Origin of the sequence: Streptomyces sp. NPDC056161, assembly GCF_042268025.1 — a bacterium.
Lineage (GTDB): Bacteria > Actinomycetota > Actinomycetes > Streptomycetales > Streptomycetaceae > Streptomyces.
In genome coordinates this window covers 1-109,225 of record NZ_JBHJUV010000034.1, presented here as the reverse complement: position 1 = coordinate 109,225, position 109,225 = coordinate 1, and the positions used below count along the sequence as shown (strand labels likewise).

Here is a 109,225-nt window from a genome sequence, read left to right as displayed (position 1 = left end):
CCGCCGGCCCGGCTCAGGCGGCGCCGCCCTTGGTGTCCCGCTCGTCGTCGACGATCTCCGCGTCGACCACGTCCTCCTCGTCCGCCGGCGCGGAGTGCTCGGCGGTCCGGGCCGAGGTCTGCTGCCTGCTCTGCCCGGCCTGCTCGTACATCGCCTGGCCCATCCGCTGGCTGACGGTGGCCAGCTTCTCCACTCCGGTGCGCAGGGCGGCGGTGTCGGCGCCGGTCGCGTCGGTCGCGTTCTTCTCCAGCAGCGTCTTCAGCTCCGCCGTCGCCGACTCGACCTCGGCCTTGGTGTCGGCCGGAATCCGGTCCTCGTTCTCCCGGAGGAACTTCTCCGTCTGGTAGACGAGTTGCTCGCCCTGGTTGCGGGTCTCGGCGGCCTCACGGCGCCTGCGGTCCTCCTCCGCGTACTGCTCGGCCTCCCGCATCATGCGGTCGATGTCGTCCTTGGGGAGGGCGGAGCCGCCGGTCACCGTCATCTTCTGCTCGCGGCCGGTGGCCAGGTCCTTCGCCGAGACATGCATGATCCCGTTGGCGTCGATGTCGAAGGCCACCTCGATCTGCGGCACACCGCGCGGGGCGGGCGGCAGCCCGGTGAGGTCGAAGACGCCCAGCTTCTTGTTGTACGCGGCGATCTCGCGTTCGCCCTGGTAGACCTGGATGCCCACGGAGGGCTGGTTGTCGGCGGCGGTGGTGAAGATCTCCGAACGGCGGGTCGGGATGGTCGTGTTGCGTTCGATGAGCTTCGTCATGATGCCGCCCTTGGTCTCGATGCCCAGGGACAGCGGGGTGACGTCGAGGAGCAGCACGTCCTTCACGTCGCCGCGGATCACCCCGGCCTGGAGGGCGGCGCCGACCGCCACCACCTCGTCGGGGTTGACGCCCTTGTGGGGTTCCTTCCCGGTGAGCTCCTTGACCAGGTCGGTGACGGCGGGCATCCGGGTGGAGCCGCCGACCAGGATCACGTGGTCGACGGCGGAGAGTTTCACTCCGGCGTCCTTGACCGCCTGGTGGAAGGGGGTCTTGCAGCGGTCGAGCAGATCGGCGGTGAGTTCCTGGAACTGGGCGCGGGTCAGCTTCTCGTCCAGGTGCAGCGGGCCCGCGGCGGACGCCGTGATGTAGGGGAGGTTGATGCCGGTCTCGGACGAGGACGACAGCTCGATCTTGGCCTTCTCGGCGGCCTCGCGCAGCCGCTGCCGGGCCATCTTGTCGGCGCCGAGGTCGATGCCGTTCTCCGCCTTGAACTTCTTGACCAGGTGTTCCACGACCCGCTGGTCCCAGTCGTCACCGCCGAGGTGGGTGTCGCCGTTGGTGGCCTTCACCTCGATGACCCCGTCGCCGATCTCCAGCAGGGAGACGTCGAAGGTGCCGCCGCCGAGGTCGAAGACGAGGACGGTCTGCTCCTCGCCGCGGTCGAGCCCGTAGGCGAGGGCGGCGGCCGTCGGCTCGTTGATGATTCGCAGCACCTTCAGGCCGGCGATCTCGCCGGCCTCCTTGGTCGCCTGCCGCTGCGCGTCGTCGAAATACGCCGGTACGGTGATCACCGCGTCGGTGACGTCCTCGCCGAGGTAGGACTCGGCGTCCCGCTTCAGCTTCTGCAGCACCCGCGCCGACAGCTCCTGGGCCCGGTAGCGGGTGCCGTCGACGGTGCCGCTCTCCGGGAAGCGCCAGTCCGCGTCGCCCATGTGCCGCTTGACGGAGCGCGCGGTGCGCTCCACATTCGTCACGGCCTGCCGTTTGGCGACCTCGCCGACCAGCACTTCGCCGTTCTTCGCGAAGGCCACGACCGACGGGGTGGTCCTCGCGCCCTCGGCGTTGGCGACGACGGTGGGCTCACCGCCTTCCAGGACGGCCACCACCGAGTTCGTCGTACCGAGATCGATCCCGACCGCGCGTGCCATCTCCGTCCCCTTCCGCCGGGCGTGCCCCCATCCAGCACAAAACTTGAGTGCGCTGTTGTCAATGCCGGGTACCCCGAAAGGGCGGTGCCGCACCCCCCGGGGAGGGCGCGGCACCGTGGAACGGACCGGTGTCAGGCGAGCTTCGCCGACAGCGTGATGGTCGTGCCGGTCAGGGCCTGGCTGACCGGGCAGTTCTTCTTGGCGTCCTCGGCGGCGGCGACGAAGGCGTCGTCGTCCAGACCCGGGACGGTGCCCTCGACGCTCAGTTGGATGCCGGTGATGCCCTGACCCGGCTGGAAGGTCACGTCGGCCGAGGTGACGAGCTTGGTGGGCGGGGTGCCCGCCTTGGTCAGGCCGTTCGACAGGGCCATGGAGAAGCAGCTGGAGTGGGCGGCGGCGATCAGCTCCTCCGGGCTGGTCTTGCCGTTCGCCTGCTCGGCACGCGACGGCCACGACACCGGCTGCTCGCCGATGCCGGAGGAGTCGAAGGTGACGACTCCGTTGCCCTCAAGCAGGTTGCCTTCCCAGACCGTGTGTGCGGTGCGCGTGGTAGCCACGGTTGTTCCTTTCGCGTGTGGTCCCGGTGCGGGGCGCCCCCTTCCCGGCGCGGGCCGGGGAGAGTACCGGCCCCATCCGATCACATCCGCGCTCACCGCACCTCGGAGACCTGGCCTTGCCCGCCGGCTCCGCGAGCGGCGGGTGCCCGGCGTCGTACGTCACGATCGCCTCTGGCGGGTCCCGGCGTCCCGCGCGCGGGATGCCGGACCGGTGGCGCGGGGCCCTGGGCGCGCCGACGGTGTTCAGGCCGCCCGGCTGTCCGAGTCCGAGTCCAGGACCGTCTCCGGGGCCGCGTCCGTCTCCGTACCCGCGGCCCGCGCCGTACCCGCGGCCGTGCCGGTGTCCGTGGGGAGGGGCACCTGGGGGCCGTTGGACTCGCCCAGCCAGCGGCGCAGGACGCGGTGCACCTCTTCGGCGCCGACCAGGGGCCTGTCGTCGGCGGCCGGCGCGGACAGTTCGAGGGGTGACAGCAGGAACGGCCGGGCCTGGGCGCCGCCCAGCCCGCCGTGCGAGCCGATCTGCTCCTCGAAGGCGAGGACTTCGCCGTCGTCCGGCTCGTACGCGGAGTTGACCATGATGTCGGCGGTGTGCGGGAAGGAGTGGGTGCGGCGCACGGCGTCGGCGGCACCGGGCCCGAACCGGTCGAGCGGCCCTGGCTCGTCGGCGAGCCGGTCGAGCGGGATCTCGGCGCCGTACGCGCCCAGGACCACCCCGCCGTGCTCCGCGCTGCGCACCAGCAGGAAGCCGATGCCGGGGTGGTTGGCGAGCGTGCCGAGCAGGGCGGGATGGCGGGCGTCGATCTCCTCCTTGGTCATGCGGTGCGGTACGTCCGGGAAGGAGACCAGGCCGAGGTTGCCGGAGGCGAGGACGATCGGCTCGGAGCGGCGGCGCACGGGACGGCGCTGTTCACCGCCCTCCTCGACCGGCCTGCGCAGGGCTGCCCGTACGGCGGCGCGTGCCTCCGTACCGCTGCGCGTCCTTTCGGCGCGGCGCGGCACGGGCAGCCCGCTGCCGGCCCGGACCAGGTCGCCGAGGGTGAGGCCGTAGCGGGCGTGGAAGGTCTCGCCGGGGCTCTGCCCGTGGTCGGAGAGGACGACGATCCGGTACGGCCGCGGGGTGTGCTCGGCGACCTTCTCGATCAGCGCGAGCGAGCGGTCCAGCCGTCGCAGCACCAGCGCGGCGTCCTGGCTGTGCGGACCGGAGTGGTGGGCCACCTCGTCGTAGGCGACCAGGTCGGCGTAGACGGCGGTGCGGCCGACGAGCATGTCGCCGACCACCGCGGCGACCACGACGTCCCGTTCGACCACGGTGGCGAAGGCGCGCACCAGCGGGTAGAGGCCGCCGCGCGCCACCCGCGGCCGCTGCTTCCTGACCCGGGCCCGGGTGGACTGGAAGATCTCACGGCCGACCTCGGCGAAGAAGGACAGGGCGGTGCGGACGGCGTTGGCGGGGTCGGAGAAGTAGGCGAAGTAGCCGGACCGGGAGCGGTTCTCCCGGCCGCGGCGGCGGGCGGCGATGGACAACACGAGGGCCTGCTCGTCGGCCCCGCCGCTGAACAGGTTGCCGCGGCTCGCGCCGTCCGCGCCGAGCAGTCCGCCGTCGCCGGTGCGGACGACGGCGCGGCGCTGGAGTTCGGCGGCGCTGGCCGGGCGGTTGCAGACCATCACCTCGCGGTGCTCCTTCTCGTACCAGCGGAAGGCGGGTACGTCGAAGGTGCTGCCGTGCAGGATGCCGAGCTGGCTGGCGCCCGTCTGGCTGGACCAGTCGGTGCGCCAGGGGGTCAGCCGGTGGCTGGGGCGCCGCCCGTCGCCCGTGCCGAGCCAGCGGGCCGCGGTCGGCATGAGCCCCTGGGCGACGGCTTCGGTGAGCACGTCGTGGCCGACACCGTCGAGTTGGATGAAGACGGTGCCGGGGGTCACCGGGCACGGCGGGCACAGGCGGCCGCGCCGGTCGGCGAGCCGGTGCAGCCGGCGCCGGTACGCCTCGTCGTCCCGGACGACCAGGGCGGCACTGGTGGCGGAGGCGACGGCGGACATCACGGCGGCCACGATGACGGCGGTCTCGGGGGCCACGGCGCCCCGGCCGGTGGGGTTGATGCGCAGCGCGAGCAGGAGCAGCGAACCGTTGAGGAAGAAGACGAGCAGCCCGAGGACGAGCGCGGGCACGAGCAGCAGCAGCCGCACGAGGACGGGCCAGACCACGGCCGACAGCACACCGAAGGCGCCCGCGCCGAGCGCGGCGGTGACGGCGATGCGGGTGGCGCTGTCGCCGTCGGCGGACTGGAGCTGGAAGTCGGGCAGGATCGCGGCGAGCACCAGCATGGTGAGCGTGGAGACCGCCCACACCGTGACGCTCCGCCCGACCTGGCTGAGTATTCGCCGCCACCGCCCGCCACGCACGCCCCGCCCACCTCACGTTCCGGCCCGTCGCCGCCGCGGACCTGTCCGCTCACCTTGTCATACGGCCGGACCAGGCGGGGTCGGGCCGGTGCCGTCCGGTGCTCCGGCTTGCCGTCCGGGTGCTCCGGCTGCCGCCCCGGTGCGCCGCTACCTGCCGTCGTATCCGGCGGTGGGCATGGACAGCCGGCGGTGCACCCGGGCCTTCATCTGGGCGTCGTAGCACGGTTCGGCCCGGCCGACGGTCTCGACGCGCACCCCGCGCCGCGCGCACTCCGCGGTGAACTGCTCCACCGAGGACAAGGCGCTCTCCAGGACCCGGCGGCTCGGTGCCACGAAGACGTCGACGCCGGGCCGCACCCCGTCCCACAGCACTCCGTGGTCGGTCCTGAGCCCCCGCACCAGCAGCTCACGGGCGACGACGTAGCCACGCTCCGCGGCCCAGTGCGCGCACATCGCGTGCTGACTGCGGGAATCCACCAGGAAGGGATCCGCCTCCAGTTCCTCAAGCGGCGTCAGACTCGCGATCGCCGTGACCCGAACCGGTCCCATGGAGCCCCCCTCACCTCCGGGTTTCCCCGCCGACCCTACTCCTGCCCGTAGGCTTCGGGGGAGTCGCGCGAAGGAGGCGAAGAAGGTGCCGGTGGAGGTCACCTGGTGGGGTCACGCGACCTGCACGATCGAGGATTCGAACATACGTGTGCTGACCGATCCTCTGTTCGTACGACGGCTCGCGCATCTGCGCCGCCGCCGGGGCGCGCTGCCGCCGCCGGACGCCCTCCGCGCGGACCTGGTGCTCGTCTCCCACCTGCACGCCGACCACCTGCACCTGCCCTCGCTGGCCCGGCTCGCCCGGGGCACGCGCCTGCTCGTGCCCCGGGGCGCACCACGGGGGGTGCCCGGACTGCGCCGGCTCGACGGGCTGCGGGTCACCGAGGTGTCCCCCGGTGACCGGATCGAGGTCGGTGACCTGGTCGTCCGCGTGGTGCACGCGCTGCACGACGGGCGTCGGCTGCCGGTCGGCCCGCACCGCTCCCCCGCGCTGGGGTACGTCGTCGAGGGCCAGGCACGCACGTACTTCGCCGGCGACACCGGGCTGTTCGACTCGATGGCCGCGGAGGTCGGGCCGGTGGACCTGGCCCTGCTGCCGGTGGGCGGCTGGGGCCCGCACCTCGGTGAGGGGCATCTGGACGCCGGGCGGGCCGCGCGGGCACTGGCCGGGCTCGCGCCGCACAGCGCGGTACCGGTGCACTACGGCACGTACTGGCCCATCGGGATGGACGCCGTGCGCCCCCATGAGTTCCATGCGCCGGGCGATGAGTTCGTGCGCCTCGCTGCGGAGGCCGCGCCCCAGGTGGCGGTGCACAAGCTCGGGCACGGCGAGGGCGTACGGCTGGAGGTCGCGAGGTGAGCTGGCTCGCGGCCGCCACGACCACCACGCCGCCCGAGGCCACCCAGCAGGCGATCGGGTATCCGACGCTGTTCCTGCTGGTGCTGATCGGGGCGCTGGTGCCGGTGGTGCCGACCGGGGCGCTGGTGAGTTCGGCGGCGGTGGTCGCCTTCCACCAGACGGCCCCGTTCGCACTGGTGCTGGTGTTCGCGACGGCCTCGCTGGCCGCGTTCCTCGGGGACGTGGCGCTGTACTGGCTGGGTCGGCGCGGGATGGGGTCGAGGAACGGCTCGCGCTGGCTGGAGGCGATCCGGGCGCGGGCCCCCGAGGACCGGCTGACCCAGGCGCAGCAGAAGCTGGCCGACCACGGGGTGGCGGTGCTCGTGCTGTCCCGGCTGGTCCCGGCCGGCCGCATACCGGTGATGCTGGCCTGCCTGATGGCCGAGTGGCCGCTGCGCCGCTTCGCCCGCGGCAACCTGCCGGCCTGTCTGGCCTGGGCGGTGACGTACCAGTTGGTCGGCATCCTGGGCGGTTCGCTGTTCGACGAGCCCTGGCAAGGGGTGGTCGCGGCGGTCGTGCTGACCGTGGTGATCAGCGGGGCACCGGGCGTGTGGCGCCGGATCCGCGGGACGGCCCGGCCCCGGACGGACACCCACGGACCCGTGTGAGCCCTGCGTCAGCCGAGCACCCGTGAGCCGCCCACCGGCAGGTCCCACAGGTCCTCGCGGTCCAGGCCCGCTCTCTGCCACTCGGCCCGTACCCGGGTGAGCGGTTCGAGGACGGGCTCGGCGGAGAGGACGAAGGTGCCCCAGTGCATGGGCGCCATCCGGCGGGCACCCAGGTCCCGGACCGCGCGCACCGCCTCCTCCGGGTCGCAGTGCACGTCGCTGAGCCACCAGCGCGGGTCGTAGGCGCCAATGGGGAGCAGCGCGAGGTCGATGCCCGGGTAGCGGCGGCCGATCCGGGAGAACCAGTGGCCGTAACCGGTGTCACCCGCGAAGTAGACCCGCTGTCCCTCCACGTCGGTGAACACCCAGCCGCCCCACAGGCTGCGGCAGGTGTCGGTGAGCCTGCGCCTGGACCAGTGGTGGGCGGGCACGAAGTCGAAGCGGACACCGGACAGTTCGGCCGCCTCCCACCAGTCCAGCTCGGTCACGGTGGTGAACCGGCGCCGCCGGAACCAGCGGCCGAGGCCCGCGGGCACGAACACCGGTGTGTCGCGCGGGAGCCGGCGCAGCGTCGGGGCGTCCAGGTGGTCGTAGTGGTTGTGGCTGATCACGACGGCGTCCACCCGCGGCAGTGCGTTCCAGGCGACGCCCACCGGGGTGATGCGGGCCGGGGTGCCGAGGATGCGGCGGGACCAGACCGGGTCGGTGAGGACCGTCAGGCCGCCGATCCGCACGACCCAACTGGCGTGGCCCGCCCAGCTGACGGCGACGGTGCGGGCGTCGACCCGGGGCAGCGGGCCGGGTTCGTAGGGCAGCCGCGGGATGTCGGCCAGGCCCTCGGGCGAGGGCCGTACGGAGCCCTCGCGGGCGAAGCGGGCGAGGGACTTGAGGCCGGGCAGGGGCGAGGTGAGCCGGTCGTGGAAGGCCCGCGGCCAGAACCGGTGTTCGCCCAGCGCGCGGGGTTCGGCGAGCGGCGGGAACGGGGGTGCGACGGCAGCCGGGACGCCGGTCGCGCCGGCTCGTCCGGGCGGCGTGGTGGTCGTGGTGGTCGTGGTGGTCGACCCGGACTGCGGCGTCTGCTGCGTCATCGAGGAGGCTCCCATCGCTGAGCGTCGTCGCGGAGATCGCCGAAGACCGACCTCAAGGAGATCAACGCGCGTTGCACGTGTGGCAGTTCCAACGGTGAGGGTGACGTGAGGCATTCCGTGCGTTCCTCGTCCGTGCCGTCCAGCAGCGGCCCGGTGGCCAGCCGCACTCGCAGCGCCCCGAGGTCGTCGCCGAAGCGGTGGCCGCCGGGCGCGGGCATGCCGAGCCGGTCGGTGAGGAGGTCCTCCAACTCCTGGGCGTCGCCGATCCCTTGCGCGACCAGCGCGGCGCGCAGCGGACCGAGATCGGCGTACAGGTGGCGTCCGGCCTGCGGCGGGCGGGCCAGGGCGCCCGCCGCGACCACGACGGCGTGCGCGGCGGCGGCCACGCGCGCGTGCAGGCGTACGGTGGCGGCGCGGCGTACGGCGACGGGCTCGGGTTCGTCGAGCGCGTACGCGGCGGCGGCCGCGACCGGGCCCGCGACGGCGGCGCCCAGCGCGGTGAGCACGTCGAGCACGCGCGCGTGGAGGCCCTGCCCGGCCGGGCCCTGCGGGAAGCGGGCGACGGCGGCGGGCCAGCCGGGCGGCAGCGCGGCGCCCGCCAGGTCGGTGACGACGGTGACCCGGTCCGGCAGCATCTCGGCCGGGCTGAGCAGCACGGTCTCGCGTGGGGCGTGCAGGGTGTCACGCCAGGTCTCGTCGCTGATCAGGTGCAGTCCCTCGCCCTCGGCCGCCTCGACGACCTCGTGCACCAGTTCGGGCGGGGCGACGGTACCGGTCGGGTCGTCGGCCACGGAGAGCACGAGCAGCCGTGGATCCCCTCCCTCCGCCCGTACCCGGCGCACCGTCTCCAGCAGGGCGGCCGAGTCCGGGACGCCGCCGCACTCGGCCGGAGTCGCCACGTGGAACACGGGCCGTCCCAGCAGGCGTGCGTACGGTGCCCACCAGGCGGCGCAGGGCCGCGGCACCAGCACGTCGCCGCCGAGCGCGGCGGTCAGCGCGTGGACCAGGGAGGGCGCGCCGGGTCCGGCTGCCACCCGGTCGGGATCGGTCGGCAGGCCGCGCCGTGCCCAGTAGCCGACGGCCGCGTCGAGGAGCGCGGGCGCGCCGCCCACCGGTTCTCCCCCGGCGTGCCGGGCGTGCGCGGCGAGCACCTCGGCCAGCTCCGGCAGGACGGGCAGCCCGTCGTCCGGCAGGGACGGACCGTACCGGACGGGACCGTGGCCCTCGGGGTCCGTCCGCCGCATCTCCGCCTCCGCGCAGTCCGTGGTGCCGTGTCCTGTCCCCGTGCGGTCCGGTCCGTGCCGCGTGCTCCTCGTGCACATGCCCTGTCGTCGTCCGTGTCCGTGTCCGGTCACGGCTACCGTCGTCCCGCGTCCGTGTCCGGGCCGCGGTCCCGTACGGCGTCAGCCGTCCGTGGCCGGCTTGCGGCGCCACAGCCGGTGCACGGCGCCGCCGAACGCGCCCGCGATCAGTACGCCACCGGCGACCAGCGCCGGAACGGACTCGTTGAAGGCGCCGCCCGCCCCGGCGTTCGCGCCGCGCCGGCCGTCGGCCGGTCCGCAGGAGGCGCCTGCCCCCGGTTCGTCGCAGGTACGCCCGTCGTCGCACCGCTCCGCGGGTCCACACGCGTGCGTGCCGCCCTCCTGGACGCCGCCGCCCTGGGTGCCGTCCTCGTACCGGCCGGTGCCGGGCGCGTGCGTGGTGCCCTGGTGCGTGTCCGTGTCGGGCCTGCCCGTGCCCGGGGTGCCCGTGCCCGGGGTGACCGTGTCGTACGGGTCCGTGTACGGGGCCGCGGAGTCGTGCGCGCCGGACCGCGCCGGATCGGGGATCCCCGTCCCGGCGAGCCCTGTCCCGGGAAGGCCGGGATCGGGGATCCCCGTCCCGGGAAGGCCCGGATCGGGGATCCCGGTCCCGGCGCCGCCGGTGATCCCGTCGCCGCCTGTGATTCCCTCCCCACCGGTGATCCCGTCCCCACCGGTGATCCCGTCCCCACCGGTGATCCCGTCCCTGCCGGTGGCCGTCCCGGTGTCGTCGAGCCGGCCCGCGCCTTCCCGGGGCACACCGGAGGCCGCCGTACCCGGGGTCCGCCCCGGTGTGCCGGTCCCGCGGGCGCAGTCGCCGTCGGCCGCCGCGCGGTCGTCGCCGAGCAGCCCGCCTGCCGTGACCCGCGTGCCGGTCAGGATCTCGGGGGTGGCGACGGCGTCCGGGGCGGCGCCGCCGGTGGCGGCGGGGCACGGCAGGGACGCGGCGGCCGTGCCGTCGGGCCGGACCGGACCGGCGACGGGAGCCGCGGACCCGGCCGGGGCGGTGCCCACGACGACGCCGGTCAGGGCGGCCACGGCGAGGGCACGGGCGGTGCGGCGCATGAGCGGACTCCTTGGCAGCGGCGGCCGCGGGAGCACGGCGGCCGTGTCCCGGCGGGGGCACGGCGGTCATGCCCTCCGCTGCCATCACAGCCCGCCGGGCCGCACCCCGCGCGCGGCCGGACCCCATTAGCGGGACGCGAACCCCCGGGCGGGTGACCCCGGCCGACCGGCCCTTTCGGCGCCGCGGCGGCCGGCCGCCCGCTGCCGAAACCGTGTGTCGGCCGCCCGTCCCCGGGTACGCGGTGAACAACCCGTGAAAGATGTGGAGGGAGACATGCAGCGAGGCAGTGACCGGCTCAGTGTGCACCGGGACGACGAGATGAAGCACGAACTGAAGGATCTGCTCAGGTCCGGACACCCCACCCGGACCGAGGAGTGGTACGACCCGGAACCCCCCGCGGAGGACGACCCGGAGATCTGGCGCGGCCCGGTGCGGCCGGGGAACGCCACCGGGACCCCCCTGGAGTCGGTGCGGCTGGAGCTGGCCCGGCTCCTGGGCCGCCATCTCTTCCCGGCCGGTCCGGGCGAGCTGTCGAACGCCCTGCGCCACGGGCGCGCGCACGACGACCTGATCGAGGCGGTACGGCGGCTGCCGCGGTCGGCCCGCTACGGCAGCGTGCAGGAGCTGGCCGAGGCGATGACCGTGCGGCGGCGCTGACCGCGTCCGGCGGGGACCGCGGTCCCCGCCGGGCCGGACCCGGCCGGGTCCGGGCACCGACGTCCGCGGGACGGACGGTACTTGGGACGGACGTGCACGCGGGCGGCGCGCTCCGGACGGCCGGTGTGCCGTGGTCCGCGCGGCGGGGCCGGGCGCTCCGGTCCGCGATCGCGGCCCGGACGGCGCGGCATCGCCTCAGGTGGCGGTGACGTCGGGGGTCACCGCGCCCCCGCAGCGCCGCTCGCGCGCGCCCTCACGGGTACGGCCCGCGGCGACGGGACGGCGCGGGTTGCGGCGCAGATACTCGCCCTCCAGCTGCGCCATGCGCTCGTTGTGGGCGCGCAACGCGTCGTTCGATCCGTACAGCAGCGTGTCGTGGCGCGTGCGGTGGATCGTCTCCAGTTCCTTCATGAGCTGCTGGTCGTCGAGACGGTCCGGGTCGACTCCGGTCATGGTGTGCCCCGCTCGTCGTGTCTCACGTTCCTGAGATCCGCTGGTCCCTGAGATCCGCTGGTCCCTGAGATCAACTGGTACCTGGACTCCACTGGTCCCTGGAATCCACTGTACGAACATCCGGCCGGGCCGCTAGCGCGCCCGTTCCACCCGGCGCTCGTCCCAGACCGGCTCAGCGGTCTCGCGTACCCGGCCGTCGCTGCCGAAGACCAGGTAGCGGTCGAAGGAGCGGGCGAACCAGCGGTCGTGGGTGACCGCGAGGACGGTCCCCTCGAAGACCTCAAGGCCCTCCTGGAGCGCCTCCGCGGACTCCAGGTCGAGGTTGTCGGTGGGCTCGTCGAGCAGCAGGGCGGTGGCGCCCGCCAGCTCCAGCAGGAGGATCTGGAAGCGGGCCTGCTGGCCGCCGGAGAGGCGGTCGAAGGGCTGCTCGGCCTGGTTCGTCAGCTCGTAGCGGCGCAGCCGGGACATGGCGGCACCCCGGTCCTGGGCGTGGTCCTTCCACAGGATGTCCAGCAGGGTGCGGCCGGCCAGCTCGGGGTGCGCGTGGGTCTGCGCGAAGTGGCCGGGGACGACCCGCGCGCCCAGCTTCCACTCCCCCGTGTGCGCCACCTCGTCCCCGGCGAGCAGCCGCAGGAAGTGCGACTTGCCGGAGCCGTTGGAGCCGAGCACGGCGACCCGCTCGCCGTAGAAGACCTCCAGGTCGAAGGGTTTCATCAGGCCGGTCAGTTCAAGGCCCACGCAGGTCACGGCCCGTACGCCGGTGCGGCCGCCCTTCAGCCGCATCCGGATGTCCTGCTCGCGCGGCGGCTCGGGCGGCGGTCCGGCCTCCTCGAACTTCCGCAGCCGGGTCTGGGCGGCCTGGTAGCGGGAGGCCAGCTCGTGGCTCTTGGTGGCCGCCTGACGCAGGCTCAGCACCAGCTTCTTCAGCTGCGCGTGCTTCTCGTCCCAGCGCCGGCGCAGTTCCTCGAAGCGGGCGAAGCGCTCGCGCCGGGCCTCGTGGTAGGTGGTGAAGCCGCCGCCGTGCACCCAGGCGTCGGCGCCCGCGGGAGAGGGTTCGACGGAGACGATCTTCTCCGCGGCGCGGGCGAGGAGTTCACGGTCGTGCGAGACGAACAGCACCGTCTTGCCGGTCTCCCGCAGCCGTTCCTCCAGCCAGCGCTTGCCGGGCACGTCGAGGTAGTTGTCCGGCTCGTCGAGCAGCAGCACCTCGTCGGTGCCGCGCAGCAGCGCCTCCAGCACGAGCCGTTTCTGCTCACCGCCGGAGAGGGTGCGCACCTGCCGCCACTGGGCACGTTCGTAGGGCACGCCGAGGGCGGCCGTGGTGCACATGTCCCACAGGGTCTCGGCCTCGTAGCCGCGCGCCTCCGCCCAGTCGGCGAGGGCCTGCGCGTACTGGATCTGTGCGGCCTCGTCGTCGACGGTCATGAGGGCGTGCTCGGCCCGGTCGACCGCGCGCGCGGCCTCGCGGATGCGCGGCGGGGCGACGGACACCAGCAGGTCGCGCACGGTCGTCTCGTCCCGTACGGACCCCACGAACTGGCGCATCACGCCCAGGCCGCCGGAGACCGTGACCGTGCCGGCGTGCGGTTTCAGCTCCCCGGAGATCAGCCGGAGCAGGGTGGTCTTGCCCGCTCCGTTGGGGCCGACCAGGGCGACTGCGGCGCCCTCGCCGACCCGGAAGGAGACATCGCCGAGCAGCGCCCTCCCGTCGGGGAGGTAGTACTCCAGGTGCGCGGCTTCCAGATGTCCCATGGTGAGGAATTCTGCGGGCCACCGCCTGTTTGCGGCAAACGCTTATCCGGCCGTGTCCGGGCGGGACGTCCAGCCGTGCTCCGGCCGGCCGTCCCGATCCGTCCAGGCGGGACGCCCGTACGTGTCCTGGAAAACCGTCCAGCCGTGACCGGCCGGACGGACGCTGCTCGCGCCGGCCGGCTCGTCGGGCTCGTCAGTGCGCCGGGGGGCCGTCCGCACCGGGCTCCGCGGTCCTGGGCCGCACCGGCTGCGGCTCGCCGGTCGGGCCGCTCGCCCCGGCGGGCGCCAGTGCCGCGCCCTCCCAGGACAGCACCTTCCAGCCGTCGGCCGGGGAGCCCTCCAGTACGACCACACCGGTGTTCTCCAGTGGATGGTCGGCGACGAAGGGGACGTCGACGTTGTGTGCCCGAGCCGCCGTCCACATGCGGATCGCGGCGCCGTGGCTGACCACCACGACCGTCCCGGCGGCGGTCTCGGCGGCCTCCGCGACCACCGCGTCGAACCGGGCCAGCGCCTCGGCGCCGGTCTCCGCGCCGGGCATGCGCAGTGCCGTGTCACCACCCGCCCACGCGAACACCGTCCTCATGTACGCGCGGCCCGGTTCGGTGTCGCCGGGGAGCATCTCCAGGTCGCCCGCGGACAGCTCGCGGACGCCGTCCCGGACCCGGACGTCCAGGCCACGGGCCGCGGCCAGCGGGGCGGCCGTCAGCTGGGTGCGGACCAGGGTGGAGACGTACACGGCCTCGATGTCCTCGTCGGCGAGCGCCATCGGCAGGGCGGCGGCCTGCCGCTGCCCGAGAGGGGTCAGACCCGGTCCCGGCACCGCGGTGTCGAGCAGTCCCCCGACGTTGGAGGGGGTCTGGCCATGCCTGACCAGGAGCAGACGCATACCGGTTCCTCTCAGTTCCTCCCACTCGGCCGCCCCGCCCGGGGGCGGGAAACGACCGGTCCAGGGTACCCGTCGCCCCGTGGGACCAGATGTCCTCCCCGTTGCCTCCGGGGCCACCAGTACGCCGTACGGGGATGGCTGCTCGGCCTCTGCCGCCGCACCCGGCCCCGCCGGCACGACGAGTGAAGCGCAGCCCGGTCACCACCCCGGGCGCCGACCCTTCCCCGGCCGCTGCGCGCGGACCGGACCTCCCGCCCGGCCACCACCCGCCCGGCCACCACCGGTCGGTCCACCACCCGCCGAACCGCCCACCCGTCGTCCACATTCTGAAACGTCGGTCTCATCATTCGGCTGGCGCGCGTACGGTGAGGCGTACCGCAGACCGGGGCCGCGGGCCCCGGTGGGCCGGTACGGAGCGACGACGCGAAGGGGTAGAGCCATGCCGAAACCGCGGGAGACCGCCGTCTACACCCACGGGCACCACGAGTCGGTGCTGCGGTCGCACACCTGGCGGACCGCGGCCAACTCCGCGGCGTATCTGCTCGGTTCGATCAAGCCCCACATGAAGATCCTGGACATCGGCTGCGGCCCGGGGACGATCACCGCCGACCTGGCGGCACTGGTCCCGGACGGACAGGTCACCGGCGTCGACCAGGCACCCGGCATCCTGGACCAGGCCCGCGCCACGGCCGCCGAACGCGGGCTGGCCAACGTCGACTTCGCGGTCGCCGACGTCCACGCCCTGGACTATCCGGACGACACGTTCTGCGTGGTCCATGCCCACCAGGTGCTCCAGCACGTCGGCGATCCGGTGCAGGCACTGCGCGAGATGCACCGGGTGACCGCTCCCGGCGGCTTCATCGCCGTCCGCGACTCGGACTACGCGGCGATGACCTGGTACCCGGAGCTGCCCGGCCTGGCCGACTGGCTGGACCTGTACCGGCGGGTGGCCCGTGCCAACGGCGGCGAGCCGGACGCCGGGCGGCGGCTGAAGTCCTGGGCACTGGCCGCGGGGCTGCGGGACATCACGGCCGGCTCCGGGACCTGGACGTTCGCCGCGCCCGAGGAGCGGGCGTGGTGGAGCGGGCTGTGGGCGGAGCGGACCGTCGCCTCCTCGTACGCCGAGCGGGCCGTCCAGGGCGGCCACGCGACGGCCGGGCAGCTGCGCGCCGTGGCCGACGCCTGGCGGGACTGGGGCGCGCGGGAGGACGCCTGGTTCGCCGTGCTGCACGGGGAAATCCTGTGCCGTAAGGACGCCTGATCCGCGGCTACCGGGAAACCCGGCGCGCAGGAGGTGCCCCTGATGATTCCCATCCTGCTGGTCCTGCTCGTGGTACTGATCCTGTTCGGCATCGGGTTCCTGGTGAAACTGCTCTGGTGGATCGCGCTGGCGCTGCTGGTCGTCTGGCTGCTGGGCCTCCTGGTCCGCGGCCTGATGCTCCACACGAAAGACCGCGACCACGACCGCCAACACCATTGGTGACGTGGGCGCGTTCCCTTCAGCCGGCCGCCCGTCCGCAGGAGGGCGGCCGGCCGCAGGAGGGCGGCCGGCCGCAGCACTGCGGAGGGGCCGGGCGCCGACGCGTCCCGGCCCGCCGCCGCACGGTGCCCGGCCGCCCGGCCGCCTCGCCCCTCCGGTCCGGCCCGCTCAGCCCGCAACCGCCTCCCGGGCCAGCAGCCGGGCCGCCGACGCGATCGCCTGGGCGTCGATACCGGCGGCGTGCAGCTGCTCGTCGGGCGCGGCCGACCCCGGCATCGTGCGCACCGCCAGCCGGACCAGGCGGGGCACCGCCCGGCCGTCGACGAAGGCGTCCAGCACCGCGTCCCCGATGCCGCCCTCCTCGTGGTGGTCCTCCACGGTGAGCAGACAGCCGGTCTCCTCGGCGGCCAGGCGCAGGGTGTGCCGGTCGACGGGCTTGACGGAGTACAGATCGACGACCCGGATCGCGATGTCCTCGCCCGCCAACTGGTCGGCGGCGGCCAGCGCCTCGGGCACGGTGACGCCCGCGGCCACCACGGTCAGCCGGTCCGCGGCGGAGGAGCGCAGCACCTTGCTGCCGCCGATCGGGAAGTCCTCGTCCGGGTCGTAGACGACCGGGCCCGCGCCGCGCGAGGTGCGCAGATAGCGGACACCCGGCAGCCCGGCCATGGCGGCGACCAGCTTCGCGGTCTGGTTGGCGTCGCACGGGTACAGCACGGTCGAGCCGTACACGGTCCGGAACATCGCCAGGTCCTCCAGGCCCATCTGGGAGGGCCCGTCCTGACCGATCGAGACGCCCGCGTGCGAGCCGATCAGGTTGATGCCGGAGCCGCTGATCGACGCCATGCGCACGAAGTCGAAGGCGCGCGTGAAGAACGCCGCGAACGTCGAGGCGAACGGTACCCAGCTGCGCGCCGCCATGCCCACCGCGGCGGCGATCAGCTGCTGTTCGGCGATGTAGCACTCGAAGAACCGGTCGGGGTGCGCCTTGGCGAAGAACTCGGTACGGGTGGAGTCACCGACCTCGCCGTCCAGGACGACGACGTCCCCGCGGGCGGTGCCCAGCGCGGCCAGCGCCTCGCCGAACGCGTCGCGGGTGGCGATCCGGTCGCCCCGCGCATACCGGGGCAGCTCCAGGACCTCCGTCGGGACGAAGCGCGTGGGGCGGGCGGTGCGCGGCTCGTGCACCTGTACCCGCAGGTCACGCCGGCCGCCCAGCTCGGCGACGGCCTCCTCCGGGTCGGGCAGCGGCTTGCCGTGCAGACCCTCGCGGTCCTGGACGGAGGCGACGCCCTTGCCCTTGAGGGTGCGGGCGAGGATCACGGTGGGCTGTCCGCCGGTGGACTCGGCCTCGGTGAAGCCGCGGTCGACGGCCTCGACGTCATGGCCGTCGATCTCCACCGTGTGCCAGCCGAAGGCACGGAACCGGCGGGCGTAAGCGTCGAGGTCGTGGCCGTGCCGGGTCGGGCCGCGCTGGCCGAGCCGGTTGACGTCCACGATCAGCGTGAGGTTGTCCAGGTGCTCGTACGACGCGTGTTCCGCGGCCTCCCAGATGGAGCCCTCGGCGAGTTCGCTGTCCCCGCACAGCACCCAGACGCGGTAGCCGGTGCGGTCCAGCCGCTTGCCGGCCAGCGCGATGCCGACGCCCACCGGCAGCCCCTGGCCGAGCGAACCGGTGGCCGTCTCCACCCACGGCAGCCGCCGCGGGGTGGGGTGGCCCTCCAGCCGGCTGCCGAGCGAGCGGAAGGTCAGCAGTTCGGCGTCGTCGACGAAGCCGGCCGCCTTGTACGCGGCGTACAGCAGGGGCGAGGCGTGTCCCTTGGACAGCACGAAGCGGTCGTTGGCGGGATGGGCGGGGCGCTCGAAGTCGTAGTGCAGATGGCGGTCGAGCAGCACCGCCATCAGCTCCGCGGCGGACATCGACGAGGTGGGGTGCCCGGAGTCGGCCGCGGCGGCGGCGCGCACGCTGTCCACCCTCAGCTGCTGGGCCAGCTCGGTGAGTTCCGCGGGGTTGATGGGGTTCATGGGGTTCGTGGGGTCCTTGGGGTTCATGGGGCTCCTTCGGTGGGGGTGTCGGGGCCGGGAGGGCTCCCGGTGCTCGGCCCGGGTCCGCCCGGCACCCGGGCCAGTTCCGGGGAGGACGTGTCCAGCGGCACCGACCAGGAGCGCACCAGCCCCAACTGGACGGCCTGCGGCGGCAGTACGGTGTCCAGGAGCCAGTCGGCCGCGACCCGGACCCGGTTGCCGGGCATCGCCGCCAGGTGGTAGCCGCGGGTGACCGCCGCGGCCGGCAGGCCGGAGAGCGGCAGGCCGAGCGGGTCGGCGGCGGCCCGGGTCCCCCCGAGGTCCACGACGAAACCCAGGTCGCGATGGCGGTAGGGGCGGCGCTGTCCGACACCGAGCGAGGCGGCCACGTTCTCGGCGGCGACCGCGCCCTGCCGCCAGGCGTGCTGGGCCGTCATCGGCGTGAGTTCACCGGGCCGCTCCAGGTCGGGCACCGCTGCCGCGTCGCCGCACGCGAAGACCTCGGGCTGTCCGGGCACCTGAAGACAGGGGTCGACGATGAGCCGGCCGCGCTCCAGTGGGCGGCCGACGTCCCTGACCAGCGGATCGGGCCGGACGCCGACGCACCACACCAGCGTGCGGGTCTCGACGAACTCGCCGTCGGTGAGCCGGACCCCCTCGTGGGTGGCCTCCTGCACCGAGGTGCCCGTACGGACGTCCACGCCCCGCCGGCGCAGCACGCGGTCGGCGGTGCGCGACAGGTGCTCGTCCAGTTCGGGCAGCACCCGCGGCGCGACGTCCAGCAGCAGCCAGCGGGGCCGCACCCCGTCGGGCAGTGTCTGCCTGCGGGCCAGCTCCGCGGTGGACCGCTGCATGTGCGCGGCCACCTCCGTGCCGGTGTAACCGGCGCCGACCACGACGAACGTGCAGCGTGCCGCGGCGCCGCGCGGGTCGTCGTCGGCGGCCAGCTCCAGTTGGCGGGTGACGTGGTCACGCAGGTACAGCGCCTCGGGCAGACCGCGGAAACCGTGCGCGTACTCGGCGACACCGGGGACCGGCAGCAGCTTGTTGACGCTGCCGACGGCGAGCACGAGCCGGTCGTAGCCGAGGGTGGCCGTCCGGCCCTCGGGGTCGGTGTAGTGCACGGCCCGCCCGTCGAGGTCGATGCGGTCCGCGACGCCGAGCACCAGGCGCACGCCGCGCAGGGTGCGGGTGAGCGAGACGGTGACGCGGCGCGGCTCCAGGGTGCCCGCGGAGACCTGGGGCAGCAGGGGCAGGTACAGGAAGTAGTCGGTCGCGTTCAGCAGGGTGACGTCGGCGTGCTGTCCGGTGCGCCGGGACAGCGCGCGGGCCGCGCGGTACCCGGCGAATCCGGCGCCGACGATCACGATGCGGGGTCGGCTCACGGTGGCCTCCAGCGGTGCGACGGGTCCGAGCCCTCCGCGTCCCCCCAAGCGCCGCACTCAAAACGGGAAATCTCCGACCGACGGGGCGGTGATCTCGACGCCCGCCGGACCCGGATGGGGGGTGGGCTCGCCCGACGGACACCGGCCGGCCGGCGACGCTCCCCGGACATCGCCCCCGGCCTGCCACGGACACGGCCCGACAGACACCGGCCGGCCGACCGCCCGCCACGGGCCCGGTCCGACGGACGCCGGCCGACAGGCGGCCCGGCAGACGCCGTCCGACGGGCCCGGGGCGGCGCCGTCCGGCCGGCGCCACGTGCGGCCGGTCCGGCGGGACGGCCTGCGGACGACCTGGCCGGGTACGGTGAGTGATCGGAGGAAGCGATCTCATCGGCCGGGCGGCCCAACTAGGCTCGTGGCCATGGAGATTCTGGGCGCCTCACTGCGTATCTGCGTCGACGACCTCGACACCGCGATCCCCTTCTACGAACGCCTCGCGGGCGGCAGGGCCATGCGGTCCGAACGCGGTGGCGTCCAGGTCGCCGCGGTCGGTTCCTTCCTGCTGATGAGCGGCCCCGAGGCCGAGCTGGAGCTGCTGCGCAAGGTGACCGCGACCATCGCCGTCAAGGACGTGGACGAGGCCCACCGGCTGCTCACGGACCTGGGCGCGCACGTCCTGGCGGGTCCGGTGCCGACACCGGCGGGCCGCACGCTGCTCGCGATGCACCCCGACGGTTCGGTGTTCGAGTACGTCGACCACCGGAGCTGACCCGACCACCGGAGCCGGCCCGACCACCGGAGCCGACCCGACCGCCCCGCCGTCCGTCCCGGCGCCGACGGCTCACGGCGTGGCGGGCCGCATGCGGAAGTCGTAGCGGGCGGGCAGCGGCTCGTCGGCGAGGCGGGACCACAGCACGCCGATGGTCTCCGCCCCTTCCCTCAGGTCGGCCACCTCGAAGCCCTCGTCGAAGACGGCACGGGCCTCGGCGGGCCGCCCCTCGGCGAGCAGCAGCCCCGCCTCCAGGAGCCGGAACCGGCCGCGCCGCCGGGTCGCCGGGTGCAGCCGCCGCCACACGGCACGCGCCTCGGCTACGCGCCCGGCCGCCAGCAGCGCCTCCAGGGCCTCACGGCCGAGCGCGGCGGTGGCGGCGGTCCACGACGGACCGTCGTCGCGCCGCTGCCGGCACAGGTCGTCGAAGGCATCGGCGTACCGGTCGGCGGCCCGCGCGTGGTGGCCGGACTCCTGGTCGGCGACGGCGAGGCAGCGCAGCAGCGGCCAGCCGGAGGGAGCGAGCGGCAGGGCCCGCTCCCAGCTGCACACCGCCTGCGCCCGGTCGCCGGCGTGCCACTGGGCGATGCCGAGGTGGTACTCGCTGAGCGGGGTGGCGGGCGCGCTCTCCAGCAGCTCCCGCCAGTGCGCGGCGACGAGGGTGGGGTGCGGTGGCCGCACCCGCCGCGGCTCGGGGAAGGAGCCGGTGCGCAGCAGGTCCAGCCACGGTGCCTGGGCCTCGCCGAGGGCCGACTCGTCGAAGGGCGTGCCGGGCAGCTTCCACCCGCCGCAGAGCACTTCGAGCGCGCCCCAGCCGGAGCCGGTGGCCAGGATCTCGCCGGGCGCGGTGTCGGCGCACGGCTTCCAGGCGGCGTAGGCGGCTTCGACGTCGGCCCGTGGCAGCAACGTCTCCAGCCGTTCCGCCACGCCGCCGGTCACCGCGGGCCACGCCCCGTCGGACGGCGCGTCCAGCGGTCCGTACGCCTCCAGCCAGGACACCTCGCCCGCCGCCTCCAGCCGGACGTGTTCCAGCTGGGTGCGGGCGAGCCCGGCCTGGATCTCGCAGTAGCCGCCGGTGCCGGGTTCGGTCAGCCACCGCTGCCAGCGGCGGCCACCGGGCTGGGTGCCCCACACGAACAGCTTGCGCCCGCGCAGCACGTCGGTCGACGTCTGCACCAGCCCGTGCCCGTCGGCGTCGAGCGCGGCGATCCAGCGGCGGCGGCCGTCCGGGACCTCGTAGAAGAAGTCGGCGGCGTGCGGGCTGTTCAGCGGGTACGTCCGGTCGGTCCCCTCGTACGACGGCACCGGCACCCGGCGCAGGCGGCGCTCGTAGCCGAAGTACCATGCCTCGTCGGCGGGGGCGAGGACCCGGCACTCCTCGGGCACGGCGATGTTGGACCACCAGTAGAGGGGCGCGGGCCGCTCGTGCGGGTTGCGGACGCGCACGCCGACGTACAGGAAGTCGGAGCCGTCCGGCAGCCACAGGTCCACCTGGAAGGGCAGGTCGCGCAGCCGCTCCCATTCCCACAGCCGCAGCATCTCCCCGCCGTCGGGGGCGGCGACCCGGGCGGCGTGCAGGGGCGCGCAGGACAGGGTCGTGTGGCCGGTGGCGCCGATGTTCCACTCGATGCCGCCGGAGTACCAGGCGTCGTTGAGGGCGAAGTTGGCGGGCTGGAACACCGGGTTGCGGTAGAGGAGTTCACGGCCGGTCGGCAGGTGGACCAGGGAGGCGACGCGGCCGCCGAGGCCGGGCAGGACGGTGGCGCGCAGCCGGTCGTTCTCGATCACGAGCGCGTCGATCCCGCGTGGTGCGCGTGCCCGGTCGTAGCCGTCCCTGACGTGGACCGGCAGCAGGCTGTGCAGCGGCTCGTAGCCGATCTGCCCGGCCATGTCGCGGGGCATCCCGTCGCGGTCCCGGTCCTCGATGCGGTGCATCTCGTCGAGGGGGCGCAGCGGGGGCAGCGGGTTGTCCTCGCCGAGTTCCGCGGCGGGCAGCGTCAGTACCTCACGTCGGATCGTCGTCACGATCACCATGGAACCGGGCCGGGCGCGAGCCGACCAGGGGCGGTGCCGGTCAGGATTGCGCAAAGGCGGCGAGGGGGCGCGCGGCGGGGTCGTGCGGAGGCGTCGGCCGCCGTGAAATTCCGCGTGCGGTGGGTCCTCGCCGACGTAGAGTCGGTCGTCCATCGGATCGTGTGAAGGACGGAACGGCACATGAGTGAGCGGCACACCTACCGGGTCATCGTCCGGGGCACCTGGGCGGAGCTGACCGAGCAGGCCCGGGACCGGCTGCTGGCCGAGGCCGCCGAGCACGGGATGACGAGCATGAGGTTCACCGAGGAGGGGTCGCTGTCGTACGAGGCGCGGCCGCTGAAGCACTTCTCGTTGCGGTACGTGGTGGTGTCGGACGCGGCCGACGGGGAGGAGATGGCGGCGGCGTTCGCGGAGGAGCGCGCCGAGGCCCACCTGGCCGGGCTCGGCTACGGGTTCACGGGTCTGAAGTCGACCGTCACGGACCTGGACACCATGAAGGTCAACCGGAAGCCCGCGTCTCGGCGGTGATCGCCCAGCGCTCGTGGTCCCGCCAGCCACCGTCGATGAAGATCATCTTCGGTGAGAAGCCCTCCAGGCGGAAACCGGCACCGCGGGCGAGGGCGATGGAGGCGGCGTTGCCCGGCTGGACGTTGATCTCCAGCCGGTGCAGCCGCAGCGGCCCGAAGGCGTACCCGATCACGAGGTCGAGCCCTTCGCGCATCAGCCCGCGCCCGGCCGCGTGCGCGAAGGCGCCGTAGCCGAGGGCGCCGCACTGGAAGCCGCCCTCGACGATGTTGTTCACGTTGATGAAGCCGGCGATGTCCCCGCCGTCCCGCTCGCAGACCAGGAATCCGGCTCTGGTCGGGTCCTCGATCAGCACACCCGCGTACGCGGCGTAGGCGGCGTCGGTGAGCGGCGGGAACAGCCAGGGGTGGTGCAGGTCCTTGCTCTCCCGGGCGCGGGTGGTGAACTCCGGCCCGTCACCGTAGGTGAAGTGCCGTATGCCCACCCGGGGCCCCTCGGCGAGAAAACGAGACACGGTATGCGGCATCCAGCCACCCTACGCCGTCCGGGCCACCCGGCCACCGGGCTCCGGTCACCGGGCTCCGGCCACCGGGCTCCGGCCACCGGGCTCCGGCCACCGGGCTCCGGCCACCGGGCTCCGGCCACCGGGCTCCGGCCACCGGGCTCCGGGCTCCGGGCTCCGGGCTCCGGGCTCCGGCGAGGGTCACCGGGCCGTTCCTCTCGCTCCTGGTGAGGGATGTCCCGCTCGGCGCGCCGCCCGGCGGCCCGCGGCGGTCAGCGCAGGGCCGGCTCGTCGAGCGTCAGGGTGCCGGCGTCGGCGTCCAGTTCGGCCGCCACGCCCAACGGCACCGTCAGCGCCCCGTCGCAGTGGCCGAATCCGATCTCCTCCAGGACGGGGACGCCGAGATCGCCGAGGCGGTCGGCGAACACCGCGCGCAGTTCCTCGTACGGACCGCACTTGACCCAGGACCCGAGCCCGACACCCGCCACGCCCTCCAGCCGTCCGGCGCGCAGGAGCTGGGTCAGCAACCGGTCGACGCGGTACGGCAACTCGCCCACGTCCTCCAGCAGCACCAGCCCGCCCCGGGCGACCGGCGGGGCTTGCGGTGTGCCGAGGTCGGCGGCGAGCAGGCTCAGGCAGCCGCCCAGAGTGATCCCGCGGGCCCGGCCCGGCACCAGCGCCGGGCCCTGGGCAGCGACGATGGTGCGAACCGTCTCCGGGGCGAACAGGGTGGCCCGCAGGTGTTCCTGCGCCCGCGTGTTCTTGATGAAGTCGATGCCCGCCACGGCCGGCCCGTACAGCGTGACCAGGCCCAGCCGGTCGGCGAAGGCCCGGTGCAGCACGGTGGTGTCGCTGAAGCCGACCAGCACCTTCGGGCCCGCCGCCCGCAGGGCGTCCCAGTCGAGCAGGTCGACCATGCGCTGGGCGCCGTAGCCGCCGCGGGCGCACAGCACCGCCGCCACGTCCGGATCGCACCAGGCCCGCTGGAGGTCGGCGGCCCGGTCGGCGTCCGTGCCCGCCAGGTGGCCCAGCTCGGCGTGCCGGTCCCGCGCGTGGGGCTGCACGACCGGGTCGAGGTCCCAACCGCGCAGGACGTCGAGCCCCGCCTCCAGACGGTCCTCTTCGAGCGGCCCGCTCGGGGCGACCACCGCGACCCGCGCCCCGGGGGCGAGCCGCGGCGGCCGGACGAGTTCCCTCATGGGTGCAGCTCCAGCGCGCGGATCCCCGGCACGTCCAGCCCGAACACCTGGGCGTACAGGGAGAGTTCGGCTTCCAGGGCGCGCACCATCGTCTCCGCCCTGCGGAAGCCGTGCCCCTCCCCCTCGAAGGTGAGGTAGGCGTGCGGCACCCCGCGCCCCGCGATCCGGGCGAGGAAGCGCTCGCACTGCACGGGCGGGCAGATCACGTCGTCCAGGCCCTGGAGCAGCAGGAAGGGCGCGGAGACCTTGTCGGCGTGCTCGGACGGCGACCGGTCCGCGTACCGCTCGGGGACCTCGGCGAGCGGTCCGACCAGACCCTCCAGGTACCGCGACTCGAAGTCGTGGGTCTCCCCCGTGCCCCAGCCGGTGAGGTCGAGGATCGGGTAGAGGATCGTGCCGCACCCGTAGACGTCGGTGCTCGCCAGGGAGGCCGCACTGGTCCAGCCGCCCGCGCTGCCGCCGCGGATCGCGAGCCGGTCGCGGTCGGCGGTGCCCTCCTCGGCGAGGGCCAGCGCGACGGCGGCGCAGTCCTCGACGTCGACGACACCCCACTGCTCGCGCAGCCGGTCGCGGTACTCGCGGCCGTACCCGGTCGAGCCGCCGTAGTTGACCTCGGCGACGCCGATGCCCCGGGAGGTGAAGTACGCGATCTCCAGGTCCAGCACCAGCGAAGCCCGGCCGGTGGGCCCGCCGTGCGCCCAGACGACGTACGGCGCCGGCCGGCCGGCGGGCGCCTCGACGCCCGGGTGGTGCGGCGGGTACACGTGGGCGTGCACGTCGCGTCCGCCGGGGCCGGTGAAGGTACGCACCTGCGGCTCGGGGTAGTAGGCCGGGTCGACCGGATCGGTGTGCCGGGCGGCGACGGTCCGGGCCCGGCCGGTCCCGGCCGCCAGTTCGACGATCTCGTATCCGCTGCGCGGGCCGGCGCCGACGGTGACGACCCGGTCGCCGTGCGCGGCGAGCGTCGCCTCGAACTCCGACCAGGGGCCGGCGGCGTCGGCGATCTCGCCGGTCCGCGGGTCGAGCACCCCGAGGGCCTTGGCGCCACGGCCGTGCACGACCGCGATCAGCCCGTTGTCCAGCGGGGCGAACCAGCGGTGGCCGAGCTTCCACAGCGGCCCGCCGAACTCCTCCTCGCGCGGGCACAGCGGGGTGCCGTCGCGGTACAGGTTCCACCAGCCGCTGCGGTCGCTCGCGTACAGCAGGCTCCCGTCGGCCGCCCAGTCGGCCTGGGCGATGGACTCCGCCGGTCCGCCGGCCACCGTCCGCGCCCCGCGCAGGGTGCCGTCCGCCGTGACGTCCGCGACAATCAGCTCCGTGCCGTCCCAGGGCATGCGCGGGTGGTCCCAGGCGAGCCAGGCGGCGCGGCGGCCGTCCGGGGAGAGCCGCGGGCCGGTCACGAACCGGTGCCGCTCGGCGGTGAGTTCGCGTACGGCGCCGCGGTCCTCGGCGGCCGAGCCGTCCAGCGGCACGGCCGCCGCGACGCGCCGCAGGCCGCCGGGCCCCTCGCCGGTGAACTCCTCCAGCACGCACCACACTTCGCCGCGTTCCAGGTCGATCCGCGGCTCGGCCCAGCGCAGTCCGCCGCCCACCGACGAGACCGGTGTCAGCGGCCGCGGCTCGCTCCCCGGCTCGTAGCGGTACAGCCGCTGGTCGGGGAAGTTCACGAACACCACGAGCGGGCCGTCCGCGGACATCACGCCGGCCCAGGGCAGCCCGCCGTACTCGATGACGCGGCTGCGCACGTTCCAGGGCGCGGGCAGCAGCGACTCCTCCGTGCCGTCCGCCCGCTCCCCGCCGTCGCCCGGCCGCGGTGGCGCCGCACGCCCCGCCTCCGGGCCACGCCGCCGCACCAGGGTCCGGCGCCCGCCCTCGGCGGGCCGCGGCTCGGTCCACCAGACCTCGTCGCCGACGAAGCCCACCCATTCCGGGTGGCCGTCGTGCGCGGCGGCCAGGGCCGCGTCGATGGGCGAGGGCCAGGAGCCGTACGCCATGGTCGTCATGTGATCCCCCATCGTCTATGCCGTGCGCAGGAAGCGGTCGAGGACCCGGACGCCGAAGTGCAGCGCCGAGGCCGGCACCCGCTCGTCGACCCCGTGGAACATGGCCTGGTAGTCGTAGCCCTCGGGGAGCTTCAGCGGGGTGAAGCCGTAGCCGGTGATGCCGAGCCGGGAGAACTGCTTGGCGTCCGTGCCGCCGGACATGCAGAACGGCACCACGTGCCCCTCGGGTGCGAACTCCTCGATGGCGGCCCGCATCCCGGCGAACGTCGGCGAGTCGACCGGCGCCTGGAGGGCGACCTCCCGGTGGTGGAACTCCCAGTCCACGTCCGGTCCGGTCAGCCGGTCCAGGGTGGCGCGGAACTCGTCCTCGCCGTCCGGCAGGTACCGCCCGTCGACAAAGGCGACGGCCTTCCCCGGGATCACGTTCACCTTGTAGCCCGCGTCCAGCATGGTCGGGTTGGCGCTGTTGCGGACGGTCGCCTCCACCAGCTTGGCGGCCGGGCCGAGCTTCGTCAGCAGCCCGTCCACGCCGTCGGGGCCGTCGGGGCCGTCGAGGTCGGCATCGATGCCGTACAGGGCGGCGAGTCCGGTGAGCGCGGCGCGCACGGTCGGGGTGAGCCGCAGCGGCCACTCGTGGTCGCCGATGCGGGTGACGGCGGCGGCCAGCCGGCTCACCGCGTTCTCCCGGTTGACCTTGGAGCCGTGCCCGGCCCGGCCGTGCGCGGTCAGTTTCAGCCAGCCCGTGCCGCGCTCACCGGCGGCGATCGGGTAGATCTGGCGGCCGGTGCCGTCGTGGAAGGTGTACGCGCCCGACTCGCTGACGCCCTCGGTGCACCCCTCGAAGAGGTGGGCGTGCCGGTCGGCGAGGAACCCGGAGCCGTCCTCGGCGCTGTCCTCCTCGTCGGCGGTGAAGGCGATGACGACATCGCGCCGCGGGCGCACGCCCTCCCGTGCCCAGGACCGGACCACCGCGAGGATCATCGCGTCCATGTTCTTCATGTCGACCGCGCCCCGGCCCCAGACGACCCCGTCGCGGATCTCGCCGGAGAAGGGGTGCACGCTCCACTCGTCGGCCTGTGCCGGGACGACGTCCAGATGGCCGTGGACGAGCAGGGCCGGGGCCGACGGGTCGGTGCCGGCCACACGGGCGACGACGTTCGTCCGTCCCGGGGTGCGTTCGAGGAGGGCGGGTTCGAGGCCGGCGCCGGCCAGCTGCTCGGCCGCGTACTCGGCGGCGGGCCGTTCCCGGCAGTCGCCGCCGCCCCGGTTGGTGGTGTCGATCCGGATCAGGTCGGAGGTGAACCGCACGACCTCGTCCAGTGCGCGCCGGTCAGCCATACTGTTCCTCCACCGCGGCCGAGACGATGGTGGTGACCGCCTTGAAGCTGCGGATCCCCTCGTACATGGTGTCGCTGGTGTACGCCACCTTCCGCTCGCCGGTCCGCTCGACGCCCGGCACCACGGTGGCGGCCTGGGCCAGGTGCTCGGCGTCGAACTCCAGCGCGATGGTGAACGGGCCGCCGCGGACCGGTGCGTGACGCACCGCGAGTGCGGCGGCCTCCTTGGCCGCGGCGTGGATGTCGGCGGCGGTCCTGGCCGGTGTGCGGCACACGGCCGCGTACCGCGACACGTGGTCCTTCACCGCGACCTTGAGCGCCTGCGGCGCGTAGCCGAGCGCGTCCTCGCAGGCCACGTCGTCGCCGGTGACGAGGACCACGGGCACCCCGTACTCGGCGACGACATGGGCGTTGAGGAGTCCCTCGCTGGCCCGTTCGCCGTTCAGCCACACCCCGGTGATGGAGTTGGCGAGGTAGGTGTGGGCGAGGACGCCCTCCATGCCGGCGCCCGCGTGGTAGCCGACGAAGGCGACGCCGTCCACGTCCCCGTGCTGCACGCCCTCCACCATGGACAGCGACTTGTGCCGACCGGTGAGCATCTGGGCGCGCTCGTCGAGCCGCTCCAGGAGCAGGTTGCGCATGGTCCAGTGGGCCTCGTTGACGAGGACCTCGTCGGCCCCGCCGTCCAGGAAGCCGCGCACCGCGGCGTCGACGTCGGAGGTGAACATCGACCGGCACCGCTCCCACTGCGGTGTCCCCGGCAGCACGTCGGCCGGCCAGGTGACGCCGGTGGCGCCCTCCATGTCCGCACTGATGAGGATCTTCATGCCGCGCACGTTACGCGGTACGGCGCCTACCGGCCATGATCAGCGGCAGAAAACCGTCGGACCCGCCGGAGCGGAGGTCTTCACCCCGGGCGGGAACATTCCGGGTCCGGCCGACGCTGTCATCCATACCCCGTCGGGTACCGCGACGTACTCCATGGGGAGCGACGACGGCGAGGAAGGGCGTGGGAGTGATGACTGGTCAGGAGCTGTCCGGCCGGGGCGAGGGCGTGGCCCTCGTGACGTGCTGCGGCCGGCGGATCGCCGTGAAGTGCTTCACGCTGGCCACACCGGAGAATCCCATCAGCCGGGTCACCCTGGACGTCGGCAAGGACCGGGACGGCGAGCCGGGCACCTGGGCCTCGCTGACCGCCGACGAGGCCCGCGGCCTGGCCCACCTCCTGCTCGCCGAGGCGGCCCGCGCGGAGCGGTCCGGCCGGTGAGACACCGCGGGACCGGCCGGTCCCGCGGGCGGGGCCGGCGCCTGCGGACCGGCCGGAGCGCGGGTGACGCACCCGACGGCCGGCCGGAGCGCGCGGGTGACGCACCCGACGAGCAACCGGACCACGGGTGACACACCAGACGAGCAACCGGACGGCGGGTGACACCCGAGGACCGGCCGGACCACGGGCGAGGGCCGGGCCCCTGGGCGGTCGGAACCGGCCGACGCGGGCCACGCTCCCCTGGTCCGTCGGAACAGACCGGCGATCGGCCGGCGAGGGTCAGACAGCCGCCCCGGCCACCAGCCACTTCGACGGCAGTTCGATGCGTCCGCCGTCCGGCGCGGACTCGGTCGTGACCAGCGGCAGTTCGCCGCTCGCCAGGACTCTGAGCCCGGCCGACCGCAGGTATGCGGGCACCGCGTCGTCGGCCACCGCACCGGGCGCTATGCCGTGGCGGAAGATTGGGACGATCTTGGCGGGCGGGCCCGCCGGTCCCTGGGCCAGGCTCCGCAGGACCCCGCCGGCGGCCTCGGACGGTTCGACCAGGAAGGCGCGGCCGCGCGCGCCCACCAGGGTGGCTATCCCGTCCACCAGCGGTTGCCGGTCGTCGGGTTCCGCCTGGTGCAGCACGCCCCGCATATAGACGTTCGCGTCGCCGAGTTCCCCGTGCAGCGTCTCGGCCTCGCTCTTGTCGACGGCGTTCAACTGCCGGTACGTCGCCCGGCCCGCGGGGTCGGCGTGCCGGGCGTGCGCCAGGGCCGCCTCGGCTATGTCCACGCCCAGGACCCGCGGGAACCGGCCGGCGAGGAACCGGGACTGGGTGCCGTTGCCGCAGCCGAGGTCCACCAGCGGCAGAGCGGGGTCCGTCAGGTGCGGCGCGAACAGGTCGAGGTGGACCGCGGCGGTCAGCGCCGGATCCGCGTCCCAGAACACCGCCCCCGGCTCGTCGGGCGCCTCACGCCAGAACCCCTCCCAGGCCGTCCGGTACCGACTCGTCACGCTCATGCCCAACTCCCCAGGATGCGACGCCTGTCCGCCAGAGGTGGCGGGTTCGTACGGTCTATCGCGTGCGGGTCCCGGCGACAAGCGCGTGGCGCGTTCCTTCACCACGCACCGGTTTCTCGTACGCCGTCGTGCGACCCCCACGCCCGCGCACGCCCCTGAGCCGTACCTGAGCCATTCCTGGGCTTTCCCTGAAGTCGTCCCTTGAGCTGCCGCTGAGCCGTTGTGAACTGCCGCCGAGCCGTCCCCGGACGGTCAGCCCGGACGGTCAGCGGCGTCGTGCCGTCAGTTCGAACCAGACGGTCTTCCCGGCGTTCGTACGGCTCGTGCCCCACTCCCGGGCCAGCGTGCTCACCACGCGCAGCCCGCGCCCCGACTCGTCCTCGGGTCCGGCGCTCAGCAGGGTCGGCAGGGTGTGATCGTCGTCGTCCACCTCGCACAGCAGGGTTTCGCCCCGCACCAGCCGCAGCTGGACCGGGCGGCTGTGCGAATGCCGTACGGCGTTGGTGACCAGTTCGCTGACCAGCAGCTCCGCGCTCTCGGCGAGCCGGGAGAGGCCCCACTCGTGCAGTTGCTCGCCGACCGCGGCGCGGGCCCGGCCGACCTCCGCCGGGTCGAGGCCGAGCCGCCACTCGGCGACGTCCTCCGGTCCGATCCCGTTGAGACGGGCCATCAGAAGGGCCACGTCGTCCTTGCGGCCGCCGTGCGTGTTGAGGGCGCGGATGATCGTGTCGCAGGCGCCGTCCATGGAGGCGGCCGGGTGGGCCGCGGACTCGCAGAGCGTCGCGAGACCGACACCGATGTCCTCGCCGCGCACCTCCACGAGCCCGTCGGTGCACATCACCAGCCGGTCCCCGGGCGCCACCGGCACCCGCACCGCCTCGAAGGGCACACCGCCGACACCGATGGGGGCGCCGGTGGGCAGGTCGAGCAGTTCGCTGCGGCCGTCCGCCCGTACCAGCACGGGCGGGATGTGACCCGCGTTGGCGATCAGCAGCTCGCTCTCGATCGGGTCGTAGACGGCGTACAGGCAGGTCGCCAAGTAGGTGTCGCCGAGCCGCTGGGCGAGGTCGTCGAGGTTGCGCAGCAGTTGGGCCGGCGGCAGGTCGAGGGCGGCCATGGTCTGTACGGCGGTTCGCAGCTGGCCCATCATCGCCGCCGAGTTCAGGCCATGGCCCATGACGTCACCGACGACGAGCGCGGTGCGGGCGCCGGGCAGCTTGACGGAGTCGAACCAGTCGCCGCCGACCCGGCCGAGCAGGGTGCCGGGCAGATAGCGGGTGGCGATGTCACAGCCCGCCATGCGCGGCGGGATGTGCGGCAGCATGCTGTCCTGGAGGGTCTCGGCGACGCTCTCCTGGTAGGTGTACATGCGCGCGTTGTCGAGCACGAGGCCCGCGCGGGCGGCGAGTTCCGCGCCGGTGACCCGGTCCATGTCGTTGAACTCGACGCGCTCGGGGTGGCGCAGCAGGATCATGAAGCCGAGGACCACGTTGCGTGCCTTCAGCGGCACCACCAGCATGGAGCGGTGGCTGATGAGCGGCCGGATGTCGCGCTTCTCGAACTGCGAGGCGATGGCGTGCCCCAGCTCCTCGCTGATGCGCGGCACCAGGACGGGCTCGCCGGTGGTCATGCACTGGAAGAACGGGGTGTGCGCCGGGAACGGCATGGCCTCGCCGACCGGGACGACGTCGTCCCAGCGACCGGGTTCGTCGGTGTGCTCCAGGGCGACCCGGTGCCACATGGTGGTGGTGTCCGGCACGCCGTCGGGAAAGCCCTCGCCGGCGACGACCTGTTCGCGCAGATAGGTGCCGGCGACGTCGGTGAAGCGCGGTACGACGGCCTTGCTGACCTCGATGATGGTCCGGGAGAGGTCGAGGGAGGTGCCGATGCGCCCGCTGACCTCGTTGAGGAATTCGAGGCGTTCACGGACGGCCGCGAACTCCAGGTCCTCGCCGTCCTCGTCGGTGAGGTCCTCCGGCACCGGCAGGCCCTGCGCCGCGACCCGGGCCGCCCGCGCGCGGCGGGCCAGGCGCTCGGTCCGCCGGGCCACGCCCCAGTCCGGGGTCACCGGCACCCGGTCGTTCTGGCTGAACTCCAGGACGGGATAGCCCAGTTCGAGAACCTGCGCGACGATGCGGGCGCCCTCCCCGACGCTCATGCTGGGCAGGATCTCGGGCAGCCGGCGGGCCAGGTCGTCGGCGCCGGGGAAGTCGGTGTGCAGGGCGAAGCCGGGGGCGATCCGCTCGAACGCCACCGTCGGACGCGGGTCGTCCGGGTCGCCCGGGTGCAGCCGGTCCGCGTCGGCGGCCAGCACCAGCAGCCGCTCGTCGCCCGGACCGACCAGGGGGTACGCCCACCACACCACGTCCACCCGGCCACGGGCACGGTCCCGGTCGCCCTCCGGCACGGTCAGCCGGGCACGGCCCGCCGCCGGGTAGTTCAGCCGTCCGTCGAGGGAGGATCCGAGGTCGGGTCCGAGGTCGTCGTAGGCCGCGTACGCCCCGTACGGGGTGATCGCGTCGTCGTCGGGGAGCGCTCCCGAGACGGGCAGCAGGTCGAGCACGGACCGGCCGACGGCCTCGTCCTTGGCGGCGCCGAACAGGCGGCGTGCGCCGGTGCTCCAGTGGGACACCAGGCCGTCGCGGTCGACGATGATCACGGCGAGCGGAATGCGGCCCGCCGCGCCGTCACCAGCCCCGCGGCTGGGAGGTCTGTCCCTCTCGCTGCCACGGTCCATGGCCCAGGCCCTTTCTCCCCACGGCTCCGCAAAGATCTGTGCCGCCCGCCCCTACCGTACGGCTACGTCCGGTCGCGATGTGTGCCAACGCCGGAATTGGCTCCGCATGATCGCTCCGGCGGGCCGGCCCGCGTTCCCGGGGGGCGCACACCGCGTTCGCGCCCCCTGGGAGTCGGGTCAGTCCTCGTGCCCCAACTGGAGGTCACGCTCGGTGCGCCCGCCGCCGGCGACCTGGAGGACGGTGGCCACCGGCGGGTACCCGGCGGCGATGACGGTGTACTCGCCGGAGGAGAGGTCGACGAACCGGAACGTCCCGTCGGGGCCGGTGGTGAGGGTGTCCACGACGTTGCCGGCCGCGTCGAGGAGGGTCACGCGCGCGTCCTCGACGGCCCGTCCGCCGCCCGCCCGCACAGTGCCGCGCAGGACGGCGCCGCCCGCCAGTTCGACGTCCTGCCGGGTCTCCCGGGCCGCCTGCACGCTGACCGGCAGCGCCGCGGGCCGGAAGGCGGGCGCGCTGGCCGCCAGCGTGTACTCGCCGGCGACCAGTTCGGTGATCAGGTAGCCGCCCTCGCGCCCGCTGCGGGTGGTCGCGACGACCTCGCCGTGCACGTTGGTGAGGGTGACGGTGGCGTCCCGCACCGGGGAGCCGTCGGCGGTCAGCACCGCACCGGCGAGGCGCCCCGCGCCGCCGAGCACGACGTCGAGTTCCACCGGTCGTTCACCGACGGTCACGGAGACGGCCTGCGGCTGGTGGCCGCCCGCGGCGGCGATCAGGACGTACGAGCCGGAGCCCGGCGTGGACAGCGCGTACCGCCCGTCGTCGCCGCTCGCGCCCCGCCCGATCTGCTGGCCGGCCACGTCGATGAGGGTGAGGGCGGCGCGGGGCACCACGGTGCCGTCGGGGTGCTGCACGGTGCCGCAGACGGGGATCCCGGCGGCGTAGGGCGAACGGGCCTGCGGGATGGGGGCGGTCACCGGCGCGGTCTCCTGATCGGGGGCGGGGGCGTTGTGGGACACCAGGGGTTTCTCCTTGAGGAAGAAGGCGATGAGCAGGCCGAGCACGAGCACCGGGACCAGATAGAGGAAGATCCGGGGCATCGCGTCGGCGTAGGCGCGGATGTAGGCGTCGCGCAGCGCCGCGGGCAGGGCGTGCACCAGCTGCGGGGTGAGCGACTCGGGGTCCGGCAGCTCCGTGCCGTCCCGCGCGGGCAGGCGGTCGCTCAGGGCGTCGCCGAGCCGGCCGGCGAAGAGGGTGCCGAAGACGGCGGCGCCGACGCTGCCGCCGATCTGCCGGAAGTAGTTGTTGGCGCTGGTCGCGGTGCCGAGGTCGGCGGGGCGCACGGAGTTCTGCACGGCCAGGACCAGGACGGGCATCACCATGCCGATGCCGGCGCCGAGGACGGCCATCCAGATGCTGTAGTGCAGCCGGGGGGTGTCGATCTCCAGCCGGGACAGCAGCCACATGCCGACCACCGACAGGACGCCGCCGAGAATGGGGTGGATCTTGTAGCGGCCGGTGCGGCTGATGAGCTGCCCGGAGATGATCGAGGCGCCGACGATGCCGCCCATCATGGGCAGCATCAGCAGGCCGGACTCGGTGGCGCTGGCCCCGTCGACCATCTGCAGGAAGGTCGGCAGGTAGCTGGCCGCGCCGAACAGGGCGACGCCGACGACCAGGCCGACCAGGCCGGTGACGTTGAAGACGGAGTCCCGGAACAGCCTGAGCGGGATGAGGGGTTCGGCGGCGAAGCGCTCGGCGACGAGGAAGAGGGCGGTGGCCGCCGCCGCGCCCGCCCCGAGGCCGAGGATCTGGCGCGAGCCCCAGGCGTACTCGGTGCCGCCCCAGGTGGTCAGCAGCACCAGGCAGGTGGAGGCGGCGGCGAGCAGCAGCGCGCCCAGCACGTCGAGCCGGGCGCGCACCCGCTGCTTGGGGAGTTTGAGGACGACGGTGATGACGGCGAGGGTGACCAGGCCGAAGGGCACGTTGACGTAGAAGCACCAGCGCCAGGAGAGGTGGTCCGTGAAGTAGCCGCCGAGGAGCGGTCCGGCGACCGAGGCGAGGCCGAAGGCGGCGCCGATCAGGCCCATGAACCGGCCGCGTTCGCGGGGCGGCACGATGTCCGCGATGATCGCCTGCACGCCGATCATCAGCCCGCCGGCGCCGACGCCCTGGACGGCGCGGAAGGCGATCAGCTGGTCCATGCTCTGCGCCCGTCCGGCCAGCGCGGAGCCGATGACGAAGACGAGGATGGCGAACTGGAAGACGGCCTTGCGGCCGAAGAGGTCGCCGAGCTTGCCGTAGATCGGCAGTCCCACGGTGGACGTGAGCAGATACGCGGTGATCGCCCAGGACATCTTGTCCAGGCCGTGCAGTTCCCCGACGATCTTCGGCAGCGCGGTGGCGACGATCATCTGCTCCAGGGCGGCCAGGAGCAGGGCGAGCATCAGCCCGAGGAAGACCAGCCGGATGCGGCTCCTGCTCAGCCCGGGGGCGGGGGCGGGGGCGGGCGCCGGGGCCACGGTCGCGGCCACCACGACCGACTCGACGCGCTCGTGCTCGACGCGCTCGTACTCGACCGGGTCGTGCTCCACCAGAGTCGTCCCGCCCACGTACCGCTCCCCTCGTCGCGCTGCCACACAATTCCCGCGTGAGGCGACAACTGCGAGCAAGCGCGACGAGTTACGGATTCATGCCCGGCGGCCCGGAGATCCACTCGAACCGGTGAGGAGGCCAACGCCCCTTCACGGTCTGCTTCTTGGGCTACTTCTCGACCTCGGCGGCGAGTTTGGCGAGCATCGCGTCGTAGATCCGGCCCAGGCCCTTGGGCGCGAAGGTCTTCTCGAAGAAGCCGCCGATGCCGCCGGCGCCGGTCCAGGTGGTGGTCGCCACGACCCGGGACCTGCCCTCGCCCGCCGGGGTGACCCGCCAGACGGTGACCATCGAGGAGTTGCGGTCCTTCTCGACCAGTTCGCCGTCGGTGGGCTCGGTCACCTCCAGAAGGCAGTCGCGGACGCGCTTGCTGGTGGCCTGGAGCTTCCAGTGGACGAGGGTGCCCTCGCCGTCGCCGCCCTCGCGCACCTCGTACTCGCTGAACTGCTCGGGCAGCATGTTCGCGCGCGTGCCGCGGTAGTCGGCGAGAGCGTCGAACACCGTCTCCGCGTCCGCCGCGACGACCCGCTCCGTAGTGGCCTCGACCTGCGCCATTGACTTCCTCCAGGACCTGAGTTCTCGGGATCGGGGCAAGCCAACCACCCCGGTCCCCGGCCACCAAATCGGGGTGCCGGAAGCGAACGGAAACCACCCCCGCACGATCATGCGAACGGATGTTCTATTCTGGGGCCAGCGCTACCGAGGAGGCGTGATGCGCTGGGAGAACCTCACAGTGGAGCCGGCACAGCCCGTGCACGGCAGGGCCGATGCGGCCCTGTTCGGCACGGACGCTGTAACGACCCGCACCTTCGACACGCCCGAGTTCCGCGGGATCACCTTCCACGAGATCCGGGCCCGCTCGATCATCAACCGGGTGCCGGGCGCCTCGCGGATGCCCTTCGAGTGGACCGTCAACCCGTATCGCGGTTGCACGCACGCGTGTGTGTACTGCTTCGCCCGCAAGACCCACAGCTACCTGGACCTCGACACGGGGGCCGGGTTCGACACCCAGATCGTGGTCAAGGTGAACGCGCCGGAGCTGCTGCGCCGCCAGCTCGGCTCCGCGCGCTGGCAGGGCGAGCACATCGCGATGGGCACGAACGTCGACTGCTACCAGCGGGCCGAGGGCCGCTACCGGCTGATGCCGGGCATCATCGCCGCGCTGCGCGACCACGCGAACCCCTTCTCGATCCTGACCAAGGGCACACTGATCCTGCGCGACCTCGATCTGCTCAAGCAGGCGGCGGAGGTCACGGACGTCGGCATCTCCGTCTCCGTCGGCTTCACCGACCCCGACCTGTGGCGCACCGTGGAGCCGGGCACGCCCTCGCCCGAACGCCGCCTGGACGTGGTGCGGACCCTCGGCGAGCAGGGCATCGGCTGCGGTGTGCTGATGGCACCGGTGGTCCCTTTCCTCAGCGACCACCCGGCCCAGCTGCGGGCCACGGTGCGGGCGATCACGGCCGCCGGGGCTACCTCCGTCACCCCGCTGGTGCTGCATCTGCGGCCCGGAGCCCGTGAGTGGTTCATGGCCTGGCTCGGGCAGCACCACCCGCACCTGGTGCGCCGTTACGAGCGGCTGTACGCGGAGGGCGCCTACGCGCCGAAGTGGTACCAGCGCCGGATCACCCGTCAGGTGCACGAACTGGCCCGGGAGTACGGCATCGGCCCCACCCGGCCGGGGATGCCGCGCCGCGTCCGGCCGCCGGAGCCCGTGCCGCCGCCGGCCCACGGACCGGAGGCGGCCGAGCCGGTCCAACTCACGCTGATCTGAGAGCGTTCGAGCGCATCCCACGACCCAATTGGGTCAAGTATCGCCATAACAGGTTCTTCCGGACGTCCGCTCCGGGACGATGCGGCGAGGACCGCGACCCTCGCGGTCCGACCCCCTCCGTCCTGGGAGGACGCAATGAGAACACGCGCAGCCGTGCTGTGCGGTGCCGTCGCCGTCGTCGCCGCCGGATCGCTCACGGCCCACCCCGCGGGCGCGAGCGCCCGGCAGGCCGCGACGGGTGCTCCGGCCGGTCCGTCCGCTTCCGTCGCCCGGTCGGCGAGCGTCACGTGGAAGAAGTGCGGCACCGCCGACTATCCGACGCTCCAGTGCGCGTCCCTGGAGGTGCCCCTCGACCACGCGCACCCGCAGGGCAGGCGGATCGCGCTCGCGCTCTCCCGCGTCCCGCACACCGCCCAGACCTACCAGGGCCCGCTGCTGGTCAACCCGGGCGGTCCCGGCGGCAGCGGCCGGACGCTCGCCGGGTTCGTGGCGTCCGCGCTGCCCAAGGCGGTGGCGGCCCAGTACGACGTGATCGGCTTCGACCCGCGCGGCGTCGGCCGGAGCACGCCCGCGCTGGACTGCCGCCCCGGCCACTTCGACCCGGTACGCCCCGACTCGGTGCCGGACACGCCCGCGATCGAGAAGGCCAACCTCGCGCGCGTGCAGGCGTTCGCCGCCGACTGCGGCAAGAAGTACGCGGACGTGCTGCCGTACATCGACACCGTGAGCGCCGCACGGGACCTGGAGACGGTCCGGCAGGCCCTCGGCGCGCAGCGGATCAACTACTTCGGGTATTCGTACGGCACCTACCTGGGCGCGGTCTACGCGAAGCTGTACCCCCAGCGGGTGCGCCGCCTGGTCCTGGACTCGATCGTCGACCCGACCGGTGTCTGGTACGGGGACAACCTCAGGCAGGACGTCGCCTTCAACGACCGCCACCGCGCCCTGATGGCCTGGATCGCCCGGCACGACGGCGCCTACCGGCTGGGTACGGATCCCGCGGCGGTCGAGGCCAAGTGGTACGCCATGCGGGCGGCGCTGGCCGCGAAGCCGGCGGGCGGCAAGGTCGGCGCCGCCGAGTTGGAGGACATCTTCATGCCGGGCGGCTACTACGACGGCTACTGGCCCTATCTCGCCGACGCGTTCTCGGCGTACGTGAACGGCAGGAAGAGTGACCCGCTGGTCAAGGCGTACGGCAGCTTCGCGGCCGTCGACCGCTCCGGGGACAACGGCTTCAGCGTCTACTCGTCGGTGCAGTGCCGCGACGCCCGCTGGCCGCGCGACTGGGACCGGTGGCGCCGGGACACCTGGGCGGTGTACGACAAGGCGCCGTTCATGGCCTGGAACAACACCTGGTACAACGCGTCGTGCGCCTTCTGGCCCACGGCGCCCCGGCAGGCGGTGGACATCGCCAACGGAGAGCTGCCGCCGGCGCTGCTGTTCCAGGCGACCGACGACGCGGCCACCCCGTACGAGGGCGGTGTGACGGCCCATCGGCTGCTGCGCGGCTCCAGCCTGGTGGTCGAACGGGGCGGCGGCAACCACGGCATCACGCTGAGCGGGAACAGCTGCCTCGACGACCATCTGACCAGGTATCTGAGCGACGGCACGGTGCCGCACGGGGCCGGCACGGCGGACGCGGAGTGCGAGCGGACGCCCGATCCGGAACCGCTGACCACCAAGGAGGCGCCCGTCGCGTCCGGCGGCGCGGCCCTGCACGGTCTGCTCGGCTTCCGCGGCTGAGCGCCGCACGGGCGGGCGGCCCCGGGGCGTTGTCACAGGCGTGGTCCATCATGGACGCATGACCGAGCCGATCAGGATTCCCGCCCCCGCCGGGGTCGCGCCCGCCGCCCAGTACAGCCATGTCGTGGCTGCCACCGGCCGGTTCGTCGCCGTCTCCGGCCAGCTCGCCCTGGACGGGGACGGCGAACTCGTGGGCGCGGGCGACCCGGCGGCCCAGGCCCGCCAGGTGTTCGAGAACCTGCGGCGCTGTCTGGCCGCCGCCGGAGCGGACTTCACGGACGTCGTCAAACTCACCTACTTCGTCACGGACATGGCCCACATGCCCGCGATCCGTGAAGCCCGCGCGGCGCACATACCCGACGACCGGCTCCCGGCTGCCTCCGCCGTGCAGGTGGCCGCGCTGGTGCGTCCGGAGTTCCTGATGGAGGTCGAGGCGCTCGCGGTGGTGGGCGGGTGAGCGTGCCGCTGGTGCGGCCCATGGAGTGGGCCGACTGCGACCGTGTCGCAAAGATCCGTGTGCGCGGCTGGCAGCACGCCTACCGGGGCCTCATGCCGCAGGCTCATCTCGACGCGCTCAGCGTGCGGGCGGACGCCGAGCGGCACCGCGCCCGCCTGGGCGACGGGACGGGCCCGGTGGTGAACCTGGTCGCCGAACAGGGCGGCGAGATCGTCGGCTGGGCGGCGCACGGCCCGTACCGGGACGGTGAAGTGCGCACCGCCGACGCCGAGTTGTACGCGTTGTACGTCGATCCCGGGCGGCTGGGGAGCGGGGTCGGGCGGGCGCTGCTCGCGGAGTCCGTCGGGCAGCGCGCGGTGGCGGGCCACCCCCGGATGCTCCTGTGGGTGCTCAAGGAGAACGCGCCCGCCCGGCGCTTCTACGAACGGTGCGGGTTCCGGGCCGACGGCGCGGAGGAGCCCTTCGACGTGGACGGCGTGCCGGTGCCCGAGGTGCGGTACGCGCGGACACTGACCGGCTGACCGGGCGTCAGCGTCTGCCGGGGATCCGGGCCAGGGCGTGCACCGCGGCCTCGGCGAGCGCCGGATGGGCCAGGGCCTCGTTGAGCACGCGCCGGGCGCGGGCGTCCCCGAGCGTCCCGAGCCCTTCCACGCAGGCGAGAGCCACCCGCCGGTAGGGGTCGTGCGGGCGCAGTCGCCGCTCCAGGGTGGTGATCAGCGCGGGCACGGACTCGGGGGCGCGCAGCCGCACCAGGAGCCGGACCGGGTGCAGCGCGTAGGCGACGCGCAGTTCGTTGGTGGCGAGGGCCGCGGCGGCACGGGCGGTGCGCGGGTCGCTCAGGCGGTCGAGGGCGTGGGCGGCGGAGGCGCAGCGCGGCGGGTCCCGGTGGTTGAGCAGCAGCACGAGCGTTTCGAAGGCCCGCCGGTCGCCCGCCACGCCCAGCCGGAACGCGGCCAGTTCCCTGGCCCAGAGCGGCTGCCCGGCCGCGACGAGCACCTGAGCCAGTTCGTCGCCGTCGTCCGTCGCGGCCAGCCGCTCGTACGCCGCCGTCCCCCGCGACTCCTGCCGTAAGCGCTCCGTGAGCAATCGCAACTCTTCGTCCACGTGCTCCAGGTTAGGGGGCGCCATCGGCACCCTGGAAGGGAGCGCCCGCACGGGGCGCGAGCCGGTACCGTCCGCGGCGCCGGCCCGTCCCGAAGGGGGGTGCGGACCGACGCCGGCCACGGCTCCGCCGCGTCCCAGGGGCGCGGAGCGCGTGGCGTCCGCGGCTGAGCCCCGCGGGCGCCCGGCCACCGGGCGCCCGCAGCGGAACTACAAGGACCGCGCATCCCCGCGGAGCGAAGGGGCTAGCGCGCTCGTTACCCACCGGTTAAGCTCAGACGAGCGAGTGACACTCGCGCTTCCGCTCGCGACGGTCTGGTGACGCGGCCGTCGTGGGCGCAGGTCGATCCGGTACCCCGTGTACCGCAGTACGACCCGGCTTCGGGACAGAGCCGGTCGGTCCGGCCGCACCCCGGGCGTCTTCGCCCGCGGCGACGGCACCGGGCGTGATGCGCGCCCGCACTCCGACAGCACCCGACTTCCTTCCGTACCCGGTCCGCTCTCGGGCGCACCGGGCGCGATCCCCGTCGTCACCCTCATTCATCCCTGGAGTCCCGCGATGGCCACTCCCCCGCCCGACGCCCCTCTGTCCCCACTCAAGACCGTCGCCGTCATCGGCCTCGGCACCATGGGCACCGGCATCACCGAGGTGCTCGCGAAGGCCGGCCGCGACGTCGTCGGCATCGACGTCAGCGAGGCCGCCGCCACCACCGCACAGGCCGCCCTGGAGTCCGCGACCGCGCGGGCAGTGCTGCGCGGCCGGCTGACCGAGCCGGAGCGCGCGGCCGCCCTCGCCCGGGTCCGCACCACCACCGACCTGCGGGCCGCGGCCGACGCCGACCTCGTCATCGAGGTGGTCCCGGAGTCGTACGAGATCAAGCAGCAGGTCCTGCGCGAACTCGACGGCATCGTGCGGCCCGACGCGATCCTGGCGACGGGCACCAACGCCCTGTCGGTGACCCGGCTGGCCGCCGACTCGGCCCGCCCGGAGCGCGTGCTCGGCCTGCACTTCTTCAATCCGGCGCCCGCGATGCGGCTGGTCGAGGTCGTCTCGTCGGTGCTGACGGCACCGCAGGCCGTCGCCGCGGTCACCGACCTCGCGGTCGAGCTGGGCAAGGAGCCGGTGGCGGTCGGCGACCGCCCGGGTTTCGTCGCGGACGGCCTGCTGTTCGGCTACCTCAACCAGGCCGCCGCCATGTACGAGTCGAAGTACGCCTCCCGCGAGGACATCGACGCCGCGATGCGGCTCGGCTGCGGGCTGCCGATGGGCCCGCTGGCTCTGCTCGACCTCATCGGCGTCGACACCGCGCGCACCGTCCTGGAGGCCATGTACGCCGCCTCCCGGGACCGGCTGCACGCCCCCGCGCCGATCCTCAGGCAGCTCAGCGAGGCGGGCCTGGCCGGCCGCAAGTCGGGCCGCGGCTTCTACACCTACGAGGCCCCGGGCAGCGCCTCGGTGGTGCGGGACGCGCTGACCCCGCTGGAGGGCGCCCTGCTCACCCCGGGCCGCCCGGTCGGCTCGATCGGTGTCGCCGGTTCCGGCACCATGGCCTCGGGCATCGCCGAGGTGTTCGCCAAGGCCGGGTACGACGTGGTCCTCGTCGGCCGCGGCGAGGAGAAGGCACGGGCGGCACGGGCCCGGGTCGGGAAGTCGCTGTCCAGGTCGGTCGACAGGGGACGGCTGACGGCCGAGGCGGCGGCCCGGACCCTGGACCGGATCATCCCGGCCGGGTCCTGCGACGCCTTCGTCGACGTCGATCTGGTCGTGGAGGCAGTCGCGGAGAACCTGGAGGTCAAGCGGCAGTTGTTCGCGACGCTCGACAAGGTCTGCCGGCCGGGCGTGGTGCTGGCCACCACCACGTCGTCACTGCCCGTCATCGCCTGCGCGCGCGCCACCTCGCGCCCGCAGGACGTGATCGGCATGCACTTCTTCAACCCGGCGCCGGCCATGAAACTGGTCGAGGTGGTCCGTACCGTGCTGACGGCGGACGACGCCCACGCCACGGTCCGGGAGGTGTGCGCCACCGTCAAGAAGCATCCGGTGGACTGCGGGGACCGGGCCGGCTTCATCGTGAACGCGCTGCTGTTCCCGTACCTCAACAACGCGATCAAGATGGTGCAGGAGCACTACGCCTCCCTCGACGACATCGACGCGGCGATGAGGCTCGGCGGCGGCTATCCGATGGGCCCCTTCGAACTGCTGGACGTGGTCGGCCTGGACGTCTCGCTGGCGATCGAGAAGGTCCTGCACCGCGAGTTCCGCGACCCGGGGCTGGCCCCGGCCCCGCTGCTCGAACACCTGGTGGCGGCGGGCTGCCTCGGCCGCAAGACCGGCCGCGGCTTTCGCGAGTATGCCCGCCGCTGAGCGTCCCGGCGACCGGCAGAGCGGGCGCGCACGGACCGGGACGGACGCCTGGTGCGGCCTGCTCCGCCCGCTGCCGCCCCCGCCCCCGAAGCGCGGGGGAAATCCCGGTCATGCGCGCCACGCTGCATACATGCAGTACGTTCGGGGCATGTCCCAGCCCGCCAAGTCCTCACGTACACCAGCTACGACCGACGCGCCGGAGAGTGCCACCGGCTCCCGTTCCGCCGCCCAGCGGCTCAAGATGCGCAGGGAACTGGCGGCCGCGGCGATGGAACTGTTCGCGACCAAGGGCTACGAGGCGACCACCGTCGACGAGATCGCCGCCGCGGCCGGAGTCGCCCGCCGCACCTTCTTCCGGCACTTCCGTTCCAAGGAAGAGGCGATCTTCCCCGACCACGACGACACGCTGATCCGGGCGGAGGCCGTGCTCAACGCGGCCCCCGCGCACGAGCACCCGCTCGACACCGTGTGCCGCGGCATCAAAGAGGTCATGCGGATGTACGCGGCCCAGCCGGCGATCTCGGTCGCCCGCTACAAGCTCACGCGCGAGGTGCCCACCCTGCGCGAGGCCGAGATCGCGACGGTGGCCCGCTACGAGCGCCTGTTCACCCGTTACCTCCTCGGCCACTTCGACGAGCACGCGCACGAGGACGACGCCAACGACGACCCGCTGCTGGCGGAGGTCGCTGCGTCCGCCGTGGTCACCGCCCACAACCACGTGCTCAGGCGCTGGCTGCGGGCCGACGGCCAGGGCGATGTCGAGGCCCAGCTCGACCACGCCTTCGCGATCGTCCGCAGGACCTTCGCCTCGGGCATCGGCGCGGGCCGGACGGCGGTTCCCCCGTCGGCCGACGCGCCCGCGGCCGTCTCCTCGCAGGGCGAGGTGCTGGTGACGGTCGCCCGCACCGACGCCCCGCTGGACGAGGTCATGCGGACCATCGAGAAGGCCCTGAAGGACCGCTGAGCGGACGGGCCCGGACCGGCCCGCGATTCCTCCCGTGAGAACGGCCACCCCCACCGGGTGGCCGTTCTCGCCATGTCCGGGCGGTTTCTCCCGCGGATTCCACGCCTCCTGGGGCATGCCGCCCGGCATTCGATCGATCATCGCTCATCTGTTACGTAAAGAATTCATCTGAGAGCAATTTCTGGCACTCAGTGCCTTGTCATGTGACACGCGGTGTCATACGTTGGAGGAGTCCGGGCGGCCGGGGTGCACAGACCGTTGGCACTCCGACTGTCCCCGCGGGCCACGGCCCGCGCGCCCGGACGCCTGCGTCACAGGCAACCTCCCGCGCCACCAAGCGCTGCCGAAGCACCACCCCCGCCGAACCGACGGCACCTTTCCACCCCATCCGCAGCAGCACCGACGCACCCCTCAGCGTCCCGCCCCCCTCAGGGCGCCCACCGCAGGAGGCAACACCGTGACCGTGAAGGACATCCTGGCCGCGATACAGTCCCCGGACGCCACACCCGCCGACTTCGCCGCCCTGCCGCTCCCCGAGTCGTACCGCGCGATCACCGTGCACAAGGACGAGACGGACCTGTTCACCGGGCTCGCCACCCGCGACAAGGACCCGCGCAAGTCCCTCCACCTGGACGAGGTCCCGGTGCCCGAGCTGGGACCGGGCGAGGCCCTGGTGGCCGTCATGGCCTCCTCGGTCAACTACAACTCGGTGTGGACCTCGATCTTCGAGCCACTGCCGACCTTCGGGTTCCTGGAGCGCTACGGCAAGCTCTCCTCGCTGGCCGCCCGGCACGACCTGCCGTACCACGTCATCGGCTCCGACCTGGCGGGCGTCGTGCTGCGCACCGGCCCCGGCGTCAACGCCTGGAAGCCCGGGGACGAGGTCGTCGCCCACTGCCTCTCCGTCGAGCTGGAGTCCTCCGACGGCCACAACGACACGATGCTCGATCCCGAGCAGCGCATCTGGGGCTTCGAGACCAACTTCGGCGGCCTCGCCGAGATCGCCCTCGTCAAGTCCAACCAGCTGATGCCCAAGCCGGGCCACCTGAGCTGGGAGGAGGCCGCCGCCCCCGGCCTGGTCAACTCCACCGCCTACCGGCAGTTGGTGTCCCGCAACGGCGCCGCCATGAAGCAGGGCGACAACGTCCTGATCTGGGGCGCCAGCGGCGGCCTCGGCTCGTACGCCACCCAGTTCGCACTGGCCGGCGGCGCCACCCCCGTCTGTGTCGTCTCCTCCCCGCGGAAGGCGGAGGTCTGCCGGGCCATGGGCGCCGAGGCGATCATCGACCGCAACGCCGAGGACTTCCGCTTCTGGAAGGACGAGCACCACCAGGACCCCCGGGAGTGGAAGCGGTTCGGCAAGCGCATCCGCGAACTCACCGGCGGCGAGGACGTCGACATCGTCTTCGAACACCCGGGACGCGAGACCTTCGGCGCCTCCGTCTACGTCACCCGCAAGGGCGGCACGGTCGTCACCTGCGCCTCCACCTCGGGCTACACCCACGAGTACGACAACCGCTACCTGTGGATGTCACTGAAACGGATCATCGGCTCCCACTTCGCCAACTACCGCGAGGCATGGGAGGCCAACCGGCTCGTCGCCAAGGGAAAGATCCACCCGACGCTCTCCCGGGTCTACCCCCTTGAGGAGACCGGCCAGGCCGCCCACGATGTCCACCGCAACGCCCACCAGGGCAAGGTCGGCGTGCTGTGCCTGGCCCCCGAGGAGGGCCTGGGCGTCCGCGACGCGGAACTGCGCGCCCGGCACCTCGACGCCATCAACCGCTTCCGGAACCTCTGAGAGGCGCACATGAGCGAGCGTCAGCCGCGGGAACCGCGGCAGAAGGACCGGCCGTGGCTCATGCGGACCTACGCGGGCCACTCCACGGCCGAGGCGTCCAACGAGCTGTACCGGCGCAACCTCGCCAAGGGCCAGACCGGTCTGTCCGTCGCGTTCGACCTGCCGACCCAGACCGGCTACGACCCCGACCACGTCCTCGCCGCCGGCGAGGTCGGCAGGGTCGGCGTGCCCGTCGCGCACCTGGGCGACATGCGCCGCCTGTTCCAGGACATCCCGCTGGAGCGGATGAACACCTCGATGACCATCAACGCCACGGCCATGTGGCTGCTGGCGCTGTACCAGGTCGTCGCCGAGGAGCAGGGCGCGGACATCACCAAGCTCCAGGGCACGACCCAGAACGACATCGTCAAGGAGTACCTGTCCCGCGGGACCCATGTCTTCCCGCCGGGGCCCTCGCTGCGGCTGACCACCGACATGATCGCGTACACGGTCTCCCGCATCCCCAAGTGGAACCCGATCAACATCTGCAGCTACCACCTCCAGGAGGCCGGGGCCACGCCGGTGCAGGAGATCGCCTACGCCATGTCCACCGCGATCGCCGTCCTCGACGCCGTGCGCGACTCGGGGCAGGTGCCGCGCGAGCGCATGGGCGAGGTGGTGGCCCGCATCTCCTTCTTCGTGAACGCGGGCGTCCGCTTCATCGAGGAGATGTGCAAGATGCGGGCGTTCGGCCGCATCTGGGACCGCATCACGCGGGAGCGCTACGGCATCGAGGACCCCGGACAGCGGCGCTTCCGGTACGGCGTCCAGGTCAACTCCCTGGGCCTGACGGAGGCCCAGCCCGAGAACAACGTGCAGCGGATCGTGCTGGAGATGCTGGCGGTGACCCTGTCCAAGGACGCACGCGCGCGTGCCGTGCAGCTCCCGGCCTGGAACGAGGCGCTGGGCCTGCCCAGGCCCTGGGACCAGCAGTGGTCGCTGCGCATCCAGCAGGTCCTCGCGCACGAGAGCGACCTGTTGGAGTACGACGACCTCTTCGAGGGCTCGCACGTCGTCGAGGCGAAGGTCGCCCAGCTCGTCGAGGAGTCCTCGGCGGAGATCGAGCGGATCCAGGACATGGGCGGCGCGCTGGCGGCCGTGGAGTCGGGCTATCTGAAGTCGCGGCTCGTGGCGTCCCACGCCGAGCGCCGGGCCCGGATCGAGTCGGGCGAGGAGCGGATCGTCGGCGTCAACGTCTTCGAGACGACCGAGCCGAGTCCGCTCACCGCCGACCTGGACACCGCGGTCCAGACGATCGACCCGGCGGTCGAGGCCCGGGTCGTCGACTGCCTGCGCCACTGGCGCGACACGCGCAACCAGCCGCCGTTCCACCACCCGCGCCCGTGCAAGGCGCTGGAGTGGCTGAAGGAGGCGGCCAAGAGCGGCGACAACCTCATGGAGGCCACCCTGGAGTGCGCCCGCGCGGGGGTCACGACCGGCGAGTGGGCCGGAGCGCTGCGCGAGGTGTTCGGCGAGTTCCGGGCTCCGACCGGGGTCTCCTCCGCACCGGTGGCCGTGCCCGCCGAGGAGGGCTCCGCACTGGCCGGCGTCCGCGCCAAGGTGGCGGCCACCGCCCGCGACCTGGGCACCGGCAAGCTGCGCTTCCTCGTCGGCAAGCCCGGCCTGGACGGGCACTCCAACGGCGCCGAGCAGATCGCCGTGCGGGCCAGGGACGCCGGGTTCGAAGTGGTCTACCAGGGCATCCGGCTCACCCCGGAGCAGATCGTGGACGCGGCCCTCGCCGAGGACGTGCACGCGGTCGGCCTGTCCGTCCTGTCCGGTTCGCACACCCGGCTGGTGCCGGACGTACTGGAGCGGCTGCGCCGGGCCGGCGCGGCCGACATCCCGGTGATCGCCGGCGGGATCATCCCGAGCGGTGACGCCGAGCGGCTGCGGGCCGCCGGAGTGGCCGCGGTCTTCACCCCGAAGGACTTCGACATCACCGGGATCATCGGCCGTATCGTCGACGAGATCCGCAGAGCGAACAACCTCGACCCCCTGGAGGTCCCCGCATGACCACGCCCGCCCGCCCGTCGCCGGCCTCCGCCCCCGCGACGAACGGCCCCGCCGCGCACCTCCCCGGCCGGCTGCGCCCGCGGCGCTCCTGCCTCGCGGTACCCGGGAGCAACCCCCGTTTCCTGGAGAAGGCCCAGGGCCTCCCCGCCGACCAGGTGTTCCTGGACCTGGAGGACGCGTGCGCGCCGCTCGCCAAGCCCGAGGCGCGGCACACCATCGTCAAGTTCCTCAACGAGGGCGACTGGACGGGCAAGACACGGGTCGTGCGGGTCAACGACTGGACGACCGAGTGGACGTACCGGGACGTCGTGACGGTCGTCGAGGGCGCCGGGGCGAACCTGGACTGCGTCATGCTGCCGAAGGTCCAGAACGCCGAGCAGATCGTGGCGCTGGACCTGCTGCTCACCCAGATCGAGAAGACGATGGGCTTCGAGGTGGGCCGCATCGGCATCGAGGCGCAGATCGAGAACGCACAGGGCCTCAACAACGTCAACGAGATCGCCGCGGCCAGTGGGCGCATCGAGACGATCGTCTTCGGCCCCGCCGACTTCATGGCGTCGATCAACATGAAGTCGCTGGTCGTGGGCGAGCAGCCGCCCGGCTACCCGGCGGACGCCTACCACTACATCCTGATGAAGATCCTGATGGCGGCCAGGGCGCACGACGTCCAGGCGATCGACGGCCCCTACCTTCAGATCCGTGACGTGGACGCCTTCCGCGAGGTGGCCGGCCGCGCCGCCGCCCTCGGCTTCGACGGCAAGTGGGTGCTGCACCCCGGCCAGGTCGACGCCGCCAACGAGGTCTTCTCGCCCTCCCAGGAGGACTACGACCACGCCGAGCTGATCCTGGACGCCTACGACCACTACACGTCCGAGGCGGGCGGAAAGAAGGGTTCCGCGATGCTCGGCGACGAGATGATCGACGAGGCGAGCCGCAAGATGGCACTGGTCATCGCGGGCAAGGGCCGGGCGGCGGGCCTGCGGCGCACCAGTTCCTTCGAGATCCCGGAGGTCTGACGGCCATGCAGTTCGGACGCGTCTACGAGGAGTTCGAGGTCGGGGCGGTGTACAAGCACTGGCCGGGCAAGACGGTCACCGAGTACGACGATCACCTCTTCTGCCTCCTCACCATGAACCACCACCCGCTGCACCTGGACGCCAACTACGCCGGGACGGCGACGGACTTCGGCAGGAACGTGGTCGTGGGCAATTACATCTACTCGCTGCTTCTCGGCATGTCGGTGCCTGACGTGTCCGGCAAGGCGATCGCCAACCTGGAGATCGAGTCGCTGCGGCACGTGGCGCCGACCTTCCACGGCGACACGGTCTACGGAGAGACGACCGTGCTCGACAAGTGGCTGTCCAAGTCGAAGGACGACCGGGGCATCGTGCACGTCGAGACCAGGGGCCACAAGCAGGACGGCACGCTGGTGTGCGTCTTCCGCCGCAAGGTGATGGTGCCCACCGAGGCGTACGTCAAGGAGCGCGGCGGGGAGCAGCCCGGCCGCCCGGAGCCGACCGCACCCGCGCAGAAGACGGAGAAGTAGCGATGGCCCGTCTCGCCCAGACCGCCGGTCTCAGCGACGTCCAGCAGGAGATCGTGTCCACCGTCCGCGACTTCGTGGACAAGGAGATCCTCCCGGTCGCGACCGAGCTGGAGCACCGCGACGAGTACCCGCAGCAGATCGTGGACGGCCTGAGGGAGCTGGGGCTGTTCGGGCTGATGATCCCCGAGGAGTACGGGGGCCTGGGCGAGTCGCTGCTCACCTATGCCCTGTGCGTCGAGGAGATCGCCCGGGGCTGGATGTCGGTGTCCGGCATCATCAACACCCACTTCATCGTGGCGTACCTGCTCAAGCAGCACGGCACGCGGGAGCAGCGGGAGCACTTCCTGCCGCGGATGGCGGCCGGCGAGGTCCGCGGCGCCTTCTCCATGTCGGAGCCGGGTCTCGGCTCCGACGTCGCGGCGATCACCTCGAAGGCGGTCAGGGACGGCGAGGAGTACGTCCTGACCGGTCAGAAGATGTGGCTGACCAACGGCGGTACGTCGTCGCTCGTGGCGATCCTGGTCCGCACCGGGGAGGAGGAGGCGTCCGCGGGGCCGGCCACGGCACCGCACAAGTCGATGACGGCCTTCCTCGTGGAGAAGGAGCCCGGCTTCGGCGAGGTCCGGCCCGGTCTGACGATCCCCGGCAAGATCGAGAAGATGGGCTACAAGGGCGTCGACACCACCGAGCTGATCATGGACGGGCTGCGGATCCCGGCCGATCGGGTGCTCGGCGGTGTCACCGGCCGAGGTTTTTACCAAATGATGGACGGAGTGGAGGTCGGCCGCGTCAACGTGGCGGCGCGGGGCTGCGGTGTCGCCCAGCGCGCCTTCGAACTCGGGGTCGCCTACGCCCAGCAGCGGCACACCTTCGGCAAGCCGATCGCCCAGCACCAGGCCATCCAGTTCAAGCTCGCGGAGATGGCCACGAAGGTCGAGGCGGCCCACGCCATGATGGTCAACGCCGCCCGTAAAAAGGACTCGGGCGAACGAAACGACCTGGAGGCGGGCATGGCGAAGTACCTTGCCTCCGAGTACTGCAAGGAGGTCGTGGAGGACGCCTTCCGCATCCATGGCGGCTACGGCTTCTCGAAGGAGTACGAGATCGAGCGGCTCTACCGGGAGGCACCCATGTTGCTGATCGGTGAGGGCACCGCCGAAATCCAGAAAATGATCATCGGGCGGAGGTTGCTCGAAGAGTATCGAATCCAGGGCTGATTGTCCGAGTACGGGGCGTTTTCTTCGAGAAGAAGATCACACCCCGTCAACGGTCTTCGGCCGCCGACTCGGCTTCCTGGCTTGCCCAGTTGTGGCCCGCGACCGGTACGATCCCGGGAAAGCCGCCGTCCCCCGATCGAAGCGCGGCATCATTCGCTACGAAGGTCATCCATGCCCCACAGCCAAACCTCTGCACCACGCGACAGCCTGGTCGGCGTACGCCTCGCGCGCGGAGCATCGCCGTGGCTCCTCCCGACCGTCGCCACCGCAGCCCTCAGCCTGGTCCGCGCCCGCCGCTCCGGCGCAGCCAAGGCCGTCGCCGTGCCCGCCACCGCGCTCGCGGCGGGCATGCTGTGGTTCTTCCGCGACCCCGAGCGCGAGATCGCCACGGGCCGGGTCATCTCCCCCGCAGACGGTGTGGTGCAGAGCATCATGCCGTGGAAGGACGGGCGCACCCGCGTCGCGATCTTCATGAGCCCGCTCAACGTCCACGTGAACCGTGCACCGCTCTCCGGCACCGTCACGTCGGTCGAACACATCCCCGGAGGCTTCGTTCCCGCATTCAACAAAGAAAGCGAGAACAACGAGCGCGTAGTCTGGCATTTCGACACCGAACTCGGCGACATCGAGATGATCCAGATCGCAGGCGCGGTGGCCCGTCGCATCGTGCCCTACGTCCCGCAGGGCACGAAGGTCGAGCAGGGCGACCGGATCGGTCTGATTCGCTTCGGCTCGCGTGTCGACCTCTACCTGCCCGAGGGCATGGAGGTCGCGGTCGAGGTCGGACAGAAGACCGTGGCTGGGGTGACTCGCATTGACCGTGGTTGATCCGGAGACACAGGCGGGCTGGGTGCCCGAGGCCGAGGCGGCCGACGAAGAGGAGGAGATGCCTCTCTCGCTCCGCCTCTCAATAGCGGACACCCTCACCCTCGGCAACGCGACGTGCGGCTTCATGGCGGTGTACTTCACCACCACCGGCATCCTGATCCCGCACCTCACCGGCAGCCAGGAGAACGGCATGGCCCGCCACAGCGCGGCCACGGCGGTCATCCTGATGCTCTGCGCCGCCGTCTTCGACCTGTTCGACGGCCTGGTGGCACGCAAGCTGCGCTCCTCCCCGATGGGCGCGGAACTGGACAACCTCTCGGACCTGATCAGCTTCGGCCTGGCACCCGCGTACTTCGTCCTGGTGTACGGGATGGTCGCGGACGACGCGCACCAGCGGATGGCGGCGCTCGGCGCGATCGTCGTCCTGCTGGCCGTGGTGCTGCGGCTGGCCCGCTTCTCCTGCGTGACGCCGACGAACGGCATGTTCCAGGGCATGCCGAGCCCCTTCGGCGCGCTGACCGTGGTCTCCATCGTCCTGCTGGAGCTGCCCTTCGTGGCGACGCTCCTCGCCATCCTGGGCACGGCCTGGCTGATGGTGAGCCGGGTCGAGTACCCGAAGCCGCGGGGCCGGCTCGCCGGGGCGATGCTGTCCTGGATCGTGCTGTCGATGGGTCTCCTGGCCGCCTGGGCGTTCGACGCGCCGAGCGGTCAACTGCTGCTCCAGACCGGCTGCGCGCTCCAGCTCGTCATGGGCGCGGTGATCCCCTTGTTCGCCACCGCCCGACGGGTGAACAACTTCCGCGACAACCGGCGCGAGGCGCGCGCGGCCCAGCTGCCGTAGGAGCCGGTGGCCGTACGACGGTGAGGGCCCCGGACCAGTCGGTCCGGGGCCCTCACCGTCTCCCGTTCCGGGGCCCTCACCGTCTCCCTTGGGGGTGCGGTCCGCGGTGTCAGGTCAGGAAGTCGTGGGCGATCCGGGCGGCGACCCGCTCCAGGATCGGACCCGCCTCGGCGATGCACCGCGCCACGTCCGGCTCGACGTCCGTCAACGGATACGCCCGCCGGATCCCCGCCTCCCCCAGCGCCTTCGGCGACAACGCCAGCCGCCCGCACACGGCGACCACCTCCCGGCCCGCCGCACGCGCCGCCGCGGCGACCCCCGCCGGAGCCTTGCCGTGCAGCGTCTGCTCGTCCAGCGAACCCTCGCCCGTGATCACCAGCGCCGCCCGCTCCACCGCCGGCGCGAACCCCAGCACGTCCAGCATCACCTCGATACCGGGCCGGAACCGCGCCCCCAGCAGCAACGCCCCGAACCCGATGCCCCCGGCGGCACCCGCACCCGCCGAGGCCGCGAGCCCGGCCGCGCGCGGACCCACCGCCGCCTCCAGCACCTGCGCGTAACGCGCCAGCGCGGCATCCAGGACCGCCACGTCGTCCGGCGACGCCCCCTTCTGCGGCCCGTACACCGCCGCCGCGCCCTTCGGACCGGTCAGCGGATTGTCCACGTCGCTCGCCAGCACCAGTTCGACACCGGTCAGCCGCGCGTCCAGGCCCGACAGATCGGTCCGCGCCAGCCCCGCCAGTCCCTCACCGCCCGGCGCCACCGGCTCCCCCTCGGCGTCCAGGAACCGCGCGCCCAGCGCGGACAGCATCCCCGCCCCGCCGTCCGTCGTGGCACTGCCGCCCACTCCGAACACGATCCTGCGGGCCCCCGCGTCCAACGCCGCCGCGAGCAACTCCCCCGACCCGTACGTCGACGCCGTCAGCGGCGCGAAGACCCCCGCGGGCAACCGTTGCAGCCCACTGGCCTCCGCCATCTCCACCACCGCCGTGCCACCACGCACCGCGAACGCCGCCGTCACCTCCTGCCCCAGCGGGCCGGCCACCCGCACCTCGCGCCGCTCGAACCCCGCCGCCACCGCCGCGGCCACCGTCCCGTCACCGCCGTCCGCCACCGGCAGGGCCTCCACCTCCACCGCCGGCACCACCCGGCGCAGCCCCGCCGTCACCCGCTCGGCGACCTCCACGGCCGTCAACGAGCCCTTGAACTTGTCCGCGGCCACCAGCACCCGCCGGGTCCCGCCCACTACAGCCTCCGACACTTGCCATCCCCTTGCTTCCCAGGCCCGCGCACATCGGGCCAGTCGCGCCGCTGTGACCTTAACCGGAGGACGGTCCGGCCGTCATGCCCCGGCGACACGCGACCGGCCGTGGCCGAAACCGGGTAGACCGATGGCATGACCCCCATGGGCACCGCACCGGATCTCGCGGACCGCATCCTCGGCGGCTGGCTGGGCCGGATCGCCGGCAACATGCTCGGCAAACCGGTCGAGCGGGGCGACGTGTGGACGCGCGAGCGCATCGACGGCTATCTGCGGCGCTCGGCCGCCCTGCCGCTCACGGACTACCTGCCCGAGCCCGCCGACGAACGCGACCGCGCCGACCTGCGCCCCGAGTGGCGGCAGTGCGTACGCGGCCGGGTCCATGGCAGCTGCCGCGACGACGACGTCGACTACACGCTCCTCGGGCTGCTCCTGCTGGAGAGGCACGGCTTCGACTTCAGCACCGAGCAGGTCGGCGAGGAGTGGCTGCTCAGGCTGCCGTACCTACAGACGTTCACCGCGGAGCGGGCGGCGTACCGCAATCTCGCGAGCGGTCTGAAACCGCCGCTGACGGCGACCTGCGACAACCCGTACCAGGAGTGGATCGGCGCGCTCATCCGCGCCGACATCTACGGCTGGACCCAGCCGTACGCCCCGCACCGGGCCGCCGCGCTGGCCCGCCGGGACGCCGTGCTGTCGCACACCGGGAACGGGGTGTACGGCGCGATGTGGGCGGCGGCGCTGGTCTCGGCGGCCTTCACCGCGCCCGGGGTGCGGGACGCGATCGTCACCGCTCTGACCGTGGTCCCGGCGAGCAGCCGGCTCGCGCGTACCGTGCGCCGGGTCCTGTCCCTGCACGCGACCCGGATGACCTGGGAGGACACCGTGGCCACGGTGGCGCAGGAGACCGCGGGGCTCGGCTGGATCCACACCGTCCCGAACGTGGCCGTGCTCACCGCGGGGCTCCTGTACGGCGACGGGGACTTCACCCGCACCATCGCGCTCACCGTCCGGGGCGGCCTGGACACCGACTCCAACGGCGCGACGGCCGGTTCGGTGGCCGGTGTGCTGACCGGCGCGGCGGCCGTCCCGGCGCAGTGGACGGACCCGCTGGCGGACACGGTGCGCAGCGCGGTGTTCGGCTTCGACGGGGCGCGCATCAGCGACCTGGCGGCCCGCACGCTCCGGCTGGCCGGTCCGGCGCGGTAGATGGGGTGGTTACGCTTCGGAGATGGCCACCACACAAGACTTCGCCACGTACATCGCGAGCCTCCCCCGGGTCCTCGCCGGGGCCGCCGCCCTGTTCCGGGACGCCGAGGGCCGCGTGCTGCTCGTCGAACCCAACTACCGTCCGGGCTGGGCGCTTCCGGGCGGCACCATCGAGTCCGACGACGGTGAGACGCCCCGCCAGGGCGCCCGCCGGGAGACGGCCGAGGAGATCGGCCTCGACGTCGAGCCGGGCCGGCTGCTGGCCGTGGACTGGGTGCACGGCGAGGGACGGCCGCCGCTGGTGGCCTACCTCTACGACGGCGGCGTCCTGTCCGCGGACGACCTCGGCTCGATCCGGCTCCAGGAGGAGGAACTGCTGTCCTGGCGGCTGGTCCCCCGCGAGGACCTCACCGCGCACCTGCCCGGCGCCCTCGGCCACCGTGTCCTGGCCGCGCTGGACGTGCTGGCCGACGGCGCGGGCACGGCCGAGTTGGAGAACGGCCACCGGGTGGCCTGACCCGGTACGCGCGTACCGCGGCGGCGACCGGACGGGCCCCGACCGGATCAGCCCGGCCCGAAGCGCACCGGGAGGTGCCGGGGGCCGCGGAGCATGGCGTTGGTCCGGTACGGGGGCGGGTCCTGCACCAGGGACGCGGCGCCGAGACCCGGGACGAGCAGGCCGAGCGCGGTCTGGGCCTCGACGCGGGCGAGCGGCGCGCCGAAGCAGACGTGGACTCCGCTGCCGAAGCCGATGTGCTCGTTGTCCGGGCGGGTCGGGTCGAACCGGTCGGGGTCGGTGAAGCGCGCGGGGTCGTGGTTGCCGGATGCCATCGCGAGCACCACCCGGGACCCCTTGGGGAGGGTGGTGCCCGCTATGTCCACGTCGGCGAGGGGGAATCGCTCGCGCATGTGCACCGGGGGCTCGTAGCGCAGGAGTTCCTCCACCGCGCGCGGCAGCAGGCCGGGTTCGCGGCGCAGCAGGTTCAGCTGGGCGGGCTGGCGCAGCAGCGTGAGCACGCCGTTGGTGATCAGGTTGACGGTGGTCTCGTGCCCGGCGATCAGCAGCAGGACGGCGTTCGTGGCCAGTTCGTCGGGGGTCAGCCGCAGCGCCGCGTCCGGTTCGTTGACAAAGGCGGACAGCATGTCGTCGGTCGGGCGGTCCCTGCGCCGGTCGGCGAGGTTCAGCAGGTACTGGCCCATCTCCTGGCGGGCCAGTACGCCCGCCTTGTCCCGCTCGGCGGTGTCCGCCTCCTGGGAGCCGATGTCGGCGGCCGCGACGATCACGTCGGTCCACTCACGGAACATCGGCTCGTCCTCCCGCGGGACGCCGAGCAGCCGGCAGATGACCGTGACGGGCAGCGGATAGGCGAAGTCGTCGACGACGTCGACCTGCTCCCGGCCCCGGAGCGGCGCGAGCAGGTCGCCGGCGATCCGGCTGATCTCACCGCGCATGGAGTCGATCCGGTCGGGAGTGTGCGGCGGGCCGAACGGCCGCATGGTGAGCGTGCGCAGCCTGTGGTGCTCGGGGTCGTCGAGCCGCAGGAAGGGCCGCTTCGGCAGCTCGCCCGCGGGCTGTTCGGTGGACGGGATGATGCGGTTGCGGGGATCCGCGCTGATCCGCGGGTCGTGGAGCAGGGCGACGATCTCGTGGTAGGTGCCGATCAGATAACTGCCGTCCGTCTGCCGCACCACGGGGCCTGCCTCCCGCAGCTCCGCGTACAGCGGCCAGGGGTCGGGGCGGTTGGCGTAGTCGGTGATCCGCTCCAGCAGGGTGTCGGCGGTCATGACGGACTCCTCGTGGACGGGCGGGCGGTGGGTCACCGCGCGGGCGGCATCCTGACCAGTCGGCGGTCCGGCAGATGACCGGTGAGCGCGACGGTGGGGCCGTGGTAGAGGGTGCCGGGGTCCGGCACGTCGGAGGGCACGGGGACCTCGGCCGCCGGCGGCCGGTCCGACGCGCCGGGCGCGGGCGGGAAGGGCGCGGCGGTCTCGATCAGGTTCTGGTAGAACTCCAGCGACTTGGCCATGTCGACGGTGACCGCCGCGGTCACCCGCCCCCGGAAGCCGTAGACCATCGCCAGCCGGCGTGCCTCCAACGACCCCTGGGCGATGACCACTTGGTCGGAGTAGGTGGGCACGCCCACCGATTTGATGTTGAGCCCGAACTGGCTGGACCAGAACACCGGGACCGCGAGGTGCGGGCGGCGCAGGGGTTCCGGACTGACCATGTTGTGGGCCGCGACCTCGGCCTGCTCGACCGCGTTGCGCCAGTGTTCCAGGGACAGCAACTGGTAGTCGAACAGCGGGTGCGGGAAGCGGGAGACGTCGCCTGCCACGAAGACGTCGTCGGTGACGATCCCGTACATGTTGAAGGCGCGGCATCCGGCGTCGCAGGCGATCCCGCGCGTCCCGGCGGCCAGCCCGGAGTCCGCCAGCCACTCGACGTTGCGGACCGCCCCCATGGCGACGACGCACACGTCCGCGTCGACGCGGCTGCCGTCGGAGAGTTCGGCGCCGGTGAAGTGGCCGTCGCCGTCGCTGGTCAGCGCGTTCACGGTGACGCGGCAGCGCAGGTCCACGCCGTGGTTGCGCTGCATGGCGGCGGCGAGTTTCGCCAGTGTCCCGCCGAGCGCGCCGACCAGCGGAGCGGGGCCCCGTTCGGCGAGCGTGACCGCCAGGTGCCGCTCCCGGCAGGCCGAGGCGAGCTCCGAGCCGGTGAAGCCGCCGCCGATCACCAGTACCCGGCGTGGTCCGGCCTCAAGCCGCTCGGCGAGGAGTTCCGCGTCGTCGCTGGTGCGCAGGGTGAGCACACCGTCCAGGGCCGCCTCCCGGGGGTTCGGCCACGGCCGGGCCCGCGTGCCGGTGGCGATCAGCACCCGGTCGTAGGGCAGCTCCTCCCCGTCGGCCAGCAGGATCCGTTTGCGGATCATGTCGAGTCCGGTGGCACGCACGCCGAGCCGCCACTCCGCCTGCGGATCACGGCGCATCGGCAGCCCGGTGGAGTACGCCGGTACCTTGCCGAACAGCACCTGTTTGGAGAGCGGGGGACGGTCGTAGGGCGGATGGGGCTCGTCCCCGACGATGGTCAGGGAGCCGGTGAAGCCCTCGTCGCGCAGTGTCTCGGCGGCCCGCAGGCCGGCCAGGGACGCGCCGACGATGACGATCCGGCCCTCCCGGAGGTCACCGGGCACCGGGGCTCACCTCCTCGCCCAGCAGGATGGCCTGGACGGGACAGGCCGCCGCGGCCTGCCGGACGCGTTCGCGTTGTCCTTCGGGCACAGCCGGGTGGTACAGCAACGCTTCCTCGCCGTGCAGTTCGAACATCTCCGGGGCGAGGAACGCGCACTGTGCGTAGCCCTGGCAACGGGTGAGGTCCACCACGATCTGCATCGCTGGTCACTCCCTCCGGCACGCCGGCTCCTCATTCCTTTCTAGCCCTCGTGGGAGCCATGCGCGCGTTGTGCGCCGGGGGTCGATCACGCGGGCGCGCCCCGCACGGGACCGCGGGCCCCGACGGCCCGGATATCCGTTCGCCCCACCGGGAACACCCGCCCTACCCTCGGCCCATGAACAAGCCTCTCGTGGCCGTCCTCAGTGGCGCGGGCATCTCCACGGATTCCGGGATCCCCGACTACCGTGGGCCGAACGGCCTGTGGCGGCGGGATCCGGAGGCCGAGAAGCTCGTCACGTACGACCACTACATGCACGACCCGGAGATCCGGCGGCGGTCCTGGCAGCAGCGCCGCGAGAACCGCACGCTGCGCGCGCGGCCCAATGCCGCGCACCGCGCCGTGGTGGATCTGGAGCGCTCCGGGACGCCGGTACGGGTGATCACGCAGAACGTGGACGGCCTGCACCAGCTCGCCGGACTGCCGGCCCGCAAGGTGCTCGAACTGCACGGCACGGCACGCAGTGTCGTCTGTACGAAGTGCGCCGCGCGCGGGCCGATGGAGGACGCGCTCGCCCGGGTCGAGGCGGGTGAGCCGGATCCGCCGTGTCTGGAGTGCGGCGGGATCCTGAAGTCGGCGACCGTGATGTTCGGGGAGCGGCTCGATCCGGTGGTCCTCGGCGAGGCCCTGGCGATCACCAAGGCGTGCACGGTGTTCGTCGCGGTCGGCAGCAGCCTGCAAGTCCAGCCGGCGGCGGGCCTGGCCGGGGTCGCCGCCGACCACGGCGCCCGCCTGATCGTCGTCAACGCGGAGCCGACTCCCTACGACGACCGGGCGCACGAGGTGGTCCGCGAGCCGATCGGCACCTCGCTGCCCGCGCTGCTGTCCCGGCTCGCGGACTCGGCGTTCTGACGACGTGTTCCGCCGCGCCACCGCGTCCGGTGCGTGCAGTTGCTGCCGGAATCCGTGGAGCAGCACGCCGGTCGGGCCGTCGGCCGCGGCCGGACCGGCTCAGAACAGCGCCGCGCCCCGCTCGAAGTCCAGCAGGCGCTGCTTGCGCTCCAGGCCGCCGCCGTATCCGGTGAGGCTGCCGTCGGAGCCGACGACGCGGTGGCAGGGGACGACGATGGACACGGGATTGCGGCCGTTGGCGAGGCCGACCGCGCGAGAGGCAAGGGGGTTGCCCAGGGCGTCCGCGAGGTCGCCGTAGCTGCGGGTCTCCCCGTACGGGATCGCCCGGAGCTGTTCCCAGACGCTGCGCTGGAACGGGGTGCCGTGCAGCCGGAGTTCCAGGGTGAATTCCTTCAACTCGCCCGCGAAATAGGCCGCGAGCTGTTCCTTGGTCGCGCCGAGGAGCGTGTCGTCGCGGTCCCCGAAGGTCTCCTCAAGGGGGCGGTGGCGCTGTCCGGCCATGTAGAGCCCGCACAGGACGCCGTCGTCGGCGACGAGGGTGAGGGGGCCGTAGGGGCTGTCGATCACGGTGTGCTGTTTCACGGTAGATCCTTACACCGGCAGGAAGTTGATCGGGTGACTGTCGGTCGCCCACAGGTACTGGACCGCGTACGCCCGCCAGGGCCGCCAGGCCGCGGCGCGCGCGGTGAGCGCGGACGGGGTGGCGGGCAGGCCCAGTTCCTGGGCGGCACGCCGGATCCCGAGGTCCGTGGCGAGGAAGGCGTCGGGGTCGCCGAGGGCGCGCATGGCGATGACGTCGACCGTCCAGGGTCCGAAGCCGGGCAGGGCGAGGAGCCGTGCCCGGGTCTCGGACCAGTCGCTCTCCACACCCAGGTGGAGTGTGCCGTCGGTGAGCCGGCCGACGAGCGTGGTGAAGGTGGCCCGCCGGGTACGGGGCATCGCCAGTGACTCCGGGTCGACCTCGGCCAGCGCCTCGGGCGCGGGGAAGATATGGGTGAGGCCGCCGTCGGGGTCGTCGACGGGCTCGCCGTACGCGGTGACCAGGCGGGCGGCGTGGGTGCGGGCGGCGGCCGTGGACACCTGCTGGCCGAGGACGGCGCGGATCGCGAACTCGGCCTCGTCGACGGTGCGCGGCACGCGCCTGCCGGGTGCCTTGTCGACCAGCGGCGCGAGGAGCGGGTCGGTGCGCAGCTGGTCGTCGACCGCGACCGGGTCGGCGTCCAGGTCGAGCAGCCGGCGGCAGCGGCTGATGGCGACGGTCAGGTCCCGCAGGTCGCTGAGGACGAGGCGGCAGCCGATGTGGTCGGGTTTCGGGGTGAGCGCCACGATGCCGTGCCCGTACGGCAGCCGCAGCGTGCGTCGGTAGGCGCCGTCCCGCCACTCCTCCACGCCCGGTACGGCGGTCGCCGCGAGGTGGCCGAAGAGGTTGTCGGGGTTGAGCGGGGCGCGGAACGGCAGGCGCAGGGACAGTGCTCCCGGGGTGCTCGCGGTCCGGCCGCGCGGGGTGCGGGCGCGCAGCTCGCTCGGGGCGAGCGCGAACACCTCGCGGACGGTGTCGTTGAAGGTGCGGATGGAGGAGAACCCGGCCGCGAAGGCGATCTCCGCCATGGGCAGCCCGGTCGTCTCGACGAGGAGCCGGGCGGTCTGGGCGCGCTGCGCGCGGGCGAGCGCGAGGGGGCCCGCGCCCAGTTCGGTGAGGAGCTGGCGTTCGACCTGCCGGGTGCTGTAGCCGAGGCGGGCGGCGAGTCCGGGCACGCCGTCGCGGTCCACCACGCCGTCGGCGATCAGCCGCATGGCGCGGGCCACCAGGTCGGCGCGCTGGTTCCACTCCGGGGAGCCGGGGCTGGTGTCGGGCCGGCAGCGTTTGCAGGCCCGGAAACCGGCCTGCTGGCAGGCGGCGGCGCTGGGGTAGAACGTCATGTTCTCGGCCTTGGGCGGTACGACCGGACAGCTGGGCCGGCAGTAGATGCGGGTGGTCAGAACGGCCGTGAAGAACCAGCCGTCGAACCGCGCGTCCTTGGACCGCACGGCCCGTACGCAGCGCTCCCGGTCGAAGTGCATGCCTTTCTGCATGCCTCCAGCATCGGCCAACGGCCGGGCCGGAGCTGGCGAGAATGCGACATCGACGTGCCCTGTCCAGGTCCGCGCCGGATCACCCGGACCACTTCGCATCGCTTCGGGTCACTTCGCATCGCTTCGGGTCACTTCGCATCACCTCGGGTCACCTCGGGTCACCTCGGGTGGCTCCTACGGCGTCCGCCGCCCGCCGGGGCCGTCCCTGCGCGCGCCGTCCCCGGCACCGGTCAGGGCGCACGCCAGATGTTGTCGAAGGCGGCGTCCTCGATGCTGCGCCGCTGCCGGACCGCTTCCAGTTCCATCACCGCGCCGTTCACGGCGGCCAGGACGGTGACGACCGCCTCGGGGAGTCCCGCGGTGCCCCCGGCCGGTTCGTCCCGCAGTCCCAGGGCGGCCCCCAGCTCGGCCAGGACCGGCTCGCCGGAGGTCCAGCGCTCGGCCGCGCGACCGCGTTCCGCCGGGTCGCCGAGCCGGGTCCGGTCGGTGCGCAGGCCGATCCGGCGCCCGCGTCGGCGGCCGTCGTCGCCCGTCGTCTCCAGCACGTCCACGTAGGCGGCGGCCAGGGCACGGCCCCGGCGCCACAGCCAGTCCTCCGCGGACTCGTACGGCCGCTCGCGGACGAGTGCCGCCACGGACTCGTCCAGCAGCCGGTCGCCCATGCCCAGCGGTGGTCCCGGCACGATCCGGTCGCCGTCCAGGGCGACGGCCTCGGCCCGCAGGAGGTCGATCAGTTCGGCTCCCGCGAGGGCCAGCGAGAGGTCGCCCTGCCCGACGGAGCGGTCGGCAGGGGTGTCCAGGGCGACGATCAAGAGGTCCCGCGGTGTGGTCATGTCGACTCCTTGTCAGGTGCTTGGGCGGCACTGCGGCGCCCGGACGGCGGGGTGCCGCGGCGGCCCGGCCGGTCGGCCGGACGGGGACCGCCGGCGGGGCGGTCGGTCGTACCGGCACGACGTCCCGCACCACCACCATGCCGCACCACCACCATGTGGTGCGGGAGGCCGACGCGCAGCACGGCGGCGCCCGCGGCCGCCCCGATGACCACGACGGCGGCCGGGACGAGCGTCTGGCGACAGCGTCGCGCAGCGGACGGGCGGCCGGGGTTCGACGGACACGAGGACGCACACGAAGACGCACACGAAGACGGGCACGAAGACGCACACCAAGGCGGACACGAGGGCAGACGCAAGCACGAACACGAGCAGAGCGCTCGGCGCCCCCGGTCAGGTGCCCAGGACGGCCTCGGCGGTGGCGACGACGGTGGCGCGGCGGCGTTCGCGGTCGATGTCGGAGCCCACCACCGGGATGAGCGGGGTGTTGCTCAGCGAGAGCAGGATCATCAGGTCGCACAGCTCCTGGGCGGGCAGCGCGGCGGAGACGGTGCCGTCCCGCTGCGCCTTGGCCACCTGCTCGACCTTGTCCTTCTGCGCTTCGTGCACGACCTGGGGGAGCGCGTGCTCGGGGCGCTCCAGTTGCCGCCAGGCGGAGAGGCGGACCACTTGGGGGCGCGCCTCGTAGTAGTCGTACAGGCGTCCGACGTAGCCGGGCAGGTCGGCCGCGTCGATCGGCACGGCGTCGACGATCTCGGTGACCAGACGGCTGTACACGATGTCGAACAGGTCGACCTTGCTGCCGAAGTACCGGTAGAGCAGGGCGTTGTTGACGCCCGCGTTCTTGGTGATGCGGTCGACCCGGGCGCCGGCGATGCCGTACTCGGCGAACTCCTCGGTGGCGGCTTCCAGGATCTTGCGCCGGGTCTCGTCCGCGTTGCGTGCCATACCCCCACTTTAAGTAAGTAGGAACCCACTTGCAAAGCCGCCCCGACGGGTCTACCGTCCCATGTAGGTAATCACTTACATTCTTCCGATGGGTGGACACCATGATCGATTACGCGAACCTGTACATCGGCGGCCACTGGGTCGCCCCCACCCTCGACGAGCGGATCGAGGTCCGCTCGCCGCACGACCACTCGCTGGTCGGCCGCGCCGCGCAGGCGGCCCCCGCCGACGTCGACGCCGCGGTCGCGGCCGCCCGCCATGCCTTCGACGAAGGCACCTGGCCGAACCTGCCGCCCGAGCGGCGCCGCGCGCTGGTGGCCCGCTTCAACGAACTGCACGCCTCCCGGGCCGCCGAGATCGCCACCCTGATCACCGCGGAGAACGGCTCCCCGGCCTGGTTCACCCAGAGCCTGCAACCCGCGCTCGCCGAGCAGACCGCGGCCTACCTGCGCGCCGCCGACAGCTTCGGGTGGGAGGAGGAGATCAGCAGCCCGTCCGGGGCCAGGGCGCTGCTGCGGCGCGAGCCGGTCGGCGTGGTCGCCGCCGTGATCCCGTGGAACGCACCGCACCAGTCGGCGCTGGTCAAGTTGATCCCCGCGCTGCTGGCCGGGTGCACGGTGGTGTTGAAGGCAGCGCCCGAAACGCCGCTGAACGCGCTCCTGCTGGGCGAGCTGTTCACCGAGGCCGGCTTCCCCGACGGGGTCGTCAGCATCCTGCCCGCCGGCCGGGAGACCAGTGAGTACCTGGTCGCCCACCCCGACGTCGACAAGGTCGCCTTCACCGGTTCCACCCGGGCCGGGCGCCGCATCGCCTCGCTCGCCGGTGAACAGCTCAAGCGGGTCAGCCTCGAACTGGGCGGCAAGTCCGCCTCGATCGTCCTGGAGGACGCCGACCTCGACGCCGTGGCCCAGGCCGCCCCGCAGCTGGCGTTCGCCAACAACGGGGAGTCCTGCGTGGCCCACACCCGGCTGCTGGTGCCGCGCAGCCGCTACGAGGAATTCGTCTCCGCGGTCGCGGCGGTGGCCGCGAAGACCACCGTCGGGGACCCCGCCGACCCTGCGAACTTCGTCGGCCCGCTGGTCACGGCCGTCCAGAAGGAGCGGGTGCTGTCGTACATCCGGTCCGGCCTGGACGACGGCGCCCGGCTGGTCGTCGGCGGCCCGGACACCCCGGACGGCCTGGAGCAGGGCAACTACGTCCGGCCCACCGTCTTCGCCGACGTCGACAACTCCATGCGCATCGCCCAGGAGGAGATCTTCGGCCCGGTCCTCGTGATCATCCCGTTCGAGGACGAGGACGACGCCGTCCGGATCGCCAACGACTCCGCCTACGGGCTCAGCGGCGGCGTCTGGACCACCGACATCGAGCGCGGCCTCGCCGTCGCCCGCCGTATCCGTACCGGAACGTTCCTGGTCAACGGCGCCCCGAACGGCTTCGACGCCCCCTTCGGCGGCTACAAGTCCAGCGGCATCGGCCGCGAATTCGGCAGCGTGGGCCTGACGCAGTACGTCGAGCACAAGTCGATCGCGCTGTAGCGCGGACCGGTGGCCGACCGCGCCGTTCCCGACCGCTGGTTCGCGACCGCTGGTTCGCGACCGCTGGTTCGCGACCGCTGGTTCGCGACCGCTGGTTCGCGACCGCTGGTTCGCGGTCCCCTGGCCGCCTCCCCTCCGGACCTGGCCGGACGGGAGGCGGCCGGACGACCGCCCGACCCACCGTGACAGGAGCGGACTCTCGCCGACTGCGGCGACGGGACACGGCGGCGTGGCGCCGAGCCGCGTCCCGTCCCGTCCTGTCCTGTCCTGTCCTGTCCTGTCCCGTCCTGTTCTCAGCTCCCGCGGACCAGCCGTGCCGTGGCCGACCTGCGGCGCTGGTACTCGTGCGGGGCCGGCGTGCTCAGAGCAGCCCCTCCGCCAGCGGGCCGAGGGAGAGGACCGGCAGGAAGTTGAGCAGCGCCAGGATGAGGGCGGCTCCGGTGGCCAGCGCGACGAAGTTGACGCCGCGGGCCTGGAGGGTGCCCGCGGTGACCACGCCCGGCTGCTGGCGGGCCAGCCGTCCGGCGAGGGCGAGCAGGAACACCATCGGCACGTAGCGGCCGATCAGCATCGCCGCCGTCATCAGCAGGTTGTGGAAGTCGGTGGCGCCGTTGAAGCCCGCCATGGCGCTGCCGTTGCTGTTGACGTTGGAGGTGTAGGCGTAGACGAGTTCCGTCAGGCCGTGCGGTCCCGGGTTGCCCATGGAGGTCCGGCCGTCGCCGAGCCCCACCGCGAGGGCGGTGCAGCCCAGGATGGCGGTCGGGGCGACCAGCGCGTACAGGACGACGTAGCGCATCTCCGGGAACCCGATGCGCTTGCGCAGGTACTCGGGGGTGCGGCCGACCATCAGACCGCCGATGAAGACCGCGATCAGCACCGCCATGATCAAGCCGTACAGTCCGCTGCCGGCGCCGCCGGGGGCGATCTCGCCGAGCATCATCGCCGACAGCAGCACCCCGCCGCCCAGGCTGGAGAAACTGTCGTACGACGCGTTCGCCGCGCCGTCCGCCGAGCCGGTCGCCGCGATGCCGAACAGGGTCGAGCCGGGGACGCCGACCCGGGTCTCGGTGCCCTCGTACGGGCCGCCGACCGCCGCCGTCACCGTGCCGTTGTGCGCGCTCTGCGCGAGGGTGCCGGCCGCGAGCAGCAGGCCGAAGAGGATGCCGACGACCGCCAGCAGGGTCCAGCTCTGCCGCAGGGAGCCGATCAGCCGGCCGTAGGTGCGGATGAACGCGGTGGGGATCAGCAGCATCAGCACGATCTCGATCGCGTTGGTGAGGGCGGTCGGGTTCTCGAAGGGGTGCGCGCTGCTGGCGTTGAAGATGCCGCCGCCGTCGCCGGACATCAGCTTGAGGGGTTCCCAGGAGCCGACCGGGCCGCCGAGCAGGGTCTGCTGCCCGCCCGCGATCGTCGTGACGGTGTGCGGGCCGTCGAGGTTCTGCGGGACGCCCAGGGCGATCAGGACGATGCCGCAGACGACCGACAGGGGCAGGATGATCCGGAAGATCGTGCGGACGAGGTCGACCCAGAAGTTGCCGAGCCGGTCGGTGTCGCGCCGCACGAGGCCCCGGACGAGGGCGAGCGCGGCGCAGATGCCGACGGCCGCCGAGGCGAACGCCTGGACGCCGAGGCCCGCCATCACCGCGAGATGGCCGGTGGTGGACTCGCCGGCGTAGTTCTGCCAACTGGTGTTGGTGGTGAAGCTGACCGCCGTGTGCAGCGCGAGCCGCCACGGCATGCCCTCGTGGCCGGTGGACCAGGGCAGCCTGCCCTGGAGGGTGAACAGCGCGAACAGCGCGGCGATGCTCACCAGGCTGAAGGCGAGGAGCGCGAACAGGTAGTGCCGCCAGTCCTGTTCGCCGTCCGGGTCGATGCCGCAGACCTTGAACAGGGCGCGCTCGGCACGGTGGTGCGGGCCGCCGTCGAGGGCTCTCGCCATGTGGTCGCCGAGCGGCACGTGGAGTGCGACGACGACCGCGAGGATCAGGGTGGCCTGGAGCCAGCCGTACATGGTGGTCAGGCCCCCTTGGCCGGGACGGGACGGATGTGGTCGAGGGCCGCGTTCAGCTCGACGACGTTGACGGCGGGTGCGCCGAGGACGCCGAGGCCGCGCCCGCTGGTGCAGCGGTCGACGAGCTTGCGTACGGCCGCCTCGGTCATGCCGCGTTCGCGGGCGACGCGGGGTGTCTGGAGTGCCGCGTAGGCGGGGCTGATCTGCGGGTCGAGGCCGCTGGCGCTCGCGGTGACCGCGTCGGCCGGGACCTTCGGGTGCGCGGGCGCGTCGCCGCGGACGGGGGTGACGACCGCCTTGCTGTAGTCGGCCCCGGGCGTGGCGCACTCGACCGTGATCCCCTCGTACGTGCTGCGGAAGGGTTTTTCGGGGCACGCCTGGTCGAGGCTGACCACGCGGGTGGCCTTCCCGGTCGTGCCGCCGTCGCGGAACACGCCGAGGACCGCGCCGACTCCGTCGGCCGTGCAGTACGGGCGGGAACCGTCGACGTACTCCAGTTCGCCCACCGCCTTGCTGCGGGCGCAGACCTGGGTGAGCAGGCTCTGCTTCCCGGAATCGGGCCGCCCCTCGACCGGCAGGACGTCGACGGTCGACTCCGGGCCGAGGTTCCCGGCCGCCGAGGCCGAGGCGTCGTAGCCGGTGCCGGCGTCGGAGGGGCGGGGCTGGAAGTAGTACGGGATCGGGGCGCCCTTCCTGTCGAGGAAGGACTGCCCGATCAGTGCGCTGCCGCCGGCGGTCAGCCGGGAGCCGTGAGCGTGCTCGCGCAGGCCGGGGACCTGGGCCAGCGCGGTCATTCCCAGCGGGTAGAGCAGGCCGAGGACCACCGTGAGCACGACGACCACCCGGATCGCGGCCACGTGGTGGCCCACCCAGGAGGGCATTCTGGACAGAAGGTTCATGGGCGGGTCCTCATATCCCAGGGATGAACTGGACGACGGCGGCATCGATGAGCTTGATCGCGAGGAAGGGCAGGACCAGTCCGCCGAGGCCGTAGATCCACAGGTTGCGGGTGAGCAGGGCGTCGGCGCTGCTGGGCCGGTAGCGCACACCCCGCAGGGCCAGGGGGATCAGCACGACGATGATCACCGCGTTGAAGATGACCGCGGACAGGATCGCCGAGGTCGGCGAATGCAGCCGCATGATGTTGATCGCGTCGAGCGCCGGGTAGACCCCGCCGAACATGGCCGGCAGGATCGCGAAGTACTTGGCGATGTCGTTGGCGACGGAGAAGGCGGTCAACGCGCCGCGGGTGATGAGGAGTTGCTTGCCGATCTCGACGATGTCGATGATCTTCGTGGGGTCGGAGTCGAGGTCGACCATGTTGCCGGCCTCCTTGGCGGCCGACGTACCCGTGTTCATGGCCACGCCGACGTCCGCCTGGGCGAGCGCCGGGGCGTCGTTGGTGCCGTCGCCGGTCATGGCGACCAGGTGGCCGCCCGCCTGTTCCTTCTTGATCAGGGCGAGCTTGTCCTCCGGGGTGGCCTCGGCGAGGTAGTCGTCGACGCCCGCCTCGTTCGCGATGGCCCGAGCGGTGACCGGATTGTCGCCGGTGACCATGACCGTGCGGATGCCCATCCGGCGCAGTTCGGCGAAGCGCTCCCGCAGTCCCGGTTTGACGACGTCCTTGAGGTGGACGAGGCCGAGCAGCCGGGCCGGGCCCTCCTTGGGGCACTCGGCGACCGCGAGCGGGGTGCCGCCGGAGGCCGATATCCGCTCGACGGCGGCGTCCAGGGCCGCGGGGACCGTGCCGCCGTTGTCGCGGACCCAGTCCGCCACCGCGGCGGCCGCGCCCTTGCGCAGCCGGCGGCCTCCCCCGGTCCCCGGCCGGCCGGGCAGATCCACCCCGGACATCCGGGTGGTGGCGGAGAACGGCACCCACTCGGCGTCCTCGGGCACCTCTTCGGCCGCGTTGAACTCCTCGCCCACGTATCCGACGATGGAGCGTCCTTCGGGAGTCTCGTCCGCGAGGCTCGACAGCAGCGCGGCGTCCGCGAGCCGCCGGCCCGTCACCGAATCGAGCGGCAGCAGACCGCTCGCCCGCCGGTTGCCGTGGGTGATCGTGCCCGTCTTGTCGAGCAGCAGCGTGTTGACGTCGCCGGCCGCCTCGACCGCGCGCCCGGACGTGGCGAGCACGTTGCGCTGCACCAGCCGGTCCATGCCCGCGATGCCGATCGCGGAGAGCAGTCCGCCGATGGTCGTCGGGATCAGGCAGACGAGCAGGGAGACGAGCACGATCCCGGTGACGCCGTCGGCGGTGAGCGCCTCGGTGTCGTGCGCGGCCGCCATGAAGTCCTTGGAGAAGATCGCCATCGGCTGGAGCGTGAGGACCGCCACCAGGAAGACGAACGTCATCATCACCAGGAGCAGGTTCAGGGCGAGTTCGTTGGGCGTCTTCTGCCGGCCCGCGCCCTCCACCAGGGAGATCATCCGGTCCAGGAAGGAGTCGCCGGGTTCCTGCGCGATGCGTACGACGATCCGGTCCGACAGGACGCGGGTGCCTCCGGTGACGGCCGAGCGGTCGCCGCCCGACTCGCGGATCACCGGCGCCGACTCTCCGGTGATCGCCGACTCGTCGATGCTGGCGACACCCTCGACGACGTCGCCGTCGCCGGGCACCGTCTGCCCGGCCTCGACCACGACGAGGTCACCGCGGTGCAACTCCCCCGCGCCGACCGTCTCTTCGGCGTAGGCGTCCGCCGCCGCGCCCGGCCGCCATCCGGTGAGCCGCCGGGCGACGGTCTCGCGGCGCATGCCCCGCAGGCTGTCGGCCTGGGCCCGTCCGCGGCTCTCGGCGACGGCTTCCGCGAGGTTCGCGAAGACGACGGTGAGCCACAGCCACATGGTGATCAGCCAGCCGAACACGGACGGGTGGGTGAGGGCGATACCGGTGGTCAGGGCCGCGCCGATCTCGGTGACGAACATGACCGGGTTGCGGGCCAGGGGCACCGGGTTGAGCTTGCGCAGCGCGGCGGGCAGGGCGCGCCACAACTGCTTCGGGTCGAGCAGCCCGGCACCGATCCGCCGGGGACCCGGGTCGGGTGGTCCCACCGCGCCCTCGGGGTCCTCGGGGTCCTCGGGGTCCTGGGGGTCCTGGGGGTCCTCTCGCACTGCTGTGGGCGCGGTCATCGCAAGCGCTCCAGCGTGATCGGGGCCGGCACCGGGCCGGCCGGCAGGCCGATCGGGGCGACCAGCCCGACGTTGTTCTCGGCCGTCACAGAGTCCTCACATATCGCATACAAGGGATGTTTGGTGCACCTCCGGGCGAGGGCCGGGCCGTCGCTCGCCCGGAGGCGGATCGAGGGGGCGGCGCGGGAGTGACACGGGGGGCGTGGCCCACGTCGCGGTGGTGGATGTCGTCATCCCGGGGTCGAGTGGCTTGACGGCCCCGGACGCGAGGAGGCGGAGCGGGGCTCGGCGCCGACGCTATGCCCGCCCGTCCGCTCCGCCGGCGGCCCATGACGCAACGCTGACGGGCTTCGAGCGGACACTGACGTGACGCTTACACCAGGGGCGAGCCACGGCCGAGGGCGCCGCGCACGCGGTCCGGCCGCGCGACCCGGCCGTCGAGATCGTCTACGGCGCCTACTGCGACCTGCGGCCTACGTCCCCGACGAGCGGGTCGACCCGGCCCCGACCCCGGACCCGGACCCGGACCCAGCTACGGCTACGGCTACGGCTACGGCGCCCAGGAACCTCAGCGGAAAACGTGCCCGGACCCTGGTCATGAGGTGGGGTCCGAAGCCCCGGAGGCCAAGGGCTTCGGGCCGCGCGGGAGCCGACTCCCGCCGGATCCGTCCCTCGCCGCAAGCTCCGCTTCCGTCAGGGAAGTTGCGCGGCGAACGCCCCGTAGGCCCGCTCGTCGAAGAGGACGAACCTGACCTCCTCGACCTCCGTCTCCGCGGCGCGCACGGTCTCCACCGCGATGCGAGCGGCGTCCTCCATCGGCCACCGGTAGACACCGGTGGAGATGGCGGGGAAGGCGACCGTGCGCGCGCCGAGGGCGTCGGCCACCCGCAGTGACTCCCGGTAGCAGGAGGCGAGCAGCGCGGGGTCGCCGCCCGAGCCCCGGTACACCGGGCCCACCGTGTGGATGACCCAGTGGGCGTCCAGGTCGCCGGCCGTCGTGGCGACCGCCTGGCCGGTGGGCAGGCCCTTGCCGTACCGCGAGGCGCGGAGTCTGCGGCACTCGTCGAGGATGGCGGGGCCGCCGCGCCGGTGGATCGCGCCGTCGACGCCCGAGCCGCCCAGCAGCGAGGAGTTCGCCGCGTTGACGATCGCGTCGGCGGTCTGCCGGGTGATGTCCCCCTGGACCAGCGTGATGGTGGTCATGCCTGTCTCAGCCTCCGCCAGACGGCCTTCGCCGCGTTGTGCCCCGACATGCCGTGCACACCCGGGCCCGGCGGGGTGGCCGACGAGCAGATGAAGACCGCGGGGTGCGGGGTGTGGTACGGGAACAGGGACGGTTTCGGGCGCAGCAGGATCTGGAGACCGGAGACCGCGCCGCAGGAGATGTCACCGCCGACGTAGTTGGCGTTGCGGGTGGCCAGTTCGGGCGGGCCCGCGGTGGCACGGGCCAGGACGCGGTCGCGGAAGCCGGGGGCGAACCGCTCCAGTTGGCGCTCGACGGCGTCGGTGAGATCACCGGTCCAGCCGCTGGGCACATGTCCGTAGGCCCAGAAGACCTGGCGGCCGGCCGGTGCCCGGGTCGGGTCGGCGACGCTGGGCTGCACGGTGATCAGGAACGGCTTGTCGGGGGCCCGGCCCTCGCGGGACACGGCGCGCAGGGCGGTGCCGATCTCCGCGCTGGTCGCACCGACCTGCACGGTTCCGGCCGAGCGGGCTTCGGGCGCGGTCCACGGCACCGGGCCGTCCAGGGCGTAGTCGATCTTGAAGACACCCGGGCCGTACCGGTAGCCCGCGTAGTGGCTGCCGAAGCCGGCGATCCGGGCCAGGGCGGTCGGCGAGGTGTCGAAGACGTACGCGCGGGCGGGCGGCAGGTCGTCCAGGCGCTTGACCTCGTAGTCGGTGTGCACGCTGCCGCCGAGGTCCTTGAGGTAGCCGGCGAGGGCGTCGGAGATCGACTGGGATCCGCCGCGGGCCACGGGCCAGCCCCGGGCGTGTGCGGCGAGCGCGAAGACCAGGCCGACGGCGCTGGTCGCGAAGCCGCCCAGCGGGGCCATGACATGGGCGACGAGCCCGGCGAACAGGGTCCGGGCCCGTTCGTCGCGGAATCGGCTCGTCAGCCAGGTGGAGGGCGGCAGGCCGACCAGACCGAAGCGGGCGAGGGTGACCGGGTCACGCGGAAGCGCGGTGAGGGGCAGGGACATGAAATCCCGGGCCAGGGTGTCCCACTTGGGCAGGAACGGCGCGACCAGTCTGCGGTACGCCCCCGCGTCGCGCGGCCCGAACGAGGCGGCCGTCTCGGCGACCGACCGGGCCAGCACAGCGGCCGTGCCGTCCGGGAACGGGTGTGCCATGGGCAGGTCGGGATGCAGCCACTCCAGGCCGTACCGCTCCAGGGGGAGGGCGCGGAAGGCCGGTGAATTGATTCCCAGGGGATGCGCCGACGAGCAGGGGTCGTGGCGGAAGCCGGGCAGGGTGAGTTCTTCGGTGCGGGCCCCGCCGCCCACCGTGTCACGGGCCTCGAACACGGCCACGGAGAAGCCGCGGCGGGCCAGTTCCACGGCGGCCGTCAATCCGTTCGGCCCCGCTCCCACTACGACCGTATCGAGCATCGACGGCACCTTCGGACCCCTTCGTCAGCCGATGGCCACTCGGAGTCAGCATATGCCGGGGCACTGACAATCCCGACGGTGCGGTGGAAGTACCGGGCACCGGGCGGTCCCGGGAACGGTCAGGACCGCCCCGTTGTCCGGGCCCCGCCCCGGCGTCCGGCGGTGTCCGTGCCCCGCTCCTCCCCCGGCGGCCGGGTCAGTCGCCGCTGCCGCGCAGCAGTTCCCGTACCCGGTGGGCGGTGGCGGCGTCCCGTGCCGCGGTGAACGGCAGGGCGTTGCCGCCGGTGATGCGGAACGGCTCGCCGGTGAGCGTGCGGTGGGTGCCGCCCGCCTCCTCGACCAGCAGCAGGCCCGCCGCATGATCCCAGGCGGCTTCCCAGGAGAACGCGGTGGCGTCCAACTCGCCCTGGGCCACGGCCAGATACTCCAGCCCCGCCGAGCCGCAGGCGCGCGGCGCGACGCCGTCCGCCCGGAGTCCGAGCAGCGCGTGTTTCTCCTCGTCGGTCGTGTAGTCCGGGTGGGAGGTGGCGACGCGCAGGTCCCGGCCGGGCGCGGGCGCGCCCGCGACGAGCCGCTCTCCGTCGAGGAAGGCGCCCCCGCCCCGTACGGCGGTGGCGAGCCGGTCGACGGCCGGTGCGTAGGTCCACGAGGCGAGCAGGACGCCCCGGTGGGCGAGCGCGACGAGCGTGCAGAAGCCGGGGTCGCCGTGGACGAACTGGCGGGTGCCGTCGACCGGGTCGACGATCCACACCGGCGCGTCGCCGCGTATCGCCTCGTAGGTCGCGGGGTCGGCGTGGACCGCCTCCTCGCCCACGACGACGGAACCGGGCAGCAGGGCGGCGAGGACTCGGGTGAGGTACCGCTCCGCGAGGCGGTCGGCGTCCGTCACCAGGTCGTGCGGCCCGCTCTTCTGCGCGACCTCGTGGTCGGCGAGCCTGCGGAAGCGGGGCAGGATCTCGGTCGCCGCGGCCTCGCGGATCGCGTCCTGAACCGCTGCCGAGCGGCTGGGGAGGAATTCCGTCAGCAGGGCTTCGGCGAGGCCGTCCCCGCCGGCCGCTGAGCGCTGTCCGAGGTCTTCGTCCAGGGGGCACCCCCAGGTCCTGGTGTCTTCGATCATGTCTCCATGAGAGCATGCGGCGCTGACAATCCACACCGGCCCGGTGTATCCCGGGTGGAATCGAGACGAACAGCCGGTGCCGCCGGTCAGCGGCCCACCGCGTAGCCCTGCATCCCGCGCGGGTTGGCCGCCGCCGACAGGACGCCGGTGGCGGGGTCCCGGGCCACCGCGCACAGCCGGCCCTCGGACCAGTCGGGGCCGACCGTGACGTCATGGCCCCGCCGCCGGAGTTCCGCGACCACCGCCGGGTCGGTGCGGGACTCCACGGTGACGCTGCCCGGGTTGCGGCCGCGCGGGTAGAAGGAGCTGGGGAAGCTGTCGTTGTGCCAGTTCGGTGCGTCGATCGCGCCCTGTAGGTCGAGGCCGCCGCGCACCGGGCCGCGTAGTGCGACGGCGAGGAAGAAGTGCAGCTGCCACTGGTCCTGCTGGTCCCCGCCGGGGGTGCCGAACGCCAGTACCGGGGTTCCGTCGCGCAGCGCGAGTGACGGGGTGAGGGTGGTGCGCGGGCGGCGGCCGGGGGTGAGGGTGCCCGGCAGGCCCTCCTCCAGCCAGGTCATCTGGAGCCGGGTGCCGAGCGGGAAGCCGAGTTCGGGCACGACCGGGTTGGACTGGAGCCAGCCGCCGCTCGGCGTGGCCGCGACCATGTTGCCCCAGCGGTCGACGACGTCGAGGTGGCAGGTGTCGCCGCGGGTGGCACCGTCGGCACCCGTGCCGAGCCCGCCGGGGAGCCGCGCCGTGGTCGGCTCGCCGACGCCCATCGGGTCGAACCCGGCCACCTCGCCGGCGGCCACGCGCGCGGGGCCGCACAGCCGGGGTGTGCGGCCACCGGGGCTGCCGGGCCGCAGATCGTACGAGGCGCGGTCGCCGACCAGTGTCCGCCGCCCGGCGTTGTACGCGTCGGACAGCAACTCGGTGACCGGCACGTCGGCGGCGTCGCCGTACCACGCCTCGCGGTCGGCCATGGCGAGCTTGCAGCCCTCGATCAGCAGGTGGTGGTAGTCGGCGGAGCCGTACGGGGGCAGTTCGGGCGGCAGCAGGGCCAGTTGTTGCAGGAGGGCGGGGCCCTGGCTCCAGGGGCCCGCCTTGCACACGGTCCAGCCGCGCCAGTCGTACGTCACGGGGGCCTCGTAGCTCGCGGACCAGCCGGCGAGGTCGGCGGCGGTGAGCGTGCCGGTGTGCCGTTCGCCGCTGGTGTCCAGGGTGGGCCGCCGGGCCTGCCGTACCAGTGCCTCGGCGATGAAGCCGGTCCGCCACACCTCGCGGGCGGCCTCGATCCGCGCCTCCCGGTCCCCCGCGCCCTCGGTCTCGGCGAGCAGCCGCCGCCAGGTGGCGGCGAGGGCCGGGTTGCTGAACGGCCGGCCGGGCCGGGGTGCCTCACCGCCGGGCAGGTACACCTCGGCCGACGAGGTCCACTCGGTCTCGAACAGCCGGCGTACGCTCTCGACGGTCCCGGTGAGGTTCTCCACCGGCGGGTGGCCGTGCTCGGCGTACCCGATGGCGTACTTCAGGACGTCGGCGAGGGACCTGGTGCCGTGGTCGCGCAGGAGGAGCAGCCAGGCGTCGAAGGCGCCGGGCACGGCGGCGGCGAGCGGTCCGGTGCCGGGCACCAGGTCCAGGCCGAGTCCCCGGTAGTGCGCGACCGTCGCGCCCGCGGGCGCCACCCCCTGCCCGCACAGCACCCGCACCTCGCCGCCCGCCGGCGCCAGGAGGATCGGCACCTCGCCGGCCGGGCCGTTGAGATGGGGCTCGACGACGTGCAGCACGAACGCGCCCGCGACGGCGGCGTCATAGGCGTTGCCGCCGTCCTCCAGCACGGCCATGGCGGACTGCGAGGCCAGCCAGTGCGTGGCGGACACCATGCCGAAGGTGCCCTGGAGGGTGGGGCGGGTGGTGAACATCTGGCCTCTCTTCGCATGGTTCGGAGGTACGGGTCGTCCCACGGTCCGGAGGTACGGGCGGCGAACGGGTGGTTCACCGCGTGCCGTTGCCGGTCCTGATGCAGTGCCTTCCCCTGTCCGATTCCTTCATGCGGATCTCCGATTCCCTTCGTGCGGACCGCTGCTCGCCCCAGGGTGCCGGTCCGGCACCCGCGGGGCCGCCGTGTCCTGCGGATCGGCGGCCGGGAGCGTCACCGCCGCACGTCTCTGCGGGAGACGGCCAGGTAGCCGACGAAGCAGGCGATGGCGACGGTCCAGGCCAGGGTGACCGGCCCCAGCCCCAACCCCAGTCCGCCCCGGGCGTGCCCGACCGCCATCCAGTCGGCGAGGGAGGCGCCGAGGGGGCGGGTGATGACGTAGGCGGTCCAGAAGGCGGTCACGGCGTTCATGCCGGCGACGCGGTGCGCGACCGCGGGCACGCAGATCGCGGCGGCGAAGAGCAGGACCGAGCCGGCGTAGCCGAAGCCGACGGTGGCGGTGAGGTCGCCCGCGGCGGTGCCGAGGGCGAACGTGGCGAGGACCGCCGCCCAGTAGAAGATCTCGCGGCGGCGGGTGCGGATGCCGTGGATGGACAACGTCCGCTCGACGGCGTACCAGAGGGCGAAGACGGCGGCCAGCAGGACGAGGAAGACCGGCGTGGACACCGCGTAGGGCACGCCGAGACCGACGTGCAGGACATCGGCGGCCATCGTGCCGAACACACTGACCATGACGACGGCGGTCCAGTACACCCAGGCGATGTACCGGCGGACGGCGAACTGCACGGCCAGGGAGACGGCCAGGGCGAGACCACCGAGCGCGACCGCGGGCACCGGACCGAACACCCGGGCCAGCAGGTCCGACGCGGTCTCGCCCATCCCGGTGGTGAGCACCTTGATGATCCAGAAGTAGACGGTCACTTCCGGCACCTTGTTCGCCAGGGCGCGAAGGGGAACGAAGGGGCGGTCGTCGAGGAGGTGCTCTGTGGTCATGGACCGCACGATGACACGGTGAACTCGTGGTGCCACAGAGGCGTTTGCCATTGTTTTGGACCCTCTGGTGCATGACTTTCACCGGCGCGCGGACAACCTGACAGCAACCTGAACGCCTCCTCGAAACACCTGGTCACGCTAGGTGTGCCGGTGATAGGCAGGAGATTTCGCCCGGCCGCGGTCACGGCGGCGCCCAGGGCGTGCGACCAAATTATGCAGTTAAAACTGTACAGTCGAAACTGTATGCATTAGTGTCGTGGCCACGGGTGGGAACCCGCGCCCGTCGCCCCCGGCCGTCCGGCGCGCGGCGCCCGCCGAAAGCCAAAGACACCTCCGAGAGGCACGCCCTTGTCCCGCACCGCCCTGCTGCTCATGGACCTCCAGCTCAATCACCTCGCGCACATGGCCGACGACTACCTGCCCAACGCCGTGCGCGCCCTCGGCACGGCCCGCGCCGCCGACGTCCCCGTCATCCACGTGGCTCTCCGGCTGCGCCCCGGCCACCTCGACGCCCACCCCCGCAACAAGGTCTTCGGATCCCTCCCGCACCACCTCTTCACCGCGGACGACCCCGGCACCGCCATCCACCCCGACGTAGCACCCGCGGACGGCGAGATCGTCGTCCACAAGAACCGCGTCAGCGCGTTCGCCGGCAACGACCTCCAGCAGATCCTGGCCGCCGAGGACATCACCCACCTCGTCCTGGCCGGCATCGCCACCGGCGGCATCGTCCTGTCCACCGCCTTGCAGGCAGCCGACCTCGACTACCGGGTCACCGTCCTGTCCGACGCCTGCGCCGACCCCGACCCCGCGCTCCACGAAACCCTCGTCGAGCAGGTCTTCGCCCGGCGCGGCGAGGTCGTCCGCGTAGCCGAGTGGGCACACGCTCTCGGCACCGCCGCCTGAGCGCGACACCGCGAGGGTGACGCCCGTCACCGCGAACGCGCCCCGGGGCCAGGACACCCGCACGGCTTATCGACCCGGATCCGGGCGATTCGTCCGCACCCTCCCCCGTCATCGCGCAGGTAAGAAGCGAGTTGGCACTTTCGTCCCACAGCCAGTCGTGTGACACTGGCGTCCCGCAGTGCGGACACCCTCCGCACCCCCCTTCCCCCACGAGAAGTACGCCGTGCGTCATCTTCCTCTGCCGCTCGCCCTCACCGCGCGTCTGTCACCGGTCGCCGTGCTCGCCGTGGCCGGCTGGGCACTGACGTCCGGCCCGTTCGCCGCGACACCGGCCACGGAACACCAGCCGGACCAGGAGACCGCCACCCAGCCGTCGGCCGCCGCGTCCTCGTCCACCGACGCGTCGACGGACACGTCGACGACGTACGCCACCGCGCCCGCACCCTGCGCCGGCGTGCCCAAGGCGACCGTCACCTCGCTGGTGCCGGGCGCCAAGACGGCCGGCAAGGAGATCCCCTCGACGGACGCGAAGCTGCGCCGCACCTGCTCCTGGAACGCGCTCAAGGGCTACGACTACCGCTGGCTCGACGTCTCCTACGAGATCTCCGACACCGACAGCGCGGCGCAGAAGGAATACGACCAGCGGATCTCGGAGAAGAGCGGCGGAGGGGACGTACCCGGAGTCGGCGACTCGGCCTACTCGGTGGTGAACCTGACCACCGAGGCCAAGCAGCAGACCCGCGAGGGCGTCGTCATCGCCCGCGTCAACAACGCCCTGGTGATGGTCACTTACAACGGCAGCGACTTCGAGACGAAGAAGGCGCCGGCCACGGACGAGATCAACAAGGGGGCCATCAAGGCGGCCAAGGCGGCCGTGGCCACGCTCCAGGACGGCGCCTGACCGCGCCGAGGAGTCCCGTGCCGGGGAGCCCTCAGCGCAGGCGGCGCCGGACGTGCTCGGCGACCTCCGCGCGGTGCGGACTCAGATAGAAGTGGTCGCCGCCGGGGAAGACGTGCACGTCGGTCGCGGCTTCGGTGTGCGCGGACCAGGCCCCGGCCTGCTCGACGGTGACCCGGGGGTCGCTGTCGCCGACCAGGACGGTGACCGGCACGGTGAGCGGTGTGGCGTCGGCCGGGCAGCGGTAGGTCTCGATCGCCCGGTAGTCGGCGCGTACGGCGGGCAGCACCATGCGGCGCAGTTCCTCGTCGGCGAGCAGTCCGGGACTGGTGCCGCCCAGCGACTCGATCTCCGCCACCAGACCGTCGTCGTCAAGGAGGTGGACGCGTTCGTCCACGGAGAGAGACGGAGCCCGCCGCCCTGACGCGAACAGCCACAGCAGGGGTGCCGCCGTCGGATCGGCGGCCAGCCGCCGGGCGACCTCGAAGGCGACCACCGCACCCATGCTGTGGCCGAACAGCGCGAGCGGCCCGCCGATGTAGGGGCCGAGCGCGGCCGCGGCACGGTCCGCGAGCACACCGATGTCCTCGACCGCCGGCTCCTGCCACCGCTCCTGCCGTCCGGGGTACTGCACGGCCAGCACTTCGATCTCCGGGGAGAGCAGGCCGGACAGCGGGTGGTAGAAACCGGCGGCACCCCCGGCGTACGGAAAGCAGGCGAGGCGGACCTTCGCCTCCGACACCGGGTGGAACCGGCGGATCCACTGTGCGGACTCCTCGCTCGTCACTTCGCCTCCGGTCCTGGTTCACACATTTCGGCCCCTGCACGGGAATTGGCGGCACGCCACTCAGTCATGGACGCACACCATTCCACGAGGACGCTAGCACCGCCGGAATTGCACCTGGGACCCCTAACTCCGTTCGACAACCCCCTAGCTCGCCGTGCACAACCGCCGCGGCCGTCCGGTCGGTGATGCAATCTCCTCAGGTTCCCAAGGCTGCGACGGAAGGCAGTGGCACCAGGAGCGGACCAGCCGTGGCGAAGACAACTACGTGGAGATGGCACTCGTGAAGGCGCTCATACTCTCCGGAGGAGCGGGCACCCGCCTGCGCCCGATCACGCACACATCGGCGAAGCAGCTCGTACCGGTCGCCAACAAACCCATTCTCTTCTACGGCCTCGAAGCGATCGCGGAAGCCGGGATCGTCGATGTCGGGATCATCGTGGGCGACACCGCCAAGGAAATACAGGAGGCCGTCAAAGACGGATCGCAATTCGGGATCAAGGTCACCTACATTCCGCAGGAGGCGCCGCTCGGGCTCGCCCATGCCGTGCTCATCGCCCGGGACTTCCTGGGCGACGACGACTTCGTCATGTATCTCGGTGACAATTTCATCGTGGGCGGGATCTCCGAGCTGGTCGACGCGTTCCAGGAGGAACGGCCGGACGCCGGGATCCTGTTGACGAAGGTGCCCGATCCCCGCGCGTTCGGCATCGCCGAACTCGACGTCGACGGACGGGTGGTGGGCCTCGAAGAGAAACCCGAGGTGCCCAAGAGCGAAATGGCCCTCGTCGGTGTCTATCTCCTCACCCCCGTGATCCACACCGCGGTACGCGCCATCGAGCCGTCCGACCGGGGCGAACTGGAGATCACCGATGCCCTGCAGTGGCTCATCGACCAGCGCTACGACGTGCGCTCGACGACGATCTCCGGGTACTGGAAGGACACCGGCAAGGTCAGCGATCTGCTGGAGGTCAACCACACGGTCCTGGAACACGTGGAGCCACTGGTGGCGGGCGTGGTCGACGACGCGAGCGTCATCATCGGCAGGGTGCGCATCGAGGCGGGCGCGCAGGTGTCGGGCAGCCGCATCGTGGGCCCGGCGATCATCGGGGCGGACACCGTGGTGAAGGACGCCTACGTCGGACCGTTCACGGCCCTGGCGGACGGCTGCCGGATCGAGGACAGCGAGATCGAGTACTCGATCGTCCTGAAGGGCTCCTCGGTGACCGGGGTGCGCCGCGTGGAGGCGTCGCTCATCGGCCGGGACGTCGAGGTCACTCCCGCACCGCGCAATCCGGCCGCCCACCGGCTGGTGCTCGGCGACCACAGCAAGGTGCAGATATCACGATGACGACCCGGATTCTCGTGACCGGCGGCGCCGGTTTCATCGGCTCGCACTACGTCCGTACGATGCTCGGTCCGCACGGGCCGGGGGACGTCCAGGTGACCGTCCTGGACAAGCTGACCTACGCCGGAAACCTCGCCAACCTCGACGAGGTCCGCGACTCGCCCAGACTGTCGTTCGTCCAGGGCGACATCTGCGACCCGATGCTGGTGGCCGGGCTGACGGCCGCGCACGACCAGGTGGTGCACTTCGCGGCCGAGTCGCACGTGGACCGGTCCATCGACGGCGGTGCGGAGTTCGTCCGGACCAACGTCGTCGGCACCCACACCCTGGTCGACGCGGCGCACCGCGCGTCGGTCGACAGGTTCGTCCACGTCTCGACCGACGAGGTGTACGGATCCATCGACACCGGCTCCTGGCACGAGTCGCATCCGCTGCAACCCAACTCGCCCTATTCCTCGTCCAAGGCGGCCGGCGACCTGATCGCCCTCTCGTACCACCGCACCCACGGCCTCGACGTGCGGGTCACCCGGTGCAGCAACAACTACGGGCACCACCACTTCCCCGAGAAGGTCATCCCGCTGTTCATCACCCAGTTGCTGGACGGCGGGAAGGTCCCGCTGTACGGCGACGGCGGCAACATCCGGGACTGGCTGCACATCGACGACCATGTGCGGGCCGTCGAACTGGTCCGCACGAAGGGCCGGCCCGGCGAGGTCTACAACATCGGCGGTGGCACCGAGATGTCGAACCTGGAACTCACCCGGCGGCTGCTCGACGCGTGCGCGGCCGACTGGGACGAGAGCGTCGAGTACGTCGCCGACCGCAAGGGCCACGACCGGCGCTACTCGGTCGACTGGACCAAGATCCGCGACGAGCTGGGCTATGTCCCGCGCCGGGACTTCGCGACCGGTCTGGCCGAGACGGTGCGCTGGTACCAGGAGCACCGCTCCTGGTGGGAACCGCTCAAGGCGCGGGCGGCGCTGTGAGACGGACGGCAGGGCGCGGCGCCCCTCCCCGGTCCTCGGGGTGGGCGCCGCGCCCTCGTCCCCCGGTCAGCGGCCCCCGGTCGGCCCGAACAGTTCCCGCACCCGTTCCAGGGAGCGGAGTTTCTCCTTGGTGTCGGTGATGTTGTTGGTCACCATCAGTTCGTCCGGCCGGGCGGCGTCGAGGAGTTCGGCCAGCCGCCGCCGGACGGTCTCCGGGCCGCCGACGGCCTGCCCGGCGAGCAGCGTCCCGGCGTAGTCGCGCTTGCCGTCGGGCCAGTCGTAGCCGGCCGCCTCGTCGGGTGTGGGCAGCGGATCGTGCCGGGCCAGGCCGCCGATCTCCAGGGCCGAGACCACCGCGGGCAGGGCGAGTCCGGTCGCGTGGCCGTCGTCCTCGCCGCACACGGTGTGCACGGTGAGCATGGCGTACGGCGCGTCGAGCAGCGCCGAGGGACGGAAGGCGGACCGGTAGGCGGCCAGGGCCTCCGCGGCGCCGCGCGCACCGAAGAAGTGGTGTGCGAAGGCGTACGGCAGACCCCGCTGCCCGGCGAGGGCCGCGCTGCCGACGCTGGATCCGAGGACCCAGACCTCGGGCGGCGCTGCCGGTACGGGCATGGCGGTCAGCCCGGCGTACGGGTGTTCCGGCGGAAAGCTGTCCGTCACGAAGTGGACGAGATCGCCGAGGTCGTCGGCGAAGGCGTCCGCGGGCAGCCGGCGCAGGGCCGACGCGACGGCCTGGCCGGTGGCCGGTGCCCGTCCGACGCCCAGGTCCACCCGGCCCGGGAACAGCGTGCCCAGCGTGCCGAAGGACTCGGCCACGACGAGCGGCGCGTGGTTGGGCAGCATCACCCCGCCGGAGCCGATCCTGATCGTGCGCGTCGCCGAGCCGAGCGCGGCGAGGAGCACGGCGGGTGCGACGCTGGCGACCCCCGGGGTGTCGTGGTGCTCGCCCACCCAGACCCGTAGGAAACCCAACTCCTCGGCGCGGCGTGCCAGTTCGCCCACCGTATTGAGGGCGTGTGCGGCGCCGCGGCCGCGTTCCACCGGCGCGATGTCGAGCACGGACAGCGGGATCCGGGGCAGCGGGGCGCTCATCGGACACCGTCCTGCTGGGGCATGGAGCCGGCGTGCTGCCCGGTCACGGCGGATGCCGCGGCTCGGGCCCGGGCCAGCAGGCGGGCCGTGCGGTCCGCGTGGGCGGCGGTCTCGGAGCCGGTGAGTGCGGCGGCGCGGCGGTGCAGCGCGCCGGCCTCCTCGGACACCGCGTCGGCCTCGTCCTCGACCGCGCGGAGCGCGGCCCCCAGGTCCGTACGGCCGCTGTGCGGATGCTCCCCGGCGGCGAGCCGGCCGGCGGCCGCACCCAGCGCCACCTGGGCGAGGACCAGGTGAAGGGTGGGGACGAGGAGGTCGTTGTAAGCGCGGGGCTGGAAGACCTTGTCGACGTATCCCAGCGCGCCGCTCCAGGGGATGTCGGCGTCGCGCACGGTGACGGTGCCCGCCTCGTCGTCCTCGAAGGTGAGCCCGACATGGGTGGACATGGCGAGCGAGCTGACCAGGGACCCGTCGGGGAAGCGGCCTTCGAGCAGGGTGATGTCGCTGACCCGGGCGGCCGTGGACGGGGTGATGCGCCCGTTGAAGACGATGTCGTCACCGCGGTCGCGGACGGCGAGGGCGGCGCCGCGGACGTCGAGGGATCCTCCGAACAGCCACCGGGCCCGGGCCGAGACCTCGTCGATGTGCTCGGTCTTCTCCCGGGTGGCGATGAAGGAGGCGAGCCTGACCCAGACGTAGTGCCGGCCGAGGAGTTCGCCGAGCGCGGGGTCGGCCGCCGAGACGATCCGCACCACCCGGTCGGCCACCGGCCAATCCTGTGCCCCGCCGCCGTGCTCGGCGGGCCCGAGCAGAGTGATCAGACCGGAGTCCTTGAGCAGGGTCACCGCACGGTGCGGCGGCCGCGCGCTCGCCGAACGCTCCGCGGCCGAGGCGGCGAGTGAGGCCGCGACGGTGCGGGCCCGCTCGCTCCAGCCGTCGGCATCCGCCTCCGCCTTCCAGGTGGTGTCAGTCATGCACACTCCGTCGTTGTGGGATTTTCCGAGAAGGGACGGGAGCCGGAGAGGGACTCCCGTGCGGGGTGGTCTCGCCGGTGGCGCGCGCCAGCTCCGGTATCGCGTCGACGAGGGAGCCGGTGTACGCGTGCCGGGGGTGGCGGAAGACGTCGCGCGTCGGGCCCTCCTCGACGATCACGCCGTCCCTCATCACGAGCACGCGGTCGCTGATCTCCTGCACCACGGCGAGGTCATGGGTGATGACCAGCAGGGCCACCCCGGTGTCCCGCTGCAACCTGCCCAGCAGGTCGAGCACTTGGGCCTGCACGGTGACGTCGAGCGCGGAGACGGGCTCGTCGCACACCAGGAGCCGGGGGCGTGGCGCGAGCGCGCGGGCGATGGCGATCCGCTGCCGCTGGCCGCCGGAGAGCTGGTGCGGCCGGCGCCGCAGCAACCCGGTGTCCAGTCCGACCTGTTCCAGCAGTTCGGCGACGCGCTCCGGGCGCCCCGGGCGGGCGGCCGCGGGCAGTGCCTCCGCGATGATCCGGCCCACCGTGAAGCGCGGGTCGAACGACGCGTACGGGTCCTGGTGGACGAGTTGCACCTGGTGCCGCAGGGGTCTGCGGGCCCTTTCGCCCAGGGTGCTCCAGGGCCCGCCGTCCAGGCGTACCTCTCCGGTGTCCGCCGGGAGCAGGCCGAGCAGTACCCGGGCCAGGGTGCTCTTGCCCGAGCCGGACTCGCCGACCACGCCCAGGCTCTCGCCCGCGCGCAGGGTCAGCGAGACATCGTCCAGCGCGCGCCGGGCGGGGGCCTTCCCCTGCCCGGGGTAGGTCTTCACGAGGTGCTCGGCGGTGAGCAGGACCTCGCCGGGCGGGTGTGCGGTGCGGCGCCGTCCGGTGGGGATCGAGTCGATGAGGGTGCGTGTGTAGGGGTGCCGGGGCTCGGTGAGCAACTGCGCGGTGGGCCCCTGCTCGACCACGTCCCCGTCGCGCATGACCAGGACGCGGTCGGCGAGTTGGGCGACCACGGCGAGATCATGGCTGATCAGGAGCAGTCCTCGCCCCTCGCCCTTGATGCGTTCCAGCAGCCGCAGGATCTGTGCCTGCACCACGGCGTCCAGGGCGGTGGTGGGTTCGTCGGCGATCAGCAGCCGGGGGTCGGCGGCCAGCGCCGCGGCGATCAGGGCGCGTTGGCGCAGCCCGCCGGACAGTTGGTGCGGGTACTGGGTGCGCCGGCTCTCGGGCTCGGGGACCCCGGCGTCGGTGAGCAGTTCCACCACGCGTTCGGTGACGTCCCGGCCGGCCGCGGCCCGGTGCAGGGCGACGCCCTCGGCGATCTCGGCGCCGACGGTGCGCAGCGGGTCGAGCGAGACCATCGCGTCCTGGAGGACCATGCCGATCCGCCGGCCGCGCACGGAGCGCCAGCGGCGTTCGGTGAACCGGGTCGCGTCGGCGCCGTCGATGTCCAGCCGGTCGGCGCCCACCCGGGCGCGGCGTCCGGCGAGGCCGATCAGGGCCCGCGCGGTGACGCTCTTGCCCGAGCCGGACTCACCGACCAGGGCGACGCACTCGCCGGGCGCGACCGAGAGGGTGACGCCGCGCACGACGGGCCGGGCCGCGCGCCCGAAGGCGACGCTCAGGTTCTGCACGTCGATGAGGTTCATCGCACCGCCGAGACCTGGAGGTGGCGGCCGATGGCGGTGGCGGCCACGACGACGAGGGAGATGAGGACGCCGGGCGCGACCGAGATCCACCAGGCGGTCTGCAGGAAGTCCTTGCCGTCGGCGACCATGGACCCCCAGTCGGCCTGCGGTGGTCTGGGGCCGAGGCCCAGCAGGCTGAGCCCGGCTCCGCTGGCGATGGCCGCGCCGGAGCCGATGGAGGCGAGGACGACGACCGAACCGCCGATGTTCGGCAGCACGTGCCGCAGGAGGTAGCGCCACGGCGGCACCCCGAGCACCTTGGCGGAGTCGACGTACTCCGAGCCGAGCACCAGCCGGGCCTGGCCGCGTACGAGCCGGGCGTAGCCGGGGATGCCGGCGAGTCCGATGGCCACGGCGACGTTCAGTGTGCCGCCGCCGAGCACGGCGACGACCAGCAGGGCGAGAAGCGTCTCCGGAAAGGCCATCAGGACGTCGACGACGCGCATGAGCAGGGCGTCCGCCCGGTTCGTGCCGACCGCTGCCAGCAGGCCGAGCAGGGCGCCGCCGCCGACGCCGATGGCGGTGGCCGCCGCGGACACCGCGACGGAGATCCGGGTGCCGTACACCAGGCGGGCGAACACGTCGCGGCCGAGTTGGTCGGTGCCGAGCAGGTGGCCGGCGCCGGGTGCCTGGAACGTCCGGACGACGTCGGTCGCGTTCGGGTCGTGGTCGGTGAACAGGCCGGGAACGGCGAGGACCAGGGCCAGCAGGAGCAGCAGGGCGCCCGCGCACAGCAGCGGGACCCGGTCCCGGACCGCCCACCGGACGCCCGCGCGGGGCCCGGTGGGCGACACGGCCTCGACACCGACCCACGCGGCCCCTCCCCTCCCGATGGTCTTCCGTTCGTCCTCCGGTCCGCCGTCGACGCTCATGGGGTGACCTTTCTCAGCCGCGCATCGATGACCGGGTGCAGCAGGTCGACGACGATGTTGATGACGACGAAGACGACGGCCGACAGCAGGACCAGGGCCGTCACCACGGGGATGTCGCGGGCCTCCACGGCCCGGACGAGGATGCGGCCCAGGCCGGGCCTGGCGAAGATGTTCTCCACCAGGACCGCGCCGCCGAACAGCCCGCCGAGCAGGAACCCGGACATGGTGGTCAGGGGCAGCAGCGCGTGCCGCAGGGTGTGCCGCAGCAGCAGCCGTGTCTCCCCGAGGCCGCGGGAGCGGGCGGTCAGCACGAAGGGCCGGCCGTCCGTCTGTTCCAGTTCCTGCCGCATGACCTGGGTGAGGACTCCGGCCAGCGGCAGGGCCAGGGCCAGGGTGGGCAGGACGAGCGCGGAGGCCGAGCCGTCCCCGGCCGCGGGGAAGAGATGGAGGTGGAAGGAGAAGACGGTCAGCAGCACGATGCCGAGCCAGAAGGCGGGCACGGACACGGTGACCAGTTCCACGGCCGAGGCGAGCGACCGGACGAGTCCGCCGCGGCCCGCTGTCGCGACGGCGGCGAGCACCGCCAGCAGCAGTGCGCACACCAGGGCGCACAGCGCCAGTTGCACGGTCGGCAGCACCTGTCCGGAGAGCACCTGGCCGACGGGCTGGTTGAGCTGGTACGACCGTCCCAGGTCGCCGCTGAGCAGCGCGCCCATGCTGTGCACGTACTGGACGGGCAGCGGGTCGTCGAGTCCGCTGTCGACGAGGACCTGGTGGCGCAGTTCGGGTGTGACGGGTGTGCCGGGGCCGATCAGCGCGGCCACCGTGTCACCGGGCACGAGGTGCACGGCGAAGAAGGTGAGGGTGGCCGCGCCCCAGACGACGAGGGCGCCGGCCGCCAGCCGCTGGAGGACGAAGCGCAGCACGCCGCCCGTCAACGTCCACTCACCCAGGCGTCGTAGAGGTCGTGTTCGCTGAACGCGTCGTAGGTCAGTCCGTGCACCCGGCTGCGTACCGCGGAGTCGCGGGAGGCGACGTACGTGGGGATCGAGTACGCCTGCTCGATCACTCTGCGCTGGACCTTCTGGTACAGCTCGACGAGCTGGTCGCGGTCGTCGGTGCGCTGGGCGCGGTCGAGCAGGGTGTCGAGCTGGGCGTCGTGCACCCGGGCGCCGTTCATGCCGCCCTTCCCGAACTGCTTCTTCGAGTGGTAGAGGTTGCGCAGCAGCGCCGGGTCGGGGCTCTCCCAGCCGAAGGCGAACATGTCGTAGTCGCCCTTGGCGGTGCGGTCCATGCTGGTGGCCGAGTCGACCGGGATCAGGTCGAGCGCGATGCCGACCTTCTTGAGCGCGTCCTGGATCCCGATGGCGATGGCCTGGTTGTCGCTGGAGACGAAGCTCTGCACGTAGGGGACCAGGGCCGTCAGCCGCCTGCCGTCCTTGGTGCGGTAGCCGGCCGAGTCCCGCGCGGTCCAGCCGGCCGTGTCGAGCAGGTGCTCGGCCTTGGCCCGGTCGTACCCCCACAGGTCGCCGAGGTTCTTGTCGTAGGCGAAGGTCGAGGGATTCAGCGGCGACCGGGCCGGCTGGTACTCGCCCTGGAAGACGCCCTTGACGATGGCGGGCAGGTCGACGGCGCACTGCACGGCCCGGCGGACACCGAGGTCGTCGAAGGGCGCGCGCTGGGTGTTGAGGTAGAAGGTGTACGACGTGCCGGGCACGGCGGTGCGCAGCAGGCTCAGACCGCTCTGGGCGCGTACGGACGCCAGGCGCGCGGCGGGGATCTCCTCCGCCACGTCGGCCTGGCCGGAGGTGACCGCGCCGACCCGGGAGGCGTTCTCGGTGAGGATGTTCACCACGATCCGGTCGATCCGCGCGGCGCCGGTGTGCGCGGCCCCCGCGGGTGACCAGCGGTAGTCGGGGCGCCGCTCGAACACCGCCTGCTGGCCCGCGATGCGGGAGACGAAGCGGAAGGGGCCGGTGCCGACGATGGCCGGGCCGCCCGCGCCGAGGTCGGCGGCGCGTTCCTTGAGCGCCTTCGGCGAGTGGAAGCCGAGGAAGGTGGAGGCGACGGACCGCAGGAAGGAGGCGTAGGGCTCCTTGAGGTGGACGACCGCGGTGAACCGGTCGGGCACCTCGGTGCGCTCGTAGGGGCCGAGCAGCGGGGCCGCGGCCTTGGAGACGGTCTTGGGCGCGACCACGTGGTCGAAGTTGGCCTTGACCGCGGTCGCGTCGAAGGGGGTGCCGTCGCTGAAGGTGACGTCCTTGCGCAGCTTGAACGTGTAGCTCAGGCCGTCGGCGGAGACCTGCCACGAGGCGGCCAGCCACGGGGCGACCGTGCCGTCCGGTTTCAGCGTGACCAGGGAGTCGAGGACGGGGCGCAGCAGCCGGGCGGTGACCCCGGTGGACGCCTGGTGCGGGTCCCAGCTGTCCGGTTCGGTGGACGCCGCGTAGGTGAGTGTCCCGCCGTCCTGCGGGGTGTCCCCCACCGTGTCCTCGCCGCCGGTCGAACAGGCTGTCAGGCCCATCGTGCCCAGGGTGACCGCCGTACTGGTAGCTGCCGACATCAGCAGGAATCCTCGCCGGGACTGCATGGTCTCTCCTCGGGTCCGACTCTGTGCCGCTCCCGAGTCTGCGTCTCTGCCGTACCCCTGGCCCCCCTGCCCTCCCCCCTATACCCACCCTTATTTGCGGTTGCGGACCGCGGTGGAGCAGCGCGCACGGGGAGTCGGCGCGCGGCTCGGCACTACGCTCCGCCGCAGTGTCGGCGGACCGGCGACGCGGCCGGGAGCCGAGCCCGACGGGGAGTGCGACATGACCGACAGTGGGAGTGCGACATGACCGGAATTCCGCAGGGGGCCGCCGCCGCGGACGGCTCGTCCTGGCACACGATCGACGTCGACCTCGGCGACCGCGGCTACCCGGTGCGCATCGGTGCCGGGGTCCGGCACACCTTGCCCGAGGTGGTCGCCCGGATCGGCGCCCGCAAGGCGGTGGTGGTGTCGGCCCGGCCCGCCGCGTGGACACCCGATCCGGGGGTCGAGGCCCTGCACATCGCGGCCCGGGACGGCGAGCGGCACAAGACGCTGTCCTGGGTGGAGGAACTCTGCGTGTGTTTCGCGCAGTTCGGCCTGACGCGGTCGGACGTGGTGGTCTCCTGCGGGGGAGGCACCACGACCGACGCGGTGGGGCTGGCGGCCGCGCTCTACCACCGCGGGGTGCCGGTGGTGCATCTGCCGACCTCGCTGCTGGCCCAGGTGGACGCGAGCGTGGGCGGCAAGACGGCGGTGAACCTGCCGCAGGGCAAGAACCTGGTCGGCGCGTACTGGCAGCCCCGGGCCGTGCTGTGCGACACGGACTACCTGGCCACGCTGCCGGAGCGGGAGCGGATCAACGGGTACGGGGAGATAGCCCGCTGTCACTTCATCGGCGCCGGTGACCTGCGCGGCCTCGGCACGGCGGAGCAGATCGCGGCGAGCGTGGCCCGCAAGGCGCAGATCGTGAGCCTCGACGAACGCGACTCGGGGCTGCGCCATCTGCTGAACTACGGCCACACGCTGGGCCACGCGCTGGAGCGGGCCACGGACTTCGCGCTGCGGCACGGTGAGGCGGTGGCCGTGGGCACGGTGTTCGCCGGGCGGCTGGCCGGGGCGCTCGGCCGGATCGGCCCGGAGCGGGTGGCCGAGCACCTGGACGTCGTACGTCACTACGGGCTGCCCACCGAGGTGCCGGCCGGGGTGAGCACGGGCGAACTGGTGGCCCTGGCCCGGCTGGACAAGAAGGCGACCCGTGGTCTGGCTTTCGTGCTGGACGGGCCCGCGGGCGCCGAACTCGTCTCCGGCGTTCCGGCGGAGACGGTGGCGGCGGTCCTGGACGCGATGCCGCGCCGTGCGGCGGCGGGAGCGCCGACGCGATGACCGGTGACGCGCCCTGGAGCATCAGCGGAACCACCCGGCTGCTGGCCGTCATCGGGGACCCGGTGCGGCAGGTGCAGGCGCCGGCCCTGCTCAATCCCCTGCTGAACCGGCCCGGCACCGACGCCGTGCTGGTGCCGGTGCACGCCGGCCCGGACGACCTGCCCCACGTCGTCCGGGGCCTGCAACGGGCGGGCAACGTGGACGGGCTGCTGATCACCGTGCCGCACAAGGCGGCGGCCCGTGCCTTCGCCGACGGGCTGAGCCCGGCCGTCCGGCTCAGCGGCAGCACGAACGCGCTGCGCCGTGAGCCGGACGGCCGCTGGTACGCGGAGAACTTCGACGGCGCCGGCTTCGTGGCGGGGCTGCGGGCCGCCGGTCACGCGCCGGAGGGACGGCGGGTCATGCTGGTCGGCGGGGGTGGCGCGGGCAGTGCCATCGCCGCGGCGCTGCTCGGGGCGGGGGTGGCCCGGCTGACGGTCTGCGAGCCCGACTCCGAGCGGCGCGAGGCGCTGCTCGGCCGGCTGTCCCGGGTGTGGCCGGGGCGGGCGACCGGCCGTGCCGTGCCCGATCCGCAGGGTGCGGACCTGGCGGTCAACGCCACTCCGCTGGGTCTCTCCCCGGGTGATCCGCTGCCGTTCGCGCCGGGAACCCTGGAGCCCGGCGCGGTGGTCGCCGACATCATCATGAAGCCGAGGGACACCGCGCTGCTGAAGTCGGCGGCCGCGCTCGGCCATCCCGTCCATCACGGCGTGCACATGCTGACGCAGCAACTCGATCTCTACCGGGCGTTCTTCCGGCTGGCACCGGGCCGGTAATCGGAACCACGGACTTCGGTTCAGCAATGGGCGGACGATTCCCGGACAGTAGGCGTGACCCCCGCATGATGTCTTTCGCTTCGTGAATCAGGACGCGCGCATGACCGCAATAAAATGGGGGTAACGAAGTGAAACCGGTCGAACGGGACAAACAGTTGGAGCTATTGGACAAGCTCCTGTCGGAAACAGCCCAGGGGCATGGTCACGTGGCCCTGCTCGACGGAAGCATCGCCAGCGGAAAGACCGAAGTCCTGCACGCCTTCGGTGACCGGGCCGGCCGGTCCGGCGCCCTGTACCTGCACGCTTCCTGCCATCCGGCCGAGAGTCCGGTGCCACTCGGCGTGGTGAGCCAGCTCCTGGACAGCGCCCCGCTGCGGCCGGAACTCGCCGCACGGGTGCGCTCCTTGCTGCGTGACGCCGCCGCCCTGCCGTCCGGTTCCGCGAGCGGACCCGTGACACCCGACCTGGCGCGCGTCCTGCACGCCCTGTCCCAGGTGATCCTCGAACTGTCCGCGGCCGCCCCGGTGGTGCTCGGCGTCGACACCGTGCGCCATGCCGACCAGGCATCGCTCGACTGCCTGCTGCGGCTGGTGCGCAGGCTGCGCAACGGCCGGGTGCTCCTGGTCGTCACGGACGACACCGGAATGCTGCCGTCCGGCCCGCCGGTCCACTCCGAACTGCTGCGTCAGCCGCACGCGCACCGGATCCGCATCCCCCCGCTCTCCCAGGACGGCGTCCGCCAGTTCCTGGAGGAGCGGATGGACACCGAGAAGGCGCGGACCCTGGCACCCGCGGTCCACGACGCGGGCGGCGGCCATCCGCTGCTCACCCGGGTCCTCACCGAGGACCACCTGCTCTCCGGCGAGCCCCGGCCGCAGGGGTTCGGCGCCACGTTCGTCAGCTGCCTGCACCGCGGGGACCCGATGCTGCTCCGCGTCGTCCAGGCCCTCGCCGTACTGGACGGCGGCGCCGCACCCGCCGAGCTGGGCCGGCTGCTCGGCACCGAGACCGGCACGGTGGAACGCACGCTCCGCTCGTTGTCCGACAACGGCCTGCTGAACGGCGTGGAGTTCCGGCACCCGCTGGCCCGGTCCGCCGTGCTCGACTTCATGGGCGCCCAGGACGGCACGGAACTGCACCGCAGGGCCGCCCAGCTGAGACAGGAGCAGGGCGCGACCGCCACCACCGTGGCCCGCCATCTGGTGGCGGCCGGCCGCGGCCAGTCGGTCTGGGCGACCGGCGTGCTGCTGGAAGCCGCCGAGCACGCCCTGCTCGACCACCGGTACGAGTTCGCCGCGGACTGCCTGCGGCTCGCCCACCGCTGCACCACCGACGAACGCGACCGGGCGACCATCCGGGCCCGTCTCGCGCACGCGGAGTGGCAGTACAGCCCGTCGGCCGCCGGCCGGCACCTCACCCCGCTCACCGCCGGCCGCGGCGAGCACCTGGACCGCGGCCAGAACCTCGCGCTCGTCCGCAAACTGCTGTGGCTGGGGCGCACCGAGGAGGCCACCGAGGTACTGGAGCGGCTGCGCCTGCTGAGCAGCGGCGACGAGCACACCGAGGAGTCGATGGCGCTGCGCGACGCCGAACGGTGGCTGGCCCTCGCCCACCCGCCGCTGTGCCGGCGCCGGCAGCCGACCGCGCCCGCCGACCGGCGCGGCCCCCTGGTCACCCCGCGCATCGAACCGCAGCTCCAGGTCACCGCGCTGCTGGCGGACGGCCTGGTGCACGGCAAGAGCGCCCAACTGGTCGACCGCGCCGAGCAGGTGCTGCGCGAGCTGCGGCTGGGCGGTGCCACCCGCTGGGGCGAGGAGGCGGCCCTCACGGCGCTGCTCACCCTGGTCCAGGCGGAGGGGCACGACATCGCCGCGGAGTGGTGCGACAAGCTCCTGGAGGACGCGCAGGGCCGCGAGGCGCCCACCCAGCGCGCCCTGTTCGCCGGGATACGCGCCCATGTCGCGCTGCGCCAGGGCGACCTGCCGTCCGCGGTGCGTTTCGGCCAGGCCGCGCTGACCTATCTCTCCCACCAGTCGTGGGGGGTGGCGGTGGCACTGCCGCTGGGCACGCTGGCGCTGGCCGCGACCCGGATGGGCGACTACGAGGACGCGGCGAAGTATCTGACCCGCGCCCTGCCCGAGGCGGTGTTCCAGAGCTGGTACGGACTGCACTACCTGTACGCGCGCGGGCACTACCGGCTGGCGACCAACCACTCCCACGCCGCCCTCGCCGACTTCCTGGCCTGCGGCGACCTCGTGCGCCGCTGGGGCCTGGACAACGCCGACCTGGTGCCGTGGCGCACCAGTGCCGCCGAGGCGTGGCTGCGCCTGGACAACCAGGACCAGGCCAGGCAGCTGCTGCACGAACAGCTCGGCCGGCTCGGCAACGAACGCGGCCGGGTGCGCGCCCTCACCCTGCGGCTGCTCGCCGCGACCGTACCGCCGCGCCGTCGGCCGCAGTTGCTCGCCGAGGCGCTGGACCTCTTCGAGGCGGCGGGCGACCGGTACGAGCAGGCGCGGGTGCTGTCGGAGCTGAGCCGGGCCTGCTACGCGACCGGTGACAAGCGGCGCGCCCGGCTGCTGTTCCGGCACGCGCTGTACGTCGCCAACCGCTGCGAGGCCAAGCCGGTCGCGCAGGAACTGCTCGCCGTCAACGACAGCGGCGCGTCGCGGCCGGGCTCCGCCCCGGACAGCAGCGAGGACATCGCGTCGCTCACCGACTCCGAACGCCGCGTCGCCTCGCTCGCGGTGATGGGCTACACCAACCGGGAGATCGCCGACCGGCTGTACATCACGGCGAGCACCGTGGAGCAGCACCTCACCCGGGTGTACCGCAAGCTCCACGTCAAACGCCGCAAGGACCTGCCGGTCGGTCTGTGGGCCGACGTCAGCAAGAAGTCCGCGTGAGACCCGTGTCCCTCCCCTCTCCCCCCGACCCCCGCTCACCCCGGCCGAGACCGACACCGAAGCAGGTGGACCATGTCCGACGCCCCACGCGCCTCCGCCGCGTCCACGCACCCGTCCGGCTCGCGGCAGCTGCCGTCCGGGCTGCGTGCCCGGCTCGACGCGGCACTGGCCAGACCGGCCGAACAGCAGCCCCGGTGGCCCGACCCGGGCGCCGTCGAGGCGGTACGCGGGACACTCGGCGCGCTGCCCGCCCTGGTGCTGCCCGCCGAGGTCGACGACCTGGGCGCGCGCCTCGCCGAGGTGGCCCGCGGCCGGGCCTTCCTGTTGCAGGGCGGCGACTGCGCCGAGACCTTCGCGGGCAACACCGAACAGCACATCCGGGCCACCATCCGTACGCTGCTCCAGATGGCGGTCGTGCTGGCCTTCGGCACCGGGCTGCCGGTGGTGAAGGTCGGCCGCATCGCCGGGCAGTACGCCAAACCCCGGTCCGGGACGGTGGACTCGCTCGGCCTGCCGGTGTACCGCGGCGACATCGTCAACTCGTTCCTGCCGACGCCGGGTGACCGGACCCCGGACCCCGAGCGCATGCTGCGGGCCCACGCCAGCGCGAGCACGACCATGAACCTGCTGCGCGCGGTCACCGGCCCCGCGGGGGACGCGGGACTGCCCCATGTGCACGAGTGGAACAAGGACTTCGTCCGGCGCACTCCGGCGGGCGCCCGCTTCGAGCGGCTGGCCACCGAGATCGACCGCGGGGTCGGCCACGGTGCCACCGCGCTCTACAGCCCCGAGGTGTACGCCGGGCACGAGGCGCTGCTGCTCGACTACGAGCGCGCGCTGCTGCGTCCGCACGACGGCCGGCTCTACGGGGTCTCCGGCCACTTCCTGTGGATCGGTGAGCGCACCCGGCAGCCGGACGGGGCGCACCTCGCGCTGGCGGAGCTGCTGGCGAACCCCATCGGTCTGAAGATCGGCCCCGGCACCTCGCCCGAGCAGGCCGTGGAGTACGCGCGGCGGCTGGATCCGCAGCGCGTCCCGGGCCGGCTGACGTTCATCACGCGGATGGGGAACACCCGGATCCGGGAGGCGCTGCCGCCGATCGTGGAGCGGGTCACCGCCGCGGGCCACGAGGTGGTGTGGCAGTGCGATCCCATGCACGGCAACACCCATGAGTCCCCGAGCGGTTACAAGACCCGGCACTTCGACCGGGTGGCCGACGAGGTCCGCGGCTTCCTGGAGGTGCACCGCGCCCTGGGCACCCATCCGGGGGGTCTGCACGTGGAGCTGACCGGGGACGACGTCACGGAATGCCTGGGCGGGGCGCAGGAGATCTCGGACGAGGATCTCGCGGACCGCTACGAGACGGTGTGCGACCCCCGGCTCAATCCGGAGCAGTCCCTCGAACTGGCCTTCCTGGTGGCCGAGATGCTCCGCGGCTGACGAGGTCGGGCGGACACGTGAAGGTGCCTCCCCCGCGGTCCCGCGGGGGAGGCACCTTCATCCGCGCCGTGGGGCCGCGGCGGGCTCAGCCGGTCCGCACCGCGCCGACCAGGCTGTGCGCGCAGGCGATCAGGCTGCGGGCCTCCACGTTCACGTAGTGGCTGTGCCGCAGCAGGCCGACGAGCTGGTGCAGGGTGAGCCAGCGGAAGTCCGCCGCGTTCTCGGGCTCGTAGTCCTCGTCGGTCTCGATGACCAGATAGCGGTTGCGTGCCTGGTGGAAACGGCCGCCCTCCTCGGAGAGCAGGCTGTCGAAGCGGATGCGGTCCGGGGCCGCCGCCAGCACTTCGCCGAGGAACCGGGGCCGGGCCGCGTCCGGCAGCACCGTGTAGTTGCCGGGTGTGGCCTGCACGGTGGGCGCGAGTTCGACCACGTCCAGATAGCCGGGCTGGATACGGGCGTTGACCAGGGCGTGCAGCACACCGCCGATCCGTTTGACGAGGAAGGCGTTGATGCCGACGCCGACGGGTTCGACCACGGGCTGGGTCCAGCCCGCGACCTCCCGGTGCTCGGCCCGCACGGAGATGCCGATGACCCGGAAGAAGCGGCCGGTCTCGTGGACGATCTCGGCCGGGGTGGACCGCCACTGCCCGACCTGGTCGAGCGGCACGATCCGGGTCCGCACCAGGGCGCGGGCCTTGGCCTCGGTGATCCAGCTGAGGATCTCGTCCGTGGTGTGCAGCGCGCCCTGCTCGTCGCTGCACGAACGGATCACGGCCGCGCCGAAGGAATCGCCGGGCAGCGGGAAGGCCGCCGCCAGGTCGGCCCCGGAGAACGGCAGGCAGGACAGCACGGTGCGGGAGTCCATGTTGACGATGTCGTCGCCGTCGAGCAGCCGGTGCAGCTGCCCCAGCGTCAGCCAGCAGAAGCCGTCCCGGAGTTCGACGTCCTCGGTCACCTCGACCACGATGTTCCGGTTGCGCTTGCGGTAGAACCAGGCCCCTTGTTCGGACTGGAGGACGTCGGCCACCACCCGGTGCCGGCTGGTGTCCTGGAAGTACTCCAGATAGGGCACGGCATTGCCGCGGTGCACCTTGGTGTAGTTGCTGCGGGTGGCCTGGACCGTGGGTGAGAGCTGGACGCCATTGAAGTTGCCCGGCTCGTTCTTGGCCTGCATCAGACAGTGCAGGACGCCGTCGAACTCCTTGACCACGATGCCGAGGATGCCGATCTCCGGCTGGTCGATGATCGGCTGGGCCCAGGAGGGCACCGCGGCACCCGGGATCTCCACGGACAGACCGCGGACGGCGAAGAAGCGCCCGCTGTCGTGCACGAGGTCGCCGGTGTCCGGATCGCGGCTCCAGCGGTCCAGGTCGTCGAGGTCGATGCGGTCGACCCGGGCCACGTCGACGCTGCGCCGGTGCGCGAACCAGCGGTGGAACGCGGCGAGGTCCATGACCCCCTCGGCCGCCAGTGCCGATTCGGTGATCCGCAGCGCCATGCGCTCGTCCGGCCTGCGCAGTCGCACGGCGGCCGATGTGTCGAGCATGGGAACTCCTCGGCGTTGATGGGCGGCCTGTCCTCGGTCCACTTCTCGGCCCACTATGCGGGAGACCCCATGGGGGTGGCGGGCGGCCATCTCAACTCAGGGGGGAATTAGGGGATTTCCGCGGCCTGTTACCCGGTCAGCATGGGGTTGACAGGAAAAGGAATTCAACATCTACGATCGGTGCGCTATCGCCGGGAATTCACCCCGGAATATCAGTCGACGTACGGCCGCGCCCATGGAATGCCGGTCGGCCCAGTGGAGGTCCCGAGTGAAGGCAAGTCCGTTGCGGATCGGCGTGCTCGGCTGTGCGGGAATCGCCTGGCGGCGCATGCTGCCGGCGATCACAGCGAATCCGGATGTCACCCTCACCGCCGTGGCGAGCCGGAGCGAGGAGAAGGCCCGGCGTTTCACCGACCGCTTCGGCGGTGAACCCGTTCAGGGCTACGAGCGGCTGCTGGCACGCCCGGACGTCGACGCCGTCTACGTCCCGCTGCCCGCGCTGCTGCACGCCGGCTGGATCGAGCGCGCGCTGCTCGCGGGCAAGCACGTGCTCTCCGAGAAGCCGCTGGCCACCACGGTCAAGCAGGCAACCGCCCTGGTCGAACTGGCCGAGGAGCGGGGCCTGGTGCTGCTGGAGAGCTTCATGTTCCTCACCCACTCCCAGCACGCCCGGGTCCGGGAACTGGTCGCGAGCGGGGTCATCGGCGAACTGCGCTCGCTCACCGCGGAGTTCGCCTTCCCCGCGAAGTCGACCGACGACATCCGCTATCTGCCGGACGTGGGCGGCGGCGCGCTCACCGACATCGGCGTCTACCCGGTGCGCACGGCCCTGCTGTACCTCGGCGCCCAACTGGACGTCGTGGGCGCCACGCTGCACCACGACCCGGCGCGCGCGGTCGATCTGGGCGGTTCCGCGCTGCTCGCCCGGGGCGACGGTGTCACCGCCCATCTGACCTGGGGCATGGAGCACTCCTACCGCTCCCGGTACGCGCTCTGGGGCAGCTCGGGCCGGATCAGCGCGCAGTGGGCGTACACGCCGCCGCCCACCCACTCGCCCGTCCTGCGGATCGAGCGGCAGGACCATCTGGAGGAGCTGACACTGCCGGCCGAGGACCAGTTCGGCAACGTCGTCGCGGCATTCGTCGCACGGGTGGTGGACGGCGTGCCCTCGGGCCTTGAGGGCGAGTCCGTACTGACCCAGGCAGGTCTGGTCGACCGTGTGCGGGAACGGGCCCTGCTGCGCCCGTGACCATCGATCCGAGGGGACTTCGATGAGCAGGACCGAGAAAGATCTGATCCTCGAAAGCGTGCGCAAGTACCACCGCGCGCAGGAGGCGGACCGCCGGTTCGTACCGGGTGAGACACCGATTCTGCCGTCCGGAGCGACGTTCGACGAGGACGACCGCGCGGCCCTGGTCGAGGCGGCGCTCTCGATGCGCATCGCCGCGGGGGCGAGCGCGATCCAGTTCGAACGGAAGTTCGCCCGGCTGCTGGGCCGCCGCAAGGCGCATCTGACGAACTCCGGCTCCTCGGCGAACCTCCTCGCGCTGACCACGCTGACCCAGCGGGAACTCGGCGACCGGCGGCTGGTGCCGGGCGACGAGGTCATCACCGTCGCCGCCGGGTTCCCGACCACGGTGAACCCCATCGTGCAGAACCAGTTGGTGCCCGTCCTCGTCGACGTCGACCTGCGCACGTACAACACCACCGCCGACCGGGTCGCGGACGCCATCGGGCCGCGCACCCGGGCCATCATGATCGCGCACGCCCTCGGCAATCCGTTCCCGGCCGCCGAGATCGCGGAACTGGCCAGGCAGCACGACCTGTTCTTCGTCGAGGACAACTGCGACGCCGTCGGTTCCTTCTACGACGGACGGCCCACCGGCAGCTTCGGCGACTTCGCCACGGCCAGTTTCTACCCCGCCCACCACCTCACGATGGGTGAGGGAGGCTGTGTGGTGACCGACAACCTCGCGCTGGCGAAGGTGGTCGAGTCACTGCGCGACTGGGGCCGGGACTGCTGGTGCGAGCCCGCGCAGAGCGACACCTGCCACAAGCGCTTCTCGCAGCAGCTGGGCCGGCTGCCGTACGGGTACGACCACAAGTACACGTTCTCGCACATCGGTTACAACCTGAAGACGACGGATCTCCAGGCGGCCCTGGGGCTCGCGCAGTTCGAGAAGCTGCCCGAGTTCGGGGCGGCGCGGCGGCGCAACTGGCAGCGGATGCGCGAGGCACTCGACGGGGTGCCCGGCCTGCTGCTGCCCGAGCCGACTCCGAACAGCGATCCGAGCTGGTTCGGTTTCGTCCTGACGGTCACCGAGGACGCGTCGTTCGACCGGAGCGAGATCGTCGCCTTCCTGGAGTCCCGCAAGATCGGCACGCGCATGCTGTTCTCGGGCAACCTGGCTCGGCAACCCGCGTACCAGGACGTCGATTTCAAGGTCGTGGGCTCGCTGGAGAACAGCGACACGATCACCGAGCGCACCTTCTGGATCGGCGTCTACCCCGGTATCACCAACGAAATGATCGACTACGTCGCCCAATCCATCCGCGCGTTCACGGCGCGCTGACGAGCGGCCGGCCGCGCATCCGCCCGAAAGGGAGTACGGATCATGACAGACCGCGCCGCCTCGTCGGCCATCGGCAGCCCGGCCCAGCGCCGGGCCCCGCTCCCCTCGCTCACCGGCCTCCGGTTCCTCGCGGCCATGCTCGTCTTCCTCGTCCACTCGTCGCTGCTCGCCGACCCCCTGCAACCGACGGCCCCGATCAGCTTCTTCGCCGACCAGGACATCGCGCAGCCGCTGGCCGACATCCTGCGCCCCGCCGGATCCATCGGGGTGTCGTTCTTCTTCGTCCTCAGCGGCTTCGTCCTGACCTGGTCGTCGGTGCCCGGCGACAGACCCAGAGCCTTCTGGCGGCGCAGAGCACTGAAGATCTATCCCAACCACGTCGTGACCTGGGCGCTGGCGATGTGGCTGTACGCCAGCGCCCAGACCCCGCTGCACGCCTGGCTGCCCAACCTGTTCCTGGTGCACTCCTTCAGCAACCGGCCCGACACCTGGGCCAGTGTCAACGGACCGGCCTGGACGCTCTGTTCGGAACTCCTCTTCTACGCGCTGTTCCCGCTGTTCATCGTCCTGGTACGGCGGATCGCGGAGCGGCGGCTGTGGCTGTGGGCCGGCGTGATGGTCGCCGGCGTCGCCTCGATCCCGCTGGTGACGCGGTTGATCCCCGGGGGTGTCCAGACCCCCCTGTTCGACCAGAGCCTGAACCAGCAGTGGTTCAGCTACGCGTTCCCGCCGCCGCGGCTGTTCGAGTTCGTGCTGGGCATGATCCTGGCCCGGATCGTCGCCGCCGGTCTCTGGCCGCGGATCGGCCTGCTCCCCTCGGCCGCCGTCTTCGCCTGCGGTTACGCGGCGGCGGTCGCCGCGCCCGACCCGTACGACTTCAGCCTCACCACGATCGTCCCGGTCTCCATGGTCCTGTGCGCGGCGGCGACCGCGGATCTGCGCGGCGACGGCGGCTGGCTGAGCAGCCGGACCATGGTGTGGCTGGGAAACGTCTCCTTCGGTTTCTATCTGGTCCAGGGTCTGGTGATCTGGTACGGCCGACCCGAGGTGTTCGGGGCGCGCACCTTCGCCACCCCGGTGGCCGTCCTGCTGCTGATCGCGCTGTTCCTGGCGAACCTGCTGGCGGGCTGGCTGCTGTACACCCTGGTGGAGCGGCCGGTGATGCGCCGCTGGAGCCGCGGCAGGAAGCAGCAGCCGAAGGGGGCGCCGCGCACCACACCCCGTACGGACTCGCTGGCCGGGTAGCGTACGGAGACCGGGCGGCTGTCATGGAACACAACGATCTGAACGAAGAGGTGATGTCGTGTCGGACACGATCCGGGTAGGGGTGATCGGTGCCAACGCGGACCGGGGCTGGGCCGCGGCGACGCATCTGCCCGCCCTGGAGCAGTTGCCGGGCCTGGAGCTGACCGCGGTGGCCACCACCCGTGCGGAGGCCGCCGCCCGTGCGGCGGCGCACTGGGGTGCCTCGTACGGCTTCGCGGATCCCGCGGAACTGATCGAGCACCCGGAAGTGGACCTCGTCACCATCGCGGTGCAGCTCCCCGCCCGGGACGACCTCGTCGCCCAGGCGATCGCCGCGGGCAAGCACGTGTACTGCGAGTGGCCGCTGGCGGCGGACGCCGCCGGAGCCACCCGCTACCGCGACCTCGCCGAGCAGGCCGGCGTCCGGCACGCCGTCGGGTTGCAGAGCCGACAGCATCCGGCCATCCGTCAGCTGCGTGATCTGGTCGCGGACGGCCGGGTCGGGGAGGTGCTGTCCGCGACCCTGTCGTACTCGGCGTCCACGCCGACCGGCAATCTGCTGCCGCAGCGCTACGCCTGGCTCGCGGACCGCGACAAGGCGGTCAACACGCTCACCATCGTCGGTGCGCACGCCCTCGACATGTTCCGGTGCGCGGTCGGGGACTTCACCGAGCTGAACGCGACACTCGCCACCCGCACCCCGAGCCTGGTGATCGCCGAGACCGGCCAGGACGTCCCCGTGACCTCGCCCGACCACGTCCTGGTGCAGGGCACCCTGGCGTCCGGCGCGATGGCCACCGCACAGATCCTCACCGGTGGTCTGCAGGGTTCGGGGCTGCGGATCGAGGTGTACGGCCGAAAGGGGCGGCTCGTCCTCGAAGCCGAGACCGCCGCGCTCGCGGGGTCCGAGCTGCACGTGGGCTGGGCGCGGGACGAGCACACGACGGAGCGGATCCCGGTGCCGCAGGCGCACCGCACCGTCCTGCCCGGCGAGACGCCCTCCGTCCGCAATGTGGGGCGGGTCTACGCGGAACTGGCCGCGGCGATCCGGGACGGCGGCCCCGTCGAGCCGGACTTCACCACGGCCGTCGAACTGCACCGCCTGGTGGACAGCATCAACGAGTCGGCGGACAGCGGGCGTCGTACGGCGGTGTGAGCGCGCCGCGAGACACGTGGAAGGGGTGGTCTCCCACACGGGAGACCACCCCTTCGGCGTGCGGTTCAGGCGGTGGCGCTCGCCTCGACCACGTCCGCCGCCCGCCGGGTGCCGCCGGCCGCCGCGACATGCTCGCGCATGGCCGCGACCCGGCGGGCCACCTCGTCGTCGGTCGTCAGGTCGAGCACGGCCGCGCGCAGGCGAGCCGCGTCGAAGTCCGCCGGCTCGATGAGCCGGCCGAGGCCGAGTTCGGCGACCCGCTGCGCGTTGGGGGCGACATCGAGCCACTGCGGCACGACCACCAGCGGCACCCCGGCGAGCAGGGCCTCCATGAGGCTGCCCGTGCCGCCGTGGCTGACGAACAGCGAGGCGTGCTCCAGGACCTGGAGGTGCGGCACCCACTGGTGGGCCTCCACGTTGCCGGGCAGGGAGCCGAGGTCGTCGATCCCGACCTTGTCGCCGACGGAGATCACCGCGTGCCAGGGCAGGTCGGCGAACGCGTCGACCGCGGCCCGGAAGAAGCCGATGTTGTCGTTGTGCACGGTGCCCAGCGACACCAGGGCCAGCGGGCGGCCGTCGTCCGGGGCCCGCCAGTCCCCCAGGAACTCCCGTTCGCCCAGGCAGGGTCCGACGAAGGCGAACCGCTCGTCGAAGGTCTCGCCGCGGTACTGGAAGTTCTGCGGGAGGTACACGAGGTTGCGTTCCTCGGGGCCGCGCACGGTCCACAGGTAGTCCTCCAGCGGACCCTCCAGACCGTGCTCGGCGAGCAGCGCGGTGGTCTCGTCCACCGGGTCGACCAGGGTGAAGCCGTCCGCCTCCTCCAGCATCTTGCGGATGAAGGAGAAGTGCTCGTTGAAGGCGAAGCTGGGCGTGGACTGCACGGCGGGCCGGTGCCACTTGCGGGCCAGGACGCGGCCCGCCTGGAAGGCCGCCTCGTCGTAGACCACGACGTCGGGCCTGCGCTCCCCGTAGTGCGCCTCGATCGCCCGCAGCATGGCGATGTTCTCGCGCAGGAACACCGCGGGCGCTCCGCCCGCCTCGGGCTTGCCGACCAGCTCCAGCGGGTTCACGGAGTCGTACGTCAGGGCCTGTGCGCCCGTCGCCCGTACGGTGTCCGCGAACTCGTCGACCGTGACGTAGGTGACGGTGTTGCCGCGTGCCACGAGTTCGGTGACGACGGCGAGCGTCGGGAACACGTGTCCGCGGGCCGGGATGTTGATGAGCAGGATGCTTTTTCCCATGTCTCGCTCTCTACTGTTCGGGGGCGAGCACCGTGCCGGTCTCCAGGTCCGTCACCGTCAGGGCCTCCCACGGGCAGGATTCGGCGGCGTCGAGGACCGTGTCGTCGGGTGCGATCTCCGGGGCCACCGGCCGGGACTTGCGGTCCTGAAGGCGGAACCGGCCGGGTGCCGTGCCGATGCAGATGGCGGAGCCGTTGCAGACGGTCCGGTCGACGGTGACCGACCAGCGGCCCACAGGTGGCTGCTCCGCGGTCACCAGGCGACCAGCAGCGCGCTCGGGCCGCGGACGATCCGGTCCCGGCGCCAGGGCACCTCCGAGGGCGCCTCGGCGAGCCGCAGCCGGGGCAGCCGGCGGGTCAGGGTGCCGATGGTCACCTGGAGTTCGACGCGGGCGAGCGGGGCGCCCAGGCAGTGGTGCACGCCGTGGCCGAAGGCGATGTGCTGGTTGTCGCGGCGGTCCAGGTCGAGCCGGTCGGCGTGCTCGAAGACGGCCTCGTCGCGGTTGGCGAGCAGCGGCATGGCCACGACGGCCTCGCCCTTGCGGATGACCTTCCCGCCCAGCTCGATGTCCTCCAGGGCGATGCGCGCGTTGTCGGCGCCCGCGGACAGCGGGGTGTGGCGCAGGAGTTCCTCGATGGCCTGCGGCACCAGGTCGGGCTCGGCCACGAGCCGCTGCCAGTAGCCCTCGTGGGTCAGCAGTTGGTAGGTCTGGCTGCCGATCTGGTTCGCGGTGGTCTCGTGGCCGGCCGCCAGCAGGGTCACGGCCAGCACGATCAGTTCCTGCTCGCTGAGCCGGTCCTCCGCGTCGCGGGCCTGGATCAGCCCGCTGAGCAGGTCGTCCGCCGGATTCTCGCGGCGGGCGGCGATCAGGCCGCCCATGTACGCCAGCAGTTGGTTCAGGGCGTCCGCGATCTCCTCGGGGGAGGTCTCGTTGCCGGTGGCGAGCGCGAGTCCGGTCCAGGTGCGGAAGTTGTTCCGGTCCTCCTTGGGCACACCGAGCAGTTCGGAGATCACCCGGACCGGAAGCGGCCAGGCGACGGTCTTCGCGAGGTCGGCGGGCTGTCCGGTGTCGAGCAGTTCGTCGATGAGTTCGTCGACCATGATCTGCACGCGGGGCCGCAGTTCCTCGATGCGGCGGACCGTGAACGCCTTGGAGACCAGTTTGCGCAGCCGGCTGTGGTCCGGCGGGTCCATGCTGAGGATGTTCTCGGACTCCAGCGGCGGTCGCAGCCGGGGCACGTCGCTGCCCACGGTGGCCGCGCGGCTGAACCGCTGGTCGGAGAGGACCGCCTTGATGTCGTCGTACCGCGTGGCCAGCCAGGCCTCGCCGCCGTACGGCATGGTGACCTTGGACAGCGGCTCGTCCCTGCGCAGTTCCCCGTAGCGGGGGTGGACGTCTAGCCGCTCGGGGGGCCCGAACGGATAACTGGGCGCGGCCTGATCTGCGGTCGTCATACCGGCTGGGTCCCTTTCTGATGCCTGTACACGGGGTCGGAAGAACGGCTGAAACGCTACTGGTCAAGGGGGTGTTCGCCATCCCCTAATGCCCCCCTGACCTGGACCGGTGTCCGGCGGCGACCGTGCAGGTGGCGGGGCATGGGCGAGCGCCCGGCCACGCACTGGGGCACGACCGGGCGCTCGTCCGGCACCGGGCGGGGGAGACCGGGGCCGGAACCGTGACCGGACCGCTCGTGGCGGTCGGTCAGTTCTGGTTCGGAGACGGCAGGGCGGCGTCCTCCACGCCCTGTTCGGCCGCGCCGGCGGGGGCCGCCGCGGCCTTCGGGGCACGCAGGACGAAGGCGGCGAGGGCGACGCCGACCACCTCCAGGGCGGCGGCCACCAGGAAGGACACGTGGTAGCCGCCGGTCATGGCCTCGGCGGGGTTCTTGCCCTGGCCGAGCAGGGTGTCCGAGCGGGATCCGGCCAGCGTCGCGAGGATCGCCACGCCGAGCGCGCCGCCGATCTGCTGGGTGGTGTTGATCAGGCCCGAGGCGAGACCCGAGTCGGCGGGCGTCGCACTGGACATGGCGAGCCCCATCACGGCGGGCAGCGCGAGTCCCGCGCCGACGCCGAGCAGGATCACCGAGGGCAGGACGTCCGGGGCGTAGGAGGCGTCCACGGGCAGCCGGCCCAGCAGGCCCAGCGCGACCGTGGTGACGACCATGCCCACGAGCAGCACACGGCGCGGGCCGAAGCGGGTGATGAGCTTGGCGGAGTAGCCGAGCGAGATGACGGCGATCACGATGGGACCGGGCAGGTAGGCCATGCCGGTCTTGATCGAGCTGTAGCCCGCCACCGACTGGAGGTACAGGGCGAGCAGGAACTGGAATCCGAACAGCCCGGCCACGAAGAGGACCATGACCCCGTTGGCACCGGAGAGGTAGCGCGAGCGGAAGATCCGCAGCGGCAGCAGGGGGGTCTTCGCCTTGGTCTGCCGCAGCACGAATCCGACGAGCATGACGATGGCCAGCCCGCCGAAGCCGAGGGTCTGCGCGGAGCCGAGCCCGTCGCTGTCGATCCTGTTGATCGCGAAGACGAGCAGCATCAGACCGCCGGTCACCAGGACGGCGCCCACCATGTCGGCTCCGGCCCCGAAGCCGAGCCCGCGGTCGGTTTCGAACAGCCGGGACGCGGCGAAGAGGATGACGACGCCGATCGGCACGTTGATGTAGAAGATGGAGTTCCAGCCGGCCGCCTCGGTCAGCACACCGCCGGCGATGACGCCGATGGAACCGCCGGCCGCGGCCACGAAGCTGAAGATGCCGATGGCCTTGGCCTGGTCGCGGGGTTCAAGGAACATCGTCACGATCATGCCCAGGGTGACGGCGCTGGCCATGGCGCCGCCGACGCCCTGGACGAACCGGCCGAAGATCAGTACCCCCTGGCTGCCTGCGAGCGCGCACAGCAGCGAGGCCGCCGAGAACAGGGTGATGCCGCCGATGAACATGCGCTTGCGGCCGATGAGGTCGCCGAGCCGGCCGGACAGCAGCAGCAGTCCGCCGAACGCGATCATGTACGCATTGACCAGCCAGGCGAGGTTGGACTGGGAGAAGTCCAGTTCCTTGCCGATGGTGGGCAGCGCCACGGTGACGACGCTTCCGTCCAGGACGATCATCAGCGTTCCCGCGCAGAGCGTGTACAACGCCAGCCAGCGTTTCCGCTCGACCGGGGCGGCCGTGTCGGCAGCCATGGGTGACCTTCTTTCTCAAAGGGAACGACTTGTTACTGGATTCATCATGTGTGACCCTGAAGGCCGGTGGAAGGAGGCACTTTCATGTCCCAGGGGAACAGCGCTGTGACCGTCCAGGTCCGGGCCGTGCCGCCCGTCGAGAAAGTCGGCGGCGGCGCCTCCGACGATCACGAGAAGACAGCCTGCACGGTGCTCCAGGTCCTGGAGCGGGTGAGCGGCAAGTGGGCGATCGGCATCCTGCTGGAGTGCGCGCAGGGGCCGCGTCGGTTCACCGAACTGGAGCGCGCGGTCAGGGGCATCAGCCGCCGCATGCTCACGCTCACGCTGCGCAATCTGGAGCGGGACGGGCTGCTGACCAGGACGGTCTATCCGACGGTTCCGCCGAAGGTGGAGTACACGGCCACACCGATGGCCGTGGAGCTGTACGAGTCCCTGGTGTCCCTCGCCATGTGGGCGGAGCGGCATCGCTCCGCGATCGCCGACGCGCGCAGGGAGTACGACACCGGCGCGGTCGATCTCATCAGCTGAGCCGACGGCCCGGTCCGGGGCCCGGCGGGGCCGGACCGGGCCGGGCCGTAACCCGGCCGCCGGAGTCGGGCCGGGCCGGACCCCGGCGGCTCCGGCCGCCGGCGACTCCGACCGCCGGAGGCACGGCGCCGGTGCCTCGCGCCGAGGCCGGGCATCAGGCACCGAGCATCAGGCACCAAGAACCGAGCACCGAGCACCGAGCACCGAGCACCGAGCACCGAGCACCGGGTGACCCTGACCCTGCTTCAGAAACAGCTCCCCGACGCCCTGCGTCAGCCGGTTCCGGCCGCCGCGAGCCGTGCGCCCACCTCATCGACCAGCAGGGCCAGTTCGGCGGCGTCCGCCGCGGCACCGTACACATAGAAGTCCGGGCGGACGATCAGCGCCGTCGCGCCCGCGGATGCCAGCAGCGACAGATACGTACCGTCCTGGTCGCGCACGGCGCCGTCCTCGCCGGGGACGTCCGTATGGCCGGCCGCCACCAGCCGGACGGCCCGCACGCCGAGGTCCGCGAGGGTCCGCAGCCGGTCCGCGTCCAGCAGCTCCTCGACGGGCACCGTGCTGAACAGGGTGAACCCCGGGCCGACGACCTCGTCGAACCGCCCCTCCACGCCGTTCCGGGCGACCCTGCCCTGCGGGCCGAGTTCCCCGGCCGGCGCGATCGGCCGGCCCTCGGCGTCCCGGTGGAGCAGGCCCTCGGTGAGCTGCTGCACGGCAGGCTCGCGGCTGGTGCGGCCGAGCCCGCGCTCCCTGGTGGCGATCATGATGGCGTCGCGGTCCCGGGCGGCCTTGGGGTCGGTCTGGCAGATGATCCGGCCGAGGTCCATCGACATGCCGATCGCATGCTGCACATGGGATCGGCGTTCCGTGGTGTAGGTGTCCAGCAGCGCCTCCCCCGCCGTGCCGCGCAGCACGAGGCCGAGTTTCCACGCCAGGTTGGCGGCGTCGCGGAAACCCGAGCACATGCCCTGTCCGGCGAAGGGCGGCATGAGGTGGGCCGCGTCGCCCGCGATCAGGACCCGGCCGATACGCCATTCGGTCGCATAGCGGGCCTGGAAGGTGTAGACGGCGTGCCGCTCCAGGGTGGCGTTGTCGGGTGTGATGCCGAACAGGGCCAGCAGTTTCCAGGCGTTCTCGGTCCGTCCGAACTCGTCGACGGGTTCACCCGGTATCCGCATGAACTCCCAGCGCCGGTGCCCGGGTCCGGCCGACACCTCGGTCCTGGGGCGCAGGGGATCGCAGACCTGGAGGTTGTTGGGGTGGAACTCGCGGGGTTCGTGCAGGACGACGTCGCAGGTGAGCCAGTCGTTGAAGAACCCGTAGTCCTTCAGGCCGGCCTGCACGGCCTCCCGTACGAAGCTGTTGGCGCCGTCGCAGCCGACCAGCCAGGAGGCCGTGAACTCCCGGGGCCCGTCCGGGCCGACCGTGCCGACCCGGACCCGGTCACCGTGGTCGGCCAGCGCCACGACCTCCTGTCCGCGCAGGACGGTGAGGCCGGGCAGGGTCTCGGCGCGGGCCGCGAGGGCCGCCTCCAGTGCGGGCTGGTACATGGACGTCGAGTCGGGCCATCCGGAGCGGCCCACGTCCGCGACGTCGACGTGGAAGAGGAGCGCACCCTCGCCGTTGCGCCAGGTGTAGTCGCGGGACGACTCCCCGAACTCGTCGAGCAGGTCGCCCACTCCGGCGGCGGCGAGGATCCGTGCCGACTCTCCGTCGAAGGAGACGGCCCGGGGCATCGGATAGGGCTGCGGCCATCGCTCCAGCACGGTGACCCGCAGGTGCTGCCGGGCCAGCAGGAGAGCGGTGACCAGGCCGACCGGTCCGGCGCCGACGACCAGTACGTCGGCCTCGGCGGGCGCGTCCTGGGCCGGTCCGGGCCCGGTCACCGCTGAGCTGTCGGTCATCTCGTCGTCTCCGGTGTCAGTCGGCGGTCCGCAGGATGTCGGCGACGACCCGGTCCAGGTCGGCCCGGTCGACGAGGCCGCGGACGGTCTCATGGCCGTCGTCCACGGTGAGCAGGCGTCGGCCGATGAGGATCCGCTGACCGCGGTCGAAGGCCCGGCCGCGGATGACGGTTCCGGTGCGGGCCAGTTGCTGTGCGAAGGCCACCAGGTCGGGTGTGGGGTTCTGCCACTCCGCGAACTCCCTGGGGCGCAGCCGGAAGCGGTACACCGCCTGCCAGACTCCGGTGCGCCCCCTGCGTTCGACGACGTGGTAGCCGTCCAGGCGCCGGACGCGGAAGTCGTTGCCGTACTGGTGCTGGACCTCGTCGTTCACCCGCAGCGGTTCGAGGTACGAGGGCCCCACGAAGCCGACGTCGACGAGGACCGGTTCGCCGTCCAGGCGTACGTAGCCGAAGACGTGCTCCAGGTCGGGCCCGAAGCTGCCGTCCATCTGCCGGATGCCGGCCGCCAGTACGCCGGTCTCGAAGCCGATCCGCTCCAGGAGGAGTCGGAAGATCCCGTTGAGTTCGTAGCAGACCCCGCCGCGGCCGTCGACGATCAGGCTGTCGAACGTCTCGTCCGCGTCGATGTCGACACCTTCCCACAGGGAGGTTCCGTTCCCGGTGTTCCGGGTGCTGTCGTACGGCACGGCGATCAGATGTTTCTTGTGCAGGGTCCGCAGGGTTTCCCAGTCGGCGCGCACCGGACCGGTGTGGCCGAGGACCTTGAGGTAGCGCTCGACGTCAAACACCGGCCCGCTCCTCGCTGTTGTCGCAGTCGTCGGCCGCGTACAGCTCGCCCAGGTGCTCGGCGAGCGCGGCCGGGGTGGGGTGGTCGAACAGCAGCATGATCGGCAGTTCGAAGCCGGTCGCGGCCGAGAGGCGGTTGCGCAGTTCCACCGCGGTGAGCGAGGTGAAGCCGATCTCGAAGAAGACGTCGCCGTCGTCGATCGGGGCGGGGTCGTCGTGCCCGAGCACGGCCGCCGCCTCGGCGCGTACGCGTTCCAGGAGCAGTTCGGCCCGTGCCTCCTCGGGGGCTTCGGCGAGCAGGTCGGTGAGCGTCTCGGCCTGCGGCTGCTGTGCCGCGTCCGGGCCGTCGGCGCCGTTCGTACGGTCGTCCATCGACAGGTCCTCCTGGGTTGTGTGACGGGTACGCGGTGTGGTCTCAAGCCAGTAGCGGCGGTGCTGGAAGGCGTACGTGGGCAGGTCCGGAAGGGGCCCTCCGGCGTGCGGCAGGACGGTCGACCAGTCGACCTCCACTCCGCGTGTCCACAGCTCCCCCGCCGAGGACAGGAACCGCCGCATACCGCCGTCGTCGCGCCGCAGCGTCCCCGTGACGACCGAGGAGACCCTCCCCGCGGTCTCCAGAGCCTCCTGCACGCCGACCGTCAGTACGGGATGCGCGCTGGCCTCCACGAACACCCGGAACCCGTCCGCGACCAACGCCTGCACCGCAGACCCGAACCGCACCGGCTGCCGCAGATTCCGATACCAATACCCACCCCCCATCCGACCATCCTCAACCCACTCACC

Annotated in this window: 92 protein-coding genes; 38 read left to right on the top strand and 54 right to left on the bottom strand. The window is 72.7% G+C overall.

All coding sequences use genetic code 11. The annotated features are described in order from the left end of the window. Positions 1-13: 13 nt before the first annotated feature. From dnaK to ACFC09_RS28565, 4 genes are all read right to left on the bottom strand, one after another. Complete coding sequence (gene dnaK / locus ACFC09_RS28580) at positions 14-1,903, bottom strand: molecular chaperone DnaK (RefSeq protein WP_376533205.1); 1,890 nt, start codon at positions 1,901-1,903, stop codon at positions 14-16. A 131-nt stretch (positions 1,904-2,034) separates the two neighbouring features. Next, entirely contained in the window at positions 2,035-2,460 is a 426-nt protein-coding gene (locus ACFC09_RS28575; protein WP_376533204.1) for an OsmC family protein, read from the bottom strand. A gap of 243 nt (positions 2,461-2,703) precedes the next feature. Beyond that, entirely contained in the window at positions 2,704-4,860 is a 2,157-nt protein-coding gene (locus ACFC09_RS28570) for a phage holin family protein (protein WP_376533203.1), read from the bottom strand. Between the two features lie 147 nt (positions 4,861-5,007). Further along, entirely contained in the window at positions 5,008-5,409 is a 402-nt protein-coding gene (locus ACFC09_RS28565) for a hypothetical protein (protein WP_376533202.1), read from the bottom strand. Positions 5,410-5,494: 85 nt separating this feature from the next. On the opposite strand from ACFC09_RS28565, the gene ACFC09_RS28560 reads away from it, so the two are divergent. Together ACFC09_RS28560 and ACFC09_RS28555 are read left to right on the top strand one after the other, a co-directional pair. Then, complete coding sequence (locus ACFC09_RS28560; protein WP_376533201.1) at positions 5,495-6,268, top strand: MBL fold metallo-hydrolase; 774 nt, start codon at positions 5,495-5,497, stop codon at positions 6,266-6,268. Continuing rightward, complete coding sequence (locus ACFC09_RS28555) at positions 6,265-6,915, top strand: DedA family protein (RefSeq protein WP_376533200.1); 651 nt, start codon at positions 6,265-6,267, stop codon at positions 6,913-6,915. Before ACFC09_RS28560 ends, ACFC09_RS28555 begins: the two co-directional genes overlap by 4 nt. A gap of 8 nt (positions 6,916-6,923) precedes the next feature. On the opposite strand, the gene ACFC09_RS28550 is transcribed toward ACFC09_RS28555, so the two are convergent. From ACFC09_RS28550 to ACFC09_RS28540, 3 genes are all read right to left on the bottom strand, one after another. Next, positions 6,924-8,003, bottom strand: a complete 1,080-nt coding sequence (locus ACFC09_RS28550; protein ID WP_376533199.1) for an MBL fold metallo-hydrolase — start codon at positions 8,001-8,003, stop codon at positions 6,924-6,926. After that, the gene (locus tag ACFC09_RS28545; protein WP_376533198.1) at positions 8,000-9,247 is read right to left on the bottom strand and encodes an aminotransferase class I/II-fold pyridoxal phosphate-dependent enzyme; all 1,248 of its coding nucleotides are present in this window, start codon (positions 9,245-9,247) and stop codon (positions 8,000-8,002) included. The genes ACFC09_RS28550 and ACFC09_RS28545 overlap by 4 nt, the downstream gene beginning before the upstream one ends. A gap of 159 nt (positions 9,248-9,406) precedes the next feature. Continuing rightward, positions 9,407-10,369, bottom strand: a complete 963-nt coding sequence (locus ACFC09_RS28540; RefSeq protein WP_376533197.1) for a hypothetical protein — start codon at positions 10,367-10,369, stop codon at positions 9,407-9,409. 274 nt (positions 10,370-10,643) lie between these two features. Between ACFC09_RS28540 and ACFC09_RS28535 the strand changes: the two genes are divergently transcribed. Then, positions 10,644-11,027 (top strand): DUF2795 domain-containing protein, encoded by a 384-nt coding sequence (locus ACFC09_RS28535; protein WP_376533196.1) that lies wholly within the window; start codon positions 10,644-10,646, stop codon positions 11,025-11,027. Between the two features lie 195 nt (positions 11,028-11,222). Here ACFC09_RS28535 and ACFC09_RS28530 read toward each other — a convergent pair whose 3' ends face one another. From ACFC09_RS28530 to ACFC09_RS28520, 3 genes are all read right to left on the bottom strand, one after another. Continuing rightward, entirely contained in the window at positions 11,223-11,480 is a 258-nt protein-coding gene (locus ACFC09_RS28530; protein WP_376533195.1) for a DUF6158 family protein, read from the bottom strand. 132 nt (positions 11,481-11,612) lie between these two features. Further along, entirely contained in the window at positions 11,613-13,232 is a 1,620-nt protein-coding gene (locus ACFC09_RS28525) for an ABC-F family ATP-binding cassette domain-containing protein (RefSeq protein ID WP_376533194.1), read from the bottom strand. Positions 13,233-13,425: 193 nt separating this feature from the next. Then, positions 13,426-14,121, bottom strand: a complete 696-nt coding sequence (locus tag ACFC09_RS28520) for a histidine phosphatase family protein (RefSeq protein ID WP_376533193.1) — start codon at positions 14,119-14,121, stop codon at positions 13,426-13,428. A gap of 439 nt (positions 14,122-14,560) precedes the next feature. Here ACFC09_RS28520 and ACFC09_RS28515 point away from each other — a divergent pair, with 439 nt between their 5' ends. Together ACFC09_RS28515 and ACFC09_RS28510 are read left to right on the top strand one after the other, a co-directional pair. Further along, entirely contained in the window at positions 14,561-15,382 is an 822-nt protein-coding gene (locus ACFC09_RS28515; RefSeq protein ID WP_376533192.1) for a class I SAM-dependent methyltransferase, read from the top strand. A 42-nt stretch (positions 15,383-15,424) separates the two neighbouring features. Beyond that, on the top strand, positions 15,425-15,604 hold the full coding sequence (locus ACFC09_RS28510) for a hydrophobic protein (RefSeq protein WP_376533191.1): 180 nt from the start codon (positions 15,425-15,427) through the stop codon (positions 15,602-15,604). Between the two features lie 165 nt (positions 15,605-15,769). Here ACFC09_RS28510 and ACFC09_RS28505 read toward each other — a convergent pair whose 3' ends face one another. Both ACFC09_RS28505 and ACFC09_RS28500 read right to left on the bottom strand, forming a co-directional pair. Beyond that, the gene (locus tag ACFC09_RS28505; protein ID WP_376533210.1) at positions 15,770-17,617 is read right to left on the bottom strand and encodes a transketolase; all 1,848 of its coding nucleotides are present in this window, start codon (positions 17,615-17,617) and stop codon (positions 15,770-15,772) included. Positions 17,618-17,649: 32 nt separating this feature from the next. Then, complete coding sequence (locus ACFC09_RS28500; RefSeq protein ID WP_376533190.1) at positions 17,650-19,011, bottom strand: NAD(P)/FAD-dependent oxidoreductase; 1,362 nt, start codon at positions 19,009-19,011, stop codon at positions 17,650-17,652. A gap of 421 nt (positions 19,012-19,432) precedes the next feature. Between ACFC09_RS28500 and ACFC09_RS28495 the strand changes: the two genes are divergently transcribed. Then, complete coding sequence (locus ACFC09_RS28495; protein ID WP_376533189.1) at positions 19,433-19,780, top strand: VOC family protein; 348 nt, start codon at positions 19,433-19,435, stop codon at positions 19,778-19,780. Positions 19,781-19,852: 72 nt separating this feature from the next. On the opposite strand, the gene ACFC09_RS28490 is transcribed toward ACFC09_RS28495, so the two are convergent. Continuing rightward, entirely contained in the window at positions 19,853-21,814 is a 1,962-nt protein-coding gene (locus ACFC09_RS28490) for a DUF5107 domain-containing protein (protein WP_376533188.1), read from the bottom strand. A 180-nt stretch (positions 21,815-21,994) separates the two neighbouring features. Here ACFC09_RS28490 and ACFC09_RS28485 point away from each other — a divergent pair, with 180 nt between their 5' ends. After that, positions 21,995-22,342 carry a DUF6204 family protein gene (locus ACFC09_RS28485; RefSeq protein WP_376533187.1) on the top strand — a complete coding sequence of 116 codons (348 nt, stop codon included), beginning with the start codon at positions 21,995-21,997 and terminating at the stop codon, positions 22,340-22,342. Here the strand turns inward: ACFC09_RS28485 and ACFC09_RS28480 are convergent. The 5 genes from ACFC09_RS28480 to ACFC09_RS28460 form a co-directional block, all read right to left on the bottom strand. Further along, positions 22,314-22,865, bottom strand: coding sequence for a GNAT family N-acetyltransferase (locus ACFC09_RS28480; protein ID WP_376533186.1), 552 nt, complete (start codon positions 22,863-22,865; stop codon positions 22,314-22,316). The genes ACFC09_RS28485 and ACFC09_RS28480 overlap by 29 nt on opposite strands. Before the next feature lie 248 nt (positions 22,866-23,113). Beyond that, positions 23,114-24,040: an LD-carboxypeptidase gene (locus tag ACFC09_RS28475; protein WP_376533185.1), complete on the bottom strand. Its 927-nt coding sequence runs from the start codon at positions 24,038-24,040 to the stop codon at positions 23,114-23,116. Further along, the gene (locus ACFC09_RS28470) at positions 24,037-26,043 is read right to left on the bottom strand and encodes a prolyl oligopeptidase family serine peptidase (RefSeq protein ID WP_376533184.1); all 2,007 of its coding nucleotides are present in this window, start codon (positions 26,041-26,043) and stop codon (positions 24,037-24,039) included. Before ACFC09_RS28470 ends, ACFC09_RS28475 begins: the two co-directional genes overlap by 4 nt. Before the next feature lie 15 nt (positions 26,044-26,058). Further along, positions 26,059-27,381, bottom strand: coding sequence for a M20/M25/M40 family metallo-hydrolase (locus ACFC09_RS28465; protein ID WP_376533183.1), 1,323 nt, complete (start codon positions 27,379-27,381; stop codon positions 26,059-26,061). Further along, a complete protein-coding gene (locus tag ACFC09_RS28460; protein ID WP_376533182.1) occupies positions 27,374-28,207 on the bottom strand; it encodes a M55 family metallopeptidase in 834 nt (277 codons plus the stop codon). Before ACFC09_RS28460 ends, ACFC09_RS28465 begins: the two co-directional genes overlap by 8 nt. A 191-nt stretch (positions 28,208-28,398) precedes the next feature. Here ACFC09_RS28460 and ACFC09_RS28455 point away from each other — a divergent pair, with 191 nt between their 5' ends. After that, positions 28,399-28,647, top strand: a complete 249-nt coding sequence (locus ACFC09_RS28455; RefSeq protein WP_376533181.1) for a hypothetical protein — start codon at positions 28,399-28,401, stop codon at positions 28,645-28,647. Between the two features lie 279 nt (positions 28,648-28,926). Here ACFC09_RS28455 and ACFC09_RS28450 read toward each other — a convergent pair whose 3' ends face one another. The 4 genes from ACFC09_RS28450 to ACFC09_RS28435 form a co-directional block, all read right to left on the bottom strand. Then, the gene (locus tag ACFC09_RS28450; RefSeq protein ID WP_376533180.1) at positions 28,927-29,652 is read right to left on the bottom strand and encodes a class I SAM-dependent methyltransferase; all 726 of its coding nucleotides are present in this window, start codon (positions 29,650-29,652) and stop codon (positions 28,927-28,929) included. 265 nt (positions 29,653-29,917) lie between these two features. Then, positions 29,918-32,389: a SpoIIE family protein phosphatase gene (locus ACFC09_RS28445; protein WP_376533179.1), complete on the bottom strand. Its 2,472-nt coding sequence runs from the start codon at positions 32,387-32,389 to the stop codon at positions 29,918-29,920. Positions 32,390-32,566: 177 nt separating this feature from the next. Next, positions 32,567-34,999: an MFS transporter gene (locus ACFC09_RS28440; protein ID WP_376533178.1), complete on the bottom strand. Its 2,433-nt coding sequence runs from the start codon at positions 34,997-34,999 to the stop codon at positions 32,567-32,569. A 151-nt stretch (positions 35,000-35,150) separates the two neighbouring features. Next, positions 35,151-35,594, bottom strand: coding sequence for an SRPBCC family protein (locus ACFC09_RS28435; RefSeq protein WP_376533177.1), 444 nt, complete (start codon positions 35,592-35,594; stop codon positions 35,151-35,153). A gap of 157 nt (positions 35,595-35,751) precedes the next feature. On the opposite strand from ACFC09_RS28435, the gene ACFC09_RS28430 reads away from it, so the two are divergent. The 4 genes from ACFC09_RS28430 to ACFC09_RS28415 all read left to right on the top strand — a co-directional run bounded on the left by ACFC09_RS28430 (position 35,752) and on the right by ACFC09_RS28415 (position 39,534). Further along, the gene (locus ACFC09_RS28430) at positions 35,752-36,813 is read left to right on the top strand and encodes an Rv2578c family radical SAM protein (protein WP_376533176.1); all 1,062 of its coding nucleotides are present in this window, start codon (positions 35,752-35,754) and stop codon (positions 36,811-36,813) included. 135 nt (positions 36,814-36,948) lie between these two features. Further along, positions 36,949-38,556, top strand: a complete 1,608-nt coding sequence (locus tag ACFC09_RS28425) for an alpha/beta hydrolase (protein WP_376533175.1) — start codon at positions 36,949-36,951, stop codon at positions 38,554-38,556. Between the two features lie 58 nt (positions 38,557-38,614). Further along, positions 38,615-39,013: a RidA family protein gene (locus ACFC09_RS28420; protein ID WP_376533174.1), complete on the top strand. Its 399-nt coding sequence runs from the start codon at positions 38,615-38,617 to the stop codon at positions 39,011-39,013. A 20-nt stretch (positions 39,014-39,033) separates the two neighbouring features. Continuing rightward, positions 39,034-39,534, top strand: coding sequence for a GNAT family N-acetyltransferase (locus ACFC09_RS28415; protein ID WP_376533209.1), 501 nt, complete (start codon positions 39,034-39,036; stop codon positions 39,532-39,534). A 7-nt stretch (positions 39,535-39,541) separates the two neighbouring features. Here ACFC09_RS28415 and ACFC09_RS28410 read toward each other — a convergent pair whose 3' ends face one another. Further along, positions 39,542-40,117, bottom strand: coding sequence for an adenylosuccinate lyase (locus ACFC09_RS28410; RefSeq protein ID WP_376533173.1), 576 nt, complete (start codon positions 40,115-40,117; stop codon positions 39,542-39,544). Between the two features lie 556 nt (positions 40,118-40,673). On the opposite strand from ACFC09_RS28410, the gene ACFC09_RS28405 reads away from it, so the two are divergent. The 9 genes from ACFC09_RS28405 (at position 40,674) to pssA (ending at position 51,731) form a co-directional block, all read left to right on the top strand. After that, on the top strand, positions 40,674-42,479 hold the full coding sequence (locus ACFC09_RS28405; protein ID WP_376533172.1) for a 3-hydroxyacyl-CoA dehydrogenase family protein: 1,806 nt from the start codon (positions 40,674-40,676) through the stop codon (positions 42,477-42,479). A 130-nt stretch (positions 42,480-42,609) separates the two neighbouring features. Then, positions 42,610-43,443, top strand: coding sequence for a TetR family transcriptional regulator (locus tag ACFC09_RS28400; protein ID WP_376533171.1), 834 nt, complete (start codon positions 42,610-42,612; stop codon positions 43,441-43,443). A gap of 463 nt (positions 43,444-43,906) precedes the next feature. Then, positions 43,907-45,244 (top strand): crotonyl-CoA carboxylase/reductase, encoded by a 1,338-nt coding sequence (gene ccrA, locus ACFC09_RS28395; protein ID WP_376533208.1) that lies wholly within the window; start codon positions 43,907-43,909, stop codon positions 45,242-45,244. Between the two features lie 9 nt (positions 45,245-45,253). Further along, complete coding sequence (locus ACFC09_RS28390; protein WP_376533170.1) at positions 45,254-47,299, top strand: protein meaA; 2,046 nt, start codon at positions 45,254-45,256, stop codon at positions 47,297-47,299. Further along, on the top strand, positions 47,296-48,315 hold the full coding sequence (locus ACFC09_RS28385; protein WP_376533169.1) for an HpcH/HpaI aldolase/citrate lyase family protein: 1,020 nt from the start codon (positions 47,296-47,298) through the stop codon (positions 48,313-48,315). The genes ACFC09_RS28390 and ACFC09_RS28385 overlap by 4 nt, the downstream gene beginning before the upstream one ends. Before the next feature lie 5 nt (positions 48,316-48,320). Continuing rightward, a complete protein-coding gene (locus ACFC09_RS28380) occupies positions 48,321-48,845 on the top strand; it encodes a MaoC family dehydratase (RefSeq protein WP_376533168.1) in 525 nt (174 codons plus the stop codon). A 2-nt stretch (positions 48,846-48,847) separates the two neighbouring features. After that, entirely contained in the window at positions 48,848-50,062 is a 1,215-nt protein-coding gene (locus tag ACFC09_RS28375; protein WP_376533167.1) for an acyl-CoA dehydrogenase family protein, read from the top strand. Between the two features lie 171 nt (positions 50,063-50,233). Then, positions 50,234-50,890: a phosphatidylserine decarboxylase gene (locus ACFC09_RS28370; protein WP_376533166.1), complete on the top strand. Its 657-nt coding sequence runs from the start codon at positions 50,234-50,236 to the stop codon at positions 50,888-50,890. After that, positions 50,877-51,731: a CDP-diacylglycerol--serine O-phosphatidyltransferase gene (gene pssA / locus ACFC09_RS28365; protein WP_376533165.1), complete on the top strand. Its 855-nt coding sequence runs from the start codon at positions 50,877-50,879 to the stop codon at positions 51,729-51,731. Before ACFC09_RS28370 ends, pssA begins: the two co-directional genes overlap by 14 nt. Positions 51,732-51,840: 109 nt before the next feature. Here the strand turns inward: pssA and ACFC09_RS28360 are convergent, their stop codons facing one another. Next, positions 51,841-52,977, bottom strand: a complete 1,137-nt coding sequence (locus ACFC09_RS28360; protein WP_376533207.1) for a glycerate kinase — start codon at positions 52,975-52,977, stop codon at positions 51,841-51,843. Positions 52,978-53,127: 150 nt separating this feature from the next. On the opposite strand from ACFC09_RS28360, the gene ACFC09_RS28355 reads away from it, so the two are divergent. Together ACFC09_RS28355 and ACFC09_RS28350 are read left to right on the top strand one after the other, a co-directional pair. Then, positions 53,128-54,201 (top strand): ADP-ribosylglycohydrolase family protein, encoded by a 1,074-nt coding sequence (locus tag ACFC09_RS28355; RefSeq protein WP_376533164.1) that lies wholly within the window; start codon positions 53,128-53,130, stop codon positions 54,199-54,201. A 22-nt stretch (positions 54,202-54,223) separates the two neighbouring features. Further along, positions 54,224-54,718: an NUDIX domain-containing protein gene (locus ACFC09_RS28350; RefSeq protein ID WP_376533163.1), complete on the top strand. Its 495-nt coding sequence runs from the start codon at positions 54,224-54,226 to the stop codon at positions 54,716-54,718. 47 nt (positions 54,719-54,765) lie between these two features. Here ACFC09_RS28350 and ACFC09_RS28345 read toward each other — a convergent pair whose 3' ends face one another. Genes ACFC09_RS28345 through ACFC09_RS28335 form a run of 3 tightly spaced genes read right to left on the bottom strand, consistent with a single transcriptional unit; the run spans position 54,766 to position 57,591 of the window. Continuing rightward, complete coding sequence (locus ACFC09_RS28345; protein WP_376533162.1) at positions 54,766-55,986, bottom strand: cytochrome P450; 1,221 nt, start codon at positions 55,984-55,986, stop codon at positions 54,766-54,768. A 32-nt stretch (positions 55,987-56,018) separates the two neighbouring features. Further along, on the bottom strand, positions 56,019-57,392 hold the full coding sequence (locus ACFC09_RS28340) for an NAD(P)/FAD-dependent oxidoreductase (protein WP_376533161.1): 1,374 nt from the start codon (positions 57,390-57,392) through the stop codon (positions 56,019-56,021). Further along, entirely contained in the window at positions 57,382-57,591 is a 210-nt protein-coding gene (locus tag ACFC09_RS28335; RefSeq protein ID WP_376533160.1) for a ferredoxin, read from the bottom strand. Before ACFC09_RS28335 ends, ACFC09_RS28340 begins: the two co-directional genes overlap by 11 nt. Before the next feature lie 176 nt (positions 57,592-57,767). Between ACFC09_RS28335 and ACFC09_RS28330 the strand changes: the two genes are divergently transcribed. After that, positions 57,768-58,502, top strand: coding sequence for an NAD-dependent deacetylase (locus tag ACFC09_RS28330; RefSeq protein ID WP_376533159.1), 735 nt, complete (start codon positions 57,768-57,770; stop codon positions 58,500-58,502). A gap of 99 nt (positions 58,503-58,601) precedes the next feature. Here ACFC09_RS28330 and ACFC09_RS28325 read toward each other — a convergent pair whose 3' ends face one another. From ACFC09_RS28325 to ACFC09_RS28310, 4 genes are all read right to left on the bottom strand, one after another. After that, positions 58,602-59,084 (bottom strand): methylated-DNA--[protein]-cysteine S-methyltransferase, encoded by a 483-nt coding sequence (locus tag ACFC09_RS28325; RefSeq protein WP_376533158.1) that lies wholly within the window; start codon positions 59,082-59,084, stop codon positions 58,602-58,604. Positions 59,085-59,093: 9 nt separating this feature from the next. Further along, on the bottom strand, positions 59,094-60,563 hold the full coding sequence (locus ACFC09_RS28320) for an AlkA N-terminal domain-containing protein (protein ID WP_376533206.1): 1,470 nt from the start codon (positions 60,561-60,563) through the stop codon (positions 59,094-59,096). 242 nt (positions 60,564-60,805) lie between these two features. Further along, positions 60,806-61,408: a GPP34 family phosphoprotein gene (locus tag ACFC09_RS28315; protein WP_376533157.1), complete on the bottom strand. Its 603-nt coding sequence runs from the start codon at positions 61,406-61,408 to the stop codon at positions 60,806-60,808. Between the two features lie 390 nt (positions 61,409-61,798). Then, positions 61,799-62,353: a TetR family transcriptional regulator gene (locus ACFC09_RS28310; RefSeq protein ID WP_376533156.1), complete on the bottom strand. Its 555-nt coding sequence runs from the start codon at positions 62,351-62,353 to the stop codon at positions 61,799-61,801. A gap of 101 nt (positions 62,354-62,454) precedes the next feature. On the opposite strand from ACFC09_RS28310, the gene ACFC09_RS28305 reads away from it, so the two are divergent. Beyond that, positions 62,455-63,888 carry an aldehyde dehydrogenase gene (locus tag ACFC09_RS28305; RefSeq protein ID WP_376533155.1) on the top strand — a complete coding sequence of 478 codons (1,434 nt, stop codon included), beginning with the start codon at positions 62,455-62,457 and terminating at the stop codon, positions 63,886-63,888. A gap of 361 nt (positions 63,889-64,249) precedes the next feature. Here ACFC09_RS28305 and kdpA read toward each other — a convergent pair whose 3' ends face one another. The 8 genes from kdpA to ACFC09_RS28265 all read right to left on the bottom strand — a co-directional run bounded on the left by kdpA (position 64,250) and on the right by ACFC09_RS28265 (position 75,659). Continuing rightward, positions 64,250-65,899: a potassium-transporting ATPase subunit KdpA gene (kdpA, locus tag ACFC09_RS28300; RefSeq protein ID WP_376533154.1), complete on the bottom strand. Its 1,650-nt coding sequence runs from the start codon at positions 65,897-65,899 to the stop codon at positions 64,250-64,252. A 5-nt stretch (positions 65,900-65,904) separates the two neighbouring features. Continuing rightward, positions 65,905-66,798: a potassium-transporting ATPase subunit C gene (locus ACFC09_RS28295; protein WP_376533153.1), complete on the bottom strand. Its 894-nt coding sequence runs from the start codon at positions 66,796-66,798 to the stop codon at positions 65,905-65,907. Positions 66,799-66,808: 10 nt separating this feature from the next. Next, positions 66,809-69,025 (bottom strand): potassium-transporting ATPase subunit KdpB, encoded by a 2,217-nt coding sequence (kdpB, locus tag ACFC09_RS28290; protein WP_376533152.1) that lies wholly within the window; start codon positions 69,023-69,025, stop codon positions 66,809-66,811. Between the two features lie 693 nt (positions 69,026-69,718). Next, on the bottom strand, positions 69,719-70,228 hold the full coding sequence (locus tag ACFC09_RS28285) for an O-acetyl-ADP-ribose deacetylase (RefSeq protein ID WP_376533151.1): 510 nt from the start codon (positions 70,226-70,228) through the stop codon (positions 69,719-69,721). Further along, a complete protein-coding gene (locus ACFC09_RS28280) occupies positions 70,225-71,634 on the bottom strand; it encodes a phytoene desaturase family protein (RefSeq protein ID WP_376533150.1) in 1,410 nt (469 codons plus the stop codon). The genes ACFC09_RS28285 and ACFC09_RS28280 overlap by 4 nt, the downstream gene beginning before the upstream one ends. 196 nt (positions 71,635-71,830) lie before the next feature. Next, positions 71,831-72,751 (bottom strand): inositol monophosphatase family protein, encoded by a 921-nt coding sequence (locus ACFC09_RS28275; protein ID WP_376533149.1) that lies wholly within the window; start codon positions 72,749-72,751, stop codon positions 71,831-71,833. 86 nt (positions 72,752-72,837) lie between these two features. Continuing rightward, positions 72,838-74,649: a gamma-glutamyltransferase family protein gene (locus ACFC09_RS28270; protein ID WP_376533148.1), complete on the bottom strand. Its 1,812-nt coding sequence runs from the start codon at positions 74,647-74,649 to the stop codon at positions 72,838-72,840. A 230-nt stretch (positions 74,650-74,879) separates the two neighbouring features. Beyond that, positions 74,880-75,659 carry a hypothetical protein gene (locus ACFC09_RS28265; protein WP_376533147.1) on the bottom strand — a complete coding sequence of 260 codons (780 nt, stop codon included), beginning with the start codon at positions 75,657-75,659 and terminating at the stop codon, positions 74,880-74,882. A gap of 348 nt (positions 75,660-76,007) precedes the next feature. Here ACFC09_RS28265 and ACFC09_RS28260 point away from each other — a divergent pair, with 348 nt between their 5' ends. Then, complete coding sequence (locus tag ACFC09_RS28260) at positions 76,008-76,565, top strand: cysteine hydrolase family protein (RefSeq protein ID WP_376533146.1); 558 nt, start codon at positions 76,008-76,010, stop codon at positions 76,563-76,565. Positions 76,566-76,788: 223 nt separating this feature from the next. Further along, the gene (locus tag ACFC09_RS28255) at positions 76,789-77,466 is read left to right on the top strand and encodes a hypothetical protein (protein WP_376533145.1); all 678 of its coding nucleotides are present in this window, start codon (positions 76,789-76,791) and stop codon (positions 77,464-77,466) included. A 31-nt stretch (positions 77,467-77,497) separates the two neighbouring features. Here ACFC09_RS28255 and ACFC09_RS28250 read toward each other — a convergent pair whose 3' ends face one another. Then, entirely contained in the window at positions 77,498-78,250 is a 753-nt protein-coding gene (locus tag ACFC09_RS28250) for a thioesterase II family protein (RefSeq protein WP_376533144.1), read from the bottom strand. 280 nt (positions 78,251-78,530) lie between these two features. On the opposite strand from ACFC09_RS28250, the gene ACFC09_RS28245 reads away from it, so the two are divergent. Together ACFC09_RS28245 and rfbB are read left to right on the top strand one after the other, a co-directional pair. Next, entirely contained in the window at positions 78,531-79,598 is a 1,068-nt protein-coding gene (locus ACFC09_RS28245; RefSeq protein WP_376533143.1) for a glucose-1-phosphate thymidylyltransferase, read from the top strand. Further along, positions 79,595-80,581: a dTDP-glucose 4,6-dehydratase gene (gene rfbB, locus ACFC09_RS28240; RefSeq protein WP_376533142.1), complete on the top strand. Its 987-nt coding sequence runs from the start codon at positions 79,595-79,597 to the stop codon at positions 80,579-80,581. The genes ACFC09_RS28245 and rfbB overlap by 4 nt, the downstream gene beginning before the upstream one ends. 66 nt (positions 80,582-80,647) lie before the next feature. On the opposite strand, the gene ACFC09_RS28235 is transcribed toward rfbB, so the two are convergent. The 6 genes from ACFC09_RS28235 to ACFC09_RS28210 are packed head-to-tail and all read right to left on the bottom strand — an operon-like array spanning position 80,648 to position 87,787. After that, positions 80,648-81,673 carry an LLM class flavin-dependent oxidoreductase gene (locus ACFC09_RS28235; RefSeq protein ID WP_376533141.1) on the bottom strand — a complete coding sequence of 342 codons (1,026 nt, stop codon included), beginning with the start codon at positions 81,671-81,673 and terminating at the stop codon, positions 80,648-80,650. Next, the gene (locus ACFC09_RS28230; protein WP_376533140.1) at positions 81,670-82,644 is read right to left on the bottom strand and encodes a monooxygenase; all 975 of its coding nucleotides are present in this window, start codon (positions 82,642-82,644) and stop codon (positions 81,670-81,672) included. Before ACFC09_RS28230 ends, ACFC09_RS28235 begins: the two co-directional genes overlap by 4 nt. Further along, positions 82,637-84,286, bottom strand: a complete 1,650-nt coding sequence (locus tag ACFC09_RS28225) for a dipeptide ABC transporter ATP-binding protein (RefSeq protein ID WP_376533139.1) — start codon at positions 84,284-84,286, stop codon at positions 82,637-82,639. The genes ACFC09_RS28230 and ACFC09_RS28225 overlap by 8 nt, the downstream gene beginning before the upstream one ends. Beyond that, on the bottom strand, positions 84,283-85,197 hold the full coding sequence (locus ACFC09_RS28220) for an ABC transporter permease (RefSeq protein ID WP_376533138.1): 915 nt from the start codon (positions 85,195-85,197) through the stop codon (positions 84,283-84,285). The genes ACFC09_RS28225 and ACFC09_RS28220 overlap by 4 nt, the downstream gene beginning before the upstream one ends. Further along, positions 85,194-86,135, bottom strand: a complete 942-nt coding sequence (locus ACFC09_RS28215) for an ABC transporter permease (RefSeq protein WP_376533137.1) — start codon at positions 86,133-86,135, stop codon at positions 85,194-85,196. The genes ACFC09_RS28220 and ACFC09_RS28215 overlap by 4 nt, the downstream gene beginning before the upstream one ends. Next, a complete protein-coding gene (locus ACFC09_RS28210) occupies positions 86,132-87,787 on the bottom strand; it encodes an ABC transporter substrate-binding protein (protein WP_376533136.1) in 1,656 nt (551 codons plus the stop codon). The genes ACFC09_RS28215 and ACFC09_RS28210 overlap by 4 nt, the downstream gene beginning before the upstream one ends. A 243-nt stretch (positions 87,788-88,030) precedes the next feature. Between ACFC09_RS28210 and ACFC09_RS28205 the strand changes: the two genes are divergently transcribed. From ACFC09_RS28205 to ACFC09_RS28190, 4 genes are all read left to right on the top strand, one after another. Further along, on the top strand, positions 88,031-89,110 hold the full coding sequence (locus ACFC09_RS28205; protein ID WP_376533135.1) for a 3-dehydroquinate synthase family protein: 1,080 nt from the start codon (positions 88,031-88,033) through the stop codon (positions 89,108-89,110). After that, the gene (locus ACFC09_RS28200) at positions 89,107-89,925 is read left to right on the top strand and encodes a shikimate dehydrogenase family protein (RefSeq protein WP_376533134.1); all 819 of its coding nucleotides are present in this window, start codon (positions 89,107-89,109) and stop codon (positions 89,923-89,925) included. Before ACFC09_RS28205 ends, ACFC09_RS28200 begins: the two co-directional genes overlap by 4 nt. A 128-nt stretch (positions 89,926-90,053) precedes the next feature. Continuing rightward, positions 90,054-92,831 (top strand): AAA family ATPase, encoded by a 2,778-nt coding sequence (locus tag ACFC09_RS28195; protein ID WP_376533133.1) that lies wholly within the window; start codon positions 90,054-90,056, stop codon positions 92,829-92,831. Positions 92,832-92,903: 72 nt separating this feature from the next. Next, positions 92,904-94,271 carry a 3-deoxy-7-phosphoheptulonate synthase class II gene (locus ACFC09_RS28190; protein WP_376533132.1) on the top strand — a complete coding sequence of 456 codons (1,368 nt, stop codon included), beginning with the start codon at positions 92,904-92,906 and terminating at the stop codon, positions 94,269-94,271. Between the two features lie 85 nt (positions 94,272-94,356). Here the strand turns inward: ACFC09_RS28190 and ACFC09_RS28185 are convergent, their stop codons facing one another. After that, a complete protein-coding gene (locus ACFC09_RS28185) occupies positions 94,357-95,817 on the bottom strand; it encodes an NDP-hexose 2,3-dehydratase family protein (RefSeq protein WP_376533131.1) in 1,461 nt (486 codons plus the stop codon). A gap of 268 nt (positions 95,818-96,085) precedes the next feature. On the opposite strand from ACFC09_RS28185, the gene ACFC09_RS28180 reads away from it, so the two are divergent. The 4 genes from ACFC09_RS28180 to ACFC09_RS28165 are packed head-to-tail and all read left to right on the top strand — an operon-like array spanning position 96,086 to position 100,791. Then, on the top strand, positions 96,086-97,066 hold the full coding sequence (locus tag ACFC09_RS28180; RefSeq protein WP_376533130.1) for a Gfo/Idh/MocA family protein: 981 nt from the start codon (positions 96,086-96,088) through the stop codon (positions 97,064-97,066). Positions 97,067-97,088: 22 nt separating this feature from the next. Continuing rightward, on the top strand, positions 97,089-98,390 hold the full coding sequence (rfbH, locus tag ACFC09_RS28175) for a lipopolysaccharide biosynthesis protein RfbH (protein WP_376533129.1): 1,302 nt from the start codon (positions 97,089-97,091) through the stop codon (positions 98,388-98,390). Positions 98,391-98,432: 42 nt separating this feature from the next. Further along, entirely contained in the window at positions 98,433-99,635 is a 1,203-nt protein-coding gene (locus ACFC09_RS28170) for an acyltransferase family protein (RefSeq protein WP_376533128.1), read from the top strand. 58 nt (positions 99,636-99,693) lie between these two features. After that, positions 99,694-100,791, top strand: a complete 1,098-nt coding sequence (locus tag ACFC09_RS28165) for a Gfo/Idh/MocA family protein (protein WP_376533127.1) — start codon at positions 99,694-99,696, stop codon at positions 100,789-100,791. 65 nt (positions 100,792-100,856) lie between these two features. On the opposite strand, the gene ACFC09_RS28160 is transcribed toward ACFC09_RS28165, so the two are convergent. The 4 genes from ACFC09_RS28160 to ACFC09_RS28145 form a co-directional block, all read right to left on the bottom strand. After that, positions 100,857-102,032, bottom strand: a complete 1,176-nt coding sequence (locus tag ACFC09_RS28160; protein ID WP_376533126.1) for a macrolide family glycosyltransferase — start codon at positions 102,030-102,032, stop codon at positions 100,857-100,859. Between the two features lie 10 nt (positions 102,033-102,042). Beyond that, positions 102,043-102,288, bottom strand: coding sequence for a ferredoxin (locus ACFC09_RS28155; protein ID WP_376533125.1), 246 nt, complete (start codon positions 102,286-102,288; stop codon positions 102,043-102,045). After that, positions 102,285-103,487, bottom strand: a complete 1,203-nt coding sequence (locus ACFC09_RS28150; protein WP_376533124.1) for a cytochrome P450 — start codon at positions 103,485-103,487, stop codon at positions 102,285-102,287. The genes ACFC09_RS28155 and ACFC09_RS28150 overlap by 4 nt, the downstream gene beginning before the upstream one ends. Positions 103,488-103,734: 247 nt before the next feature. Continuing rightward, positions 103,735-105,222, bottom strand: coding sequence for an MFS transporter (locus tag ACFC09_RS28145; protein WP_376533123.1), 1,488 nt, complete (start codon positions 105,220-105,222; stop codon positions 103,735-103,737). Positions 105,223-105,306: 84 nt separating this feature from the next. Here ACFC09_RS28145 and ACFC09_RS28140 point away from each other — a divergent pair, with 84 nt between their 5' ends. Further along, positions 105,307-105,750, top strand: coding sequence for a winged helix-turn-helix transcriptional regulator (locus tag ACFC09_RS28140; protein WP_376533122.1), 444 nt, complete (start codon positions 105,307-105,309; stop codon positions 105,748-105,750). A 272-nt stretch (positions 105,751-106,022) separates the two neighbouring features. Here the strand turns inward: ACFC09_RS28140 and ACFC09_RS28135 are convergent, their stop codons facing one another. From ACFC09_RS28135 to ACFC09_RS28125, 3 genes are read right to left on the bottom strand one after another with little or no spacing between them, the layout of a single operon-like run. Beyond that, positions 106,023-107,654 carry a bifunctional 3-(3-hydroxy-phenyl)propionate/3-hydroxycinnamic acid hydroxylase gene (locus ACFC09_RS28135; protein ID WP_376533121.1) on the bottom strand — a complete coding sequence of 544 codons (1,632 nt, stop codon included), beginning with the start codon at positions 107,652-107,654 and terminating at the stop codon, positions 106,023-106,025. A gap of 16 nt (positions 107,655-107,670) precedes the next feature. Next, positions 107,671-108,444 (bottom strand): arylamine N-acetyltransferase, encoded by a 774-nt coding sequence (locus tag ACFC09_RS28130; protein ID WP_376533120.1) that lies wholly within the window; start codon positions 108,442-108,444, stop codon positions 107,671-107,673. Then, positions 108,437-109,201 carry a phosphopantetheine-binding protein gene (locus ACFC09_RS28125; protein ID WP_376533119.1) on the bottom strand — a complete coding sequence of 255 codons (765 nt, stop codon included), beginning with the start codon at positions 109,199-109,201 and terminating at the stop codon, positions 108,437-108,439. Before ACFC09_RS28125 ends, ACFC09_RS28130 begins: the two co-directional genes overlap by 8 nt. Positions 109,202-109,225 lie beyond the last annotated feature (24 nt).

What these genes read in the sequence shown, in the direction of transcription:
- dnaK (WP_376533205.1), bottom strand. Translation starts at nt 1,903, where the DNA reads ATGGCACGCGCGGTCGGGATCGATCTCGGTACGACGAACTCGGTGGTG.
- ACFC09_RS28565 (WP_376533202.1), bottom strand. Translation starts at nt 5,409, where the DNA reads ATGGGACCGGTTCGGGTCACGGCGATCGCGAGTCTGACGCCGCTTGAG.
- ACFC09_RS28550 (WP_376533199.1), bottom strand. Translation starts at nt 8,003, where the DNA reads ATGACGCAGCAGACGCCGCAGTCCGGGTCGACCACCACGACCACCACG.
- ACFC09_RS28545 (WP_376533198.1), bottom strand. Translation starts at nt 9,247, where the DNA reads ATGCGGCGGACGGACCCCGAGGGCCACGGTCCCGTCCGGTACGGTCCG.
- ACFC09_RS28540 (WP_376533197.1), bottom strand. Translation starts at nt 10,369, where the DNA reads ATGCGCCGCACCGCCCGTGCCCTCGCCGTGGCCGCCCTGACCGGCGTC.
- ACFC09_RS28535 (WP_376533196.1), top strand. Translation starts at nt 10,644, where the DNA reads ATGCAGCGAGGCAGTGACCGGCTCAGTGTGCACCGGGACGACGAGATG.
- ACFC09_RS28530 (WP_376533195.1), bottom strand. Translation starts at nt 11,480, where the DNA reads ATGACCGGAGTCGACCCGGACCGTCTCGACGACCAGCAGCTCATGAAG.
- ACFC09_RS28525 (WP_376533194.1), bottom strand. Translation starts at nt 13,232, where the DNA reads ATGGGACATCTGGAAGCCGCGCACCTGGAGTACTACCTCCCCGACGGG.
- ACFC09_RS28520 (WP_376533193.1), bottom strand. Translation starts at nt 14,121, where the DNA reads ATGCGTCTGCTCCTGGTCAGGCATGGCCAGACCCCCTCCAACGTCGGG.
- ACFC09_RS28515 (WP_376533192.1), top strand. Translation starts at nt 14,561, where the DNA reads ATGCCGAAACCGCGGGAGACCGCCGTCTACACCCACGGGCACCACGAG.
- ACFC09_RS28510 (WP_376533191.1), top strand. Translation starts at nt 15,425, where the DNA reads ATGATTCCCATCCTGCTGGTCCTGCTCGTGGTACTGATCCTGTTCGGC.
- ACFC09_RS28495 (WP_376533189.1), top strand. Translation starts at nt 19,433, where the DNA reads ATGGAGATTCTGGGCGCCTCACTGCGTATCTGCGTCGACGACCTCGAC.
- ACFC09_RS28490 (WP_376533188.1), bottom strand. Translation starts at nt 21,814, where the DNA reads ATGGTGATCGTGACGACGATCCGACGTGAGGTACTGACGCTGCCCGCC.
- ACFC09_RS28485 (WP_376533187.1), top strand. Translation starts at nt 21,995, where the DNA reads ATGAGTGAGCGGCACACCTACCGGGTCATCGTCCGGGGCACCTGGGCG.
- ACFC09_RS28480 (WP_376533186.1), bottom strand. Translation starts at nt 22,865, where the DNA reads ATGCCGCATACCGTGTCTCGTTTTCTCGCCGAGGGGCCCCGGGTGGGC.
- ACFC09_RS28475 (WP_376533185.1), bottom strand. Translation starts at nt 24,040, where the DNA reads ATGAGGGAACTCGTCCGGCCGCCGCGGCTCGCCCCCGGGGCGCGGGTC.
- ACFC09_RS28470 (WP_376533184.1), bottom strand. Translation starts at nt 26,043, where the DNA reads ATGACGACCATGGCGTACGGCTCCTGGCCCTCGCCCATCGACGCGGCC.
- ACFC09_RS28465 (WP_376533183.1), bottom strand. Translation starts at nt 27,381, where the DNA reads ATGGCTGACCGGCGCGCACTGGACGAGGTCGTGCGGTTCACCTCCGAC.
- ACFC09_RS28460 (WP_376533182.1), bottom strand. Translation starts at nt 28,207, where the DNA reads ATGAAGATCCTCATCAGTGCGGACATGGAGGGCGCCACCGGCGTCACC.
- ACFC09_RS28455 (WP_376533181.1), top strand. Translation starts at nt 28,399, where the DNA reads ATGACTGGTCAGGAGCTGTCCGGCCGGGGCGAGGGCGTGGCCCTCGTG.
- ACFC09_RS28450 (WP_376533180.1), bottom strand. Translation starts at nt 29,652, where the DNA reads ATGAGCGTGACGAGTCGGTACCGGACGGCCTGGGAGGGGTTCTGGCGT.
- ACFC09_RS28445 (WP_376533179.1), bottom strand. Translation starts at nt 32,389, where the DNA reads ATGGACCGTGGCAGCGAGAGGGACAGACCTCCCAGCCGCGGGGCTGGT.
- ACFC09_RS28435 (WP_376533177.1), bottom strand. Translation starts at nt 35,594, where the DNA reads ATGGCGCAGGTCGAGGCCACTACGGAGCGGGTCGTCGCGGCGGACGCG.
- ACFC09_RS28430 (WP_376533176.1), top strand. Translation starts at nt 35,752, where the DNA reads ATGCGCTGGGAGAACCTCACAGTGGAGCCGGCACAGCCCGTGCACGGC.
- ACFC09_RS28425 (WP_376533175.1), top strand. Translation starts at nt 36,949, where the DNA reads ATGAGAACACGCGCAGCCGTGCTGTGCGGTGCCGTCGCCGTCGTCGCC.
- ACFC09_RS28420 (WP_376533174.1), top strand. Translation starts at nt 38,615, where the DNA reads ATGACCGAGCCGATCAGGATTCCCGCCCCCGCCGGGGTCGCGCCCGCC.
- ACFC09_RS28415 (WP_376533209.1), top strand. Translation starts at nt 39,034, where the DNA reads ATGGAGTGGGCCGACTGCGACCGTGTCGCAAAGATCCGTGTGCGCGGC.
- ACFC09_RS28405 (WP_376533172.1), top strand. Translation starts at nt 40,674, where the DNA reads ATGGCCACTCCCCCGCCCGACGCCCCTCTGTCCCCACTCAAGACCGTC.
- ACFC09_RS28400 (WP_376533171.1), top strand. Translation starts at nt 42,610, where the DNA reads ATGCAGTACGTTCGGGGCATGTCCCAGCCCGCCAAGTCCTCACGTACA.
- ACFC09_RS28390 (WP_376533170.1), top strand. Translation starts at nt 45,254, where the DNA reads ATGAGCGAGCGTCAGCCGCGGGAACCGCGGCAGAAGGACCGGCCGTGG.
- ACFC09_RS28385 (WP_376533169.1), top strand. Translation starts at nt 47,296, where the DNA reads ATGACCACGCCCGCCCGCCCGTCGCCGGCCTCCGCCCCCGCGACGAAC.
- ACFC09_RS28380 (WP_376533168.1), top strand. Translation starts at nt 48,321, where the DNA reads ATGCAGTTCGGACGCGTCTACGAGGAGTTCGAGGTCGGGGCGGTGTAC.
- ACFC09_RS28375 (WP_376533167.1), top strand. Translation starts at nt 48,848, where the DNA reads ATGGCCCGTCTCGCCCAGACCGCCGGTCTCAGCGACGTCCAGCAGGAG.
- ACFC09_RS28370 (WP_376533166.1), top strand. Translation starts at nt 50,234, where the DNA reads ATGCCCCACAGCCAAACCTCTGCACCACGCGACAGCCTGGTCGGCGTA.
- ACFC09_RS28355 (WP_376533164.1), top strand. Translation starts at nt 53,128, where the DNA reads ATGACCCCCATGGGCACCGCACCGGATCTCGCGGACCGCATCCTCGGC.
- ACFC09_RS28350 (WP_376533163.1), top strand. Translation starts at nt 54,224, where the DNA reads ATGGCCACCACACAAGACTTCGCCACGTACATCGCGAGCCTCCCCCGG.
- ACFC09_RS28345 (WP_376533162.1), bottom strand. Translation starts at nt 55,986, where the DNA reads ATGACCGCCGACACCCTGCTGGAGCGGATCACCGACTACGCCAACCGC.
- ACFC09_RS28335 (WP_376533160.1), bottom strand. Translation starts at nt 57,591, where the DNA reads ATGCAGATCGTGGTGGACCTCACCCGTTGCCAGGGCTACGCACAGTGC.
- ACFC09_RS28330 (WP_376533159.1), top strand. Translation starts at nt 57,768, where the DNA reads ATGAACAAGCCTCTCGTGGCCGTCCTCAGTGGCGCGGGCATCTCCACG.
- ACFC09_RS28320 (WP_376533206.1), bottom strand. Translation starts at nt 60,563, where the DNA reads ATGCACTTCGACCGGGAGCGCTGCGTACGGGCCGTGCGGTCCAAGGAC.
- ACFC09_RS28315 (WP_376533157.1), bottom strand. Translation starts at nt 61,408, where the DNA reads ATGACCACACCGCGGGACCTCTTGATCGTCGCCCTGGACACCCCTGCC.
- ACFC09_RS28310 (WP_376533156.1), bottom strand. Translation starts at nt 62,353, where the DNA reads ATGGCACGCAACGCGGACGAGACCCGGCGCAAGATCCTGGAAGCCGCC.
- ACFC09_RS28305 (WP_376533155.1), top strand. Translation starts at nt 62,455, where the DNA reads ATGATCGATTACGCGAACCTGTACATCGGCGGCCACTGGGTCGCCCCC.
- kdpA (WP_376533154.1), bottom strand. Translation starts at nt 65,899, where the DNA reads ATGTACGGCTGGCTCCAGGCCACCCTGATCCTCGCGGTCGTCGTCGCA.
- ACFC09_RS28295 (WP_376533153.1), bottom strand. Translation starts at nt 66,798, where the DNA reads ATGAACCTTCTGTCCAGAATGCCCTCCTGGGTGGGCCACCACGTGGCC.
- kdpB (WP_376533152.1), bottom strand. Translation starts at nt 69,025, where the DNA reads ATGACCGCGCCCACAGCAGTGCGAGAGGACCCCCAGGACCCCCAGGAC.
- ACFC09_RS28285 (WP_376533151.1), bottom strand. Translation starts at nt 70,228, where the DNA reads ATGACCACCATCACGCTGGTCCAGGGGGACATCACCCGGCAGACCGCC.
- ACFC09_RS28280 (WP_376533150.1), bottom strand. Translation starts at nt 71,634, where the DNA reads ATGCTCGATACGGTCGTAGTGGGAGCGGGGCCGAACGGATTGACGGCC.
- ACFC09_RS28275 (WP_376533149.1), bottom strand. Translation starts at nt 72,751, where the DNA reads ATGATCGAAGACACCAGGACCTGGGGGTGCCCCCTGGACGAAGACCTC.
- ACFC09_RS28270 (WP_376533148.1), bottom strand. Translation starts at nt 74,649, where the DNA reads ATGTTCACCACCCGCCCCACCCTCCAGGGCACCTTCGGCATGGTGTCC.
- ACFC09_RS28265 (WP_376533147.1), bottom strand. Translation starts at nt 75,659, where the DNA reads ATGACCACAGAGCACCTCCTCGACGACCGCCCCTTCGTTCCCCTTCGC.
- rfbB (WP_376533142.1), top strand. Translation starts at nt 79,595, where the DNA reads ATGACGACCCGGATTCTCGTGACCGGCGGCGCCGGTTTCATCGGCTCG.
- ACFC09_RS28235 (WP_376533141.1), bottom strand. Translation starts at nt 81,673, where the DNA reads ATGAGCGCCCCGCTGCCCCGGATCCCGCTGTCCGTGCTCGACATCGCG.
- ACFC09_RS28230 (WP_376533140.1), bottom strand. Translation starts at nt 82,644, where the DNA reads ATGACTGACACCACCTGGAAGGCGGAGGCGGATGCCGACGGCTGGAGC.
- ACFC09_RS28225 (WP_376533139.1), bottom strand. Translation starts at nt 84,286, where the DNA reads ATGAACCTCATCGACGTGCAGAACCTGAGCGTCGCCTTCGGGCGCGCG.
- ACFC09_RS28220 (WP_376533138.1), bottom strand. Translation starts at nt 85,197, where the DNA reads ATGAGCGTCGACGGCGGACCGGAGGACGAACGGAAGACCATCGGGAGG.
- ACFC09_RS28210 (WP_376533136.1), bottom strand. Translation starts at nt 87,787, where the DNA reads ATGCAGTCCCGGCGAGGATTCCTGCTGATGTCGGCAGCTACCAGTACG.
- ACFC09_RS28205 (WP_376533135.1), top strand. Translation starts at nt 88,031, where the DNA reads ATGACCGGAATTCCGCAGGGGGCCGCCGCCGCGGACGGCTCGTCCTGG.
- ACFC09_RS28200 (WP_376533134.1), top strand. Translation starts at nt 89,107, where the DNA reads ATGACCGGTGACGCGCCCTGGAGCATCAGCGGAACCACCCGGCTGCTG.
- ACFC09_RS28190 (WP_376533132.1), top strand. Translation starts at nt 92,904, where the DNA reads ATGTCCGACGCCCCACGCGCCTCCGCCGCGTCCACGCACCCGTCCGGC.
- ACFC09_RS28185 (WP_376533131.1), bottom strand. Translation starts at nt 95,817, where the DNA reads ATGCTCGACACATCGGCCGCCGTGCGACTGCGCAGGCCGGACGAGCGC.
- rfbH (WP_376533129.1), top strand. Translation starts at nt 97,089, where the DNA reads ATGAGCAGGACCGAGAAAGATCTGATCCTCGAAAGCGTGCGCAAGTAC.
- ACFC09_RS28170 (WP_376533128.1), top strand. Translation starts at nt 98,433, where the DNA reads ATGACAGACCGCGCCGCCTCGTCGGCCATCGGCAGCCCGGCCCAGCGC.
- ACFC09_RS28160 (WP_376533126.1), bottom strand. Translation starts at nt 102,032, where the DNA reads ATGGGAAAAAGCATCCTGCTCATCAACATCCCGGCCCGCGGACACGTG.
- ACFC09_RS28150 (WP_376533124.1), bottom strand. Translation starts at nt 103,487, where the DNA reads ATGACGACCGCAGATCAGGCCGCGCCCAGTTATCCGTTCGGGCCCCCC.
- ACFC09_RS28145 (WP_376533123.1), bottom strand. Translation starts at nt 105,222, where the DNA reads ATGGCTGCCGACACGGCCGCCCCGGTCGAGCGGAAACGCTGGCTGGCG.
- ACFC09_RS28140 (WP_376533122.1), top strand. Translation starts at nt 105,307, where the DNA reads ATGTCCCAGGGGAACAGCGCTGTGACCGTCCAGGTCCGGGCCGTGCCG.
- ACFC09_RS28135 (WP_376533121.1), bottom strand. Translation starts at nt 107,654, where the DNA reads ATGACCGACAGCTCAGCGGTGACCGGGCCCGGACCGGCCCAGGACGCG.
- ACFC09_RS28125 (WP_376533119.1), bottom strand. Translation starts at nt 109,201, where the DNA reads ATGGGGGGTGGGTATTGGTATCGGAATCTGCGGCAGCCGGTGCGGTTC.